Origin of the sequence: Pacificoceanicola niger (assembly GCF_048553275.1) — a bacterium.
Taxonomy (GTDB): domain Bacteria; phylum Pseudomonadota; class Alphaproteobacteria; order Rhodobacterales; family Rhodobacteraceae; genus Pacificoceanicola.
This window is the reverse complement of the sequence record NZ_JBLZMW010000018.1, coordinates 1-109986: the sequence shown is the minus strand read 5'-3', so window position 1 is coordinate 109986 and position 109986 is coordinate 1. Positions and strand designations below refer to the sequence as shown.

Here is a 109986-nt window from a genome sequence, read left to right as displayed (position 1 = left end):
TGATCAGACCGATTTCCAGCAGCTTGATCACGACGACGCCGAACCAGATCAGATCGAGGCCGTAGCCCTCGACCAGCGGCACCAGCAGCGGCAGGGTCAGCACCATGATGCCGATGGGATCGAGAAACATGCCGAGGACGAGGTAGATGACGGCGATGGCGAGCATCAGCAGGACCACATTGAGATCCGCCGCCTGCACCGCGCCGACGATATCGCCCGCAACGCCGGTGAGGGCGATGAAGGCGACGAAGATCTTGGCCCCGGCAGCGATGACAAAGATCGAGGTGGTCTGGATTACCGTCTCGCGCAGGGCGTCGATGACATCGCGAACGGTGAGCATCCGCTGGGCAAAGCCGATGAGCAGCGCCGCGGAGACGCAGACGGCAGCGGCTTCGGTCGCGGTAAAGATGCCGCCATAGATGCCGCCGACGATGATTACGAACAGCAGCACGGCGGGCCATGCGTCGATTGCCGCATCGAGGCGCTCGCGGGTGGTGATCGTGCCGGGGTATGCGGGGGCGGCAGAGGGCTCACGCATGACCCAGATCCAGATTACCAGGATGAACCCGAGCAGCGAGATCAGGCCGGGGATGATCCCGGCGAGGAAGAGCGAGGAGATCGAGGTTTCGGTAAAGATGCCATAGATGATGAAGAGGACGGAGGGCGGGATCAGGCTGCCCAACGTGCCACCCGCCGCGACCGATGCGGTGGCGAGGCGTTTGTCATAGCCCATGCGCAGCATTTCAGGCGAGCAGATGCGGCCCATGGTCGAGGCGCAGGCGATGCTTGATCCGGTGATGGCGGAAAACCCGCCGCAGCCGACGACCGAGGCCATGGCAACGCCGCCGGGCACAGAGGCCAGCCAGACCCGCGCGGCGTGGTAGATCTTCGTCGTGATCTCGGCCTTGTAGGCGATGTGCCCAAGGGCGACGAAGAGCGGGATCATCGACAGATCATAACTGTGGATCAGATCGAAGCTGTTGGAGAAGACGAGACTGGAGGTCGGACGCCAGGCGCGGTCCGGGTTGAAGGCCCCGGTGCGGAAGGCGAACATGAAAAAGGTGCCAACGGTTGCGACACCGGCCAGCGCAAAGGCGATGGGCACGCGCACGGCCAGCAGGCCGATCAGGGCGGCAAAGGCCACGAGGCCTACGAGGGTTCCGTCCATGGTCAGTGACCTCCGGTGGCTTGGTCGGAGAGGCGTTCGCCCCGTCTCAGGGTTCGGATATCGGCGACGATCATCACCAGAAGGCGCAGCCAGCAAATGACCATTCCAACAAGAAAGATCGCGCGTCCCGGCCATTTCGGCAGCATCAATTCACCAAAGAAGAACGAGGATTTTTCGATCGCGCCGAGCGTTTCGCGCCCCCCCGCCCAGATCAACGGCGCAAGCGCAAGCAACCCGAAAAGCGAGCCGAAGACGATGAGCCCATCGGCGATGCGAACGGGCAGGCGGTTGGTGACGAACTCCACCGCGATATGGGCGCGGTTCGCGGTGGTGGCGGCAAGCGGCAGGATCACCGCCGCGACCATCAGTTCGGCCACGATGACGGTGCTGTCGGGAATGCCTGAGTTGAACAGTGCCCGCATCAGGACGTTGGCCGTGATCAGCAGGCCAAGCGCCAGAACGGCACAGATGGAAAGATCGACGAGCAGACGCTCGATCCGACGCAGCATGGGGGCACCTGTCAGGTCAGAAGGTCATGGAAAGGCGGCCGACCCCGCGCGGAGGTCGGCCCGAACAGCTTAGCGCGTCCAGGGGTAACCCTGTTCGTCGCGTTCCTGCGCATATTTGGCCAGAAGGCTCTTGTACTGATCGAGCATTCCGGCGCCGTCGAGACCGACGGAGTTGGCACGTTCGATCCATGCGTCAACATACGGCGCACCACCTTCGACCAATTTGGCGCGGTCCGCGTCGGGCAGGGTGATGACCTCGACGCCCGCGTCCTTCATCGTCTGGATGGCTTTTTCATTGTCGGCGGTGATCAGGCGGCCAAGCTCATCGGCCATGCCCATCCCGGCGTCCATCAGCGCCTGCTGATTTTCGTCGGAAAGGCTGTCGAACATGTCTTTGTTCATCAAGATGCCAAGCGCGCCGACCTGACCCCAGTTCAGCAAGGTGTAACTGTCGATCACTTCGTGCTGCTTGAGCGCGGCAGTGGCGTAGCTGTAGCCCTGGCTGCAATCCAGCAGGCCGCTGTCGAGCCCCTGATAGGCGTCATAGACGGACATCGGCACCATGTTTGCGCCAAGGTCCTTGAAGGTGTCGCCATAGGCGCCGACGCCGCGGACCTTCAAGCCCTCGATATCCTCGACGGAGCGGATGGCCGCGCCCTTGCAGCCGATGTGCACGGCGGAGGTCGTGAAGGTGCCGATGTACACCAGATTCATGTCCGCAAGATTGGCCGCAATGCTTTCGTTGGTGCGCATCAGCTCGTCGGTGGCCTTCATGCCAACCCACGCGTCATCGTTTTGCAGCGGCAGGTCGGCGATGCCGTAAGCCACCATTTCCTGCGGGAAGTAGACCGAGATGATCGTGCCAAGGTCGGCCACGCCATCGGCAATACCGTTCAGAGCCGCACCGGCCTTGAACAGGGCGCCGCCCCACTGGATGTCGAATTGCAAATCGCCTCCGGAGAGTTCGGTGGCTTTCTCGGCAAACCAGCTCATGGACGCAGCGCGCGCGCCCCGGTTCGGACCGGCTTCGCCCAGGATCAGCGTGGTTTCGGCCTGCGCGGCGGACGCAGCGGTGAGCAGCCCGCAGAGTGCGGCTGTTTTGAAAAACGTCATGATTTCCTCCCTCAATTCCAATATGCGGAACTGTGTTCGCATAGTTGAACCAAATACAGCCCAAAACGCAAGCGATTTTCTGAGTGCCTGAAATTTTGGCGCGAGATGGGGGCTGGCAAGATATCGGAGGGGCTGGCCCCCGCGTCTGTGCTGGCGTAGCGTCCGGGATCATGGAAAATGCCGATGCCGTTCTGTCCCGCCTCCCTGTTCGCCTGAAAGAAGCGCGGACCGCGCAGGGCTTGTCGCTCGATGCGGTGGCCAAGCTGTCTGGGGTCTCCCGCAGCATGGTCAGCCAGATCGAGCGCGGCGAAAGCTCGCCCACGGTGGCGACCCTTTGGAACCTGACGCGGGCGTTGCAGGTGGATTTCGCCGGGCTTCTGGAGGATCAGCCAACCGCGCCACAGATCGAAGTGTTGCGCGCGGAGGCAGTGCCGACCATCGAGAATCGCGGCACCGGCTGCACGATTCGGATCTTGTCACCGCCTGAGGACGCCGGAGTGCATGAGGTCTATGAGCTGAGGTTTACGTCCGGTGGGCGGCTCGACAGCGCGCCGCATGGGCGCGGGACGCAGGAACATCTGACGGTGTTCGAGGGCGCGGTTCGGGTTGTCAGTGGTGAGGCGGTCGAGCACCTCGGCACCGGGGCGACCGCCCGCTATCCTGCGGATGTGGCGCATCGAATCGAGGCGGATGGCGCGGCGCGGGCCTTTCTCGTGGTAAAGACAGGCTAGGGACCGGCCTCGTTCTGGCCGCGTCGGGGATTACATCGACAGACATCGGATGCGACGCGCATCCGATTTGACGGATATAAATCCGTGATGCGGGAATCCTCCATTGCGGATTTCCCTCCGTGATGATAGATCGCCTGTATGCAACTCAAGGAGTCCCCCCATGTCTTCCGCTTTCCTGACCCAGATGACTAAAACCCTCGCAGAAATCGACGCCCAGGGACTGATGAAGCGCGAGCGCATGATTACCTCAGCGCAGGGCGCCGAGATCGCGGTGGGCGCGCGGGATGTTCTCAACCTGTGTGCCAATAACTACCTTGGGCTTGCGGATCATCCGGACCTGATCCGAGCGGCGCAGGACGTGATGGCGGACAAGGGCTTTGGCATGGCTTCCGTGCGCTTCATCTGCGGCACGCAAGACATTCATCGTGACCTGGAACAGGCACTGGCCCGCTTCCTGAAGAAAGACGATGCGATCCTCTTCGCCGCCTGCTTCGACGCAAACGGCGGGCTGTTCGAGCCGCTGCTGGGGCCGGAAGACGCCATCGTCTCGGACAGTCTCAACCATGCCTCGATCATCGACGGCATCCGCCTGTGCAAGGCGCGGCGCTACCGCTATGCCAACAACGACATGAACGATCTGGAGGCCAGACTGCGCGAGGCGCGGGATGCGGGCGCGCGGCATGTGATGATTGCCACGGACGGCGTGTTTTCCATGGACGGCTACCTGGCCAACCTGCCGGAGATCACACGATTGGCGCAGGCTTATGATGCGGTGGTGATGGTCGATGATTGCCACGCCACCGGCTTCATGGGGCCGCGCGGAGCGGGAACGCCGGATCATTTTGGCGTCGATGTGGACATCCTGACCGGCACGCTGGGCAAGGCGCTGGGGGGCGCGTTGGGCGGGTATATCGCGGGACCGCAACCGGTGATTGACCTGCTGCGCCAACGCGCGCGGCCCTATCTTTTCTCCAATGCGCTGCCGCCGTCAATCGTGGCCGCCGGGCTGGAAGCGATCCGGCTGGTCGAGAACGGGCAGGGCCTGCGGGAGCGGCTCTTTGACAATGCCCGATACTGGCGAAAGGGGTTGAGCGACCTCGGCTTTGACCTGCTGCAAGGGGAGCATCCGATCATCCCGGTGATGCTGGGCGAGGCGCCTTTGGCGCAGAAGATGGCGGCGGGGCTGTTCGAAGAGGGGGTCTATGTCTCCGGCTTCTTTTATCCGGTGGTGCCGCATGGCAAGGCGCGGATCAGGACGCAGATGAACGCAGCGTTAACGCAGGAACAGCTGGACCGTGCGCTTGCGGCCTTTGCCAAGGTGGGCCGGGATCTGGGAGTGATTTCATGAGCTTGCCAAACACGATGAAAGCGCTGGAAAAGTCCCACCCCCGGGAGGGGCTGTGGGCGGTGCAGGCGCCGGTGCCGGAAATCGGACCCGACGAGGTGCTGATCCGCATCAATGCCACGGGCATTTGCGGCACCGATATTCATATCTGGAACTGGGACGACTGGGCGCAGGCGACGATCCCCGTGCCGATGATCACCGGGCACGAGTTCGCCGGCGAGATCGTCGAAATCGGGCGGGATGTGAAGGGGCTGGAGATTGGCCAGCGGTGCTCTGGCGAGGGGCATGTGGTCGGAACGGAAAGCCGTCAGAGCCGCTCCGGCAAATTTCACCTCGATCCCGGCACGCGCGGGATTGGCGTGAACGTGCAGGGGGCCTTTGCCGAGTACCTCAAGCTGCCGGCGTTCAACGTGGTGCCGCTGCCGGATGACATCCCGGACGAGATCGGCGCAATTCTCGACCCGCTGGGCAACGCGGTGCATACGGCGCTGAGCTTTGATCTGCTGGGCGAGGATGTGCTGATCACCGGGGCCGGTCCGATTGGCATCATGGCCGCCGCCGTCGCGCGCCACGCCGGGGCACGGCACGTGGTGATCACGGATATCAATCCGGACCGGCTGAGTCTGGCCGAGCATGTGGTGCGCAACGTGCGTGCGGTGGACGTGCGCCACGAGGCGCTGCCCGATGTGGTCCATGAGCTGAAAATGAAACAAGGCTTTGACGTGGGCCTTGAGATGTCGGGATCGCAGCAGGCGCTGGATCAGATGGTCGAAAACATGATCATGGGTGGCAAGATCGCGCTCTTGGGCATTCCGCCGGGCAAGTCGCCGGTGGACTGGTCACGCATCGTGTTCAAGGCGATCACGATCAAGGGGGTCTATGGCCGCGAGATGTTCGAGACATGGTACAAGATGATCGCCATGCTGCAAAACGGTCTGGACGTGAGCCGGGTGATCACGCACCGGTTCGATGTGGCGGACTTCGAGCAAGGCTTTGCCGCGATGAAATCCGGGCAGTCCGGGAAGGTCGTTCTGAATTGGCGCAAGGGGATTGGCCGCAACGCAGTTTAGAACGTGACTGGTCTACAGGCCAGAGTCCTGTAATTCGCATTATGGTAAGTGAGTGGCTCAGCATTGCACATGGCGAAAACCGGCTATGCAATAGCGGGCCTCTGCTGCGCTGCAGAAATTCGTTAGGGTCGGCCCGAACGAACAGGAGACCCAGATGAAACCCGATACCAAACTTCCCGACGTCACCTTCCACACCCGTGTGCGAGACGAGAGCATCGGCGGTTCGAATCCGTTCCGCTGGGAAGACAAGACGACCGCTGATTATTTTGCCGGCAAGCGCGTGATCCTGTTCTCGCTGCCCGGGGCCTTCACGCCCACATGCTCGACCTATCAGCTGCCGGGCTTCGAGGACAATTTCGAGACGTTTCAGGCGCAGGGAATCGATGCGATCTACTGCCTTTCGGTCAACGACAGCTTTGTCATGAACCAATGGGCCAAGGCGCAGGGCATCCAGAACGTGCAGGTCATCCCCGATGGCTCCGGCGAGTTCACCCGCAAGATGGGCATGCTCGTGCACAAGGACAACCTCGGCTTTGGCGTGCGGTCGTGGCGCTATGCGGCCATCGTCAAGGATGGTGTGATCGAAGCGTGGTTCGAAGAGCCGGGCCTGATGGACAACTGCCCGGACGATCCTTATGGCGAATCCTCGCCGGAAAACCTGCTGGGCTATCTCAAGGGTGAGGCCGTCGCGGCGGAGTGATCGCAAGAGTCGGAAGATCCGCAAGGAAAACCGAGCCCCGCCCGGAGCGATCCGGCGGGGCTTTTTCATGACGCTGAACAGTGTCCACACGATCGGCTGTGCGCTGCGCGCAGGCAATCTAGCCTCGCGCGGCTCTGATCTCTTCCGGTCGGCTTGGCGGTCCCTCGCGCCATCATTGACCGTTTGCCTGTGGTGCGGTCCGCGATTATCCTGAGCCGGGACAATCACGTCCGGAGCCGCAATGAAATCCCTCGTCCTCGAAAAGCAGCACGACCTCAGCCTGCGGGACTTTCCCGAAATCGCGCGTGCGGAGGAACAGCTTGGCCCGCGCGATGTGCGGATCAAGTTGCATACGGTGGGAATCTGCGGCTCTGACGTACATTATTACACGCACGGGCGGATCGGTCCCTTCGTGGTGACCGAACCGATGATCCTTGGCCACGAGGCGGCGGGCACCGTGATCGAGACCGGCGCCGAGGTCACCGGCCTGCGCGTCGGCGACAGGGTTTGCATGGAGCCGGGCATTCCCGATCCGCATTCAAAGGCCACGCGGCTTGGCCTGTATAACATTGACCCGGCTGTAAAATTCTGGGCCACGCCGCCGGTGCACGGAATTCTGCGCCCGACCTGTGTGCATCCCGAAGCCTTCACCTATCGCCTGCCGGACACCGTGAGCTTTGCCGAAGGGGCAATGGTCGAGCCGCTGGCCGTCGGGGTTCATGCGGCGACAAAGGCGCGTGTGAAACCGGGCGATGTGGGCGTCGTTCTGGGCGCCGGGCCGATTGGCCTCGTGACCGCGCTTGCGGCGCTCGCGGCAGGCTGTGCACGTGTCTATGTTGCAGATCTGGCGGAGAAAAAGCTGGAAATCGCGGCGGGGCTCAGTCCGGCCATTGTGCCGGTCAACGTCACGGGCGGCTCGGTCGCGGAGCGGGTGTTGCGGGACACGGACGGATGGGGCGCCGATGTTGTGTTCGAGGCCACGGGATCGCCACACGCGGCCAGGGGCGTCTTCGAGCCGCTCGCGCCCGGTGGCTGTGTTGTGATGATCGGCGGGCAGCCGGACCCGATCCAATACGATGCGGGTGCGGCAATGATCCGCGAAGCGCGGGTCGAAAACATCTTTCGCTATGCGCATGTCTTCCCCCGCTGCCTCGGGATGCTGAGTTCGGGCGCGATTGACATAAAGCCCTTGATCACCCGCACCTTCGATTTCAACGACAGCGTGGCGGCCTTTGAGATGGCGGCGGCCGCACCGCCCGAAGATGTGAAGATGCAGATCGCATTGCCGCAGTAATACACCAGCCGGGGCGCCGGTCTTAGCCGACCTGCCTGCCCCGGCTCCAGACGCCGCGCAACAGCGGGGTGCCCTGATGGGTGCCGACCCGCAGCAGATCGCCGCGCAGCCCAAGGCGCAACGCGCCACGATCGTTCAGCCCCGCCGCCTCGGCCGGTGCCGCTGTGACCGTGCGCATGGCGCGCGGCAGATCCTGCCACAGGTCCCGCAACCGGAACGCCGAGAGCAGAAGCGCCGAGGGCACATAGTCAGAGGAGACGATGTCAAGAAGGCCCAGTTCCGCGAGCGTCAAAGCCGAGACATTGCCCGAATGGGAGCCGCCCCGAATGATGTTCGGCGCGCCCATCATGATGGCGATGCCCTCCTCTCTGCAGGCCTCCGCGGCCTCCACGGTGGTCGGGAATTCGGCAAAACCAACACCGTTGCGAGCCGAACCGGTGACCTGCGCGGCGCTGGTGTCGTCGTGGCTCGCCAGAACCGCGCCGAGACGGCGGGCCTCGACAACGGCCCCGGCTTCGTGGCGCTCGCCATTCCGGGCCTGCAGCCCGAGCAGGTGCGCAATATGGGCCTCGAACTCCGCATCGGTCATGTTGCGCTTCTTGGCGACGTACTGCTTGAGTTTGGACAGATCGCGAAACTGCCGCTGACCGGGGGTATGATCCATCAGGCTGACAATGCCGACGCGGTCGTCGGCTGTGAATTCCGCCATTTCCTCCAACAGGGTTTCCGAACAGATCTCGGCACGAAGGTGCAGGAAATGGCTGATACGCAGAGCGCCCGCAGTCCGCAGGCCGGTAATTTCGGAGGCCACGGCGCGGGCGTATTGGCCGTAACCCGCCTTCCCCGTGTGAATGGACCCGGCGCGCAGGGCGTCGAAGACCGTGGTGATCCCGGCGGAGGCCAGTTCGCCATCGTGCGATAGGATCGCGGACAGATGCGGCCAATCCACGCCCGGGCGCGGCTCCAGATGGCGCTCCAGATTGTCGGTGTGCAATTCGACAAGACCCGCCGTGACATGATCGCCCATGCAGTCGATTGCGCCATCAGGGCAGCGATCGCCTTCGGCAATCTCCGTTATGATTCCGTCCTCAATGGTGATCGACCCGGTCATTTCGCGCTCGGGCAGGACAAGCCGGGCGTTGGCGAGGCAGACGGAGCCCGTGGTGAGCGCATCCTGCGAGGACGCCAGATCGGCGGAGAAGAGTGGAGAGTTCATGTCACGTCAGTCCCGGTTCGCGGTTCATGGGATGCCCGGTTCGGGCGGTTTGGTCAGACCCGTCGCCGCCGCCATGCAACAAGGCAAGGGCGCGCGCGGCGGTCTGTTCCAGCGGTCCGTCGTTGGCGACGCAAAGGGCCGGTATCCCGGCGGGCAGCGCAAACTCCGCTCGGGCAAGCCGCGTTGCGATCATGGCCGCATCCTCGCGGCCCCGGCTGGCCAGCCGCGCGGCGAGCGTCTCAGGCGAGGCCGTCAGGTGCAGTACGGTGAGCGCGGGAAACACCCGTTGCGCTTCAGCAAGGACCCCGCGCGAAAGGTTCGCCATGCGGTCCGCGCCGCCCTGCACATCGTGCAATGTGGCCAACGGAATACCATAGCGCAGCCCGTGCGCCTCCCAGTGCAGGCAAAACGCCCCCGCATCCCGCAACGTGTCAAACGCGTCCCCGCTCACTGGCTGGTGACTCTCGCCGTCCGGATCGGGCGCGCGGGTGATGACCCGGCGCACCAACCCGATGGGCGCACGGGCGGCAATCGCCTGCATGACGCTGTCCTTGCCCACACCGGACGGGCCAACGACCGCGATCAGACGGCCGGTCATGCCGCCCGCCGTGGGCTGAAGTCCGAGACGTCGATTTCGCGGTCGCACACGCGCGCCCGCGCGGTCTCGTCATGGAAAATCCCGACAATCGCCGCCCCGCGCGACTTGGCTTCTTCGATCAGGCTCAGGACAACCTCACGGTTTGCGGCGTCGAGGCTGGCCGTCGGTTCATCGAGCAGAAGCGCGGGATACGGGTTGGCAAAGCCGCGCGCGATGTTCACGCGCTGTTGCTCACCGCCAGAAAAGGTCGTGGGCGACAGGCTCCAGAGCGTTTCGGGGATGTTGAGTTGAGCCAGAAGCGCGGCGGCGCGATCCCGGGCGGCCGCGGCCTCCATTCCGACCGCGCGCAGTGGCTCGGCGACAACATCCAGCGTCGGCACACGGGGCACGACGCGCAGGAACTGGCTGACATAGCCCAGAACCTCGCGGCGCAGTTGGATGATTTCGCGCGGTGCTGCGCGGGCCACGTCAAGATCACCGACCATGATCCGCCCCGACGCGGCAAGGTAATTACCATAGAGCATCCGCATCAGCGTCGATTTTCCCGCGCCGGAGGAGCCGGTCAGCGCCACGCATTCGCCCTTGGCCACGGACAGCGTTGCCCCCTCCATCACCCGGATAACCGCGCTGCCCTGATTGTGCAGGGTGAAGGTCTTGCTCACGTTCTGAATGTCGATCATTGGCTGTCTCCCTCAGACCTGCAGCACGCTGGACACCAGCAACTGCGTGTAGCCATGTTGTGGATCGTCCAGCACCTGATCGGTCAGGCCCTGTTCCACCACGTGTCCGGATTTCATCACCATCAGCCGATCCGCCAGCAGCCGCACCACCGCCAGATCGTGGGTGACGATGATCGCGCTCAGCCCCATGTCGCGGACCAGCCCGCGCAGCAGGTCGAGCAGCCGGGCCTGAACGCTGACGTCCAGACCGCCGGTCGGCTCATCCATGAAGACGAGGCGCGGCCCGGTGACGAGATTGCGGGCAATCTGCAGGCGTTGCTGCATGCCGCCCGAAAAGGTGGTGGGACGGTCGTCGATGCGGCCTTCGTCGATCTCGACCCGTTCCAGCCAGTCGGCGGCCTTGCCGCGAATGTCGCCATAGTTGCGGGCGCCGACAGCCATAAGGCGTTCGCCGACGTTGCCTCCGGCGGAAACCCCCATACGCAGCCCATCGCGGGCATGTTGGTGGACAAAGGCCCAATCCGTACGGCCCAGCATCCGGCGCTCCGGCTCGCTCATGGCGAGGGTGTCGCGCGGGCCGGTTCTGGTGTCGAACATCACCTTGCCGGTGTCGGGCGTCAGATGACCGGCCATGCAGTTCAGCAAGGTCGACTTGCCCGAGCCGCTTTCGCCGACGATACCCATGACTTCGCCGGGATAGAGATCGAACGACACGTCCTTGCAGCCGATATGACTGCCGTAGCGTTTCGACAGGCCCTGAACAGAGAGAAGCGGTGTCATGCGGCATCCTTTCCGCGAAAGCCTGCCGCTTGCCGGGCCTCGCAATAATCCGTGTCCGAGCAGACGAACATGCGCCCGCCTGCGTCGTCGGTGATCACTTCATCGAGGTAACTGTCCTCGGCGGCGCAAAGCCCGCAGGGGTGATTGGCCTTCGACGCTTCGAACGGGTGATCCTCGAAATCGAGGCTGATCACCTGCGTGTAGGGCGGCAGAGCATAGATGCGCTGCTCGCGGCCGGCGCCAAAGATCTGGATCGCGGCGTTATCCGACATCTTGGGGTTGTCGAACTTCGGGATCGGCGAGGGATCCATGACATAGCGCCCCTCCACCTTCACCGGATAGGCATAGGCGGTGGCGATATGGCCATGGCGGCTGATGTCCTCATAGAGTTTGACGTGCATCAGGCCGTATTCCTCCAGCGCGTGCATCTTGCGGGTCTCTGTCTCGCGCGGTTCGAGAAAACGCAGCGGCTCCGGGATCGGCACCTGATAGACAAGGATCTGCCCCTCGCGCAGCGGCTCTTCCGGGATGCGGTGACGGGTCTGGATGACGCTGGCGTCGCTGGTTTTCGTCGTGGTCTCGACCCCCGCGGTACGCTGGAAAAAGCTGCGGATGGAGACGGCGTTGGTGGTGTCATCCGCGCCCTGGTCGATGACCTTGAAGCGATCGTCGGGCGTCAGCACCGCAGCGCTGACCTGCACGCCGCCGGTACCCCAGCCATAGGGCATCGGCATTTCGCGGCTGGCAAAGGGCACCTGGTAGCCGGGAATGGCCAGCCCCTTGAGAATGGCGCGGCGGATCATGCGCTTGGTCTGTTCGTCGAGATAGGCGAAATTATAGGCTTGGTCGGTCACAGCAGCCCCCGTTCGGTCAAGGCAGTTTCGAGCGCGGCGGCGCCGGTGAAGTGGATCGCATCCATGCCGATGCTGCGCGCGCCATCGCAGTTCGCGTCCTTGTCGTCGATGAATACGCAGTCCTGCGGCGCGAGGCCGGCAAGGTCGCAGAACAGGCGATAGATTGCGGGATCGGGTTTGATCAGCTTTACATCGCCCGAGACCACCAGCGTTTCGAAAATCTCGCCGAGGCGGGGATGCGCTTTCAGCCCTTCGGGCCAGGTTTCCGAAGACCAGTTTGTGATCGCATGCAGCGCAACGCCCTTTGCGATCAGCCGGTCCACCAGCGCCCAGCTGCCCGGCACCGCGTCGGCCACGGTCAGCGCGTAGCGCGTCACGTATTGGTTCAGCCGTGCGCTGTCGTCTGGATCGTTCAGTTCGGCGGCAAGATCGGCAAACCGTGCGCCATGATCGGCGCGCAGGTTGCGGTCGGCAAAGTCGATGCGGGTCAGAAAGGCCTCCGCCTCGGCACGGTCCATTTCGGGCCACGCCAGATGCGGTTGCCAGTCGACCAGAACGTTGCCGATGTCAAAGACAACCTGTTTCATTCCGCCGCCTCCGGCACCGCGTCCGCCCCGGCCTCCCGGCGCAGCTTGCGCACCAGCTCCAACTCGGACTGGAAATCGACGTAATGTGGCAGTTTGATGTGTTCGAGAAAGCCGGTCGCCTGAATGTTGTCGGCGTGGTAGAGTACGAATTCCGCGTCCTGTGCCGGGGCGCCCTCGAAATCTTCGCCCAGTTCCTCCCACCGAAGCGCCCGGTCCACGAGCGCCATGGAAATCGCCTTGCGCTCGGTCTGGCCGAAAACAAGGCCATAGCCGCGCGTGAACTGCGGCGGTTCGGTCTTGGAGCCCTTGAACTGGTTCACGGTCTCGCATTCGGTGACCGTGATCTCACCAATCTCGACGGCAAAGCCAAGCTCGGGGATGTCCATCTCGACCGGCACGGTGCCGATGCGCAATTCCCCGACAAAGGCGTGGTTGCGGGCATAGCCGCGCTGAGTCGAATAGGCCATGCCGAGTGTAAAGCCCTCATCGGCACGGGCCAGGGCCTGCAGGCGCAACGCGCGGCTGGCGGGCAGCTCCAGCGGATCGCGGGTCAGGTCGGGCGGCGGCGTGTCGTCGTGGGGGGCCTCTTCGATCAACCCTTCACGGTTCAGGAAGTCGGTGACATGGGGGACCGGCGCGGGCGTGGCCTCGCGGCGCGGCGCCTCCGGCACGCCCCCATCTGCGGCCAGTTTGAAATCCAGCAGGCGGTGCGTGTAGTCGAAAGTCGGTCCGAGCACCTGCCCGCCGGGCAGATCCTTGAACGTCGCGGAGATGCGGCGGTCGCAGGTCATCCCGGCGGTGTCGATGGGCTTTGAGCCACCAAAGCGCGGCAGTGTCGTGCGATAGGCGCGGATCAGAAAGATCGCCTCGATCAGATCGCCACGGGACTGCTTGATCGCCAGAGCGGCCAGGTCAGGATCATAGAGCGAACCTTCGGCCATGACGCGATTGACCGCGAGCGAGAGCTGTTCGCGGATCTGCGCGAGGCTCAGCGCGGCGACCGAGGGATCGCCCCGGCGCTCCTCGGCGAGCCAGGCGTGGGCGTTTTCGATGGCGCGCTCGCCACCCTTGACGGCAACATACATCAGCGCACCTCGCTTGCGCCCATCGGCGCGTTGACTTGGGTGGATCGGGGAAGCGCGGCGAGGCGGTCGCCGCAGGTGAAGACGAAATCAAGCCCAAGCGGGAACAGCGTGTGGTTTTGCACAAATGCGTCAATGCCGGTTTCGGGCAGGGACAGGGTCTCTTGGGTTCGGATACCCGGCCCGGTCAGCCGCGCGCCCCCGGTGTACAGATGCGTGGTTTCGACGATCAGAGTCGCGGAGCGATCCGGATAATCCGGCGTGCCGATCGGATAGGCGTCGAGCGGCAAAAGGTCCGGCCAACGGCCGAGCGCAAAGGCGCAATCCCGCGGCCCGACCAAGGGCGCGCCGATGTGAAAGGCGATCCATTGCTTCACGGCGCTGTCGGCCATGTCCCCCGCGAGATAAAGCGGCGTGTCGGCATCGCAGAGCGTCAGCAGAACGGTTCCGGCGGCGGTGGACAAAGGCGCGGGCGGCGATGCGCCGTCAACGCTGTGGATCGTGCCGGGCATGGCCACGGCGGTCATCACGCCACGAAACACCTCGGCGGATTGGCGCGCGGGATCGGCAAAGCCGCCATCCAGTGCGGTGATGGTCATCAGTCTTCCCCTCGAACCATGGTAAAGAAGTCCACCTTCGTCGCGGCGGCCTTGGCCGCGCGACGGGTCTTTGTGGCGCTGGCCTCGGCCTCAAGAGCGTCCAAGAGTGCGGCGCGTAGTCGGTCCGCCGCGCCGGTCTGCATCAGCGCATCGACAAGCGCCGCTGCCTGTGCGTCATCCTTGTTGCGACCCTGGATGTAGGCGTGCCCCACGGTGCCATCGGCCAGCCGCAGCGCACAGCGCGTCACGGTGATTTCTCCAAGATTGAAGGCCGACCCGGTGCCGCCTGCCCGGCCGCGCACCATGGTGCTCCCAACCTCCGGCGCGCGCAGCCACTCAAACGCGGGTAGCGGTCCGAATGCCTTGAGCAGCTCTGAAACGCGGCCTTGCGGGGCGCGGGCCAGACGGCTCATCCAGGTCTTTCGGGCCATGTTTGGGTCGAATTCGTCTCGCATCTCGACAAATCTTCCATTTCCTATACAACTAGACTTATTATCGCAGACGCCGACCCATCCGGCGAGTCAGAAAGTGTGAAATTTGCGTGACAAAACTCCCCTATGGTCCGCGATCGCGGGCGCGCTGCGCGAAGATATCGCCGAGGGACGCTATGCCGCCGGTGACAAGCTGCCGACCGAGGCGCAGATGGCCGACCGCTTCGGCGTGAACCGGCACACGGTCCGCCATGCGCTGGCCTCGCTGGTCGAGGCCGGGCTGGTCCGGACCCGGCGCGGCTCTGGCGCTTTTGTCGCCGCGCGGCCCACGGATTATCCCATCGGGCGGCGCGTGCGGTTTACAGAGAACCTGCGCCGCGCCGGACGTCTACCGGGGCGCGAGGTGCTGCTTCAGGAGGTGCGCGCCGCCACAGAGGGGGAGGCGGCGGCGCTGGAAATCGCGGCGGGCGCGCGGGTGCTGGCGAACCACGGGCGATCTCTCGCAGATGGGCAACCGGTGGCGATTTCGGAATCGCTCTACCCGCTGGACAGGCTGCCAGGCCTGCCCGAGGCGCTGGCCGAGGCGCGCGGCGTCACCCATGCTCTGCGCGCCATCGGCGTGACAGACTACATCCGCGCCTCCACCCGGATCACCGCCGTGGTGGCCACGGCGACGCAGGCAGTCCAGTTGCAGGTCACCGAAGGAGCGCCGCTGCTGAAGACAACGAGCTTGAACGTCGACCCCAAGGGGGTGCCGGTCGAATTTGGCCGGACATGGTGGGCCGGGGACCGGATCACGCTGACTTTGGAGGAGTAGCGGGCGTTTGGGGTGGAGGCCCCGGATCAGGTCCGGGGCTGCGACGCCAAAGCCATCACTCGTATCGCTCCAGAAACGCTTCGGCGGTCAGCTCGCGGAAATCCGGCAGCGCCATGCGCAGCGCGTCATGGCTCCAGTCCCACCAGGCAAGCGCGATCAGACGGTCGGCAATCGCCGGGGGGCTGGCGGTGGCGCAAGACCCGCGCCGGAGTTCCGGCGACGATGGTGTAGGGCGCGACATCCTTCGTGACCACGGCCCCGGCGGCGACAACCGCACCATGGCCCAACGTGACCTCCGGCTTGACCATCGCGCCCGCACCGATCCAGGTGTCATGCCCGATGTAGACAAGACGCGCACGGCGATGGGCAAAGAAGGCGTCATCGCGGTCCGCATCGTCCCAGTAATCGTCCGAGCGATAGAGGAAATGGTGACAGGCGGCAGTATCAAGCGGATGGTCGGTGGCGCCGATCCGGCTGAAGGCAGCGATATTGGCGAACTTGCCGATGCGCGCATTGGCGATATCCGCGTAACGGTCGCAATAGCTGTAATCATCAAGGCTGGAATGTGCGATGCGGCTGCTGCGTCCGATTTCCGTGTAACAGCCAAAGGTACTGCCGGTGATCTCGCAGTCGGGATGAAGAAGGACATCTTCGTTCAGGCGCGGCATGGGTCAGAACGCCCTTTCTTCGCCGGTGAAGCAAAAGAATTTCCCGGTGTCGGCGAGAGACAGGCGGTCGGCGATGTCGAGAATGCCGCGCGCCACCACGTCGGGGCTTTCGTCTGCCCCGGCTCCGCCCATGTCGGTCCGGACCCAGCCGGGATCGACCAGCGCCACCGGTATGCCGTCCGGCTCCAGCATGGTGGCCAGCCCCTGCATAACCTTGTTCACCGCCGCCTTGGAGGCGCGATAGGCAATGCGATCGGCCTTGCGGTACCCCATGAATGCCATCTGGGAGGAGATGGTCAGGATTTTGGGGGCATTGCTCTGGCGCAGCCCCGGTAGAACGGCCTGCGCCACCGCCAGCGGGGCCAGTGTGTTGATGTGAAGGGTCTCGGCGAAGCCCTCGAAATCCATATCCAGCGGCGATTGTCGGTCCGGCCCGATGACGCCCGCGTTGTTGATGAGGATATCCACGGGGCCGATACCGTCCAGCGCGGTTTTGATGCCGGTTACGTCACTCAATTCCAGCGCAATCGTGCCATCCTGCCCGCTGCGTGTGGTGCCCGTGACATCGAAACCGCGCTCCGCCGCCTCGCCCGCCAACGCGCGCCCGATGCCGCGATTGACGCCGGTGATGAGGACCCGCACCATCAATGCCCCTCCCGGCTGCCGATCAAACGCGCGCGCAGCTTGCCCGAGAGCCAGTCCATCAGCATGACCATGAGGATCACAAGCACGATGTAATAGGCGACCTCTTCCCAATCCTTCTGGGTCTGGATCGCCTGCGTCAGCAAAAGGCCGATGCCGCCGCCGGTGATCGCGCCGATGATGGTGGCGGAGCGGGTGTTGGATTCGAGGAAATAGAGCACCTGGCTGAGCAGCACCGGAACGATCTGCGGGATCACGCCGAAGCGGATGCGCTGCACCGGGTTGGCGCCCGTGGAGGCGATGCCTTCAACCTGTTTGGCGTCGGTGTTTTCCAGCGCTTCGGAGAATATCTTGCCGAAGGTGCCGCTGTCCGTCACCAGGATCGCCAGCGCGCCGGTCATCGGGCCGGGGCCAAAGGCACGGGCAAGAACCACGGTCCAGATCAGCGCATCGACCCCGCGGACGAAATCGAACACCCGGCGCATGGCAAACCGTACGGCCATCAGCGGTGCAAAGCGTTTGGCGGCAAGGAAGGCCAGCGGCAGGGCGATAATCGCCGCCCCGAAGGTGCCGAGAAACGCCATAAGCAGCGTCTCGCCCATCGCCCAGGCCACATCGCCGTGCCGCCACATCGGATTGCCCCAGAAATCCGCCCAAGCGCCTTTGAGGTTCGAGCGGTCCGGATCGAGGCGGTCGCCAAAGAGGATCTCGGTCGGGGACCGGTCGTAATACGGGCTGTCGAAGGTATAGAAAAACAGCTCCCACCCCGGGAAATAGTTGAAGATCTCCGTCTTCGAGCGGGTGATGGTGATGCGGCCCTCCGGCGTTGTGAGGCTGACGCGCGTGCGCGACGCGTTAATCCAGTCGGGGACCTCCTCGGGCAGGTTGGTCATGATGGACCGCCCGTCGAAATGCGCTTCGATCAAGCCGAAGCCGGGCACGTCGATTTCCGTGGCATTGCCCGGCAGCAGGCGCACGACATAGCCTTTGCCAAGATCAACGGTGGTAATGGCATCGCCGGTGACCCACGCGGGGCGGGTGCCCTCGGGATAAGCGCCCTTGCGCTCGCCCTCGACGCTGTACTCGATGCCGCCGGAGCGGTGGTCGCGAGTCACATGAATCTTGTAGGACCAGCTGTCGGAGGCCAGAGTTACAGCATTGTCCCAGCGGGCCCGCTGCGCCAGTCCCATGATATCGAAGGCAAAGAAGATATAGGTCAGATAGGCCAAAACCACGGCGGGCATGGCAAGGGCTAACAGTCGCTTGCGCGCAAACAGACGGTCAGCCTCGTCCTGCATGAGGCTCAGGGTGGCGGTGGTCATGGGGTGGCCTCCTTCAGGCATGCCCGCCGGCCTGACCGTCGGTCAGACGGTTGCGCAGGCGGCTGGACAGTTGATCGAACAGGACGATGGAGCCGAAGAGCAGGATGAAAATGGCTGCTGCCTCGTCAAAGCGCCCCGGCCCCCAGGCCATGGCGTTGCGCAGCTCATAGCCAAGCCCCCCTGCCCCGACAAAGCCGAGGATGGCAGAGGCACGGATGTTGATCTCGAAGCGCAGCAAGCCATAACTCAGGAAGTTCGGAGCGACCTGCGGCAGCACGCCAAGCCACATGCGTTGCAGCCATGTGGCCCCAGTGGAGGCAAGACCCTCGACCGGTTTGAGATCGGCATTCTCGGCCACTTCGGAGAACATCTTGCCAAGCGCCCCGGCGGTATGGATGGCAATGGCGATCATCGCCGGAACCGGCCCGCCGCCCAGAACAAAGATCAGCACCAGCGCGATGACGATCTCCGGCACCGCCCGCATGATGTCCATGCCGCGCCGAAACAGCGGCGTAAGCCGTGGCCAGCGGGCCAGCCCGCGCGTCGAAAGCAGAGCCAGAACCGTCCCGGCCAAGGCGCCAAGGAGCGTGGAGACGGCGGCGATGTTCAGGGTCTCGACCAAAGCCGGAAAGAATTTCACGATCAGCGCGGGCAGGTCCGCGCGTTTCTCCCAGGCCTCGGACAGCACGTCGGCGGGATAATCCCCGAGATGCGCCAGCCCGTCCCAGAAGCCGCCGGCATTGCGGTCATCGGCCACGACGAAACCCGACACCATGAGCAACACGAAAATCAGCAGGGTCAACCCGCCGTAAAGGCGCTTGCGCTGCACCTGCTCCATGTAGTCGGACTGAATGCGCGACACGGGAGCCGGTCCGCTGGCGGTGATGTCTGTCATGTAAGGGAACCTTGGTAGAGGATGCCCGCGCCGGAGCCGCGCCGCTTACCCGGCAGGACCGGAGGCGTGCGGAAGTGACCGATACGGACGAAAAACGATGCCGGGAGCGTCGCCCCCGGCACCGGCATCAGGGCGGGATCAGCCGCCGATCTTCGCCTTGCGGGCTTCGATCACGCTCTCATAGGTCGAATGTTCGACCGGCATGAAGCCGAGGGTTTCACCGGCAGCCACGCCATAGGCGCAATCGGGGTCGGTTTCATACAGGTTGTCGACCAGCGTCGTCATTTTCGCCTTCACGTCCTGCGGCAGCGACTTGCGCAGCACCACCGGACCTTCAGGGATAACCTTGGACTGCCAGATCTGCACCAGCTCGTTCATGTCGACGAGACCCGCGTCCACCGCCTTGCGCAGCGCGCCGGAGTTGTAGCCATCTTCCCAGTTGCCCTGCGCATCGGCCCAGGTCACGCCACCGTCGATGTCCCCGTTGAAGACAGCGACGATGGTCTGTTCGTGACCGCCGGTGAACTTCACTTCACCGAAATAGTCGCCGGATTCCATCGTGTGGCCGGTGGCCTGCGGGATCTCGATCGAGGGGATCAGATAGCCGGAGGTCGAATTCGGATCACCAAAGCCGAACACCTTGCCCTGCAGGTCTTCAAGCGAGGTGACGCCGCTGTCCTTGCGGGCGAAACCGATGGAATGATAGCCGATGGAGCCGTCCATGTTCTGCTTGACCAGCACCGGTTCGACCGCTTCGGGGTCCTGCAGGTAGGTGGCGGCATAGGACGACGCGCCAAGCCATGCCATGTCCAGCGTACCGCCGAGCAGGCCCTGGATCACGCCGTTGTAGTCAGCGGGGGCAAAGATCTTGACCTCGACGCCCAGCTCGTCTGCGGCATAGTCTTGCAGGCAGGCATAGGAATTCATGCGGTCCTGGGCGTTTTCCCCGCCCAGCACACCGATGCGGAATTCGGTGATGTCCTGAGCCTGCGCGGCACCGGCCAGCGCGGTGGTGGTCAGGGCAAGTGCGATCAGCTTTTTCATCATGTTCTCCATTGATGAGTGTTGTAATTCAGTCAGATCAGACGAGCGCGTCGGCGCGGGCGATGGCCGCCAGTTCGCTGTCGAGCGTCTCGATTTCGGTGGAGGTTGCGGCTTCGGAAAAATCCGCGCCCGCGCCATAGATTTCCCGTGCCATGCCGGTGGTCAGCTGGTCGGGCGTGCCGTCAAAGACGATCCGCCCGTCGCGCATCCCGATGACCCGGTCACAATAGCGCCGAGCGGTATCAAGCGTGTGCAGGTTGCAGATCACCATGCGCCCGTCTTCTTCGTGAATGGTGCGCAAGGCTTTCATCACGATTTGCGCGTTCATCGGATCAAGGCTGGCGATCGGCTCATCGGCAAGGATCACCGCCGGGTCCTGCATCAGGGCGCGGGCAATGGCGACGCGCTGCTGCTGACCGCCCGACAGCGCCTCGGCGCGTTTCGGGGCCTGCTCGGCAATGCCAAGCCGGTCGAGGATCTCGATGGCGCGGTGAATGTCCGATTGCGGGTACAGATTGAACAGCGTCGACAGGGTCGAGCGCCGGTTGAGCGTGCCATGCAACACGTTAGACACCACATCCATGCGCGGCACGAGGTTGAATTGCTGAAAGATCATCGCACAGCGGCTTTGCCAGTCGCGCCGCGCCTTCCCGGTCAGGCCGGTGACGTCGAGCCCGTCGAACAGGATCGTGCCATCGGTCGAATCCGAAAGCCGGTTCAGCATCCGCAACAGCGTCGATTTGCCAGCACCAGAGCGGCCGATCACGCCGATCATGGTGGGTTCTTCGACGACAAAACTCGCCATATCAACGGCGTTCTTGTCGCCAAAACGCTTCGTCAGATTTTCGACCTTGAGCATTGCGCCCCCCGGATGATTTCCGGGCGGTGCTACAGAGCGCGGACGTCAGTTCCTTGACAGTTCGGCTTCAGTTTTGTGTCCATACGGTAAAAGATATATGACAATCGACTGGAGCGAACGGTCCGCGTCCGACCCTGTTTTCCCGCAGTGTCAACGTCTTGCGTCGCTCAGGTGCCACTTTCCTGCCAGTAGTCGCCCATGGCGACGATGCACGATTGTCCGGAGGAATAGCGGATCACCATAGTCCAGTCGCCCGCTGCGTCGGCCCAGACCTCGACAACCTCTTCGGGATTGCGCAATCCGGACGCAACCCTGGCGCTTTGCAGGCGCTGCGTGAGTCGCTCGGTCATGTCCGCTGTGGGCGAACAGATCACCTCGCCAATCGGGCTGCCCGACAGCGCGGGCGGTGCAACAAGCGCGAGAAGGAAGAGACACAGAATCCGCATGCATGAAATTGTAACGGGATCATGACAAAAATCTACTAATTTGCGCTCAAAGCGATTGGTCCATGCTTTCGGCCGGGGCCAGCCCGGCGTCGTGGATGCGCACGATCTGCGCCGGTATCCCGGCCACGGTGCAATTGGGCGGCACGTCCTTCAGAACGACACTGCCCGCCGCGACCTTGGCGTTCGCACCGATCTGGATATTGCCGATGATCTTGGACCCGGCGCCTAGCATCACGCCGCGCCGCACCTTTGGATGGCGGTCGCCCTCTTCCTTTCCGCTGCCGCCGAGGGTGACGTTCTGCAGGATCGAGACATTGTCCTCCACGACCGCCGTCTCTCCGATCACGACGCCGGTAGCATGATCGAACATGACACCAAGGCCGATGCGCGCGGCCGGGTGGATGTCGACGCCAATGGCGACGGACACCCGATTGGACAGCCAGAGCGCCAGCTCTCGCCGCCCGCCGTGCCAGAGCGCGTGAGCGATGCGGTAGGCCTGCACCGCCTGAAAGCCTTTGAGATTGAGAAAGGCCTGCAAATAGGACTCGCAGGAAGGATCGCGGCTTCGGATGGCAAAGAGATCCTCTTGCGCCGCGCGGACAAGGGCCGGAGCGCGGCGCAACTCTTCGACGAACAGAACGCGCAAGCGATCGGTGCCGAGGCAGGGCGTCTGCAGCGCGTCGGCCAGCCGCGCGCCAAGCGCGAGGGCAAGGTCGCCGCCCCCCGGAAAATAGGTGGACAGCATCGGCGCCAGCACCGCCTCGCGGGTGGCCAGGTCTCGGGCCTCTTCATGCAATGTCCCCCAATCGGGCGGCACGGCGAGGCCGGTATCGGCGGACGGGGAGAATGAAACGGTCATGGCAAGCGTGTCCTTCGGTGGGCTGGGTCATCTTGGTGGTGGCGATCGCCTGTCTTGGGGCAATCTGCACTGAAAGCCTACGCTGCCAGGGCTTGGCCACCACCCCCCTCAATTGGGGGGCTACATTTCGGCACCCTTTTCGGGGGAATATCCTCAGGACGCAGAATCCCCTAGCGTGAGGACAAGCCGGCGCTCCGGCCCCAAGCACAAGGACTCTGCGCCGGATGAATGAACAACGGACCGACCAGACCAAAGCGAAAGGGACAGACCCAATGGATATAGAACAACTGTTGCACTACCAGAAAAAGCTCGCCTACGAGATGGACAGCTGGGACACCTATGTCGCGCTGCAGGAAGAAGGCTCTGACGTTGTCGTCGTCGATGGCCGATCCGCCGAGGCCTACACCAAGGAGGCAATCCCCGGCGCCATCAACTTGCCGCACCGCGAGATCTGCGTGAAATCCACCGCCTATCTCGACAAGTCGAAGACCTACGTCTGCTACTGCGACGGCATCGGATGCAATGCGTCCACGAAAACCGCGCTGAAGCTGATGACGCTTGGTTTCAAGGTCAAGGAACTGATGGGTGGTCTCGATTGGTGGATCCGCGACGGCTATGCCACCACCGGCATCGAAGCGCGCGAAGGCACCGAAGTCACCTGCGGCTGCTGATGCTTTCCGGCTGACCAAGCCACTTTGATTGCCGGCCCGGTCGGACATGGGCCAGGGCCGGCCCACTCCCCGAAATTCAATCCGTTCATTCCTCTTTCGAAGCCCCGCTTCGAAGGCCCGGCGCCCTTATGCCTTGTGCCGCCCAACCAACGATAACCCACACGGGAGACTGTCATGTATGATTTCGAAAGTTCGGTCGCGACCTATTGCCGGGCCTTTCCCGCCGATTTCGCCACAGCACAAGGGAGCACGCTCACCGATGCCGATGGCCGCGCCTACCTCGATTTTCTCGCGGGCTGCGGTTCGCTGAATTATGGCCACAATGATCCGCGCCTGTCGGAGGCTTTGGTCGACTATATCCAATCCGGTGGCCCGGCGATGTCGCTCGATCTGCACACCGGGGCCAAGCAGCGCTTTTGCGAGACGTTCCGCGATGTGATCTTGACCCCGCGCGGCATGGATTACCGCATGATGTTCACCGGCCCAACCGGCACCAACGCCGTCGAGGCCGCGATCAAGATCGCCCGCAAGGCGACTGGCCGCCGCACTGTTCTCTCCTTCACCAACGGGTTTCACGGCTGCACCCTCGGCGCACTGGCGCTGACTGGCTCCGGCCATCATCGCGGCAGCGGCAACCCGATCACCGATGGCGTGACCCGCCTGCCCTATGAGGGCTATCGCGGACTTGGCATCGACAGTGCCGATTACATCGAAGCGCTGCTCGACGATCCCTCGGGCGGCCTCGACGCGCCCGCCGCCTTCGTGCTCGAAGTGATCCAGGGCGAAGGCGGTCTGAATGCCGCCACTGGCCGCTGGCTGCGCCGGATCGAAAGTATTGCCCGCAAGCACGGCGCGTTGCTGATCGTCGATGACATTCAGGCCGGCTGCGGCCGCTCCGGCAGCTTCTTCTCCTTCGAGGAGATGAGCGTGACGCCGGACATGATCCTGCTCGCCAAGTCCCTCTCGGGTTATGGCCTGCCGATGGCTATGGTGCTGCTCAAGCCGGAGATCGACGTGCTCTCTCCCGGCGAGCATAACGGCACCTTCCGAGGCAACTGCCACGGGTTTGTCACCGGCGCCAGAGCGCTTGAGCTGTTCTGGCGCGATGGCGCGTTTCAGCAGGACCTCTCAGGAAAGATCGCCCTGCTGACCGCCGATCTGACACGCATCGCACAGGATTATGGCCTCACCTGCAAGGGGCGCGGCTTCATGCAGGGTCTGGCCTTTGCCGATCCAGAGGACGCCCTCGCGACGCGTGCGCGCTGCTATGACGCCGGGCTGATCGTCGAGTGCTGCGGTCCGCATGATGAGGTGCTCAAGTTGCTGCCACCGCTGACCGCCAGCGCCGAAGAGATCACCTCGGCCTGCCGGATCATCGCAGGCGCAGTTCAGCAAACCCTGAACACCCAGATCGACGAGGTGGCATGATGGACGGCGCGCTTCCCCTGATCCAGGATCGGATCTACGACGTTATCGGTGTGGGCTTCGGCCCCTCCAACATCGCGCTGGCGATTGCCCTCGAAGAGCAGGGACGGCTTGAGAACGCGGTTTTTCTTGAGGCCGCGCCCGAGGCAAGCTGGCACCCGGACATGGCCCTTGCCGGGGCCGATATTCAGCACAACCCGCTGCGCGACTTCGTGACCCCACGCAATCCGCAGAGCATCTACGGTTTTCTGTCTTATCTCAAGGCCAAGGGCCGTCTGCTCGACTTTCTCAACCTCGAAGCGCCCTTCCCGCCGCGCAGCGAATACCTCGGCTATGTCAAATGGGTCGCGGCGCAGTTCAACCACGCGGTGCGCTATGACAGCGCCGTGACCGCCCTCACCCGCGAGGTGATCGACGGCATCGACCTGATCCGGGTGGTCGCGGGGGGCCGCGAGTACCTCGCCCGCAACGTCAGCATCGGCACCGGGCGCAGCGCCAACATCCCTGCGGTCTTCGCCCCGCATATGGGCCACCGCGTGGTGCATCTGACCGATTACCTCAGCCACGCCAAGGCCTGGATGGAAGAGGGCGTCAAACACGTCACCGTCGTCGGCGGCAGCCAGTCCGGCGTGGAGATCATCCTCGATCTGCTGGGCCGCAGCCCGTCGGTGCAGATCACCTCCATGACGCGCTCTTTCGGTTTCAAGCAAAAGGACCTCAGCCCCTTCACCGAGGCCATCTACCTGCCCGAATTTGTCGACTACTTCTATAACGCGTCCATCGAAAAGCAGCAGAAAATGACGGCAGAGCTCTGGCGCTCCAACTACGGCGCGGCAGACCATGACGTGATCGAGCAACTCGACATGATCATGTACGAGCAGAAAGTGACCGGCGTCGAGCGGCTGACCCTCTGCGCCAACACCCTGATCGAGGATATCTCGCGCACCGCCGAGGGGCGCCTGCGGATCACCGCCCGCGATGCCTACTCCGAGGAGCGGCGCAGCCAGCTCACCGACGCCATCGTCGTCGCCACCGGCTTTCGCAATTTCGGCAGCGGCGACGGGCGCGAGGCCTATCATCCGCTGATGCGCGGCCTGTCGCAGGCTTGCGCCTATCGCAGCGACGGCGGCGTTGACGTGGCCCGGGACTATTCACTGAAATTTGCCGACCACGCCCCCGCCGTGCCGGGACAGGAGCCGCCAAAGGTCTTCCTAAATGGCTTGTGCGAGGCCACGCACGGATTTGGCGATGCCGGCTCGTTCAGCCTGCTGTGGCTGCGCTCCACCGTGATCACCGAGGCGCTCGCCGGGGCGGTGCCCTGCGCCGCACCCGCCTTTGCGCCCTTCGAGAAAGAGGAAGCCTGAGCCATGAGCGATCAATCCTATGACGTTGTTGTCGTCGGGGCCGGTCCCGGCGGCGCGGCCAGCGCCATTTTGCTTGCGCGGCAGGGGCTTTCTGTCCTCGCCATCGACCGCAAACCTGACGAGACCGCCTACAAGAAGGTCTGCACCACCTTCATCCAGCGCTCGGCCCTTCCGGTGATCGAAAAACTTGGACTGAAGGACAAGCTCGACGCCGCCGGAGCGATCCGCAACAGTGCCGAGATCTGGACCGAATTCGGCTGGATCAAGGACGAAGGCGCGGGCGAGGCCGACACAGCCCACGGCTATTCCGTGCGGCGCAAGGTGCTCGACCCGCTGCTGCTGGAGCTGATGACGGCGGAGCCGACCCTGACGCTGCATCTCGGGGCCACCCTGACGGACCTCACCGCCGACGAAACCGGCACCTTCCGCAGACTTTCCTACACCACTGCCGATGGTCCCGTGCGCGTGAGCGCGAAACAGATCGTGCTTGCCGACGGGCGCGGCAGCCCGGGCGCGAAACTTGCGGAGGTCCCGACGAAAAAGCGCGAAAACAACCGCTTCGTCTACTACTCCTACTACCAGAATATGCCGCTCAAGACCGGCAAGACCGCGCAGTTCTGGCAGGTTGGCCGCGACATGGGCTTTGCCTATCCCTTCGATGGCGATCTGACCATGCTGTGCAGCTTTGTCTGCGAAGAGAACTACGCGGCCTGGGGAGCGGACAAGCGCGGGGCGCTGGAATCCTTCTTTCGGGACCTGCCGAACGCCCCAGACCAATCCGGCGCGGTCCCCGCTTCCGAGATCCGCGGCATGCGCAAACTCAACGATTACTGGCGTCCCGCGAGCTACAAGGGCCTTGCGCTGGTCGGAGATGCCTGCATGAGCTGCGATCCCATGTCCGGCGTAGGCTGCGGCTTTGCCATGCAGGCCGCCGACTGGATGGCCGAGCGCGTCGGACCGGCGCTGCTCTCCGGGCAAGGCCAACAGGCGGCGCTGAGCGCCTATGCCAAACAGCACAAATCCATGCTGGCGGGGCACGAATACTTCATCCGCGATGCCTCCTCCGGTCGCGAGGCGAACCTGCTGGAAAAGCTGATCTCCCGCGCCGCCGTGCGCGATCCTGTTGTCGCCCATCGCCTGCACCTGTTCATCGGGCGTGTGACACGCTGGAACCAGTTCCTGACCCCCGGCACAGTGGTTCGTATCCTGCGCGCCAACCTGCGTCCGGCTCCGGCAAGCACGGGGGGCCTGCGCCATGCCCGGTCGTAAATCCCTGATCGGGGCCACCGTGCTCGGCGCGGCGCTCGCGCTCTGGGCCGCCGGATATCGCGCCGATATCCCTTATGAACAGGTAAGAACCACCTATCAGACCCCGGCCTCGCACTTCGTGGACGTCCTGGGCGCGCGCCTGCACTACACGGACCGGGGCGCCGGCGCGGCGCTGGTCCTGATCCACGGATCAGGCGCCGAGCAAGGCGCGTACACCGCGCTTGGGCTGGCGCTCGCCGAACGGGGCTTTCGCGTCATCGCGCTCGACCTGCCGGGCAGCGGGCTTTCCCTCGCCGGTCCGCAGACCGGGTTTGCCAACGCCGACAACGTTGCGCTGGTTGGCGCGTTTCTCAGCGCGCTGGATCTGACGCCGGAGGCCATCATCGGCCATTCCACCGGCGGCCAGATCGCCTGGACGCTCGGCCTCGACAGCCCCGAGCTGACGGACCGACTTGTGCTGCTAGCCCCCACCGGCCTGCCGACGCCCAGCCCGCTGACCTGGGAAATCGCCCGCACGCCGGTGATCGGCCCGATGCTCAAGAACGTGACGCCCGACTTCGTGGTGCGCGGCAACCTCAAGGAGGCGATGTTCGACGACACAAGGATCACCGACGCGTTGGTGCACCGCTACCGCGACCTGCTCCTGCGCGAGGGCGCGCGCGATGCGCTCTTTGCACGGATGAACGCGATCAGCTTTGCGCGCGCCGGTGAGCTGCCCTGCCTGACCCTGCCGACGCTGCTGATCTGGGGCGAGGAGGATGCTTGGCTGCCGCTGCCGCTGGCCACGACATTTGCGGCGGAAATCCCGAACGCGACCCTGATCACCCTGCCCGCCACAGGCCACAACCTGCCCGAGGAGGCGGACCCCACCACGCTCGCCACGCGGATCTCCGATTGGCTGCGCGGCCCGCAACCCCCCCGAGCCACCCCTGACGCCGCGCAATGTCCGCGCGCGCTCGCATCGAACTGAAGGAGACTTCCCCATGTCCATCCTCATCACCGGCGCCACCGGATTCGTCGGATCGAGCTTTCTCGCACGGCTGTTGCGCTCCGAGGCCCTAGCCGGGCGCACAGTCTTCAGCCTGCAACGCCCCGGACCGCAGGCCCCGGCCGAGCGGCTCGAACGCGCCCTTGCAAGGGCCATGCACGCGGTGAACCGCTCTGACGCGACTCCCGCCGCGCTGGCGAAATCCGTGACAATCCTCGAAGGTGACGTGACCGCGCCCCTGTTTGGCTTGTCGCCGGACGTACAGTCCGCTTTGAAAACAGCGAAGATCAGCGAAATATGGCACATCGCCTCCGAACTCTCGCCCGAGAAGGCCACCGATAACCCGGTCTCGGCCCGCGCCCTCGCCACGCTCGCCGAAACGCTGAACGTCAAGACGGTGCGCTACCTCTCCACCGCCTATGTCACCGGCAAGGGCGAAAGCACCTGTGATGTGAGCGATCCGGCCATCGGCACCGCTTTCAACAACCGCTATGAGCAGAGCAAGGCCGAGGCCGAGGCGATCCTGACACAGGCCGCCGGGGCGCAGGGCTGGCGCCTGTCGATCCTGCGCCCGACCATCATCGTCGGCGCTCGCGCCAGCAAGCTGCCCGCCGGATCGACCAGTGCGCTCTACGGCGTCATCCGCCTGTTGGCACGAAAAGCGCGCAAACTGGCGCAATCCGAAACCCCGGCGAAGGTCAGCCTGCTGTGCGGCAAAGGCGATCTGAACCTTGTCTACATCGACCGCGTCATCGACGTGATGATGGCCGAGATCGCAGAGACGACACAAGCCCCCGGTGTGAAGACCCGTTTCATCGGCGGCTCCAACGTGGCCGTCAGCACGATCGTCGCCTCGCTGCGTGACCGCCTCTCCCTGCGCCTCTTCTGCACCGAGGACCCCGCGCGCATCGCCGCGCCGGATCGGGCGCTGAACGACGCGCTCGCCTTCTTCGCGCCCTACACGCTGGCCACCAATCGCAAGGTTTTTACCGGCGAGACGCTGGACGAGGCCGACAAGGTCTATGACATCGACGTGCTCAACCTGATCGAAGCCGCGTGCAACGAGGCCCGGCATGGCGCGCTCATGGATCATATGCAGATGATCCACCTGCAACGCGCCAGCGGCGGGCCTGTGGTGGCCTACGTCAATCGCGATTTTGCCGAGGCGCGCGAAACCGTGGTGCTTGTCAACGCCTACGGCATGCCCGCAAACGCGCTGCACCCGCTGATCACGTCATTGTCGAAAAAGGGTTTCAACACCGTCACATGGGATTGCCGGGGCCTGCCGGACCGGGGTTTTGACCTCGCCTCGGAAACTGGCCTTGCCATGGGTGATCACTATGACGATTGGGAGCTGATCTGCGCCGCGCTTGGCATTCGCACCATGCACCTGATGGGCTGGAGCACCGGCGCTGTCGTGGCCAGCCACATCGCCGCGAAGGCCCCGAAGCGGATCACCAAACTCGCCCTGATCAACGGCAGTTTCATGCACCGCAAGGCCGCGCTGACCCTGTTCCAGAAGAACCTCAAGTCGATCATGCCCAAGGTCGCCGTGAGCCAGGCCATCGCCAGGGTGCTCTATAATTCGGTCTTCAAGGAGGATCGCTCCGCCATGGTGCGCCTCTTCACCCGCGACATCGCGAGCAAGGCCGAAGAGGCCATGTCCGTCACTCTCCCGCATGAGAAACATATCGTGCAGGGGCTGACCGCAAACCCCGATCAGGTCTTCCGCTATGCCCGGCTCATCCGCGCCTTCATCAAGGAGGACCCGATGGACTGGCTGCCGGAGATCAAGTCGCCCACGGCGCTGTTCACCGGTGCCTCGGATATCACCGCCCATCCGCGTGGCAGCTATGACGCCTCCTGCGTGATCCCCGGTGCGCGCCTGCATGTGGAGAAGGAAGCAACCCACCTGTCGCTCTATTCCGACCCGAAGTTCATCGCCGGAATGATCGGCTTTCTGATGGGTGAAACCGCGCCGGATGGCGCCCTGAGAAAGGTGGCCTGAGATGAGCCGTTACATCGTTACCGTCACCCCGCCGACCCCGAACGGCGATCTGCATCTGGGGCACCTGTCGGGGCCGTTCATGGCCGCCGATGTGATGCGGCGCGGGCTGATCGCACAGGGCCACGAGGTTCTGATGGTCTGCTACTCCGACGACTACCAAAGCTACATGCCGCGCAAGGCAGAGGCCATCGGCCGCGATCCCGGGGCGTATGCCGCCCTGATGCAGCGGGCGATCACGCTCTCCGCCGATCTGGCGGGCGTTGATTTCGACGCCTTCCCGATCTCCGGCGGCAACCCGTGGTTCGCCGAGAGCGTCAATCATTACCTTGATTGCGTGTCGAGCGATCTCAGCCGGGAAACCGTGCAGGTCCACCGCTGCCCGTCCTGCGAGAAATGGGGCCATGAGGCCTGGGGCCGGGGCGGCTGCAACCACTGCGGTGAAAGTTCGGACGCCTCGCAATGCGAGGCCTGCGCGGGCAAGCCCGATCCGGCGCTCATGACGGACGTCACCTGCATCAACTGCGGCACGCCCATGAGCCTGACGGCGCAGCCGGCAGAAGTCTGGCATCTTGGCCGTCACTTCCCCGAACTGGCCAAACGCCACGCAAAGCGTCCGATGCGCTCCGATCTGCGAGACTACCTCGCCCGGACGCTGGCGGACACCGGTGACACTTGGCCGATCACCCGCCCCGGCGACGCGGGGCTGCCCGTCGCCCGTTTCGGCAATGCGCCGGTGCACACCTGGTTCATGGGGCTTGCCGGTTATCGCGCCGCGATCAAGGCGCACCTTGAGGACGCCCCGAAAAAGGGTCGCTTTGCCGATTGGTGGTCGCCCTCGACGGAGCTGATCCACTTCCTCGGCTTCGATTGCTCCTACAGCCATGCGGTCGCATACGGGGTGCAGCAGGTCTGCGATCCGGACGGGCCCCAGGTCGGCACTTTCCTCACCAATCGGTTCCTGAAACTCGACGGGAGCGATTTTTCCACCAGCCGGGGAAATGCCATCTGGATCAAGGACGTCACCGGGCAATATCCGCTCGATGCCATCCGCCTTTTCACCGCGCTGAACGCCCCCGAAGAGCAGGTCGAGAATTTCTCGCTGGCCGCCTTCAAGACATGGGTGACGGAGGTCTATCTGCCGATGAATGCCGCCATCCAGGCCGCCGCCGCGCCGACCGCGACATGGCAAGGCCACCCCGCCACCCGCGCCGCGAAGGCCGCGCAGGCCCCGGCAGATTTCTCCATGCAGAAACAGGCCCGCGCGATCATGGCGCTCTATGACGCCATTACCCAAGCCCCGAAACCCGACCAGCCCGCAGGTTTTGCCACCCTCGCGGAGATCGCCGCGCCGATCATGCCAGGCCTCGCTGCTCTGAAGACCGAAAGGAAGACCCATGAACCCGTTTGAATACGCCCCGCGCCGGGTCTCTTTTCTCGGCACACACGCCGTCGGCGATCACAAGCTGAAGGTCTATTCCCTGGTCGCGCCCGCCTTCGGGGCACCCCCGGCCCCGCCCGCCGAAAAGATCGTCGAACTGCTCGCAAAGGGTCTGCCCGATCCAGCGCTGGAAGAGGATCACAAGGTCGGTTTCGGCATTCTGCACTGGGCCGGCGACGGTCTCTATACGCTGACCAATACGTGGTACGACGCCAACATGCTGCGGCTGAAGGCTTTTCTGATCGACGAATTCGACAGCGCCGAACCAAAGATGGAAAGCCTCGACCACCTGAACGTCATCACCTGCGTCTGGGAGCTGGAGATCTACAAATACGAGCGCGATCTCTGGGTCCGCTCCGTGCTTGAGCGCAAGCCCGCCGAGCTCTCCGACGCCGTGCTTGCCGATTACCTGTCTCTTGGCTTCGAGGGGTACGTTTGATGATCCGCGCCGCAAAACCAACCGACATGCCGCAGCTGGTCTCGCTGATCGAGGCCCATGCCGCCTACGAAGGCTTCCCTTTTCCCGGTGGTTTCCAGAACCGCGACGGGCTGGAACGGCTCGCCTTCGGTCACGGCACCCGCCTGCTGATCTGGGTCGCCGAAGAGGAGGAGCGCCTGATCGGCTATATGAGTGCCACCGTGGACTACTCCACATGGAACGCCGCCGCCTTCCTCTATCTCGATTGTCTATACCTGTCGGAGGCCGCCCGTGGCCTCGGCCTCGGTAAGCAGATGATGGAAACGCTCGACGCCTTTGCCGCAGACCGCGGCATCCCGGCCATCGAGTGGCAAACCCCCCCGGACAATGCGCTTGGCCTCGGCTTCTATCGCCACATCGGCGCACGCGAATTGCCAAAGCAACGCTTCACCCGCCGCGTTCCCGGCCTCATGGACGAAAGGGCCGTCGCATGACCTTCCAATCCGTTCCCGAACCGGACACCGGCCTGTTCAACCTTGGCAACCTGCTCGCCTACGGCCTTGAGCACAGCCCGGACCGAACCGCCATCACCGACGGCAAGCAGACGCTGACCTTTGCCCAGCTCGACGCTCTGGCGTGGCGCATTGCCGCCCGCCTGCGCAGTCTCGGCACAGATCCCGGCGACCGCGTCGCGGTCATCGCCACGAAGTCCGCGCTCATGCCCGCGCTGGCCCTGGCCATCTGGAAATGCGGCGCGGTCTATGTCCCGCTTGATCAGGACGCGCCGATGGCACGGCTCGATGCCCTGATCGCCCGCATCCGGCCCGCCTGCGTGCTGGCTCTGGAAAAACCCTACGCCGCCGGCCTATGCCCGGTGATCCAGCCGGAGGACATCGACAGCCTCATCCATGCCGAAACCGCGCCCGCACCATGGCAAATCCCGCCGCGCGGGCCGCAGGATCTTGCCTATATCATCTTCACCTCGGGTAGCACCGGCACGCCGAAGGGTGTTGAAATCACGCATGAAAACCTCTCGCACTATTTTGTGGCGCACAACGCGGTGCTGCAATTTACGCCCCGCTCCCGTGTGCTCAGCTTTGCCCCCTTCCACTTCGATGTCTCCATCGAGGACACCCTGCTGCCGCTCGCCCTCGGCGCCTTCAGCTACCAATATCGCGGCCTCTATATGGGTGCGATCATCCGCAAGATCATCGCCAGTCAGGAGATCACCCATATGATCGCCGTCTCCACGATCCTGACGCTGATCTCGACACCCCTGCAAAGCATCGCGGCCTCGTCCTTTCCGGATCTTGAAATGGTCATGACCGGGGCGGAGGTCTGCGATCCCAAGATCATCAACCAATGGGTTTCTGCCCTGCCGGAGGCGCGCATCATCAACGCCTATGGACCGACAGAGGCGACCATCGTCTGTCTCTGCCACCACATCCGGCAAGCCGATGCAGGGCGCGAGAGCAGCTTTCCCATCGGCACGCCCCTGCGTGATGTCTCCCTGCTTCTGCTCGATGAGGCTGGCCGGGACGCGGACGAAGGCGAGCTGTGCATCGGCGGGCCGCTCGTCATGCGCGGCTATTTCGAGCGGCAGGACCTCACCGCCGCGGTGATCTTCGAACGTGGCGGCCTGCGCTATTATCGCTCCGGCGACATCTGCCGCCGTCTGCCCGATGGCACGATCCAGTTCACCGGCCGCCGCGACGACGAAGTCAAACTCAAGGGCAAGCGTATCCACCTCGGCGAAATCCGGCAGATGGCGCTGTCCCTACCCGGTATCGACCGTGTCGCCATCGGCCTTGTCGAGCGCCGCGACACCGAAATCGCGCTCATTGCCTTCTCCGACGATGCCGAAGCGCTGCCCCGGCTGCGCCGGTATCTCGCACTCAACCTGCCTTCCTACATGCGCCCGACCATTTTGGCGCAGGGCGCCGACGTCACCCTGAGCGCCAGCGGCAAGACTGACGAAAAGACGCTGATGCAGAGGCTGCGCACGGCGGTCACAGGCAGCACAGCCGCCACGTTCCACATCGCGAAAGATGGCACGATCCAAGCCCTGACAGGAGACAAAGCCCATGCCGAATGATCTCATCCACCATTCCCTGACCGGGGAAATCCTTGCCCGCCGTCCGGATATCGACGCCAACGCGCTGCGCGATCCCGGCACCGGGCTGGCCGATCTTGGCATCGACAGCCTGATGGTCGTCGACCTGATCATGGACTTCGCCGAGCGCTATGGCGCGGATCTCGAAACCGCGCTCGACGGGGTCGAACCGCCGCAGACTCTCGCCCAGTTCATCACCCTCCTCTCCACTTTCCAAAAGAAAGCCGCCTGACCCATGGATCTCATTCGCCGCTTCTCCCCCGACAAACTGCATTACGAATATGGTCTCGATGGCATCCGCACCTTCCCCTGGGACGGCATCGCGCCCCCGTTTGGCGGCGGCTACTGCATCGTGCGCCCCGGCGATGACACGCTGGCCCATGTCAATTCCCCCGCTGACGAGGACGAGATGTTCATCGCCATCCAAGGCGAGGCCGAGGTGGTTCTCGACGGCAAGTCCAGCCGCATCAAACAGGGAGACATCGTGATGATCCCGCGCGGAATGGACCATTTCATCCGCAACAGCACCGACACGCCCTTTCACTTCTACACCGTCTGGTGGAGCAGCGAGGACGTGGCACGATATCAGGCCGCCGAAGCCGCACGCACCGCGCCCGCCCTGGAAACCGCGTGATGGAAGACGTCGTCATCATCGGCGGCGGGCTGTCCGGAGCCTCCCTGCTCTATGCCTGCCAGCAAAACGGCCTCGCTGCCGTGATGCTGGAGGAAAAGGTGGTGGGCGGCGCCGGGGCCACCGCCCATTCGCGCGGCATGGTCCGGGTCTATGACCCGCAGCCGGAGCTGGCCGAATACGCCGCCGCCGGGCTGGCCTTCTGGGAGGCGTTCGGTGCTGACAATCCCGAAGTCTACGCACCCATTGGCCTCGCCTATTTCCTCAAGGAAGAGAACATCCCCGCCGCCGAGGCCTTCCTCGCCCGCATGGGCAATCAGGCCTTTGGCATGCGCCTGGCCTGTGCCGGGGAAATCGCGGAGCGCTGCCCCGCGCTCAATCCTCGCTTTGCGGCGCAGGCCCGCATGGCCATCTGGGAGCCCAAGGCGGGCCACATCAACCCGCGCGTCGCCGCCCGCGCCCTGAGCGACCGTGCCCAATCCATGGGGGCCGGGGTCATCGAAGGGGTGCGCGTGCTGCGCGTGGTGCCGCAGTCCGGCCATATGCGCGTCGAGACCGGCTTTGGCGCGCTCAATGCGCGCCGCGTCATCGTCGCCACCGGTGCCGCGCCGCACCTGCTCGATCGCCCGCAGGCCATCGAGACCCGCTCCATCGTGCTCAGCAGTTATACCTGCGAGGCCGACGCCCATCCAAACCTGTGCCTGATCGACGAAGAGGCCGGATGTTACCTGCGCCCCGGACAGCCCGGCCATTTCTATGTCGGAGGGGCCGCCCCGTCCCTTGCCGCCATGCCGGACGCGCTGGCGGTCGACACCGCAACGGCGATGGCGGAAAACACTGCGCACCGCCGCGGCCTTCTGAACAGCGACGCCTATGATCCGCTCGCCTGCCACGTTGGCCATGACGGGTACACCGCCGATTTCCTGCCCCTGCTTCAGGAACCGGGCGCCGCGCGCACCGGCGCGTTCTGCGGCTTTTCCGGGCGCGGCGCGAAATACATCCCCGCTCTGGCGCAAACCCTTGTCAGCACCTGGAAAGAAAGGGGCGCGCTATGATCCGCATCGCCTGTGTCGCCTGCCTCGATCCCGCGATCTCCATCCACACGCCCGGCTTTCTGCGCGCGGTCGAGCTGGCGCAGGCCCACGCCCTGCCCCCCGGCGTGCAGGTTACCCTCTTCGATGACAAGGCCAGTGCCGAGGGCGCCGCCACCGCCGTCAGACAGATCCTTGGTTTTCGCCCCGATGCCGTTGTCGGGCACTTCGCCTCCTCTGCCGCGCAGGTCGCCGCGCCGCTCTATGCCGCCGCCAATCTGCCGCTGTTCCTGCCCGCCGCCACGCGCCGCGATCTGACGCGCAACGCCACCACCTTTCGCGTCTGCGACCACGATACCGCCTATGTTGATTGGCTCTGCAAGGCCATTGCCGCCCCGATCCATACCGCCCTCTCCGACGGCTCTGCGCATGGTGACAGCGTGGTGCAGGCGGTTCGCGCCAACCCCGCCTTCATGCCGCAGGACCCGCCGCAGACGGTGCTCATTTCCGGGCTGTACAAAGCCGTGCTCAACCGCGCCGCCGCAATCGCCGCGCCGCGCATCATTCTCACCGACGACGCCGATGCGCCCTCTCTGGGAGCGGATCTCACCGCCGTGGGCCTTGATCTGACACGAACGCGAGTCGACGTCGGCGCTCTGCGGGCCCAACCGCGCGGCCGCGTCGCGCAAAGCATCCAGACGGCCCATGGCGGCACGCCCGGCACATATTTTTGGGAAACCATCGCCGCGCTGCAGATCGCCGCACAAGGCGGCCCGCTGCATGACACCGTTTTGGGCCCGATGCGCTTTGATACCCACCGCGAGGCCAATCCGCAGAGCTTCACGCTGAAACCCATCGCCGCGCCCGCCTGCGCCGCCGCCTGACAGGAGCCGCCCATGCATCCCGATTTCCGCAAACTCGCTGCGCTTCGCCGCTTTGTCACCAAGGGCGATCCGCGCAGCGCCGAAGATTTTGGCCGTGCCGCCGCCGCGAGATGGGTTGCCCGCCATGCGCCCGCCATCCCGGATGGCGTCACCATCGAGAAAACCGCCTTTGGCCGTCGCATTACTCCGGCGGGTGCCGGGCCGGATCGGCTGATCTATATCCACGGCGGCGGCCTGGTCTACTACGATACGGAGGTGTTCAGCGCCCTCCTCGGGCAAATCGCCGCGCAGACCGGGTTTGAGGTGCTCGCCCTCGATTACCCCAAAGCGCCCGAAACCCCGGCGCAGCAGATCCTTGCCCACCTCGGCCTCTCGCTGCAAACGCTGCTTGCTGCCGATCCCGCCGCGCGCATCATCCTGGCCGGGGATAGTGTTGGCGGCCTGCTCGCGGCGCATCTCGCGCGGATTTTCGGCAGCCGCATCGACGCGCTGCACCTGCTCTACCCGGTCACCGCGCTGGCCACTGATCCCGGCGATCCGCACGGCAGCGGCCATTTCCTCGACACCGACATGATGGATTGGTTCTACGGCTTTATTGCGCCGCTCGGGGCCGCGCCAATGTACCTGCCCGAAACGATCGTTCACATCGCACAGGCCGACATCCTCGCCCCGCAGGCCCGCCACTATGCGCAAATGGCAAAGGCCGAGGTGATCGTACACCCCGGCCTGCCGCATGATTTCGCATTGTTCAGCGGGTCAAGCGAAGTCGCAGCCACAGCCGTCGCCCAAATCGCCGCGCGCCTGAAGGCCCCGAGCTATGCGTAATTCAGATCAGCCCCATCGACGACGCCTTCGCCACTGCCTGCGCCAGAGATACGCTGTCGAGCTTGATCCGTGCCACTTTCAGATAGCTGCGCACCGTATGCTCGGACAGGCCGAGGATGATGGCGATCTCCGTATGCGCCTTGCCCTCCGCCGTCCATTTCAGGCATTCGCTCTCGCGCGGGGAAAGCTGGGGCAGATCTTCCTGTTCGCTGAAAATTTCGGCCAGCGCCTTCATGTGCAGATCTTCCGACAGCCCGCGCAGCGCCGCCTCATTGGCGGCAATGAACGGCTTCCAGGTCTCGCCGCCCGGTGCGGTTCTGGCATTGAACGACAGGATGCTGCGGCGGTTGACGTGATCCATGTGGGTGACGGAAAATCCGGTCTGCCCGACCCCGGCGGCCAGCGCCTTTCCCATCATCTGCATCTGTGGCAGGCCAAGCGTCATCTCGGACCAGCAGAACGGCGCGGTGTTGGTTTTCGCATACGCCAGAACCGGGTCGATCTTGACATAATCGTTCATCAGATACTGCGCCACCCAGCCATCGGGGTAATTGGTCCGCACATAGGGCGTGTTGTTCGCTTCCTTGCCGCTGCGAAACAAATGCAGGGTGAAATATTCGACGTCGAAGTAATCCGTCAGCAGTGCAATCGATTCCTGAACCGACCCGGAAAGTACAATGTCACTGCGTAATTCCATGAAGCTGTCCGTGTTGATCATGACCAACCCTCCACTGAGCGATTGTACGTTGATCAGCGATGCGCCTTTTCGAGTCAATAACCTTTAGGTTGCGTTAACGGAAAATTGCCGGGATACACGGAACGGGCAACTCTGGTGAATGGGTTTCGGCTATTTTCTGGGCGAAATGAAAACGCGAGTATCCAGGTCCTTCGATACCGCGAAGGGGATAGACAGTAGAACGATAAAAAATTTCTTTCTACCCCGCATTTGTGGGGGCGCGAAATGATGCGCTCATTTGAGGGAATTATTGCAATAAATTTAGAGGGATAGCGTCGAGGCATCAACACAGGGAGCCTCAGATGTATATCTCGATCCAACCGCACCAACACGCTGAATACGCCAACCTTCGCGACTCCTTTTTCCGTCTGCGCAAACGTGTTTTCTTTGATCAGCTCGAATGGGATGTTCCGGTTCACGGCGAAATGGAATACGATGAATACGACGATGTCGGCGCCACCTACCTGATTTGGTGCAGCGATGATCAGCGCACAATCTATGGGGGTCTTCGCCTGCTGCCCACGTCGGGGCCAACCCTCCTGCACGACGTGTTCCATGCCACGCACAATCAAAATCAGGGCCTTGTCCGGCCGGATATCTGGGAAGGCACCCGCATGTGCATCAACGAGGCTGCACTCGCCCGCGACTTTCCCGATATGCCTGCCGCCGATGCGTTCAACACGCTGTTCGTCGCGCTGTGCGAAATGGCGGTTGGTCTTGGGATTTCCAGGCTTGTCTCGAATTTCGAGGCCTGCATGTCGCGTGTCTATCGCCGGGCCGGTCTGAAATTCGATATGCACGGCTCGGCCCATGAATATGGTCGCCGCCCCGTCTATTGCGCCTCGTTCGAGGTCAGCGATGAAATACTTGACGATCTGCGCGCGCGCCACAACCTCAAGGGGGCCTTGCTAGCGGACAGCCCGATCCCTGCGGTGACGGTGCCGCCGAATGCCCTTGCTGCGATGCCCACACTGCGCGGCTGAGCCGAAACCCTTTATGAAAGCGTCTCATGCTCTCAGTGCTCCATGACATTCTCGAACAGCGCCCAGACGCCTACGCGCGCGCCCTCGCCATCGCCGAAGGCCACATCGACCGCAGCGGCGGCGCGTGGGTCGGCGTTGGCACCAAGGGCAGCATCCTGCTTCTGAAGGGCGGCAGCTATGCCGACCCGGCCCAAGGGCGCCATTTCGTCCGGGCCGGGGCCGAGCTGCTCGATGCGGCGCTGGCCATGTGCGCGCGCGAAGAGACCGACGATGCGCAGGCGCTCGTTTTTGTCAGTGGCTGTGCCTATGCGGCCACGGCGCAGGAGCCGGGGCATTTCGATCTCGCACGTCGGCATCTGGCCCGGTCCGACTATGGCAGGCGCGCCCTGCCGGACTGGTGCGCTGACTGGTGCGCGATCCTGATGTCGCAGGCTGCGTTGGAAATAGGTGACAAGGCGGCCTCGAAAGCCTACTTCCAGAAGGTATCAGAGCGCGATCCGCAAGAGGCCGCCCGACTCTATGAGCTTTGGACCAACCGCAAGAGCTGAGCCCGTGACCGCCGCATTCCTGACCGATCTGCCCCGGCTGTCCGATGGCTTCCTGCGGGATGCAAGGCAGAGCGCCGTCGGCGGCGGCGTCCTGATCCGCGCGACCTTTGATCTTGATCGCTTTGATCCGGTCCTCTTCGAGACCTTCGGCGTAAGCCGCCCCGAGCGCCTGCAGCGTGCGGTGCCCAAGCGACTCGGCGAATTTCTGGCCGGGCGCGTGCTGGCCATGGCGGCACAGCAGGCCTTGGGCCGCGTCCCTGCCCCGGTGGAAATTTCAGACAACCGCGCGCCGATCTGGCCGGATGGGCTGCACGGCTCGATTACCCATTCTGGCGGCCACTGCGCCTGCCTGATTCTGCCATCACCTCAAGGCTATCCCGGCATCGACATCGAGCATTTCCTCTCCGGTCGCAGCCTCGCGTCCGTGAACAAACTGGTACTACAGGAGCAGGATCGCACGATGATCGCCGCCTCCCCGCTGCCCCGAGATCAGGCCGCAACCCTGTGCTTTTCCGCCAAGGAAACGCTCTTCAAGGCGCTGCACCCCACCGTTGGCCGCTTCTTCGGCTTCGAGGCCGCGGTGCTCGGCGCGCCGCCCACCGCATCACATCTCCGGCTCACACTTACCGGCGATCTGCACGACCGCCTGCCGGGCGGGGCCACCTTCGATTTAACCTGCGCGATCGAGGACAGGCGCGTGCTGACCCACATGCGCTACGTCCCCTGACCCCGACCGCCCCACGCGTAACGATCACAGCTGAACAGGTCCAAGCGGACAACTTTGGCCCGTTGGCGCTATTGCGCGGGACGGTGTGAAGCCGTCCGCGCGGGCCGGTTGGTGCGCGCAGCAGATCGCTTATGTCTCTGCGCTGTCAGGACGTTACGCGTCCGGATCCGACGGTGGATCGAAGGCGATGAAAAATTGATAAGCGCAGTACAGGCCGATTGCGCCAAAGGCCAGGGCCCAGCCGCTGTTGCCCATGCTCAGCTCGAAAAGCGCCCAGAGGATACAGACCGCAACTGTCACCACCCGGCGCCAGAGTGGCCGAAAGAACGGAAGCTGTACGTCGATCAGTTTCATCAGGTTGCGCGCTCCTTGATGCGGGCCTCGCAGGCCGCGCGGGCTTCGATCACGTCGGCGCGTTCGGACACTTTCCCGAACCGCCACATCCCACCAATAACCGCGATCCGGGGGCGAAGGATAGAGGGCGGTGTCGATCAGGGAGGCCGTCGCGGGCGGGCTGTTTCCGCGCCACGGCCAGAAACGCCGCGCGTTCTTCCACATTCAAAAAAGAGCCGGTTCCCGGCAAGGTCGAGAAGGGGTATTTTCCCTTACAGTGAACAGTATGCTCGAATACTGTTAAGCTCCGAAGCGCAAATCTGTCCCCTGACCAATCAATCGACTGCTTCGGGGCGCAGAGCATTTAACGCGATTGCCGATCGTGTTAAGCCAGCCTTTCACAAGTGACCGGGATAAATGGTTGTTCATTTGATGCACTGTTAGAAGAGTTGCCGTGTTCACGGGATGCCGGACTGAACACCTCACACCCCCTTGGCTGGTGCTGATCTTTTGCACAACACCGCGTCGGGGCTTTTGCATTGCCGCCATTCGTGTTTCTTTCACCATCTCGAAGGCCGCGTGAAGACCAGATTATTATCTTGGCTTGGCGGCTGCGTTCAGTCTTTGCGAACAGGGTCCCGGCGCGGGGGTGGCGCCTCTTGACCATCCCAAGTGCATGGCGGTTGCCGGTGACAGCGACGCAGATTTCCACAAGAGTTGGAGGCAAGCAATGGTTCAGCAAGGCGAGGTTCCATCTCGCAACCAGACACGTCGCCACGGAGCGGATGTCGCCGCCACCGCCAAGCTGGAAGACGGCCGCCTGGTTCTGTCCGGGCGTCTGCTGATCGACACGGTCGCGACCCTGAAGCAAGACGTCCACGGGGCTCAGGCGATCGATATCGCGCAGGTCATCCAAATGGATACCGCCGGCGCGTGGTATATCGTCGATGCGCAGAGGCGCATGACCGATGGCAAGGACGATGTACGGATCCTTGGCGCCGACAACATGCAACAACAGTTGATCGAGGTCGTCCGCCGAAATATGCCGCCCCGGGATACGGGACCCGCGAGGCGCGTGTCGCTGGCAGACCGTGTCGAGGGGCTGGGTCGCAAAACAGCTGCCAGTGCGAGGATTGCCGTCGAATTGATCAGCTTTCTCGGGCAGGTCATCGCAGCTCTGGGCAGCATGGTGATCCATCCCCGCCGTCTGCGGCTGACCTCGCTGGTGCATCACATGCAGGAGGTCGGTTGGAACGCCATTCCAATCGTCGCGCTGATGTCTTTCCTGATCGGCGTTGTGCTGGCCTTTCAGGGCTCGGTGCAGCTTCGCCAGTTCGGGGCCGAGGTTTTCGTTGTCGATCTCATTGCCATTTCAATGCTGCGTGAATTAGGCATCCTGCTGACCGCCATCATCGTCGCGGGGCGTTCCGGCTCGGCCTATACGGCCGCCATCGGATCAATGAAGATGCGCGAGGAAGTCGATGCGATGCGCACGATCGGTCTCGATCCCATTGATATCCTGGTGCTGCCACGGGTGCTGGCGCTGATCCTGATGCTGCCGGTTCTGGGGTTGATCTCGGATTTGGCGGGCCTGATAGGGGGCGCCATCATGTCCTGGATCGAGCTGGGCGTGTCACCTGCCGTCTTTCAGGCGCGGCTGGTCAGCAACACGGATGTCTGGCACTTCTTGGTGGGCATGATCAAGGCGCCCTTCTTTGCAATGATTATCGGGATCATAGGCTGCTATGAAGGGCTGAAGGTAGGCGGCGACGCCGAGTCTCTGGGACGGCTGACGTCGACCTCTGTTGTGCTTTCGATCTTCATGGTGATCGTGGCGGATGCAATTTTCTCGGTTGTTTTTGCGCTGATAGGAATCTGATGAGCGATGCGGAGCCGATCATAAAAGTGCGCGGCCTGACCAAGGGTTTTGGCAGTCATCTGGTGCATGAGGGTCTGGACCTAGATGTGCGCCGGGGCGAAATCATCGGAATCGTCGGTGGCTCGGGTACGGGAAAATCGGTCCTGCTGCAGCAGATCGTCGGTCTGCTGAAGCCAGACAGCGGCAGCATCGAGGTATTCGGCCAGAGCGTTCAGGGCACGCCACCCGAGCAATACAAACAGTTGCGCCGCCGTTGGGGCGTCATGTTCCAGGATGGCGCGCTTTTCTCGTCGTTGACCGTGCGCCAGAATGTCGAGGCCCCGATGCGCGAGCAACTGGACCTGCCTGACGCGCTGCGCGAGACCTTGGCCGGGATCAAGGTGCGCATGGTCGGGCTGGAAGAGGTCGCGCACAGCAAGTTCCCTTCCGAGCTTTCGGGTGGCATGCGCAAACGGGCGGGGTTTGCGCGGGCCATCGCACTCGATCCCGAGATCGTGTTTCTGGACGAACCGACGGCGGGGCTCGACCCGATCGGCGCGGCTGCCTTCGACACGCTGATCCGCAAATTGCAGACGACGCTGGGGCTGACCGTGTTTCTGGTGACGCATGATTTGGACTCTCTGCATGCAATCTGCGATCGTATCGCCGTGCTGGCCGAGAAAAAGGTGCTTGCGGTCGGCACCATGGCCGAACTGATGGAGGTGGATCACCCCTGGGTTCACGAATATTTCCACGGCCCCCGCGCCCGGGCTGCCCTGAAACCCGATCAATATGACAAGGTGCCGTGATGGAAACCCGCGCAAACTATATCCTGATCGGCGCTTTCACGCTGCTCGGCATCATCGGGAGCCTTGTCTTCGCCGTGTGGCTGTCCAGTGTACAGCTGGATCGGCAATTTGCCTATTATGGCATCCTCTTCGACGATGTAACCGGGCTGGATTCGTCGGGTGACGTTGTGTTTAACGGGATCAATGTGGGCCGGGTGATCGAAGTGCGGATATACGATCCGGACTCGACCAAGGTCTATGTCGGGATCGAGGTCGATGCGACCACGCCGGTGCGCGAAGATACTGTCGCGCAGCTCAGCTCCTCGGGCGTGACGGGGGTCGCCTACATCTCGCTGACCAACAAAAGCGCCGATGCGCCGCCACTGACATCCCAGAACGATATGGCGCCCATCATTCCGTCGCGCCGCTCGACCGTGCAGCAGCTGGTCGAAGATGCGCCCGATCTGATCACCGAGGCAACCAACCTTCTGAGGCAGTTTCAGCAGATAGCGGGGCCGGAAAACCAGGCTTATGTGCAGAACATTCTATCAAACCTGAGCGATGCCTCCGGCGGGCTGGATCGCGCGCTGACCGATTTTTCCCAGATCGCCGAGACGGTGGCTGATGCAACCGAACAGATCGCAGGTTTCAGCGAACGTCTCGATACGCTGGGTGCGGCGGCCGAGACGACGCTCGGCAATGTGGACCAGACGCTGGCCTCCGCAACCGGTGCATTCGACTCGGCCAAGGTGGCGATCGACACCACAGATACCGCGCTCGACAGCGCGAGCGCCGCTTTTGCCGAGGCCGAGATCCTCATGCGCGATCAGGTGCCGCAGATTGCCGCGCAGATATCGCAGACGGTGACTGCGCTGAACCAGGCGGTTGCGGACATCTCCGAACGGTCTGGCACCACGCTTGATGAGTTCGATCAGACGGCGGCCCTTCTGAACGCGCGGTTGCGGGAATTGGAGCAGACGCTGTCGGATGCCAGCACCTCCTTTACCTCCGTAACAAATGCGTCCAACAGCTTCAGTTCGCTGGTTGCGGGCGATGGCACGCTGATGGTGGCGGATGCGCGCCAGGTTCTGGCCAGCGCGCAAAGCGCGATCTCCAAGATCGAGGCAGTGATTGATCAGGACGTGCCCGCCGTGGTCGACGATATCCGCAGCGCGGTCTCTTCTGCCTCGGTCGCCGTGGACAAGGCCGCGCGCGATCTCACGGATTTCACCGAAGGGCTGACACCCTTGACGGATGACACGCGCACGGCTGTCAACGCAGCCACGGATTGGTTTGAGCAGGCCAATATCACGCTTGGCAGCATCGACCGCTCCCTGGTTGCGGCAGACAGCGCGCTGAACTCTGCGGAAAAAGCGTTCAACAGTGCCGATGAGGTGATCTCGGCGGATCTGGGCCCGGTGCTGTCCGATATTCGCGCGGCAACAGATCAGATCGGCAGCGCGGCCAACCAGATATCGAACGATCTGCCTCAGATTTCCACCGATCTGCGCGCGTTGATCAACCGTGCGGATGACGTCGTCGCACAGGTTCAGACGACGGTCGCCGACGCCGCACCCGGCATAAGCAATTTCACCGCAAATGGCCTGAACGAGCTGGGTCGCCTCAGCGCCGAGGCGCGCACATTGGTCAAATCCCTCGAAACGCTGGTGCGCCGCATTGAAAGAGATCCTGCACGTTTCCTTCTGGATGACCGCGTGCCCGAATACCGGAGATGACAAAATGCAGTTCATGACCCTTACCCGCCGCGCTGCGCTCCTGGGCGCCGCTGCCAGCCTCGGCGGTTGCAGCGCGCTGTCCTCTATCAACGAGGCGGCAGCCCCCCTGGACACCTATGATCTGTCACCCGCCGAAGGGGCGATCGCGGGGCGCAGATCGGGCCAGTCGTTGCTGGTGGCATTGCCCAATGCGCCTGCTTCGGTCGCAACCGACCGCATCCTGGTGAAGCCAAGCGCCGCCGCGGTTACCTACCTCCCCGATGCGCGCTGGTCCGATGAATTGCCGGCTCTGGTGCAATCCCTGCTGGTCCGCTCGATCGCGGGAACCGGTCGAATGGGATACGTCGGGCCGAGCGAGGCGGGGCCAGTGCCCGATCTGGCGCTTTTGTCGCGCATCGACGCATTTCAGGTGGAGATCACCGGGGAGGCCGTGACCACCAAGGTCGACATCAGTCTGAGCTTGTTGCGCGACAGCGATCAACGGGTGATCAAGACGGGGGCGTTCCAAAACGAGTTGACGGCAAGCAACGACACCCCGGCCGCCATCGTCGCGGCGTTTCAGGCGATCCTTGACACGCTGTTGCCGCAGATGGCGACATGGGCCGTCACGGGCTGAAAGGCAGGCCCCTCGCGGCAGGTCAGTTTCTCGAAAGCTCTGCAATCCGCGCTGCTCTCCATGGCCTTTGCTTGGTGACAGTGCCTAGTCGGATCGCAGGTGCCGCGAACGGCAGGAAGGTCCCGGAAACCCCAAATCTTCGCATCGGCAGAGCTCGTCAGGGGAACGAATGTCCTGTACGTGGGCCGGAACTGCAGCATCACGGCCAGACGCCCAAATGTCGGGTGCGGGCTGTTCGCGAAGGGGACGCCCCGCATGTGCTCCGCCACCGGGATCAGTGAGAAACAAGCGCGCTCAATCATTACCTGAGGGCAATTGCTGAACTGGCTGTTGCGGCGGCGGTCGATGAGTTCTGCGTCGATCCGGTCAAGGTCAACGCAACCTGGTGCTGATCCGCGGCCTTGGCACAGGGAACGGGCGGAGCGTATTGGATTGTTGGGGTGCGTTTAGGGCAAAGTCTCTTCGTCGCATCGGGCTAATGCTCAAATTAGGCCGTAACAGCACCCGTACAGCAAATTAACCTTGCAAATCTTCCACGCTATAGATAATTTGCAAGGATGTATGCGCGCCACACTCATCAACTTGTGCAATCCGCGCTAGAGACCCAAGCTGCGGTTGTGCTCCTCGGTCCCCGGCAGGTCGGGAAAACCACCCTTGCTCTCGACATCGCTGCGGAGCAACCATCGGTATACCTTGATCTTGAGCGTGACGCGGATAGGCAGATCCTGAGCGAACCAGATCTCTATCTGGATGAACAAGCGGGAAAGCTCGTCATCCTTGACGAGGTGCAGCAGATGCCCGGCCTCTTCAAGAGCCTGCGTGGTCAGATCGACCAGCGCAGGCGGGCCGGGTTTCGGACGGGGCAGTTTCTGCTCTTAGGGTCAGCCTCCAATGTCCTCCTGCAACAATCGGCGGAGTCCCTTGCGGGACGGGTCCGGTATATCGAAATGCCCCCTCTGCAACTTACCGAGGTTGGGGCTGATAAGTTGAATGCGCTCTGGCTGCGTGGTGGCTTTCCTGACGGTTTCCTGGCTGCCAGCGATCAGGCGAGCATGGACTGGCGTCTGGATTTCCTGCGCACCTATCTGGAGCGTGACATCCCTGCCCTCGGGCCGCGTATTCCGGCCGCAACCTTGCGGCGCTTCTGGACCATGTTGGCGCATGTGCAAGGCGGCCTGCTGAATGCTGCAGCCCTTGCTGAAGGGCTCGGCGTGTCGGGACAAACGATCGGACGTTACCTCGATCTGCTCGTCGATCTCATGCTGGTGCGGCGGCTGCAGCCCTGGCATGAGAATGTCGGCAAACGCTTGGTGAAATCGCCAAAAATCTATGTGCGCGACAGCGGGATCGTGCATGCGCTGTTGAGTATTGGTACAACCGAAGGCTTGCTCGGGCATCCCGTCGTCGGCGGCAGTTGGGAGGGGTTCTGCATCGAGACCCTTCTTGCTGCAGCGCCCGCCGGCACCGAACCCTTCTTCTATCGCACCTCTGCCGGAGCCGAGCTTGATCTTGTTCTGCGTTTGCCGGGTGGCGACATCTGGGCCGTCGAGATCAAGCGCACGACTGCGCCAAAGGTTTCTCGTGGTTTTCACACCGGCGCAGAAGACGTCAAAGCCAACCGGAAGCTGCTGATCTATGCCGGGGCGCATGATGTCCCCGTGGCAGAAGATATCCGGGCAATACCTCTCGAACAGGGAATTGGGCTGTTGAGAGCGCTTTAGCGCCGCGCTGACTTTTCCCGCTGCGCGCCTGCGCGGGGATTTGATTGTTGGTTCCGGTCTCAAGATTTGGCAGTGCGCGGAGGCAATGCCGTGCTTTTTCTCGACGCAATTCGCTCCGAAGATTGCTTTTTGATGAAGAACGACCGGGGTGATGGACAAGGAAAGCAAGGCGATAGCAAACATTATCTTGGCGCGCGATGGCACCGGCAAGCCAACCGTAAAGCCGTCGAAAACTGTGCAATGCGGGCGCAAGTAAGCAAGGTGGAGGAGACTCAAAAGGCGTGTGGTTCGGATTCAAAGTTGGCACGGCCGGAGAAGGCTTGCCATGACTGGTTCCTATCCCGGCGCCCGACGCTGTTGACCCCTGAACGGCGCAAAGCGTGGTCGCGATGAAAGGTCACGGATGGCCATTTGCGGCGATCTGCACACCGGCCAATCCGCAGTGCACCGGCATCGCCCGGAGCGGCTCCGCCCCCGCACAGCCGCCTCATGCAAGCGGATAAATCTCTTGCGGTGCGCATAGAGATGGGCGCGGATTTCAGGGGCAGCCGGGTTCTTCGAGCGCGTTCTTCCGCGTCTACCTCTTTCGGGGAAAAAAGCCTCTGGATGTGGACATGATGAGGGCAAGTACCCTCGCGACAGTGATCCGTCCGGTGCATGGCAAATCCCATATGATGGAAGGAGGCCGGGCAGTACCATCGGATCGGAACGCCCGGTCTGCGTCAGTCACAAGGATGCGCTATGCCTTTGCGATCGGCGCGCCGCTCAAAGTCTGATGATCAACGAGACCCATCGGCAGCAGCCTGCCTCTACAATGCCACCCGGCACCAGACACAGTCATGATCCGACAGCGGCTTTCCTGCCGCGTCCAGCGAACTCACCAGGCCTTTGGCCTGGCCGGTCACACCGCGCGTCGCAAACCAGTCGAGCTTCATCTGCCGGTCGGGAAAGCGGGTGATCAGGCTTGGCCGGGTCGTCATGCCATCGGCGGTGTTGCCCCAGTCGTAACCCTGTGCCTCGGCCAATGCGAACAGAGTCTCGCGGCGCCAGTCATAGTCGGGTGGCAAGTGGTTGCCGGTGTTCAGATCTCCGCCGATGACCACGGGCAAACCGGGCGCAAATACGTCGATCGCGTCCAGCAGCCGTTCCATTTGCATATGCCGGTGATCGGCATCGGATGCGCTTTCGAGGTGGGTCGAGACCACGCAGAGCGGCCCGGCTCCGGTCGGAACGACGGCAAGGATCGCCATACGCCCGCCAAGGCGCGGCTGATCCGGGTCGGGCGAAGCCTCGCCGTCGGTGGCGAACCAATGGCCGTGATCGTCAAGCCGTACCATCGCCAGCCTGTCGAACGGCACGCGCGACAGCACCGCGTTGCCATGCCAGCCAAACGCATTGAAATCGTCGGTACAGAATTCCCGTTCGATCGGGCTGCCCAGATCCAGTTCGAAAAACTCGACCCCGTAGGCGTATCCCATGCCAAGCGCGCGGGCGACCTCTTCGGTGGTGTGGCGCTGGCCCGTCCGAGCCATGCCGTGATCGACCTCTGACAGCAGGAGCACGTCCGGAGCAACGTCCGACAAATGCGCAGCGGTTTCTTCGGGAAAGAGACACCGCTCGACATTCCAGGCGGCGATGGTCACTTCCCGGTTCAGAGCCCCCTGCCCCGCAGTACCGCCCTGTTGCAGTGCGTTCATCGCGGGCACGCCCGCCAACAGCGCGCGATGCGCATCCGACGTGCGACGCGCCGCCAGCAAGCGTCGCCTCTGGTCTTCGGTCACAGCGGGCAAAGTGTCGAGTATGGTGGTAATCACAGCGCCTGCCCCGTCATCGTGTCGAACAGCCGCACCGCGGTTCTGTCAAAGGAAATTTTTGTATCGCCCGCCGGGATTTCGGCAGCTTTACCGACATGCACGGTAAACGCCTGCTCGCCAAGCCTGCCATGCACCAACCGGTGCGCGCCCAGCTCTTCGACGATGCCGATCTTGAAATCGACCTCGCCGACCGCATCCAGCGTCACGTCTTCGGGGCGGATACCCACGGTGATCGCCCCCGTCCGCCCGGTCGGCGCATCCATGACCGCCATGCCGCAGCCAAGCCGGACCGCGCCACTGTCAAAGCTCGCGTCGATCAGGTTCATCGGAGGCGCACCCATGAAGGACGCCACAAACGTCGAGGCCGGATTGTGGTAGATCTCCGACGGGGTGCCGATTTGTTCAATCCGCCCGCCGTTCAGAACGATGATCCGGTCGGCCATTGTCATGGCTTCAACCTGATCATGGGTCACGTAAATCGACGTCACGCCAAGCCGTTGTTGCAACGCCTTGATCTCGATCCGCATCTGGTGGCGCAGCTTGGCATCGAGATTGGACAAGGGTTCGTCGAACAGGAACAGCGCAGGGTCGCGGACGATGGCGCGGCCCATGGCCACGCGTTGCCGCTGGCCGCCGGACAGCTGGCTGGGCTTGCGGTCAAGGTAGTCTTCGAGATTCAGCATTGCCGCCGCCGCCACCACCTTGCGGTCAATCTCCGCTTGCGGCGTCTTGCGGTTCTTCAGTCCGTAACCAATGTTCTTGCGAACCGTCATATGCGGATACAAAGCATAGTTCTGGAAGACCATCGCAATGTCGCGATCCGCCGGGTCCACGTCGTTCACGACACGATCACCGATCCGCAGATCCCCTTCGGTAATATCCTCCAGCCCCGCGATCATGCGCAGCAGCGTAGACTTGCCACAGCCCGATGGTCCGACCAGAACGACAAACTCGCCGTCCGCGATACCAAAACTGGACGGCGTGACCGCCTCGATTCCGTTCGGATAGACCTTGCGGATGTTGTTCAGCGAAACCTGAGCCATTGTTGTGTCCATTCCTTTTTAGCCCTGCCACTTGTTGGCTTCTTGGGGGCTCTTACTTGTCGGATTCCGTCAGACCCTTGACGAACCAGCTCTGGAAGAAAATCACCACGAAAACCGGCGGGATGATTGCAATGATCGCCAGCATGTTGGCGCGGCCATATTCGGGGATACGGTTGCCTTCCATCACCTGCGTGATCTGCTTGATCCCGCGCACGAGGGTGAACATGTCTTCTTCGGTCGTGATCATCGTGGGCCACAGATATTGGTTCCAGCCATAGACGAACATGATGATGAACATCGCAGCGATCATGGTCTGCGACAGCGGCACGAGGATATCGACGAAGAATTTCACCGGCCCTGCCCCGTCGATCCGCGCGGCTTCGACCAGTTCTTCCGGGACGGATCGAAAGAACTGCCGGAAAAAGAATGTCGCCGTTGCAGACGCGATCAGCGGCACGATCAGCCCCTGATAGGTGTTCAGCATCCCCAGCCGTTGCACGACCTCGTAGGATGGCAGGATGCGCACCTCCAACGGCAACAAGAGCGTGGTGAAGATCACCCAGAACGCCAACGTGGCAAATCGCAGCCGGAAGTAGACAATGGCATAGGCCGCCAGCATCCCGATCACGATCTTGCCAACGGCAAAGCCGATCCCGAGAATGAACGAGTTCTTCAGCATGTTCATCCCGGTGTTTTCCCCGGAAAACCCCGATGCCTCGAACATCGCCTTGTTCAGGTTGTCGTCAAACTGGTCACCGATCTGGAGCGTCGGCCCGTGCTTGATGACTTCGACATCGGGCATGGAGGTGATTTGCAAAACCATCAGCAGCGGAACCATCATGAACAGCGCACCAAGCGTCAGGATAACATGGTCGATCACCGTTGCCGGGCGAAGGCGCCGGCTGCGGCGATTTTTGGCGGGGGAAGCGGCAAGCACCGCGGCATTGGCGTCCGTCATGACAAGCCTCAAGTAGCGAAGTGATAGGGGTACAAGGCACTCTCACGTGTAATGGATGCGGCGTTCGACCAGCCGGAATTGAAACACGGTCAGCGCAAGAACGAGCACCATCAGCACCACAGACTGCGCCGATGATCCGCCAAGGTCACTGCCCCGGAACCCATCGACGTAGACCTTGTAGACCAGCGTCATCGGGTTGTTGCCCGGCTCGCCCTTCACAAGAGTGTCGATCACGCCGAACGTATCGAACAGTGCGTAGGTGATGTTAATGATCAACAGGAAAAACCCGGTCGGCGCCAGCAGCGGAAAGGTCACATCCCAGAACCGTCCGCTGGCGCTGCGGTTGTCGATCAGCGCCGCCTCGCGCACGGATTTCGGAATGGATTGCAGGCCCGACAGGAAGAAGATGAAATTGACCGGCACTTGTTTCCAGACGGAGACCAGCACCATGGCAAAGGCCGTGTCAGTGTAGTTCACGCCCAGCAGGAAATCATGACCAAACGTCTGCGCCAACCGCGTCAGCGGCCCCCAGCTTTGGTTGAACATCATCACGCCGATGAACCCGGCCACGGGCGGCGCGACGGCATAGACCCACATGATAAGCGTGCGATAGCTGCGTGCGCCCCGGATCACCTTGTCGGCCTTGACGGCCAGCAACAGCGCCAGCCCCAAGGAAAAGAACGTGACCAAAGCCGTAAAGACCAGCGTGAACCACGCGATCCGGCGGTATTCGGAATTGCCCGCAAGGTCGGTGTAATTCTCCAGTCCGACGTAGGTCGAGCCAAAGCCAAACGGATCTTCAAGGTAGAACGAAGACTGCACCGCATGGGCGGCAGGCCAGTAAAAGAAAACGATGATGATCGACAACTGCGGCACCAGCAGCAACACCGGCAACCATTTGATCGTGAACCCTGCGCGTTTCATGGCGGACCTTGTTTTGAATTGGGGTCTTGAAAGGGGTGGCGGCTACGGATGCCCGCAGCCGCCGCGCCTCGTTGAAGGAGACGCTTAGTTCTGAGTCTTGGCAAAGCGGGCCAGCAGGCCGTTGGCTTCCTCTTCGATGTTGGCGAACGCGGTGTCCACGTCGGTCTCGCCGGTCAGGATGCGGCCGTATTCACGGTTCATCACGTCGCGGATCTGGACGTAGAAGCCCATGCGATACCCTTTGGTGTTTTCACCTGCAGGCAGCGAGAGCTGTTGAATGCCAACCTCTGCGGCGGGGGCCTCTTGGTAATAGCCCTCAGCCTTCGCAAGATCGTAGGCAGCGGTGGTGATCGGAACGTAGCCGGTTTCCTTGTGCCAGAAGACCTGGGTTTCCGGTTTGGTCAGGAACTCGAAGAACGCGGCGGTGGCCGTGTTTTCCTCGTCCGACTTGCCCGCCATCGCAAACAGCGATGCGCCGCCGATGAAGGTCTGCTTGGGCTCGCGTGTCACCGCTTCCCAATAGGGCAGATAGGTGGCCGAGAATTCAAACGGCAGGCCCTTCTTGGCCAGACCACCGAACGATCCCGAAGACCCCAGCCAGATTGCGACCTTGCCTTCTTCGAAGGGCGTCTGGTTGTCGCTCCAGCCGGTGCCGAACCATTCGAAAAAACCGTCGTCCTGCCAGCTCCGAACCGCCTTGAAGTGGTTCTTGATCGCGTCGTTGTTCACCAGGATCTTGGTGCCGTCCGCACCGTCATAGCCGTTGTTGTTCGTCGCAAACGGCAGGTTGTGGCGCGACATGAAGTTTTCGGTGAAGATCCACGGCAGGTGCGATTGCGCCAGCGCGGTGTAACCGGCCTCTTTCAGAGCGGGGGCAGTGACGGTCTGGAATTCTTCCCAGGTCTTCGGCGGCGTCACGCCGGCGGCTTCCAGCGCGTCCGCGTTGTAATACATGATGGGCGAAGACGAATTGAACGGCATCCCGATCATCTTGCCATCGCTGTCGGCGTAGAAATACCGCACGCCCGAGATGTAATCGTTGATGTCGAAATCGACGCCATTGGTTTCCAGCAGGTCCTGCACCGGAACCGTCGCGCCCTTGGCCCCGATCACGGTGGCGGCGCCAGCGTCGAACACCTGCAGGATGTTGGGCTGCTCGCCTGCACGGAAGGCTGCAATGCCGGCGGTCAGGGCTTCTTCGTAGGTGCCCTTGAAGACCGGGGTGATCGTGTAATCGTCCTGGCTTGCGTTGAAGTCTTCGGCAATGGCGTTGACGGTCTCACCCAATGCACCGCCCATGGCATGCCAGAAGGTAATCTCGGTTTCAGCGAATGCAGCATTCGCGGTCAGCGCGAAAGCTGCGGTCAGTTTCAGGAAATTCATGTGACACTCCGGTCCGTGTTGGAACCCCGGGTATGGCGGCCTTTTCAGGACGCTCCCGGTGGCTAAGTGCGCACTCGATAGGAACGCTTTGTAACGGGCTGTTGACGCTATCATGACAGCCACGTTAAATCTGACCATACGGTCAGAAATCGCCCGCCAAACGCAAACGCGGGGGCCAAAGACCCCCGCGCCGCAGTCCGGTCATGGTGCCGGATTACATCTTGCCGATCGACCAGAAGAACGTCTCGCCCGAGCTGTCATCGACGCCGTCGTTGTCGGTCGATACCCAGCCGATGCCGTCCGCATCCACCGCAAAGCCCTCGACCTTGTCGACGATATAGCCGCCCCAGGCCGCCAGATCGGGGATAAAGTCCCGCACGACTTCCTTTTCAACCACCGGCAGCGCGCCGCCAATCGGGGCGGGCGTCAGCCCGTCCAGCGAAACGCGGGTCAGTTGCTTGACCTTGGCGTTGGCTCCGATCTGGTTGTCGCGCTCGATGATGTACAGCCAGCCGTCGTAGGCCTCGATCTCGGAAAGGCCGATCCAGCCGGTTTCCGGGTCTTCGGTCGGGTAGGTGACCGCGCCCCATTCCTTGGTCTCGGTGTTGTAGGCCACCAGCTTGACGTCATTGCCCGCGTCGTCGCCCCAGTTACGCTGGATGGCGATCCAAAGCGTGTCGCCCACGCGGGTCACGCCTTCCGCCCCGAACCGCTTTTCATACGCCAGCAGGTCCGCCGGGAACGGCACTTCTTCCTTTATCTCGCCTTTGGCGTTCACATGGTAGAGCCCGTGCGGGATCATCCGGTCGGTGCGGCCTTCGGAAGCCAACCAGAAGCCGCCCTTCCCGTCCGTGGTGATGCCTTCCATGTCCAGTTTCTGAGCCGGACGGCCGCCCCGTGTCACGTCGATGGCGCGGGTGATGCGCGCAGGGCTTTGCGAGGGGTCAATCTCGAAGATGCGCGGCTGATAGCCGTAAAAACTGTCGTTGACCGCGTAGATCATGCCGTTTTCCGCGACCATGCCGGAAATCGCACCCCAGCCGATCAGCGTGTCGGCCCCTTCGGACGTCAGGGTCGGATAGCTCGCGGCCGCGGCCTGATAGTCATAAAGCGTTACATGCGAGCGCACGCCGCCGTCTTCAATCAGGTCGGCTTCATTCGCCACCGCCAGCAACCCGCGTTCCGGAATGGCAATCGCGCCCTCCGGGGCGATCGCGGTCGGCAGCAGTTGCTTGTAGACCGGGTTCGCCGGGTCGCTCACGTCATAAACCTGCACAGTCGAGGACCGCTCGGTCAGAACGAACGCATAGGTCTTGTCCCCGAATGTCGCGACTTCCATGCCTTCGGGTTCCACGCCCTTGGCGTCCGACCGCTTGTCCGGGTAGTGGCCCGCCTGAATGACCGGCGTCTCGAACGCATTTCCGGACTCCCAAACCAGCGTGCCATCCTTGTGGAACACCGTCGCGCTGCGCGACCCGCCATCCATGTCGCCTTCGTTGGCGATCATGAAATGGTCATCGTCGATCCACTGCACGCCATCGGGCTCACGCAGACGATCCGGTTGATTTTCGGTAAAGATCAGCGCGGCGCGTTCGTCCGTGGCGTCGATGCCCTCCAGATTGACGGACCCTGCAGAGAAATGGTTCATGACCGCGCCATCAGCGCCGATCACCACCATCTCGTTGTTTTCCTGCATCGTCACGACGATTTCGCCAAGGGCATTCACGTCCACGAATTCCGGTTCGGGATCCTCGGGCGCGATCTCGGCCAGGCCGCTCATGTCGATGGTCTGGATGTCACAATCCATCACCCCATCGGTGATGGAGACCTTCGACACCCAACCCGCAGGCATCTGGCCCACGCGGCCATCGCCCAGATCTTCGTCGCGCTCGTTCTCGATGGCAACGACCACAAAGCGGCCTGCATCATCATGCGCGGTGGAATCCGGCTGACCGCCCAGATCGCATTCCCCGGTGATGGCCATGCTGACCATGTCCACGGCCAGAAGCTTGCCCGAGGGCTTCACATAGCTTTCCGATGTGTTCACAGCAACGAACGCCGTATTGCCGATAACGGTGACCGAGGTCGGCTCGCCACCCACGTCCAGGTTGCCTTTGGGTTTGGGATCGAGCGGGTCGGTAATGTCAATCAGGCCGATCACGCCCAGCGGGCTGTCGGTGTAGACCAGCGTCATGCCATCGCCCGACGCGCCGATGATCTCGGCCGAGCTTTCTTCGCCGGAACGTTCTGCGTTGTTCAGCGGCGTCGCAAAGCTGGATACGCGGTTGAAGTTCATCTCTTGCGCCTGCGCGCCGGCGGCGGCCAGCGCCAGAACAGAGACCATGGGCGTTAGGGTCCGGATCATCGTTGTCTGCTTTCTCGGATTATGGCAATCGGCGGCCTTTCTTCAGGCGGCATGTAACGGCGGCGTGACGGTTTCATGAACCTTTTGTGCGCGCCCGCGCCAATGCCTCGGTGCTTTGGACCAACTGTGCACACGAGCGGACAGCCGGAGGGCTACGCCGAGAGGAGCCTGACGGTGCCTTTAAAAGGAACCCGCCGGATTCGTGGCACACGAAACCGGCGGGGCCAGCCTCGCGCTGTTGGTGAATGTTTCAGAAAAAAGTGAACGTCACTCTGGCCCCATAGCCGTGCGCAACGTGTCCTTGCCCGCCAAGGCTAGCCCGTCCTGAATGTCGGCGACGAGCGCAACCGATAGCGCCTCTATGTCGCGCCTCCCAAGGGCGGCAAGGATCTCTTTGTGGCGATCGATACTGTAGTGCGATTTGTGGGTGACCATCACCTGACGCTGAAATGGGCCGAGCTGAAGCCAGACACTCTCGACCAATGGCATGACCGCCTGATCGGGATTGAGACAATAGAGCACACGGTGAAAATCATGGTTGAGCCGGGTCATTTCGACCGGATAATTGTCACCGACGGAGGCATCCAGCCGCCTGTCGATCTCATCCATCATTTCGATCATGATGTCAGAGACATAAGGCAGGCTTCGCGCGCTGGCATGAAGTTCCAGAACTGTGCGCAGCTGCACCAGTTCCTCGAAACGACCAGGGGTCATGACCGGCACGCGTAACCGGCGATTGCCCAGCACCTCGATGGCGCTTTCAGAGTTCAACCGGCGCACAGCCGCGCGGATGGGCGTTTGGGACAGGCCCAAGTCCTGCGCCAACCCGCGAATCGTCAATTTGTGCCCCGGCGGGAAAGCCCCCACCATGATCGCCTTTCGCAGTCGCAGATAGGCATATTCCTGTGTCGTCATCTCGGGAGATTGAGCGACGTCGGGGATCGCGATGTCAGTTTGATACATGAGTGGCCCGTTGAAGTTCTCCCCGATCGTAGCGCGACCTGCGGTTGACTCAAAGCCATATGCTGTCACTAAAACTCAAATATAGCATATAGTTATACAGCTTCAGATGGAGGGCGCCATGAACGCAATGACCAAGACTTATTCCGGAAACGGTGCCCATACTGGCAGCCTGTACGCGGCAACAGCGAACCCGAACCGGCAGCGTCCGGAGTTGATCGGGCAGAAAGAAATTGATGTCTGCGTGATCGGCGCAGAATTTTCCGGGCTGTCGACCGCGCTGCATCTGGCTGAAAAGGGCTATAGTGTCGTGATCGTCGAAGGTGCTCGGGTCGGCTGGGGCGCCTGGGGGCTCAACGGCCGCCAGATCGTCAATGGTCTGAACGCCAGCTTGCAAAAGATCGGCAAGTAGTTCGGGGAGGACACGGCAGGGTTCGTGGCCAGCCTTGTGACCGAAGACGGCGATATCATCCTCGAGCGGGTGGCCACCTGCGGGATCAACTGTGACCTGAAGAAGGGCAACATCCTGGCCGCGATCACACCGGCGGACATGAAAGAGCTGGAAGGGCGTCAGAAGCTTTGGCAGAGCTACAGGATCGACTGTCAGGAGACGGTCGGGCGTGACGGAATCCGCGAACACATCGGTTCGGACATGTATATCGGCGGTCAGGTCAACCACAAAGGCCGACATATCCATCCGCTGAACTTCGCCGAAGGAGAAGCGAAAGCCTTCGAGAGCCTCGGCGGCACCATCTACGAAATATCGCCGGTCACCTCTGTTGATGCAGAGGCGCAGCGCCCGGTTGTCCACACCGTCAAAGGCAAGATCATCTGCAAGACGCTGGTGATTTGCGGCATGCCTATCTGGGCGGCGTTGTGCCGACGCTGACATGGCGCGTCATGCCTGTGACGACGCAGATCATGGCCACCCGTCCTCTGGAGGATGATCTGACCAAACGCCTGCTGCCATCCGATCATTGCGTCGAGGATATCCGCTATATCCCCGATTACTATCGCCTGTCCGGTGACAAGCGCCTGCTGATCGGTGGCGGCTCTGTCTATGGCGGCACGGATGATCTCAACATTCAGCACAAGCTGCGCCGCAACCTCTACAAGATCTGCCTGGAACTCAAAGGCATCGAGGTCGAATACACCTGGAGCGGCAATTTCGCCCTGTCCTTTACCCGCGTACCGCAAATGGGGCGCATCGGCAAGAACACCTAATTCGCCCATGGCTACAGCGGCCACGGCGTGACGGGCACGCATTCCTTCGGGCGGATCCTGTCCGAAGCGATCGACGGCGACCTCAGGCGCTATGACGTCTTTGCGGGCCTGCCTTGGTATCCGTTCCCCGGCGGGCGCACCTTCCGTGTGCCGTATTCGGTGATCGGGTCGTGGTGGTACGGGCTGCGCGACAAACTTGGCGTTTGATCCTGCCGCGGGTCCGGAGCCTCGACACCCTGGGCGCCCAGCACCCTCTCAGGTTTCGGAAAACACCAAAAAACCAAAGACCTAGAGCCAACTCCACGCGACGGAATAGCGGCCCGGACAGGGATCATCTGGCCGAACCCTTCCGACAACAGGGAAGAATTCTACGAGGCTCTTATCGACAGCTGCCCTCGCGGTCCTTGGCTGCACACAGCTTGCAACCGCTCAAAGCAACGAGCTGAACATCTATGATAGGTCCGACTACATTGCCGAAGACATGATCGCCAATTTCGAGGCGGAAACCGGCAATTCGGTCAACTACGACGTGTTCGACGCCAACGATGTTCTGGAAGCCAAGCTGCTGACCGGGGCGACCGGATACGAAGTGGTCGTGCCGTCGATCGAATTCATGGCGCGCCAGATCATTGCCGGTGTGTTCCACGAGATTCCCAAATGACTCCCTGTCGAACTACGGCAACCTGGATCCGACAATCCTCAAGGTGTTGGACGTCAACGATCCCGACACGGCGGCGAACCTGGCCGATTGCGCCATTGCCCTGCTGGATTCCCCGACCGAGGTTCTGGCGCCCGCGCTGAACTACCTCGGGCTGGACCACAACACCGAGGACAAGGCCGACCTGGCCAAAGCCGAAGCGTTGATGATGTCGAGCCGCAGCGGCTGCGCTCGCTGGGCCATGATGTGACGCTGTTGCGTGTGCTGGCCTCTGGTACCGCAGGTTTCATAGCCGGGATCGGCGGCATCTTGAACCTTTGGCTCACTACATAGATCTCGCCCGGCATTGGCGTGATCAATCCGGTGATCGACGTGCTGATGGCGGGTGTCCCGGGCGGGATCAGCCACCCGATCGGATCTCGTGCCGGCGCATCCGCCTATACGGCGGTCGATAATTTCGCCGTCGATTTCATCGCCCGCGAGCGGTTCAAAATGCTGATTGGAATAATATTTCTGTGGATCGTGCTGTTTTCGCCCGACGGTATCGCGGGCCTGACGGACCGCCTGCGCAAACGGCTGTGGCGCAAGCGCGAACCCAAGACGTCACCAATGCCGCCGGATGCTCCGGCGCCACATAAACCCACCAATGGAGGACATTGATTCTGGGTTATCCGAACAAGACTTTGGGCGCATGCAGCCTGCTGTCCGCCATGCTGTGATCGACCGCGCTTCATGGGTAGGACGACACCATCCTGATCTGCGTACTTGCCGCGCTGGAAGGGCCGCCGTCCGGCTCCGAAGGCATCCGCATCGCGCAATATGCCAATGAACAGCCCGATGTGACCTTCTTCAACGGCTTATCGGCGGCGATCGAGAGGAGCTTTGTCGACCCTGCCCCGAACTTCTACCGTTTCAACACCGATGACGCGCAATGGACCGCGCCGGCGGGCAGCTATCTGGTGAACGAACGCGGCTGGGACAACATGGTTGTCGTGTCCGAGGACTACTCCTCCCCCTACGCGCAGGTCTTCGGCGACATGGGCCCCTTCTGCGCCGTCTGGGGCAAGGTCTCCGAGAACCACATCGTGCCGCTGGGATCCAAGGAATACTCCTCGGTCATTGCGCTCCTGCCGATGAGCGGCGGCGATGTGGACGGCATCTTTATGGTGCTGGGTGGCTCGGAGGCGGTGAACTTCCTGACGCAATGCGCGCAGCTGGGCGAGGATCTACCCATCGTTGGCGGCTCGATCACCGTGGACCAAACCGCCCTGACCGCCGAAGGTCCGGTGTCGGACAACGACGATCTGCCCGCCCGGCAGGAATTTTTCGCCAAATCTCAAGCATTCTTCGGGGATGAGGGCCTGCCGTCGCCCTCGCTCTTTGCCTTCAACGACTATGTCTCGACCAAGGCCGCCCTTCTGGGTCTGCAGGAAGTGAATGGTGATCTGTCCGATCCGGAGGCCGATCGCGCCGCGCTGGACACGCTGAGCTTCGAGACGCCGACCGGCACCGTGGCGATCAACGAAAACCTTCAGGCCACCACTTCCTTTAATATCAACGAAGTCGTTGAAGGCGAGGATAGCCACCTCAAGAACGAGCCGCTGGCGCGTGTCGAGGGCATCGACCAATACCCTGGTCTGGGCAAGGAGGCATTCACCGCTCTGGGCCTGCCGTCCTGTGGCAACCCGTCCTGCGAATGACACCGGTCGGGAACACTAAGGTAAGGCCCTCAGGATCGAAGGCCTCACCCGCCGGTTCGGCGCGCTGGTCGGCGTGCAGGATATGGAGATATCAATTCCTGTCGGCCAGCGGCGCGCCGTGCTGGGCGCGAACGGGGCAGGCAAAACGACGCTATTCAATATGATCGCGGGTGGTCTGCCGCCCAGCGAAGGCAGCATCACCGTCTTTGGTGAGGACATGACGCATTTCTCTGCCGAAAAACGGGCGCGCCGGGGCGTGCGCCGCACTTATCAGCGGTCGCTGGTTTTTGGCAGGCTCACGGTACGCGACAACCTCTATATCGCGATCCGCGGCGCCACCGGTCCGCGCCTGTCGTTCTGGCGCCGTGTCGAGGCCGAGCCGGATCACGCCTGCATCGGCGCGCTGGCTGCGCAGGTGGATCGCGCGCATATGCTGGACCGCCTGGCGTCCGATCTCAGCCATGGAGAACACCGTCAGCCGGAGCTTGGCATGGCTTTGGCGCATCCGCCGAAACCGCTCTTGCTGGATGAACCGGCGGCGGGTCTGTCGATGCGCGAACGCGAGAATTTGATGGCCATGCCCGCCGCTTTGCCGCGCGATCTGACGCTGATCATGATCGAACATGATCTCGATATCGCGCTCACGGTCTCGGACGTAGTGACGGTGATGCACAATGGTCATCTGCTGGCCGAATGCACCCCGGCCGAGATTTCGACCAATCAGGAAATTCAGGATATCTACATGGGCGTTGAACCACTTCTCTCCGTCAGCGACCTGCATGTCTATTACGGGTCGAGCCACGTGCTGCACGGCGTCTCGCTGGCCACGGACAGCGCGCCGGTGTCCATCGTCTGGCGCAACGGCATGGGCAAGATGACGCGGTGCCAGGCCATCATGGGGCTTATCCCTTCGGTGCGCGGCACGGTCCGGCTGGGCGGCCAGGACATCATCGGCAAGCGGGCCTTCCGCGTGACCCGCGCCTGCTGATCATGGATGTACCGACCGAGGGGCTGGCCCCTGTCATCGTTGATCACGTGGTCGAGGCGCTGCGCAAGATCGCGACATCCGGCACCGGCCTGCTCCTGATCGAACAGAACATGACCGTAGCGACCGAAGTGTCGGATTGCATCCTGGTCATGATGAACGGCGCCATCGCGCTTGAGACCAACGCAAAGACGCTGCTGTCGGGCCAGGCGCTGCAAAACGGCCATCTCGGCGTCAGCGCCTGGGGCTGAGGGAAGGAGGACCACCATGCACCATATTTATGCTGTCGGCACCATGGACACCAAATCGCAGGAGCGCGCCTATGTCCGCAAACTGATCGAGGCAGCGGGCCAGACGGCGGTGATCGCCGATCTGTCCACCACCGACCGCGCCGCGCATCCCGGCGCCGAAGAGATCGCCGCCCCTCACCCGGACGGGGCCGAGGTCGTCTTCACCGGGGTTCGCGGCAGTGCCGTCGCCGCGATAGTTGTGGCCTTTGAACACGACCTCGCGAGCCGCGACGATCTGACCGGAGTTACCGGACTGGGCGGATCGGGCGGCCCCGCACGGACCACGCCCGCCATGCGTACCCTGCCGGTTGGTGTGCCCAAGCTGATGGTGTCCACCGTCGCCTCGGGCAATGTTGCCGCCTATGTCGAGCCGACCGACATCACCATGATGTATTCTGTCACCGATGTGGCGGGTCTGAACCGGATCTCGCGGCAGGTTCTGGCCAATGCCGCGGGGCGATTGCGGGCATGGTGCGTACCTCCCCTCCCTCGGTGCAGGACCTGCCTACAATCGGACCGACCATGTTCGGCGAGACCACGCACTGTGTGAGCCGCACGGTCCAGGCGCTGGGGTCGGACTGTGATCCGCTGGTGTTCCACGCCACCGGCACCGGCGGCCAGTCGATGGAAAAACTTGTCGATCAGGGGCTGATTTCCGGCGCGATCGACTGCACCACGACCGAGATTTGCGATCTGCTGTTCGGCCGCATCTTTCCCGCGACCGAAGATCGGCTTGGCGCAATCGCCCGCACGGGTGTGCCCTGGGCCGGATCGGTCGGGGCGCTGGATATAGGGAACTTTGCCGAGCTCGACACTGTGCCGGAGCGCTATCGCAGGCGGCTGTTCCATGAACACAATCCTCAGGTCCCGCTGATGCGGACCACGGCGGAGGAAAACGCCGAAATGGGCCGTTGGCTGGGCGATAGGCTGAACGCCTGCGCGAGGCCGGTGCGCTTGCCGCTGCCCGAAGGCAGAGTCTCCGCGCTCGACGCACCCGGCGCGCCGTTTTGCAACCCCACCTCGCGCACGGTCACGCGGCTGCCTCTTGACATCAACAATCCCGCCTTTGCCAACGCGCTTGTCGCGGCGTTCCGGGAAGCCCAGACCCGAGGACAGATCTTATTCCCAGCATATCCAAAGAGGACATCCTCGCCAAATTCCGCAACATGATCTCCAACGACCAACCCATCGTCGACGGCGGCGCAGGCACCGTCCTATCCGCGTAATACGAAGAAGCGGGCGGCATCGACCTGATCGTGAACTACAATTCCGGCCGCTACCGCATGGCCGGGCGCGGATCGCTCGCCGGACTTCTGGCCTACGGCAATGCCAACGACATCGTTATGGACATGGCGAAAGAGGTGCTGCCGTTGGTGCGCAACACCCCGGTGATCGCGGGCGTGAACGGCACAGATCCATTCTGCAACTTTGACTGGTTCCTCGATCAGATCAAGGCCGTCGGCTTTATTGGCATCCAGAACTTTCCGACCGTTGGCCTGATCGACGGCACTTTCCGCGCCAACCTCGAAGAGACGGGCATGAGCTACGAGATGGACGTGGACGCCCAAGCCCGTCGCAAGGCCCTGCTGGCCACGCCCTATGTCTTCAACGCGAAAGTTGCGGTCGCCATGACCAGGGCGGGGGCGGATATCATCGTCTCCCATGTGGGTGGGTAGAGTTCGACGTCTCCGCCGAGGACGATGCGGGCATTCGCCAGGCCGTGGGGCAGGAAACCTTTGCCGCCGGGATACGGGCGCTGACTGAACGCGTCTGATCTCTATCGCAGTTCGGGAAAATGTCTTCTGTCACCATCGGCGTGGTCAGGAATGCCTCTGAGGAGCGGTCGGGGCCGGCCGTTCCATCACTGGCTCGCCATGGCTGAGACTGTTTCAATTGATGAAACGAGCGGCGTTTTGCCACGACCGTCCAGAAAGCGCCGGGCAGTCATTATTTGGCGGCACCAGGCTTTCTGGCAGGGCGGGATATCGCGTGATCGGGATCGGGGTGGGGGTTTCACCCGAATTGAAAGTTCGGCTTTTCGGTGTTGCCGTGTCCGGCGGCAGAACGGCTTGACGGATTCGCGGGTCTGCTCGGCGGAATTGTCCCATAGCATTGCCTGAGGGGCTTTCTTTGAGCGCCTCGATGCATGGGTGAAAATCAGCCGCCAGTCCGGCTGTGGATCGTTAAAGACCCCGTTGAAATTGCTCGCGTGTTCACTCGTTGAACGAACGCGGCACCGGGCTGATCCAGCGTGCCGCGCTGAATGTGACAGGCGCGGGCCGGTCCGGTTCCCCGTTATGAAGGCGCGGCCCATCCTTGGTGCCGCGTAGGACAAAGCGGGCTCAGAGCCAGATGCGTTCGGTCTGCAGGGATAGCGCGCATGGCCAAGCCCGCTATTCCCATCGAGGCGTAAGTCATGCACCTTGCCAGAGTCTTTCGACTGCTGCCATGCAAGGACCTCGCATGCTCCTATCCCGTCTTGTACGCTACATCGACGCCGTTTCGCGGCATGGGTCGATCCGAAAAGCGTCTGAAGCACTTAACATCGCGCCCTCGGCAGTCAATCGGCAGATTCTGGAATTCGAACGCGAGATCGGTATGCCGATTTTCGACCGTCTGCCACGCGGGATGCGGCTGACCAGTGCCGGCGAGGTCGTGGTAGACCATATTCGCCGCATGAACCGCGACGTGTCGATGATGAACGTACGCTTGAATGACCTGAAGGGCCTCCAATCGGGCAAGGTGCGGGTTGTTGCCGCCTCAGGCCTGATGTCGTCCTTCATTTCCACGATCGTTTCGGGGTTTGTCCGCGACCATCCGAAACTCGATCTGAAAATCGACACACTGCCACTCGAAGCGATCATTCACGAAATCACGGAGGGTTACGCGGACCTCGGTTTGAGCTTCGATCTGCCGCGTGATCCCAATATCGCCACCTTGGCCAGCATGCATCAGCCGCTCGGGGTCATCGTCCCTCCCGATCATCCGCTTGCAGGTCGCCCTGCCCTGCGGCTCAGCGATTGCGTATCCGAAATGATGATTTTGCCACCTCCGGGCAGTGGCATTCGCGTCCTTCTTGATGTCGCCTTTGCGGAAGCGCGGATCAATCCCAGGATCGGGGTCGAGTCGAATTCGGTGGCTTTGCGCAAGCACCTGGTGCGCGAGGGGGCGGGCATCACGATCCTGGCGGCCGTGGATGTTATTGGTGATGTCGCGGATGGCACCGTGTGCCATGTGCCGCTCGCCGATCCGCATGTGCCTGGTCAGACACTGAAACTCGTCAGCCGGGCGAAAGGAACCCTGGAACCCCTGCAAGCCAAGTTGGCCGAGGCGTTTCGTCGGCGCTTTTCCGAACTCGGAGCCGAAGTGTAAACATTTTTCGAACACATATAGCGATTCTTTGCGCTTTTATCGTTCGCATGCTCTGTCATCCTGAATCCATCGAACATCACGGCCCAAGCGTCGTACAGTCGGGAGACACTCATGCGCACCAGCATTCTAGCCCTTGTTGCAGCCCTTGCCGCAGCCCCAGTAACCGCTCAGGAATGGCCGGGCGAAACCATTCGCATCGTTGTCGGCTTCACACCCGGTGGCTCCAGCGATCTCGTAGCGCGCATTCTCGCGCCGCTGATCAGCGAAGACCTCGGCACCGATGTGATCGTCGAGAATATGCCGGGCGCCGCGTCGACCATCGCAGCGGCCAAGGTCGCCGAGGCGGAGCCGGACGGCTACACCTTTTTCCTGTCCAACGTCTCGGCAAACGGCATCGCGCCCTTCACCTACCCGGACCTGAGCTACAATCCGGTCGACGATTTCGACGATGTGACGATCCTCGGTTACATCCCGGCTGTTCTCCTGGCTTCGAAAACCGCAACCGTAGAGGATCTCGACAGCTTCGTAGCAATGGCCAAGGGCAGCGGCGAACCAGTGTTGTTCGGATCCGGAGGACATGGCACCATGAACCATGTCAGCGGCGAATTGCTGAAAATGTCGGCTGGTCTCAATATGGAGCATGTGGCCTACAAGGGATCAGCGGAGGCAATGAATGACTTGCTTGCCGGCGTCATCGATTTTCAGATTGATGCGCTGACCCAGAATGTCGGCCAGATCAACGCCGGTGCCATCAAGGCGCTGGCCATCACCACACCCGAGCGTTCCGAAGCGGCACCCGATATTCCGACCTTCGCCGAACTGGGGCTTCCGGATGTTGTCGCGTTCAACTGGGTCGGGCTGTCGGCGCCGGATGGCACACCTGACGAAATCATCGCCCGGTTCCACGAAGCCACGCACAAGGCCATGCAAAACGAAGAGATCATGGAGCAGTTCGGCAAGTGGGGAATGTTCCATGTCGACAGCACGCCGGAAGAGGCAGAAAAATTTGTCGCCGACGAGGTCGCCAAGTGGGGCAAGGTCGTCAAAGGCGCGGAGGCGTTCAACTGATGCCACGCATTGCGTTCATAATGAACGGGCGTCACAACGATCGTGGCTTCGTTCAGGAAGGATACGAAGGTGCGCTGGCGGCACGCGATGCAATGGGGTTCGACCTCGACATCGTGGAGTTCACCAGGGGCTCGGCCGAATTGCTCTGCAACCAGGTCGAGGCCGCTGTAAAACGTGGCGCCGATGCAGTCATCGTGCATGGCAGCCGCGCTGATGGAGCGCTGGACGAGATCGCAGGGAGATTTCCCGATTGCGCCTTTTTGTCACCCGGCGGCCGCGCGGACGGGCAGAACATCTGGAACTACGCGATCCGGCATTACGAGGCGGCCTACCTGGCCGGCGCGTTGGCGGGGCGTATGACACGCACCGGCGTCGTCGGGCACTTGTCCGGGGTGTTCATTTCACCCGGAAAGAAAGGGCGCGCGGCCTATGTCGACGGCGTGCGCGCCGTCGCGCCCGGGGTCCGGGTCCTGACCGGGTTCTGCGGGAACCAGGATGACCCGGACCTTGCCGCGCGGTGGATCGCGGCAGAGGCAAAAGACGGCGCGGATGTCATCTTCACGATGCTGAACTACGGGCGCTCCGGAGCGATTGCCGCCTGTCGCGAGGCCGGGATCAAACAGATCGGCAATATCCGCGATTGGTGTGCCGAGGACCCTGAGGTCTTCATCGGATCGGCCTTGTCACGCCATGGCTGGTCGATTCGCGCCTGGACCGCCGACTTTCTGGCCGGAAAGCTGGAGCCCGGCCGGAACCTGCACCCGGGTCTCGAAGAGCCAACTGCTGTTGGATTAAGCATGTGCAAGTCAGTGCCGCAGGCAATCCGCGAGGAAATCGAGGGACTTCGCGAAGACCTCGTGGCAGGACGGCGGTCCGTCGTGACAACCTACGAAGGTCCGGAATTCCAACCTGACCAAGAACTCAACCCGGTGTGAGAGACGCGATGGCAGAACATCTGCGCAGGAATGATCTCGTTTGCGGAGCGGCTGTCGCCCTGCTTGGCGTCTTTGCTCTCGTTTCCGCGCTCGGGTGGGACTTCGGCTCCATGCGCCGGATAGGGCCTGCGCTCTTTCCGGCGGGGATCGGCTTGATCCTGATCGTGCTCGGCCTTGCCATCGCGATCTTCGAAGGCCGCAGCGGACCTTTGGATCCGGATGACATGCCGGCGCGCTTGAATTTGCGCAGCTTGCTTCTGATCGTGGCCGGACTTGCCGCGTTTACTGCGCTAATCCGAACGGCCGGTCTCATCCCCGCGATCTGGGTGGCCGTCTTTCTGTCCGCCTGGGCAGACCCTGCGGCCAGGTTCCGTGACAGCGCCATCGTCGCCGCCGTTATGAGCAGTATCGCTATGGGCCTGTTTGTCCACCTTCTTGGCTTCCAGGCCAGAGCCTTTGGAGCGTACTGATGTTTGACAATCTGCTCCTCGGCTTTTCCGTCGCGCTCTCCGTATCCGGACTGCTCTACTGCTTCCTTGGGGTCTTTCTGGGGACGGTTGTCGGGGTGCTTCCGGGGCTTGGCGTCATGGCGACACTCGCCATTCTGATGCCGATCACGTTTCATCTGGAGACGGTCCACGCGCTCATCATGCTCTCCGGCATCTACTACGGGGCGGCCTTCGGCGGATCGACCGCGTCCATCCTGCTCAACCTTCCCGGTACGGCCAACACGGCGATCACTTGCCTCGATGGATATCCCATGGCCCAGAAGGGCCGCGCCGGTGTCGCCCTGTTCATGACTGCAGTCGCCTCTTTCACCGGCAGTATCATAGGCCTGCTGATCCTCGCACTTTGCGCGCCGCTGCTTTCGATGATCGCGCTGAACTTCGGGTCTCCGGAATACTTCACCCTGATGTTGCTCGGTCTTCTCGCTGCGGGCATGTTGTCGAAGGGGTCGCATCTGCGGTCCACGGCCTCGATTTTCATCGGCCTGTTCCTCGGCATCGTCGGCACGGACATCAGCACCGGTGTCCAGCGGTTCACCTTCGGCCAGCCGGAACTCTATGCCGGGTTGCCGCTCGTCGCGATTTCGCTTGGCTTGTTCGGATTGCCGGAAGTCATTGCGAATGCCGGCCGAAAGGACAACGTGCCGCTGGTTCAGGGGCAGATCACGATCCGGTCCATGCTGCCCAACCGCGAGTATATACAGCGCTCGATCAAGCCGATGCTGCGCGGCAGCGGTATCGGCGCCTTCTTCGGGGCGCTGCCCGGAACGGGGAGCCTGATAGCCGCTTTCGCGTCCTATGTCGTTGAAAAGAAATCCCACCGCGATCCTTCTCTGTTCGGACGCGGCGCCATCGAAGGCATTACCGGACCTGAAGCCGCGAACAATGCCGCGACGCAGACAGCGTTCATTCCCACTCTGACGCTTGGCGTGCCGGGCGATGCGATCATGGCGATGATGCTGGGCGTCATGCTGATCCACGGTGTCGCGCCGGGTCCACGCCTCATCACCGAACAACCAGATCTGTTCTGGGGCCTGGTGGCCAGTTTCCTGATCGGCAACATCCTTCTGGTGGTCCTGAACATCCCACTGATCGGCTTGTGGGTCCGGCTGCTCAAGATCCCCTATCACATGCTGTTTCCGGCGATCCTCGTCTTCATCTGTCTTGGCGTCTACAGCGTGAACTACGCGGTGCTCGACCTCGTGCTGGTGATGATGTTCGGGGCGCTTGGCTACGCCATGTCAATCCTCAGGCTCGAACCGGCACCCTTGATCCTCGGTCTGGTGCTCGGCCCGATGATGGAAGACAACCTCAGACGGACGCTGATGATTTTTCGTGGTGATATCTGGGCGATCGGGGACCGACCGCTTTCGATGGGTTTCCTGCTTTGCAGCCTGCTCATTGTCTTTCTGGGCTTCGTCAAAAGCAGGCGCAGCGCCGGTCTGAAAACCGTCCAGCGTGGGTAACCATGCTCCGGCCTCTACCATTCACAGACTGTAGGTGACTCGGGATGCCACGGCGATAGCCGGGAGGATAAGGACCGGGCTGCTGTCGCGACGCGTCGTATTTGAGCGCGGCTTCGCGGCTCTTTCGACCGCAAATGCAGGCGCGTATCTTCTTGGGTAGAACCAATCCGCCCAAACGCCGCGTGCCCGTCCAGATCCTGTATGCCGTGTCACCCCGTCTGGCGATGGCCCCGCGTGGTCCTGTGACGGCGGCGGCAACACCTCAAGGATCAGCGCGCGCCCCGCGATATTTCTCGATGAAGGCCTCGATGGACAGCGCCCGGATGTCGGGCAAGGCCGCCTTGTAGGCGTCGCGCGACCAGTCCCAGACCGCGATCTGGCGCAAGGCGTCGGCCTGCGCATCGGTGAAACGGCGCCTGATCTCGCGAGCGGGCACGCCACCGACCACGGTATATGGGGCCACGTCGCGCGTCACCACGGCTCCCGCGCCGATCACCGCGCCGTCACCGATGGTGACCCCGGCAGTGATGGTCACACCATGTCCGATCCAGACGTCATGACCGATGGTTACCCAATCGGCGCGGCGCCAGTCGAAAAAGTCGTGATCGTCTTCCCCCAGCCCATAGGCTTCGGCGCGATACACGCTGTGATGCTGCACCGCGCGCCATGTGGGATGGTTGCCGGGATTGATCCGGGTGGCATTGGCGATCGAGCACATCTTGCCGATGGTGGTCCAGATCACATGGCAATTCTGCGTAATATACGACCAGTCGCCCATGCTGCTTTCGCGCATCATGGTGCCCTTGCCGACCTCGGTCCAGGCGCCAAGGGTGCAATCCGTCACGTGGGCCTCCGCATGGATCGTCGGCGCTTCGGTCAGGTGGTTCTTGCTCATTTCGATAGCTCCGTTTTGCCGATCAGTCGGGCGCGGATCAGGCCGGATAGCCAGTCGATCACGTAAACCATCGCGATGATCAGAAAGATGATTGACCAGGCCTCGCCCCATTTGTAGGCCGAAATCCGGTCGGAGAGGAGGAACCCGATGCCGCCTGCGCCGACGATGCCGAGGATCGTGCCGGAGCGGACATTGGATTCGAAGTTATACAACAGGATTGACAGGAACACCGGATTGACCTGCGGGCCGATGCCGTACCGGATCTGCTGAAGCCGCGACCCACCCGAAGCCTTGACGCCTTCGATGGGTTTGTCAGAAGTGTTCTCGATCGCTTCAGAAAACAGTTTCGCAAAAGTGCCAATCTCGGAGACGGCGATGGCGAGGATGCCGGGAAGCGGACCGAGGCCGAAGGCGCGAATGAAGATCAGCGCAAGGATCAGTGTCTCGAACGCACGGATCAGGTCGTACCCGCGCCGGACAGTCAGGCGCAGCACGGTCTGCCGCACGATGTTGCGTGCCCCGAGGAACGACAGCGGAAAGGCAAAGAGCGCACCCAGAAGCGTGCCAAGGAACGCAATCGCCAGCGTCTCTCCCAGCCCTTCGAGGATCTCCGAGAACTCGGCCCATGTGGTCCAGACATAGGGCGGAAACATGAACCCCATCACGGTGCCAAGCCGGTCCAGCCCGGTCCACAAGCGCAAGGGCGAGACATCGAAATCGTACAGGCACCAAGCGAACAGCATGACGAACCCGCTCCACAGCGTATAACGGCGCAATCGCACCATCAGGGGCACGCGGAAAGCCAGCGGCACGCGGGCTTGAGCGTCGGCGATCTGGGCGGCGGTGGGCGGGGTCATGTGCGGACCTCTTTCAGATTGATGACGCGGTGGCGCAGTTTTTCCGACCCGAAGTCTATGATGACCACGGTCATAAAGATGATGACGAACAGCGCCGACAGGTCGGTGTATTCCTGAAACGACATCGCTGTGCGGAATTCCTGACCCAACCCGCCCGCGCCGACATAGCCGATGATCGACGATGAGCGGACATTGATCTCAAACCGCAGCAGCGTGTAGCTGATGATATTGGGCAGCACCTGTGGCACCGCGCCATAGCGGATCTGGTCGAACCAGGTGCCACCGGCTGCCTTCACGCCTTCCAGAGGGCGCATGTCGATGTTTTCATTCACTTCGGAATAGAGCTTGCCCAAGGCGCCGGTGGCATGAAGCCCGATGGCCATGACCCCGGCCAGCGGACCAACGCCGAAGCAAAAGACAAAGATCAAAGCCCAGACCAGATCCGGGACGGTTCTGGCAATTTCAAGATAGCGCCGCGTGACCCACAGCACCCACTTGTTTGGCGACAGGTTCCGTGCTGCCGGAAAGGACAAAAGAAACCCGCCAAAGACCCCCACCGTTGTTGCCATGAAGGCGATCAGGACGGTTTCGAACAACAGTTCCAGCCAGATTTTCCACCGCCAGAACCAGTTCGCGACATCGGCGCCAAGGCTTTCCCAGCGCAGTACCGGCAGCGTTTTTTCGATGTATTCGCCAAGGCGCGGAATGCCCGCCGGGATGATCCATCGCCAGTCGCGCGACCCGTCCGGCAGGGTTATCTGCGTGACCTTGAAGAAATCTCCGATCCAGCTCGTAAAGGCAAAGAGCGTCAGAAAGACCGCGGCACCAATGGCCCAACCGATCCGGGCACGGCGGCGCCGCGCGGCAAAATCGCGTTCGAAATCGGCCACCGGGCCAGTCGCAGGCAGGTCAACGGCCACCATGGGCATCCTCCGTCAGGAAAAGACGGGCGCGCACGCCCGCCTTCGTTCTGTAAAACCGGAATCAGGAGTTCGAGCGGCGCTGCTTTTTGATCCAGGCGCGCATGTCGACAATCCACTGATAGCGTTCGCTATCGACGCGGGTGAAGCCCACCGGCGGGTTGGCATCCCCGTCCACGATGGAGTTGTACAGCTTCCAGCCTTTCGGATCGCCCTCGGCAAATTCTTCAAGCGCGACGGTCACGTCCTCAATGAGTTCGGCCGGCAGGTTCTTGCGGAAGGTCCAGGGACCCGAGGTGATTTCAGGCGATTCCCAGATCTTGCAGATCACGCCCGGCTCGATCATGCTCTTTTCAACCATGCGCTGCGGGATGCCGTCGTCTTCGTTGTTCTGCCAGGTCGACGCCGTGTCGAAGGTGCCATTGACCACCCCTGTCACGTCAGCCTCGTGGCTGCCGCCGAACACGACCGAGCCAAAGAAGTCCTCGGGCTTGAAGCCTTCCTTGGTGACCATGTTGAAATACGGCACAGCGTAGCCGGACGTGCTGTCGGGATCGGCAAAGGCGTGCACCTTGCCCTCGGCGTCAGCCAGCGATTTGATGCCGCTGTCGCAGCGGGTCACGACGATCGAATGATAGCCGGTGTTGCCGTCCTTCTTGATGGAGGTCAACGTCGGGACCACGCCGCCGTCCGTCGCGGTATAAGCCGCGGCATAAGACGAAGAGCCAAGCCGCCCGATTTCGATCTGATCGGCGGCCAGCGCCTGAATCACGCCGTCATAGTTCCCGGCGGTGAAGATCTCGACCTCGACGCCCAGCTGGCTTTCGAGCCAGACACGGAGCGGTTCGTTGCGTTGCAGGCGATCCTTTTCGTTCTCGCCGGACAAGATGCCGAACTTCAGCACCTGATAGTCGTTTTTCCACCCGTCGGCCCAGGCCGGTGCGGCGATCAGCGCGACAAGCGCGGTGGTGGTCAGAAAACGCATGGTGGTATCCCCCTTGATTGCGTTCTGGTCAAATCTGTTCGGTCACACGCCTGGTCGCGCGTGCCGTGGTCGATGTGACGGCCTCGTTGAACTCCATCAGCCCTTCGATGCCGTAGATGTCGCGGACAACGTCATCGGTCAGTTGCCCGGCGGTTCCGTCGAACATCACCCGGCCGGCGCGCATGGCGACGATCCTGTCGCAATAGGCGCGCGCGGTATCCAGGGTGTGCAGGTTGACGAGCACGGTCAGCCCGTCTTCGCGGTTGATCCGGCGCAGGCCGTCCATCACCCGCGTCGCATTGGCCGGATCAAGCGATGCGATGGGTTCGTCCGCCAGCATGATCTTTGGGTTTTGGACGAGCGCCTTGGCGATGGCCACGCGCTGCTGCTGTCCGCCCGACAGCGTACCCGCCCGCTGCAGTGCCTGCGGCACCAGATCCAGCCGGTCCAGCGCCTCGATCGCCATGGTCCGTTCGGCATCGGTGAACGACATGGTCATCGACGACAGGAACCCGTGTTCGGCCAATCGCCCGATGAGCACGTTGGTCAGCACGTCCAGCCTGTCCACCAGATTGAACTGCTGAAAGATCATCGCACAGTCGCGGCGCCAGTTGCGCAAGGCACGCCCCTTCAGCGCGGTAATCTCGACCCCGTCAAACGAAATCGACCCCTTAGTGGGGTCGATCAACCGGTTTACCAATCGCAGCAGCGTCGACTTGCCCGCGCCCGAACGCCCGATGACGCCGACGAACTGCCCCGGTTTTACCGACAGACTGACGGTGTCCACCGCGGTCGTGTCGCCAAAACGGCGGCTCAGGGACGAGAGTGTCAGATTTCCTGTCATCGAAAGGCTCCGCCGATTCATCCGAATGAATGTTCGACTCGCGTTCTAACGCCGGTCTGTGACAACCACCCGACCGGGGCATGACAGCTTTCTAATCGATATGTGACAGTTCTCTGACGGCGGTCGTCGCGGAGGCCTCGGGCAGGGACATACTGCCGTCGGAATAGATCACTTCCCCCTCCCTCAGCGTCATCACCACACGGTCGGACGCATTAACAACAACCAGATCGGCCTTGCGCCCGATGGTGATTTCGCCCCGGTCCGACAGGCCAAGCGCCCGCGCCGGATGGGCCGATGCCAGCCGCGTCGCCCCGGCCAACCCGTCCGGGTCCTGGCCGGCCAGAGCCCGGATCGCGGGCAGGATCGCGGCAGGATGATAATCGGCGGCCAGGATCGACAAATGGCCCGCCGCGTGGGCTTCGCGCGCCGACAGATTGCCGGAATAGCTTTGACCGCGCATCGCATTCGGCGCGCCCATCGCGACCATCATGCCCCGGTCTATCGCGGCTTCTGCAGCTTCCGGAGTGACCGGAAATTCGGCGATCACCGCGCCAAGATCGGCCATCAGCTGCGCCTTGGCCTCCGTGTCGTCATCATGGCTGGCCAAAGCGACACCGTGATCACGACACAGCCGCGCCACGGTCTGCATGTTATTGAGCAACACCTCTTGCGGACGCGACCGCAGAGCAACGTTGGTCGCCACGATCTGCCGTGCTTCGGTTTCGGAGATGCCGTGCTGCGCCGCCTTGTTGCGGATGTGGGTTTCGATGTTGCGATACTGCCCCTGCCCCGGCGTGTGATCCATCAGGGACACCAGATCAACCTGGCCGTCGTCCAGCAACTGCGCCAGCACCGTCACCGCGTTGTCAAAGGTGATATCAAACCGGGCATGTATGCGGTGATCGACCCGCGCCGCCCCGCGCATCGATTGCAGCGATCGGATGACGGCCGAGGTATGGTCGAACGAACGCCGTTCACCTTCGCGGGCACCGCGCGAAAACGACACGGCCGCATAGGCCGTGGTCACGCCGCTGGCTGCCAGCCGCGCATCCAGAGCATGCAGCGCCACCTGCATCGGGAAATCGACGTTCACGCGGGGTTCGATTTCCTGTTCAATCATGTCGCCATGCATGTCTATGAAACCGGGGAAGACCGTATGCCGCTGCCCGCGCAGGCCGCCGTCCACCGGATGGTCGGTGATTTCGGCGATGTTTGCGCCTTCCATCCGGATCGACCCGTTTGGCACCACGCGGTCAGGCAGGACGAGGGTGAAATCAGACAGCCACATCGGTGCGCTCCTCCATGGTTGGGACTTGCGGGGTCAGGTCAATCTCGCGGTCGATCAGCGTTGCCACATCACCGGGATGGTGGAAAACGCCGATCATCGCGGTTCCCTTGGCTTTCAACTCGGCGAGCCGATCGATCAGCGCCTTGCGCGCGGACACGTCGAGTGACGCGGTGGGTTCGTCCAGCAGCAACAACCGCTGCGGCAGAATCAGCGCGCGGGCAAGGTTTACCTTCTGCTGCTCGCCGCCCGAGAAAGTCGTGGGATAGGCACGCCAAAGTTCCGGCTTCACCCCGAAGGTCGCCAGCCAGTGGCGCGCCTCAGTCAGGACAGCATCCGGATCGTGCCCGGCAAGCCGAAGTGGTTCGGCGACCAGCGCCTCGGCGCTGACGCGTGGACGCGCGGTCAGGAATTGCGTGACAAACCCGATCTCGGTCCTGCGCAGAAACGTGATATCCACGTCCGCCGCGCGGGCAAGATCGATCACCCCGTGGCTGGAGTGGAACAGGATTTCGCCGCGGGCCGCCAGATAGCTGCGGTAAAGCGTGCGCAGCAGGGTCGATTTGCCGGCCCCGTTGCGCCCCTTGAGCAGCAGGAATTCACCGGCGTCCAGCGTAAATGAAATGTTGGAAAAGGCCGCCATGGAGGCCCCCAGGTGGTGCATTTCAAAGCCCTTGGACAGGCTGCGTATATCCAGAATCCGGCTCATAGCTTTGCGTGCACCAACTGTTGCGTGTAGGGATGCTGCGGGTCCTGGAACACCTGGTCGGCCAGGCCCTGTTCGACCACCCTGCCCTGCCGCATGACCATGACCCGGTCCGACAGGGTGCGGATCACGCCAAGGTCATGGCTGACGATCACCATGGTGATCTTGCGGTCCTGTTGCAGCCGCTTGAGCGTATCCAGCACCAGCGCCTGAACCGAGACATCAAGCCCCGTGGTCGGCTCGTCCAGCAGCAGCAAAGCGGGTTCCAGAGCGATGGCCTTGGCCAGCTGCACGCGCTGCTGCATCCCGCCCGACAGCTCAATCGGCGGTGCATCCATGCGCTCAAGCGGAAATTCGGAGGCATCCAGCGCACCGCGTGCCTTCTCCCGCAGCACATGAAAGCGCCGCTCACCCGCAACCAGCATCCGTTCGGCCACATTGCCCGACGACGAATGCGTCATCAGCAACCCAAGGTGCGGATTCTGATAAACGATGCCGATCCGCGTGGCGCACAGCATCCGGCGGGCAAACCGGTCAAGCTCGAACAGGTTGCCCTGCACGTCCGGCAGGTCCAGCGTATAGGTTCCCTCGTCTGGAACCTCTTCAAGGTTCAGGCACCGCAGAAACGTCGACTTGCCCGACCCACTTTCGCCAACGATGCCAAGCACCTCGCCCGGATAGACCATGGCCGAGACATCGCGCAGGGCCTGCACGGTTCCGTAGGACTTGCACACATGCCGCGCGATCAGCAGCGGGCGGGTCTTGACCAGTTTCGGCGCGTCCATGACCGTCATGACATGTCTCCGTCGCGATACCACGTTTCGCCAATCCGGATGGTCTCACCCTCGGCCCGGCGGAGCGTCTTGACCCCAAGGTCGCTGTCCGACACTTCGTGCAGGGACGTTCCGTCGGCCTGCGGGATCTCATTCATGAAAAACCCGCGCACTCCCGACCGGTGGCAGGTCAATGCGGCGTGATCCTCGACGCGATAGGGAACGTCATCGAAGACCAGAGGCTCGACCCGGGTAAAGGGCGGCACCGCGTGAAGGCGCTTTTCGCGCCCCGCCGACAGGATGGTCAGGTGCTGCGCCATGTGCAGTTTCGGCACGTCCCAGCGCGGGATCGGCGACGGCGTCATCACATGGCGGCCGTTGACAAGGCTGGGATAGGCCGCGCCCTGCATCACGCGGCCCGACCGGACGATCTGCTCATACAATTGCAGCCACATCCGCCCATAATCCGCATCCGCATGCATCTGCCGAGCGATGGACATGTTCGGCTGAACCGGGCGCAGCGGCTCCGGGTTCGGCACCTGCAACACAAGAACCTGATCGGCGCGTAGGCGTTCTTCGGGAACGCGGTGGCGTGACTGGATCAGGTCGGCGTCCAGCGTATCCGTCGTCGTCGGCGCTCCGGACACGCGCGCCAGAAATGTGCGGATCGAGGCGGCGTTCACACTGTCGTCAGCCCCCTGGTCGATCACCTTGATCCGGGTCTGCGGACTCACAAGCGTGCAGGACACCTGCAAACCGCCCGTCCCCCAACCGCGCGCCATTGGCACCTCGCGGCTGGCGTAGGGCATCTGGCAGCCCGGAACAGCGATCGCCTTGAGCATCCTGCGCCGGATCTCGCGCTTGGCCGAGGCATCGAGAAACCCATAGGACATCGGTTCCCAGGACTTGGTCAGAGTTGCGAGAGTCATTCTGCAGGTCCCTGTTGCGATCGACCGGCCGTTTCCGGGTTTGAGGGCTGCGACGGGCCATCCCCTTCGGCAGTTGCCTTTGCGTCACGCATGGCGTCCAGCGCCGACTGGAAGGTGACGTAGTGCGGCAGCTTGAAGTGGATGCAGAAGCCCGAGCTCTCGACGCCTTCGGTGTGGTAGAGAAAGAATTCCTCTTCCGTGGCCGACCCCTTGGCCGCGCCTTTGGCGTTCAGGTCCAGCGTGGCGGCGGCAATCGTCTTGACCTCGTTCCAGCCCAGAGTCGCGGAAAAGCCCAGCTCCAACTGCGTGCCCTTCTTCGACACGACCTCGGCCTGGCTGACCTTGACCCGCCCGGCGCTGAACCGCGTGCCGCGCGGGTGCTGCACGATCACCTCGGCCTCGGCCAGCCGCAGTTCGTTGACCGTCGGGTGGGCCTGACCATAGCCGCGCTGCGCAGCATATCCCAGCGCAAGCACGCCGCCGGTTTCGGCGCGCGCCAACGATTGCAGCGTATGCGCCCGCTTGGCCGGAAACAGCAGCGGCTCGCGCGTGATATCGGGGATGGCGTTGCCACAGGTCGTGTCCGGCTCGGGCGCGCTCAACAATCCGTTCGCAGCCTGCCACGCCGCAACCGACGGCTGCCGCGCAGGCGCCGGACACCGCGCGGGCTCGACCGGGTCGGGGCGATAGGTACGCCCGCCAAGCACCTCGGTCGCCAGAATACGGTGCGCATAATCCAGCGTCGGTCCAAGCACCTGCCCGCCCGGTATGTCCTTGAACGCCGCCGAGATGCGACGATGCGTGAACAGGCCGTCCTGCGTTACAGGATCAGCCACCTGCAAGCGCGGCTGCGTGGTTCGCCAGGCGCGCAGCAAAAGGACCGCCTCGTATAGCTCGCCCCCTGTCTGTGCCAGCGCCAGCGCGGCAAGGTCTTCTTCGTAAAGCGACGCCTCGCCCATCACGCGGTCAATCAGATAGGGCAGCGCGGCGCGGACTTCAGCCACCCGTTCGGGGCCGATCGCGCCCAATTCCGCGCGGAACAGCCGCTGTGATTGTTCGATTGCGCGTTCACCGCCTCGGGTTGCCACATACGCCATTCCGGTTGTCCTATCGCTTTGCTACGGGAGGACATTGCAGGTGTCCTGTTTCCTGGGGCAGGATTGCATCACACCACCTCTACCGCCGTGGATCGGGGAACGCCCAGCACACGGGCGCCGGAGGTCAGGAACAGGTCAAACCCCATCGGGTAACGCATCACGCGGGTGCGCTCCTGCCAGAAACCATCGGGCAGACCACCCACCGCGATCTCGACTGCGCCATCGACACCCGGACCTGTCATCCGAAGCCGCTGCCCACGGCCCAGGGTTGCCTCAAGCACCAGCGTCGCGCCGTCTTCGGGGTGCAGGTCCGACCCTTGCCGCAACGTGCGCAGGACAGCCGCGCTGTCCAACCGGTCGGCAAAGACATGATCAGCCGCCTCCCGCGCAACCAGCGCCGCGCCAAGACCTGCGGCGCTCCTGGCAAGGTCGGGATCGTCGCAGTTTACCGCGCACTCGCGATCAATCAGCGCCTCGACAAGCGCGCGATGGCGCGGCTGGGGTAGATCCCGCGAGAGGCCGGGCCGGGACAGCGCCCACATCAGCGCCTCGAAGGTTGCATTGCAGCGGGTCTCACTGGCCGATGGAACAGGGATCGCGGGCATCAGAAGGTCTCCATATCGACGCGGGTTGCCTCGACCCGGCGCAGGGTCTCGTAGTCGGCCTCGGTCTGCATGGCCGCCTCGTGTCGCACGAACGCGCCACAGACCGCATGGCCTTGGCCCAGAGCGACCGCCAGATCGACCACCGCCATGGCCATCGCCGCTTCGAGATCACGACCCCGGCGCATCCCGTAGCCCTCGACCCTGTCACCGCGGATTCGAGCCTCGCTCACCAGCACCTCGCCCAGATGGAAATGGGTGCCTTGCGCGGTATCCTGCATCGGCAGCATCACGAGACCGGTGCGGTTTTCCAGCACCGTGATGGCGCCCAGACCGGGCAGCAAGGTTTCCGCCAACGCCTTGAGGGGCGTCGCCTCGGCGCGGGCCAGCACACTCAGCATGTCTTCATGCGGAAGACCCGCCAGTTCCTTGACAGTCATCACAGGTCGTCCTCATCCGGGCTTATCTTGAAAGTCACGCGCGCCGCCGACCAGATCACCTTGGAATGGGCGATGGGTGCACCATCGGGCAATGTGTCCACGGCGCGCACCACCAGCACCGGCATATCGGGATGCTGGTGCAGCTGTCGCGGTTCGTCGCCCCGAGCCGGGCGGGCATGGATCGACGTCTCGCCGCGCAGGTAATCAGTGATCCCGTACGATCGGTAAACCGCCGTGGTTGATCCCATGATCTGCCGCCGTTCGGGAAAATCGGGAAACCGCGCCGCGTCGTGAAAGATGGTGCCGATATTCACCGGGACGCCATCCGCCATCGACCGACGATGCGTTGCGATAACAGGCGCCCCCTCGGCGAGCCGAAGCGCGCGTGCAACGTGTCCCGCCGCCATGATCCGGTCGTGGCCCAGCGTTTCGCCGGACACCGCGATCCCCTTCGGATCGAGGTTGCGCCGCAGCCGGGTGCGGCGTCCGATGGCATAGTCGATCATGGGACGGGCCAGCACGAAGGTGCCCCTGCCCTGCTCGACGCTCAGCAAGCCGTCCTTGGCAAGTTCCGCGACTGCCCGTCGAACCGTATGGCGACCCGCGCCATACAGCGCGGCCATTTCCGGTTCGGTGGGCAGTTTTGCCCCGGGTTCCAGTACACCGTCCATGATGTCCTGCTCTATAAGTGCGCGGATTCCGCGCCATTGATGTCTGGTCATGTCAATTCATCCGAATGAATACTGGTTTAGCCCGCCCATATGACAGGCAGGCGACGGTTTGACAGCACTTGCGTAACAATTGCCATCGCCCGCATTCACCGGCGGCATTTCACAAATTGTTCACCCTTTCGTCGCAACCGGTTTACAGGCTCGTGGATTCATCCGGATGACTTTCACGGAGGCTGTCATGAAACTCAATTCCGTCATCCTGGGCCTTGGCCTGGCAACGATCACCGCGCTTGGCGCAAGCGCCGAAACCTGGAAACTCGCCATCACCGATGTTGAAGGCATGGAACGCCTGCAAACGGAATGGGGCCCGTTCAAGACCGCACTGGAGGGTGCCACAGGCGAGACCTTCGAATTCTTCCCTGTGAATTCGCGCACTGCCGCCGCCGAGGCCCTGCGCGGCGAGACTGTCGATTTCGTGGTCTCCGGACCGGCCGAATACGTGGTCATCAACAAGCTCACTGACGCCACACCGCTGATCGGTCTTGGCCGTCCGGATTATCACTGCGCGATCATCGTGCGGGCGGACAGCGGTCTGAACCAACCAAAGGACATCAAGGGCAAGAAGGTCGCCTTCGGTGACATCGGGTCAACCTCGAACATGCTCTGCCCGATGCAAGCGCTTGCGGATCATGGTATTGATCCGGTCAACGACATCGAACGGACGCATACCTCGAAAAACATCGCGTTCGAGGCGCTGAAGCATGGTGACGTGGACGCCATCGGCATGAACGCCGGATCGTTCATGAGCATTCGTGCCAAGGAAGAGACCCTGCCCTACGGGTTCTTCAAGATGATCGCGCGGTCGGGTGACCTGCCCAACGACATGATCATGGTCGGCGCGCACGTCCCGCAGGACGCGGCAATGATGGTGCGCGAGGCGATCCTCGAAAACAAGGCGCAGATCATTGCGGGCATCACCGCCCATGAAGAGAACGACAAGTACATCGGCATGGATCTCGTCGCCATCAACGACGGCGCGTATGACTATGTGCGTGCGATGTACGCCAACGCCGGCTACCCGCAATTCGATGCGTTCATCGGTGATTGATCCTGTCCTCGATCGTCCGGTCGCGCAGCCCGCGCGGCCGGAATCCTACCACGCCGGGGCAGTCGGGGCCGCAGATCACAGCCCTTTGCCAGTGATTGATATCGAAGCCCGGGCACTCGCCAAGAGCTTTGGCGACACTGCTGTCTTTTCCGATGTCGGCTTTCGGCTCGTTCGGGGCGAGGCAGTGGCCCTGGTGGGGGCCAACGGCGCGGGCAAGTCGACCCTGCTGCGTTGTCTGATGGGGCTGACCCCCGTGACGTCGGGTTCGGTGCGCCTGCTTGGACGCGATGCAAGCGGTGCGCGGGGAAGTGCCTTGCGGGCGCTGCGCGCGCGCGCCGGGCTGGTGTCGCAGAAACACAATCTGGTGCCGCGCTTGTCGGTATTGTCGAACGTGGTGCACGGGCTTCTGGGCCGTCATCCGGGCGTGCGCCACTGGGCACACGGCCTTGCCCCCGATGCCTCACGCCGCGCCGCGATGGAGGCGCTGGAGAAGGTTGGCCTTGCGGGTTTCGCTCAGCGCCGCGCCGACCGCCTGTCGGGTGGACAATCCCAGCGCGTCGCGATCGCACGGGCCATCGTCGCCGGCCCTGAGGTCCTGTTCGCGGATGAACCCTGTGCCTCGCTCGACCCGGCGGCAGGCGAAGACGTGATGGACCTGTTCATGACGCTGGCCCGCGAACAAGGCGTCACCGTTGTCTTTACCTCGCACAACATCAACCACGCGCTGCACTTCGGCGACCGGGTGATCGGCCTGTCAGGCGGGCGCCTGCGGATGGATGCCACCGCCGCCAGCCTGCATCCCGAAGATCTCAGAGGGCTCTATGACTGACCTGTCCCATTCCCGCCCCGCCCCCGACCGGATCGCACGGCCCTCTGCGCTGGCGTTTCTAAGCTATGCCATGGCGCTGACGCTCGTCCTGTGGTGCCTGTCCGGCGCGGGCTTTTCGCTGGACAAGGTCATGACCTCGCCGCCGCGCTTTGCCGATTTCATGACGCGCGCGTTTCCACCCAATCTGTCGCCGGATGTGCTGGCCCGGCTGGGCTGGAAGATGATCGAAACCCTTCAGATCGCGGTCGCGGGGGCCGTTCTGGGCGTGATCCTGTCGCTGCCCGTCGCGCTCCTGGCCGCGCGCGGGCTGATCGCGGGCGCTTGGGTGAACCAGATCGTCCGCGTCAGCCTTGGCTTCATCCGGGCGGTGCCGGATATCGCATGGGCGCTTGTTTTTGTGGTGGCCGTGGGGCTCGGTCCCTTTGCCGGGATGCTGGCAATCGTTGTCGATACCATCGGCTTCTGCGGGCGCTTCTTTGCCGACGACATGGAGGCCACCGACAAAGGCCCCACCGAAAGCCTGACCGCAACCGGGGCCCGGCGCATCGACGTTGTGGCCTGCGCCACCATTCCCGCGGCCCTGCCCGCCTTCGTGTCGACCGCGCTTTACGCTCTGGAAAAGGCTGTGCGGTCGTCCACCGTGCTCGGGCTTGTCGGCGCGGGCGGAATCGGAATCGAACTGAAGGTCGGGTTCGACCTTTTCGACTATCCCACGGCGATGACCGTGATCTTCATGATCGCCGTCGTCGTGATCGGGATCGAACAACTCTCGGGCCACGCCCGTGCGAAGATAATCGGAGATCAGGCATGAAGACCGACACGGCAGACGTGCATTGGAACGATCACTGGGCCGGCATCAAGGCGGGCAGCAAGTGGCTGACCCCCGAACCGGATGTCATGGATTGGGCCAGGGGATTGCCCCCCGGCGCGCGGATCCTCGATCTGGGTGCCGGTGTCGGACGGCACGCGCTGTGGCTGGCGGCACAGGGGTTCGAGGTGGTGGCGCTGGATGCCGCGCCCGAGGGGCTCGCGGAAATCGACCGTATGGGCGGCGTCGAGACGGTCTTGGGCAGGATGGATGCCCTGCCTTTTCCCGATCACAGCTTTGACCACGTTTTGTCGTGGAACGTGATCTATCATGGCGACGAAGACGTGCTCCTGCGCAGCATCGGCGAAATCCGCCGCGTTCTGAAACCCGGCGGCACTTATCTCGGCACGATGCTGTCGAAACGTCGTCTTCCCTTTGAGCAAGCCAGGTATTCCGGGCAAGAGATCGGACGCAACGCCTGGATTTTCGATGCGCCCGGCACCGACAAGATCCACCCGCACTACTTCTGTTCCGCCGCAGACCTGCTGGCGTTGTTTTCCGGTTTCGAGTGCCTGCGGCTAGAAGACCGCGAACATGAGACGCCGGGGTCGTGGCACTGGCATTTGACATTGGAAAAACTGGGGTCACGACCGTGATACAAACCTTCGAAGGCGCACAGGTCTACCTGCCCGACCAGATTGTCGAAACCACCGTGACCGTCGCCGATGGCCGCATCGTTGAAATTGGCGGCCCGGTGCAGGGCTACCGGATCGACGCGCGCGAAATGATCCTCGCGCCCGCACTGATCGACGTGCATGGGGATGCTTTCGAGCGGCAGGTGATGCCGCGCCCGGGCGTGTATTTTCCGTTGGAAGCCGCCGTGATCGACACCGACCGGCAACTGGCCTCCAACGGAATCGCAACCGCCTATCACGCAATCACCCTGGGATGGGAGCCGGGCCTGCGCGACGTGTCCCGGGGGCGCGACCTGATGCGCACCATGCGTGCCATGGCCCCACGCCTGACGGTCGAAAACCGGGTGCAATTGCGTTGGGAAACCTTTGCATTCGAGGCGCTGGACATCATCGAGGAGGCCCTGCATGGGCCACTGTTGCCGTCGATTGCCTTCAACGACCACACCTCCATGACCATGCGCGCCTATGACGTGCCGATTCAGGATCGCGGGTTCGAACTGTCCCCGGATTTCTCCATCGCCGCGCTGGACGACGAACGGATGAAGACGCGCACAGCATCAAAGGCGCATCGGTCGGGCCTGTCCGAAGACGATTATATCGCGCTGTTGAGCCGCGTCTGGGACCGCCGCGCCGACGTGCCGGATATGATCGACCGCGTGGGCCGGATCGGGACAGAGGCAGGCGCGCCGATGCTCAGCCACGACGACACCACCCCGGAAACCCGCGCGTGGTTCCGCGACCGTGGCGCGCGAGTCAGCGAATTTCCCATGGTTCTCGCCGCTGCTCAGGCGGCCCGGGATGCAGGCGATGCGATCATCTTTGGCGCGCCCAACGCCGCACGCGGCGGCAGCCATATCGGATCGCTCGGGGCCGGGGACATGGTCGAGGCAGGCCTGTGTGACGCGCTGGCATCGGATTATTTCTACCCTGCGATGCTGGCCGCGGTGGCCCGACTGGATGCTGAAAAGCGCGCCGACCGGCTGACACTCTGGCGGTTGGTCAGCGATGGTCCCGCGCGGGCGATGAATCTGAGCGACCGGGGCAGTATCCGCGTGGGTCAGCGCGCCGATCTGGTGCTGATCGACTGGCCGCAAGGCCACACACCCGCCATCACCGGCACATGGGTCGCGGGTCGCGCCGCCTATCGCGGCCTGCCCACCGGATGAACCAGTACCACTGCGCACCCGCCATCGGTCCGGCCCCCCCCCGGATCATGGGCGCGCGCCCTGATGCGGGGGTTTTGCCTTCATACCCGGCCTCGGCACCATTGAACCGCTAAGGGGCGCGCAGTCGTAGAAACTCGCGCAAGGTTGCACCCTGCTTCAGCCGCAAAGCGGGTATCGATGCAGCAGTTCGAACCGGCCATCCCCGCGTTCGCCGCACAGGCAAATGTCGGCCAACTCAAACGGCGCGGGCAGATCCGGCAGATGGGTCTGTATTTCGGCCTGAACCGCGTCCAATTGCGGCTTGGGCACCTTGCCGGTCAATGTCAGGTGGAACCGGAATTGGTCCAGAACATAAGGATAGCCCCACGCGGTCAACAGCGCGTCCTGCCGGTCAGACAGATGCGCCTTGCGGCGGCGGGCCAGCTCCTCTGCCGATGCGGGGGCGCGGAAGGCGTCCAGCTCGGTCACACACGCGGCTGCGACGCGCGAAATGCCGGACACATCGCCCACGGGGGTCAGCGCAAAGAACCGCCCCAGCCGGGTCAGCGCAAGCCCCTCGGCCTGCGCGGGTTCCGTGCGCCCGGCGAGCGCCGCCATGGCCGCGTCAAGTCCCGCCACATCGCACCCTTCGGCCAGCCGGAACGGCGGTTTCAACGTGCCGTGAAATCCGTATTTGTGCGGCGCTTCGGTCAATGACCCGATGTCCGCGACACCAAGCTTGGCGATATCGCAACCTGCCTGCGCGTCCCACCCCAACCAATGCGCCCCGAACGACGCCAACCCGCCGGGGCGGGGCATGAAGTACACAGCATAACGGGAATGATGTGACATGAATTCTCCGGTCTTCCCCACCGATTTGGCACAAGCTCATGACACCTCTGTGTCAGGGTCCGTCGGCCTTGCCAATGCCAATGTTTTTCCGACTGAATTGCTCTGCGCGGCGACCGGAGCCACGGTGTTTGATCAGTTGTTGCTATGCGCGGATCTGTTTCGCGATTGCAGGGCCGAGGTTTTATACCCATGTCCGGATCAATGCATGGCTGCCCCCGTCATCGGTCAAGGGACAATTGCTTACCATCCGTCGTGCTGTGCGCAAAGCGACGGCCCCTCGGGCAGATTGGCAATTCTTTCATCATCCCCGACCTGAGCTTCGCATGCGCCCGCCGCAGCGGATCACCTGACAAGGCCCCGCAGTTCCCTTGCTCGTTGCGCTAACGCCCCTGAATCCGGATCGAAAACCTGCGCCGCGCGCCTTCTGGCGGCCGCGGGAACGGCCCTGCGCCCCGGACCAGGCGCAGCGCGGCCTGATCCAATGCCGCCGATCCGGAACTGCGCGCCAGCGACACCGAAGACAATCCGCCATTGGTGGCGATACTGAAGGTGACCACCGCAGTTCCGCGCGCGTTCACGCGCGGTTTGCCCGCTCGCGACAGTTTACGCATGACAAGGCCAGGGTAATTGCTCGCAGCGGCATTGCCCGCCGCGTTCTGTCGACCGGCGGTGCCACTCTGCTTTGCGACGGCGTCCCGCTGTCCCGTGGCTTCGCCCGCCCGCGCGCTGCGGTCGGCATTGCCCGGCGTTGGTTTCGCCTGGGGCGCTGGCTTTGGTTTGGGTTTGGCCACCTGCGCCGGTTTGTGCGTGGCCACAAATTCGGCACTGCGCGGCTTGGGTCGCAATGACCGGGCGACAGCGGCGCTTTGCGCTGCGTCCGCCTCTATCCGTTCCGAAGCCGATGGCCTTTGAAGAGCCTTTGCCGCATTCGGCGCGGGAGCCGCAGTCTGTAGCAGAGCGGACGTGTCTGCACGGGCGATGGGGACCGCTTGTTCGGCAGCCAACCGTTGGGGCGGAACATCTTTGACAGCTTCTGCAGTCGGCTCGGATGGCACAGGGTCCGCGTCCACCGCCCGGGCGCTTTCAGCCGATGCCTCTACGCGCGCCGTCTCGGGCGGCGCTACGTCCGCCATCCCCTGATGCGTTTCCGCGGACAGTGTTTCGGCCCTCTCCGGACGCTCCGCGCTCAGTGTGCCGGCGGCCATGTCGGCAAAGGCATTGCCCAGCCGCACCTCGGTGCCGCCATCCGCCCCTTCGATTTTTGTCGTCTCGTGCGATACGAGTGCGAGGGCCAGTGCGCCGTGCAGGACAAGCGCGACGGACAGGGCAACAAGCTTGGCGGGACCGGCCCGGTGCATCATTCCAACCCTCGTTCGGTAACGATCACCACCCGCTGCGCACCGACCTCACGCAGGGACCGGCCCTTCGCGATCAGCATCGCCGCGGGCAAGGCGCGGTCGGGGACGATCCGCACACGGGCGCGCGCGTCCTGCGGAAGACCGGCGACAAAATCCGCGACCGAGGTGATATCCGCACCGCGGTGCGTCATGCGCCCGTTAGCATGCAGCACCAGCGCGTCGGCAGGCGCGCTGCCTTCCAGATCGGCGGTGTTGACCAACCGTAGCGCTGCGTCGAGCGGTGCCGCCAGAGTACCCGCCACGAGAAAGAAGATCAGCATCAGGAAAACGATGTTGATCAGGGCGATGGTCGGCTCGCCTGCGGTCCGGGTGCGGTGCCGTCTCATCATGTTTCCAGAACCGTGACAGAGACGCCTGGAATGGCACGCAATGCGACGAGCAGGTCGGTCAGGCGTTGCGCGGTAACATCGGTCCCGGCCGCAATCAACACAGCGAGCGGCCCATCGCCGCTGCGGTACGCTGCCAGCGCTTCGGACAGCGCATCAAGCGCCGCCTCGGACCCGTTCACGCGCAATGCATCGGCGGCAAGCGAAAGGAACACGGGACGCTCGGAGGACGCCACGCCGCCAGAATGCGCCGAGGCGAACTCGACCTCGGCAAAGCGAGTGAATGTGGAGGACAGCATGAAGAACAGCAGCAAAAGGAAGATGACGTCGATCAGGGAGGTCATCGACAGCCTGCGCCTTCGACGCACGCTACGCATGGGCTGGCAGTCCTTGCGGATCCGTGACGCCACTGGGGTGGCCCGGCGACAACACCGTATGCAGGGCTTTCTGGGCCAGCACCCGGTCTGCATCCATGCGGGCCTCGAACCAGCTCAGGAGCACAGAAGTCGGCATGGCCACGGCAAGGCCAACAGCCGTGGTCAGCAAGGCAACCCAGATGCCACCGGCGAGGATCGAGGGATCGACTTGAGCCCCGGCGTCCTGAAGCGCCTGAAACGCCGAGATCATGCCAAGAACTGTTCCGAACAGGCCCAGAAGCGGCGCGAGTTGCGCCACGGAGTCGAGGAACCGGAACCCCCGTTCCAACCGGGCAAACCGCACCTCTGCCTCGGTTTCAAGGCGGGCCGCGTCCGTCTGGCCGTCCAGAGCCATGGCAAGTACGGGGACAAGGTAGCTGCGTGACCGGCCAAGGTGATCGCGCGCGGCCGACCGATCCCCGGCATCCCAGGCGGCAATGGCGTCGCGCAGAGCCGTGTGGCGTCCGACACCCGCCACCGCGAATTGCCAGACCTTGTAGAAGACAACGGCAAGAACCAGTACGGAAAGCGCGCACAGCAGCAGGACGACCGGGCCACCAAGATCGGCAATACGCTCGATGCTATCGTGAAGTTGGGCGATCATCCCAGCACCTCGACATCCGTGCGGCTGCGCAGGTCGAGATCCTTGCCGCACGCATCGACCGGCACGTTGGTCCCGGTACAGGTTTGCGCGCCATTGATGAGCAGACGGCCCAGGGATCCGCATGAAAGGCCCGGAATGACGAATTGTCTCACACGGGGCCGGGCGGCGGGCAAAGCGCCGAAATCAAAGAGGGTCAGCCGGTCGACGCGTCCTTCGACGTCGAAAAGAACCGCCTCGTAAACCGCCTGATCAATATCGAAATCATGTCCGTTCTGAACCAGAAAACTGACCCGGCAGGATGCTTCGACTTGCTGCACAGCATTCAATTCAATGGACACATATGCGCCCTGAACGTCTTGTGCGCAGGCGGGGCTGTGCAGCAGACAGAGCGCCAGGCACATGCCCGCGTGTTTCAGGATGAAATTCGACATATCTCCAGCCTTTGATCGCCCATGACGTCATCTGGCTGGGGTTGGACCCTTGCTGGATGGCGATCTGTTACCATCCAGCAAGTCCGGCTTCAATACCTGATTAAATCCGTATGTCTTTCCGGCATCACGCAGGAAAGGAATCGACTGCCGCGAGTCAGGCCAGATGGGCCCGCAGCATCCAGGCAAACTTTTCGTGCGTCTGGCCGCGCGCGATACACAGATCTTCGGTAAGGGTGTCCCCTTGTCCCGCAGCAAGTTCACCGGCGCCCGCTATGGTTTCGGCGAGTGTTTCCTGCGCATCCTTCATCAGGCGGACCATGTCTTCGGCGCTTGGGACACCATCCACTTCGGAAATCTTGGAGCGTTTTACCATTCCGGCGAGGGTGCCTTCGGCGTGCGCGCCGAGCGCCTTGATCCGTTCGGCCAGGTCGTCCTGAGCAACGAAATGGTCTTCGTAGATCTTCTGAAACAAATCATGCAGCGGACCAAAGGCCATACCTGTCACGTTCCAATGAAAGTTCTGCGCGAGCATTGTGGCCACGGCGGTTTCTGCAACGCACTGGTTCAGCGCTTCGGCAATCTGGGCCGTTGCGTCGGTCGAAAGTGTCTGGGCGGTCTGGGACACGGGTGCCTCCTGCATCGATACAAATGGTGCTGGCTGGCATCAGGCTGGCTTGCGGGACCAGATTAAGCCGCGACAGCAGAAGGGGCAAGCCAATTTAGAACATTTCTAATTCTGAGAGAAACTGTCGGTTACTCTGCGCAAAAGGAACACGAGGGTCCGGCGGGCGTGTTTCGGCACACGGGATTGCAAGAGAAAGGCGCTGCTGCATTTATCTCCAGTCTTCAAACTCCGGGCCAGCGCAATCAGCCACTTTTCGTCGAATGAAGTTTCCGTTTCGCCAACACGGTAGAGAACCGGGCGGCGACCAAGGGCCTGGGAAAGGCACCGCACCAGCACTTCGGACGCAGCATGCCTGGCCACGTCGCGGTTTCCTGACAAGGCAGCACAGGCACCGAACAAGTCGATGTACCCTTTGCATCGATTGATGCGGGCGACATCGCGCAAATGATCGAGCAGGGGACGTTCTGAAACGGCGTCGAAAGAGACCGGGGCGCGTTCAAACGAAACTCGGCAAATGGCTGAAGTCATTTGAGCATTGTCCTTTTTCGCGGCTGATCAATTGCATTCCGGTCAGGCGGCCTTGCCGCCGTCGAGCACCGTGAGGGCAACTTTCTTCTTTCGGCATCTCTTTTCATAGGCCGGCCCCCAGTGCGTGTATCGGCCCATGGCGGCCTGCTGGCCCACGACGAGTTCGACGAAGGCTTCGCGGTGTTTGTCCTTTTTCAATGCCTTGAAGGCGGATTTTTGCGCTTTGGTCATGGAGCATCCGATGCAGTGACCGTCGCGCTTGAACTTGCACACGCTGATGCAGGGGCTGGGAACTTTGGGCATGGTGTCCTCGCTGGAGTTTCGGGCGGCAATCCCGGTCTGGCTTGGGGAGCGTTTTCAGTGAAGGGTCCGGTCCGGGCGTGCTCCCTGGGGGCGGGGCCCGGTCGGAACGCGGGTTGCCATACGCTGCATCGCACGTCCGACCTGCGCCGCCATCTGGGCGAGCGGTTCGGCATGGCGTGCCGGAACGAGCAGGCAGGCAATCATCGCCGCCTCTGCCAGATCACGGCACGTGGCCTCGCGGACAAGCGTCTTCAGGATCGCCTCGTCAGAACCGATGCAGCGACAGGCAAGCCCATGTCGGACAAGCGGCCTGCGGGCAAAGGTGCAAAGGCTGGTCAGTAGCGACTCGAAGGTGCGCATCTCCGCGCGCCCTTCGATGGCTCCAAAACACCGCGCAAAGCCATTCCAAACCTCGGCCTGGCCTTCCGGCCCTTCCATCCAGAGACGCATGGACAGGATCAATTCGGCCTCCCACGGCGCGATGTCGGACAGCTGCCCAACCACGCTGGCGCCTGCGGTCTGTGCTGCACCTGTCATTTGGTCAGGATCAGCTTGCCGGCGCGGGTGATGCGCAGGGTGTAGGTCTGACCATCCAGCACGATCTCGGCCTTGATGCCATTTCGGATCAGCTCGCGCGCGTCGTAGGTCACGGTGCCATCGGTCCGGTCGGCGGAGCGAGGGGTCGGCAGGTTCTGCATCAGGCTCATCGACACTCTCCTGCAAACCGCGCGCGATCGCGCTGAAGGTCGATCAGATATTCAAGCGCGAAGCCGTCGACTTGGGCGCAATCGGCACCGGCTTGCACGATCTCACGCCAGGTGTTTCTGGCCATTGCGGGCGTCTGGGCGTCTGCCCGTGGCTCGGTTGTCTTCACGATCTACTCCCTTTCCTTTGACATCCGGGCTGCCGTTGGTGGTGGCTGGGACGAGCATCGAACGATGCGCTAAAAATCCGACTAATGGAGTCGGGTATATTGCCTTCTTAGGCTATTCTGATTTTTTTTGTCAAGAATAGAAGATGGGCGTCAAATGCGCCGAGCACACGTCCTCGGCGTGGGCAAGGCACCACAGATCGGGCTTGCGTCGAGCATTTTCAGCCGGACACCCCGCGCTATGGTTGCGTCGACACCGCGAAAGCCCGGCCCTGCGACAAATTTTCCTGCGTCATGCGGTTTGCCGCGCATCTATCTGCTGGATCGCGGTAAATCCTTCGAAACGCGGCGCGCCCTCATGCAGCTTGCGGCTCTGGCCCGCGCGGGCGTGCGAGGCGCGGAATTCCTCACTGGTGGTCCAGGAACGAAACTGCGCCTCGGACTGCCAGACGGTGTGCGAGGCATAGAGAATCGCGCCCTCGTTCTCGGGTCCTTTCAGCATGTGAAAGGACAAAAAGCCGTCCATGTCCTGAAGGCGGCTTTCGCGCGACAGCCAAAGCTCTTCGAACTCGGCAGCGTTTTCAAGCGGTACGGTGAAACGGTTCATTGCAAGATACATCGGTCTCTCCTCATTTGGATGTCAGCGATTGGCAAGGATCGTCCCGCCGGGCGCGCGGCACGATGCGGATCTCGTCCAACGGCATGTTGGTATCCTCTTCCACAAAGCCGATTGCACGGGTCGTGATCTCGGGCGCGGCCCTGGCAATCATCGCGGGCACACCCCAATCGGTGCGCGCGTGACCGTTTCCGGCGATCACCGCAACCGGCGGTCCATAGGTCTCAAGCGCATTCAGCGCGGCACGGGCAAAAACCGCATCGCGGTAGCGCTGGACCGCCACCATACCGGCCATCATGTCAATCGGCATGGCCTCGCAATGCGCCTCGAATTGCATCTGCATGCGCAGTTGATGTTGATCCTCGGGCAGAGCCTCGTCGAGGCCAAAGCGGGCTGCATCCGCGCCAAGCAGGGCGGCAGCCCCGTTGCTATATACGCTGCGAACAACCTCGCGCGAGGCCGCCGCACCCACGATGCGTGCCTCTCCAAGGGCGTCGAAAATGGGTGCATAGATCGGAAAATCCTGCCAACCGCTGGCCTCCCACGCGTCGGCGCTCTGGCTGCGGTCGGCGTCGGCACGCGCCGCATCTTCTGCGCTCAGCATTTCAAATACGACAGCGGTCGGGCGTAAATCGCGCAATGCGGCGGCTTGCCCCAAATGTGCATCCGGGTTGTCGTGGACCTCACCGAGGACGACGATATCTGGCGCCGGATTGGCCATTACGGGCAAGGCAAGAAGCAAGAAGAGGGCTGTCAGGCGCATATGGGTTCCTATTCGGTCGATGCAGCATGGGGAAGGATGTAGGGGATCGCCGCGGGCGGCGGCGCGGAAACCCGCAAGGCGCAGCCATAGGCGCGCGACAGGATATCATCGGTCAGCACCTCGCCCGGCGTCCCGAAGGCCAGGCGCAGCCCCTCGGCCAGCACCGCGACGCGGTCGGCAAACAGGGCGGTCAGGTTCAGATCGTGCATCACGGCGATCACGCCGCCCCCTGCGCGGGCAAACTCGCGCGCAATTTCCATCACCTGCAACTGATGCGCGATATCGAGGCTTGAGACAGGCTCGTCCAACAAGAGCCAGCGTGGCGCTCCGTGCTCGACCGGAGCCCAGACCTGCGCCAGAACGCGGGCCAGCATCACGCGCTGCGCCTCGCCGCCGGACAGCTCCTGAAATGTCCGGTTTGCGTAATGCGCCAACCCTACGCGGGCCAGTGCTTGCATCGGCACCTCGGGGCGGTCACCGGCAGTGCCCGATTGCAGGCCAAGCCGGACCACTTCGATCACGGTAAAGGGAAAAGCCAGACGCGACGCCTGGGGCAACACGGCGCGCACAGCGGCCAGTTCCCATGGCTGGAGCGTATCAATATCGCGCCCGTTCAGACGAACTCGGCCTTGAAAGGGCCGGGAGGCGGTGATCGCTCCGAGCAGGGTGGACTTGCCAGACCCATTGGGGCCAACGATGGCGGTGACCTCGCCGGGCATAGCGGTCAGGCTTACGCCACGCAACGCTTCGCGCTTGCCATACCTTACTCGGATGTCGTCGGCAGTCAGACTCATAGCTCCACCAGCCCCCTGCGTTTGAGCAGGATCCACAAAAAGACTGGCGCGCCCAGAACCGCCGTCACGATCCCGATGGGCAGTTCCGCGGGCGCGATGATCACCCGCGCAATCACATCGGCAAGGACCAGCAGAATTGCCCCGAGCAGCGCGGAATTGAGCAGCAGCGTCCGGTGATCCGGGCCGGAGGTCAGGCGCAGGAGATGCGGCACGACGATGCCGATGAAACCGATCCCGCCCGATACGGCCACCGCCGCACCGGTCGCACCGGCCACGGCGAGGATGGCTATAGATTTCATGCGCTGCACAGGGATGCCGATATGGGCGGCTGTCGCCTCGCCAAGGGCAAGGCCGTTCAGCCCACGGCCCATCATCAATGCCGCCCCGATCGAAAGCACGATCAAAGGACCGGCGGACAGGACCTTGGCCCAGCTGGCCCCCGCGAGCGATCCAAGCCCCCAGAAAGTCAGATCGCGCAACTGCCTGTCGTCCGCGATGTAGACAAGGATGCCCGACAACGCCCCGGCCAGTGCGCCAAGCGCGATGCCTGCGAGAAGCATCGTGGCCACCGACGTGCGTCCCTGCCTCGTGGAGACGCGATACAGAACGAGGGTCGAACCCCAACCGCCGAGAAAGGCAGCGACGGGGACCAGCTGATTGCCAATGAGGTCGATCATCCGGACGGGCAGAAGCGCGCCCAGCACGATGGCCAGGATCGCGCCCAGACCGGCCCCGGCACCGACGCCGACGATCCCCGGATCGGCCAGCGGATTGCGGAACAAACCCTGCATCGCGCCTCCCGACACCGCCAGGGCCGCGCCGACCAATACGCCCATGGCAAGCCTCGGCAGGCGAATGTCGAAAAGCACCACGCGCTCCATCTGGCTCAGCGCCTCGCCCTGCGCCAGTTTGGCGAGCATCGCAAACAGGGTCACATCCGTCGCACCGACCTGAAGACTGGCCATGCAGGCCAGCCCCAAACCGGCCGCGAGGACCCAATGCAAAGCACGAGCGCGGGACATCCGGTCGCGCGGGGCGATGTCGATTTCGGAAAGGGCGGCCAAGGTTCAGCCTCCCTGCGAATAGAGCGCGTCGTTCAACATGCGCACCGCATCTGCCGTTCGTGGTCCGAAACCCAGCATCAGCAAGCCGTCCATGCGTACGACCGAACGAGTCTGCGCGGCCGGTGTCAGGCGGATCGCGGGCATGTCGAAAAGTTCGTCGTCCGCCACGCCATGATCGCCGCCGCGATCCATCATCAGGATCACGTCCGGCGCGGCAAGGCCGACGGCTTCGTCGGTGATCTGCTTGTAGCCATCGTAGTCGGTGATGGCGTTCACGCCACCGGCCATGCGGATCAGCGCATCGGCAGCCGTCCCGGTGCCAGAGGCGTTGATCTTGCCTCCCTGCGTGGACAGAACAAACAGAACGCGCTTCTTGTCGGTCTCAGGCCGGTCCGCATCGGTCACGGCGGCGGACAGCGCGGTTTCGACCTCGGCGGCCAGCCCGTCCGCCCGATCAGGCACGCCAAGCGCGTCGCCGATGATTTCGATCTTGCGTAGGATGCCCTCCGGCGTGAGCGCATCGGGAACCTCGACAAAATCCACATCCGCCTCGCGGATAACCTCGAGCGCTTCGGGTGGACCTGCGCCTTCCTCGGACAGGATCAGCGACGGGCCGACCGATAGCACGCCTTCTGGCGAAAGTGACCGCATGTAACCAACGTCGGGCAGGTTGGTCACGTCCGGCGGATAGCTGGAGGTGGTGTCGCGCGCCTTCAGCCGGTGCTGCTGACCAAGGGCGGCGACGATTTCGGTCACCGAGCCGCCGATGGACAGTACATCGGCATGGGGGTTGGGGATCTCCGCGCTTTGCTGCGCGCTGACGGTCAGGGCGATGAAGGCGCCGAACATGGCCACCCAGAGTCCGGTGAAGCGACCGTTTCCGCTGTCGCAAGATTTCATGCCGGAACCTCCGCAAAGGTCGGCAGCGCCTCGACAATCCGACCCCATTCGGGGCGCGAGTCGCGACCCTCCTTGCCAACTCCGAACACCTGGAAGATCAGCCCGCCTTCCGCATCAAAGGCTTCGACAGACACGGCAGGGCCGCGTTGCGTGGGTTTTTGCACGGCCCAGATCTCGGCCACCTTGTCGAGCCGCAGATGCAGGTTGAACCCGGGGTCCATGACGTTCTGCCACGGGCCCATGGGTTTGAGCGTGTGGATAGGGCCTGTGTGAATCTGGATACAGCCGCGGTTGCCGACAAAAATCATCACCTCGATCCCGGCATCGCGGATGGCCTGAAGCATCGCATCGGCGGCAGTCGGGGCAAGCGGACGCACCCAAGGTTCCCCAGCGATGCGATAGGCCCCGAGCCGGTTCATCTTGAGTTTGGAGCATAGCCGCAGGAACTGGTGCGTGTCGGTCAGACTTGCCCATGCCTCGCGCAGCAGATCCACCTTGTCGCTGCGCGATTTGGGCGGCTCGACCGGCGTTCGGGCTTCAACGGCCAGACTGTCCGCCTGATCTGCAATTGCAAGATCCGCAACAATTCCGGCCCAAGCATCATGGTTCGAGCCGTCGCGCAGGTGGATCTTGTGAACCGCGTCACCCGCTGCGTCGAAAATCTGCAAGGACCGACGCGGGCCCTGCTCGGACGCGGTCTCGACAGCAAAGGCATGGACCCAATGCGACGGGAAGATGCGCAGGTCAATGTTTTCGGTCAGAGTCATCGCGGCATGCTCGCCCGGATGATATTCACCGTATTCACCCACCTTTTCATGCACACAGGCACCGACACGCGTCAGGGCCATGACCTCGCCCAGCCGTTCTGCGGCAGGAATGATCCGGTCGGGATGGGCCGCGATTCGGATTGCGCCATGGCCCGCGTGGGCGGCGACCAACTGCGCCTCGGCAATGCCAAGCGAGTCCCCGGCATCACGGGCGCGCAATTTCGGGTTTTCCGCAACAAAGGCACGGATTTCGTCAGGTCTGACAGCGGTTGGCTGCATCATGGGCGTCCTCGGAGGTTTGTCTGTTGTCCGATGGCTGCGCCCGGAGGGATACGGTGCGTGGCTCTTTCAAATTACTTGACTGTTTTAGTATGGTACGAGTAATGCTGCAACCCATCGCGATGACGTTCATCGCAAATCATCAACACCAGCCGCGCCAGCCTTTGCAAGCTACGGCCAGAACCCAACGAAGGATGGCGCAATGCTTATTTCAATGATGCGCGGCTCGACCGCGCTTGTCTGTCTGTCGCTCGCGATGCCCGCCATGGCGCAAGAGAGCGATCCAGGCTTTCTCGGCACCTTGATTCTCACCGGTGGCAAACGCGACCTCAGCTTTGGCACCGCGCTGTCCCGCACGGTGGTTGGCGACGAAGAGATTCAGGACCGCCAGGCCAGCACCGTCGCACAGCTGATCGATTCCGTACCGGGCGTGACCTTGGTGAATGGCACCACACCGCAAGGCTCCGGCATCAACATCCGTGGCTTTGGCGCGAACACGACCTTTGGCTCGGACCAGAAGATCGCCGTGCAGATCGACGGCGCATCCGTCGGGTCGGAAGAACTGTATCGGATCGGAACACAGCTTTTCACCGATCCGCTGCTCTATCGCGAGGTCGAGGTGCTGCGGGGCACCATCGGCAGCTTTGCCTACGGGTCCGGCATCGTTGGCGGTGTGGTGAAACTGGAGACGAAAGACGCGTCTGATTACACAGGCGGCGTGCCGGGGGTCGGCGGATCCCAGACCTTCGAGTTCAGCTCGAATGGAAATGGCTGGGTCAGTTCAACAAGCCTGGCCTGGATGCCGACCGAACGCGCTGAATTCCTGCTCAACTACTCCCTGCGCGATCAGGACGACCTGACGGCCGGCGATGGGTCCACCATCGGCAACAGCGCATTCCGAACGCCTTCCTACCTGGCGAAAGCCAAGTTCACCTTTGGACAGGACGACGCGCATTCGCTGACATTCAGCCATTCGAACACAGTGGCCGATGACAAGGACGTTCCCTATGACCAATTCGCGACCGACGGAGGATCGTTCGGCAATGTCGACCGGCTGACCGAGACCGCGCAGACCGTTCTGGAGTATCGCTTCAACCCGTCGAGCGATCTCGTCGACCTGCGCGCCAATCTCTCCTATGCCGACCAGACGATCGAATACGACTACATCCCCGGCTCATCTCCGCTGGAGGGCACGCCGACCTTCCCATTTCTCGTAGGCACGGTGAACGCCGATCAACGCTATGAAACAACCAAGCTGACCGTGACCAACCGCGCGCTGTTCGACACTGGCGCGGTGTCACACGACATGCTCGCGGGCGTCGAGGCGCAGCGCCGGATCCGCGCGGACAACACCGCAGCCGGTGCGCCGGGTGGCACGAACGACCGCTTTGCGCTGTTCGTCGTTGACGAAATGACGATCGGGCAGGTCACGGTCACCCCGGCCTTGCGCTATGAAAAATCGCGGATTGAAAGCGCCCTGCCCTTGGCGGGCGCGCCGGACAGCTACGAAAAAGACGCCTTGATGGGCGGTCTGGCGCTCGCTTACGATTTCGGCAACGGCCTGTCGGTCTTTGGCTCGGCCGCCTATACCGAAGGCCTTCCGATCATCGACGATCTGGGCACCAGCGCCACGGCGCAACGACGGATCGGCATGTCGGAAAAATCCCGCACCTTCGAGCTTGGCGCGGAATACACCGGCACGGATGTCTTTACTGCGGGCGACACGTTCACCATTCGCGGCAACCTGTATCAGACAAAACTCTGGGACATCACCAGCTACACGGTCGCTGGTTCGACGTCGACCGAACTGGATCGCGTGGACTCGCGCGGCTTCGAGCTGGAGGCCTCCTATGGCATGGTGAATGGACTGTATGTCGATTTCGCCGGACACCTTGGCGAGGGAACAGAGGTCAATCCCGACGGCAGCGATGCAACCTGGCGCAACAGCCCGGCGGATCGGGCGCAGCTGACACTCGGCAAGAAATGGGGTGACCGCCTCGATCTCAGTTGGGAAGTGGTCCATGCCGCCGAACGCCGTGACGCGCTTGGCGCTGATTTGCCCGACAGCACCGTGCACAATTTGCGTGCAACCTGGAAGCCGCAGGCGCAAGGGTGGCTGGATGGAAGCGAGGTGCGGTTCGGGGTCGAAAACGTCCTGGACGCTGATTATGTCGGGCACCTGTCATCGACCAGCCGCAAAGCTCCCGGCCGGACCGTCAAAGTGACCTTGTCGAAAACGTTCTGAGTGAAACGGTCGGCGTTTGGCGCTGACCGCCTGCCCGGCATCTGCGGTGCTCGACGGGTTGATATTGGCCGTAGCAACCCGTGGGAGCCGGGAGATACCGACACAGGCGGTGATTGCGGCCTCCGCGACCAGGTGTGCCTCGGTCAATATCCAAAACCTCACGCAAAGGGTTGGGCACAGGAAGGCGTCCGACACTCGGGTTCCCATCATGAGCGATGTTCAGAGCGGATTGTCGCTCGATCGAAAGAGCGAGAAAATCGTAACGGGTCAGAAGGGGTCCAAACGCAAGCGTGCCGCTCTGCCACTTTAGCCACGCTTGGCCAGCAGGGTCTCGGGGACGGACAGGAGGGGCTTTGAGCCCCTCCGCCTTCCGCTGCGATCATCGTCGGGGCGCGTCGCTCCGAGGCGACGCCCGGCGCACGGAGTGCATCCGTCTAACATGCGGGCTGCCACCGTCCGGACCGTTGTGGTCCTCGTCGCTGAGCGCACAGCGCATGTCATCAAGGTCCGTGCTGTGCATCCGGCTTAGGCCGCTGTTGCGGTAGAAAAAGTTGAAATACATCATCGCCTTCACACCGCCTGCACCGGTGCGCGCGACCGGTCCGGGCTGCGCAGCACCGCGTTGTAGCGCGTGATCTGATCCTTCAAGAGGAGGCGCTGCCGTTTGAGTTCCCGGAGCGCCATGCTGCACGGGATGGGCCGTTGCTGCTCGTCGTCGATCCGGATTGCCAGATCGTGACGCCGGCGGTGCAAATTCGCGACCCTCGCCTTGATCGAATGCAGTTTTCCAGTGGACGTCTTTTTCATAGCGGGTCTCCTGTTCAAGGTGATCATCGGGACGATCCTGTGCGATCGCATCAGAAATATGGGAGGTAAATTGATTGGAAGAAGGCGGCCAAGCCTTAAAGTCTGATCGGCTTTGCCTATCTTACGAGTCACCCGAGACCCGAAAGGACCTGCGCGATGCCTGCCGACGTAACCCTCAAACAGTTGACGTACTTCGTGGCCCTTGCCGACACGCGGCATTATCGACGGGCGGCAGAACGGGTTGGGATCAGTCAACCCTCCCTCAGTCAGCAGATTGTGGCGCTCGAAGAGGCCCTGGGTCTGGAGTTGGTGGAGCGCGGACAGCGCGGCGCGATCCTCACGCCAAACGGGCGCGCGGTTCTGGAACAGGCCCGGCGCGTACTGGACGAGACAACCGCCCTGCGCGCGCTCGCACAGGACGCGCGCAAAGGATTCAGCGGAACGATCCGCCTCGGCTCCACCCCGACGCTTGGCCCATATTTACTGCCCTATGTGATGCGCCAGCTTCACGAAGCCTATCCAACACTGAAAGTGATCGTGCGGGATGCCACGCCCGTCGTTTTGCAAGAAGAACTGCTGACCGGTCAGCACGACCTTATCCTGACACAGCTTCCTGTGCCCTCGGGCGATGCAGAGGTGATGCGACTGTTTCGCGAGCCGCTGAAACTGGTGATGGCGCAGGATCATCCGTTGTCGAAAACGCCGGCCATTATGGACAGCGATCTTGCTGGACATGACGTCCTGAGCCTGTCGGACGCGTACCGGCTTCATGCGCAGGTGGCCGCGCTTTGCGAAGAGATTGGCGCAAACCTGCGGCGTGATTACGAAGGCACCAGCCTCGATGCGTTGCGCCAGATGACGGCGCTCAACATGGGGGTCAGCTTCCTGCCCGCGCTGTATGTGCAATCCGAAGTATCGACGGAAACCGGGGATGTTGCCGTGCGGTCTTTCCGCAAGGATCGCGTTACCCGTTCGATCGGACTTGCCTGGCGACGCAGATCCGCCCATCGCGCGTTGATCCACCATATGGCGGACCTGATCGGCGCGGTCGTACGGCAACGTTTTTCCGGGATCGTGGTTGTTGAATGACGGACAGCGCCGCGGCTGGGACGGGGCGTGTCTGGCCCCGTCCGCCGTCTCATTCGTAGCGCAGCTCGGTCGCCTTGCCACGGAAGATCACATAGGCCAGCACGGAATAGGCGATGATGACCGGGACAACGAAACAGGCCCCCACAAGAATGATCATCAGACTCTCCGGCGCGGCGGCGGCCTCATAAATGGTCAGCCGGTCGGGCACGACGTAGGGATAAAAACTGTAGGCAAGGCCCAGATAAGCCGCCGCGAAAATCATGCTGGACGTGGCAAAGGGCAGCCAGTTCCAGCGATCTCCGGCAAAGGGCATCCGGCGCAGCATGATCCAGAGCGTCACGATCAGGGCCCCCGACACCAACGGCAAAGGCGCCAGCCAGAGGATTTCGGGAAAGGTGAACCATTTGCCGAAGATCCGGTCGCTGACCAGAGGCGTCGCCAGGGACACCGCCCCGATCCCGGCAATGACGGCCCAAAGGCTGCGCCGCGCCCAACGCAGAACCTTTGCCTGCAGCGCGTCGACCGTCTTGTGAACCAGCCAGGTTGATCCGATGAAGCTGTAACCGACCGCGAGGAACACGGAGGTCAGCGTCGCGAACAGATAGGTCTCCGGCGTTTTCTTCAGCCCCATGATGTAGAGCCCCAGCATGAACCCCTGAGCCAATGCCGTGGTCAGCGACCCGGCAAAGAACAGCCGGTTCCAAAGCTCCTTGTGCCGATCCCGTGCCTTGGCGCGGAACTCGAAAGCCACCCCGCGCAGGATCAGACCTATGAGCATGACAAAAACCGGCAGGTAGAGCGTGGAGAGGATCACCCCGTGTGCCGTGGGGAAGGCAACCAGCAACAATCCGACCGCCAGCACAAGCCATGTCTCATTGGCATCCCAGAACGGCCCAATGGAGCCGATCATCCGGTCCTGCTCACCCGGCTCCGCCAGAGGGAACAGGATGCCGACGCCAAGGTCAAAGCCATCCAGCACGACATAGACCAGAATAGACAGCCCCATCAGTGAAGCAAACGCCCATGGCAACCAGTCTGCCGGGTTCGAGAAGTCAGGCAACATTGGATTACTCCGCAGGGTTCAGGGCAGAGACAGGTGCCTTGCCCGAGTGTGACATGCTGTCGGCGCGGGCGTCTTCCCCGCGCGCAGCCTTGCGCGCAAGGTAGACGATTACGCCAACATAGGCGATCAGCAGGGCGGCATAGACCGCGAGGTAGGCGACCAGCGTTCCAAGCACCATCGGTGCCGGCACATCGGCCACGGCCATATCGGTGGTCATGATCCCCTGCACGAGCCACGGCTGCCGACCGATCTCGGTCGTGTACCAGCCAGCCAACGTCGCGACCCAGCCGGAAAGCGCCATGGGCACCATCGCCCAGAGCAGTGGCTTTGGCAGGCCTTCGACCGCCATCCAGTGCCCCGCGATCCGGCCCTCATGCCGGGCACGGCGGCGCCACATGTAGAAGGCGGCGCTCCAGCTCAGGACAAGCATGGCCAAGCCCGTGCCCACCATCACCCGGAAGGACCAGAAGACAGGCATCACCGGCGGGTGCATTGGCGTGCCGTCCTCGGCGACAAAGTCATTCAGCCCCGGCACGACCCCATCCAGGTGATGCGTCAGGATGAGCGACGCGCCGTTCGGAATGCCGATCTCGAACCGGTTCTCGCGCGCCTGTTCGTCCGGCAGGGCAAAGAGCAGCAGCGGAACGTTCGGCCCGGTCTCCCAATTGGCCTCCATCGCGGCAACTTTCTGCGGCTGATGCTCAAGGGTGTTCAGACCGTGCATGTCGCCCATGAAGATCTGCACCGGGATCAGCACCGCAGCAATGGCCACGCCGGTTTTCAGCACGGCCCGGACTTCGCGCGAGCGGTCCCCGACGATCCAGCGGAAGGCTGAGACACCCGCCACCAGAAACGACACAGTCAGAAAGGACGCCAGCACCATATGGGCAAAGCGGTAAGGCATAGAAGGATTGAAAACGATGTCCCACCAACTGGTGGCAAAGGCCACGCCGTCGATCACCTCATAGCCCTGCGGCGTGTGCATCCAGCTGTTCAGAACAATGATCCAGAAGGCCGACAAGGTCGTGCCAAAAGCCACCAGAGCCGTCGCTGTAATATGCAGCCAGGGCGGCACACGGGAAAAGCCGAAGAGCATGATCCCGATGAACGCCGCCTCCAGGAAGAAGGCGGTCAGCACCTCATAGGCCAATAGCGGCCCGGCAATGTTGCCAACCGTTTCCATGAAACCCGGCCAATTTGTACCGAACTGGAACGACATGGTGATCCCCGAGACAACGCCCATAGCGAAGCTGAGGGCAAAGACTTTCACCCAAAAGCGGTAAGCCGCCATCCACTTTTCGTCACTCGTGAGCGCGAAGCGCAGGCGGAAGAACAGCAGCACCCAGCCCAAGGCGATGGTGATCGTCGGGAACAGGATGTGAAAAGAGATATTCGCCGCAAATTGGATGCGGCTGAGCAGAAGTGTGTCCAAGGCTTCCATTCTGTCGTGTCCTTTAGCGTTGCGTGGAGGGAAAGACGCCGCTCACCTTGTCGATGAGACCGGCAATCTTGCTGCCGTAGGTCATCAGGCGGACCAGTTTTTCGGTCTCCAGCCGCGCCATGTCTTCGTAAAATTCGGTCATCATTTCGATCATCTCGCGCAGCTCCGAGATCCGGGCCTCCGAGTAGTCGTCTCCCACCGGACCTTGCATTTCCAGTGCGCGCAGCTTGGTCAACGTCGGGTCGATTTCCCGTTTCTTGCGTTCGTCAATCAGGATCCGGACGATCTCCCACAGATCGTCGGGCGTTGTGAAATGATCCTTCCGATCGCCCTGCACGTGTTTCAGACGAACCAGCCTCCAGGCTTGCAACTCCTTTAGCCCCATAGAGGCATTGGACCGGCTGATCCCCAGCGCTTCGGTGATCTGATCAGCGTTCAGGGCATGAGCCGACAGGAAAAGCAGCGCATAGATTTGCCCGACCGTCCGATTGATCCCCCACTGGCTGCCCATTTCTCCGAAATGGAGGACGAACTCCTGATGGAGCGGCGACATTTTCATAGGCACAACCCTCGGCATTCAGACTTTTCAGTTATTTCTGAAAATTCAGATAGCCCAGGATGTTCAGAAAGCAAACCCTCTTGATCCTCTAGCCACGAAAACGTAATCGCGCGGCGCTTTGGCCCGCGGCGCAGGTCGATTGACCCATCGGCGGCCAATCAAATCACCAGCCAGGACTGCTCATCCCCAAACGCACGAGGCCCTTGAGTACCCCGCCTTCGAAACGGCAGAAGAGTACCCGCGTTGGGCTCGGAGCGAAATGATCGCTTCGAGCCCCTTCAAGACATCAGGTTCCCAATCATGAGTTACATGTGGGGCAGCCTCGCAAAGGACATCTCGCGGTCAAACCCGGATCGAGGACGGGGGGACTTCAATCCGCAGTCTTGATGGCGTTTTGAAAAGAGGCGATCGTCATGTCGATGAGTTGAGTATGGATGGCACTCCGGGAGGCGCCGATGCCATCGGTACAGATAGGGTCTTCGATGCCTTCCTCGATGGCTATTTCGGCCGCATTCGTCTTGCATTCCGGGAACATCGAAGCGTGGCTTGCCTCTTCTATCACCTGATACGTCGCGTGAGGTACGGCGTCCGCGATCCCCGATGCCTGAATGGTCTTCGGGATCTCCGCCGCGTCACCCAGGTTCACGATGGAAACAGGAACCGAGACGCCGGCGAGTGATGCCGATGTGAAGATATCGGCTGGTGCCGGGTCGATTGCCATGGCGAACCGGACACGAGGATCGGTATTGTCCCGTCCGGCGACCGCCTTGTCCATCGCGTGCAGATCAACGCCACACAAGCGTACCCAATCGCACAGGGACGCATTGAGTTCATCTGTGTCGCAGTAGCGCGCAAAAAGTTCGGGATCCAGTCTCGCACCGACAATGGAAAGCGCCGTATTGCCACCCATCGACAGGCCAAGAACACCGATCTGTTCGCTCGCGACATGCGGGCTGAACGTTGGGTCTGTCTCGATTGCGTCAAGTGCGTCGGAAAGATCAGACGGACGCAGCCAGAGTTTCATCGTCTCTTCTGCCGAGCGGTTTCTGCCCGTATTTCCGGGGTGCGTGGGCGCCACAACGACGAACCCGGCTTCAGCCAACGGTGCCGCGATCCAGCTCATCGCATCGGCAGTGCCCGCCAAGCCAGCCCCGTGGGACAACACGACAAGCGGGAACACCCCGTCACGCAGCGGGGCACCCATTGCCGCCGGGGTCCCCTCGAAGAAAATGTTCTCACCAAGGGTCACGGCCTCTCCGCTCCCTGAAGCGGGGTACCAGATTGTCACCTCCAGATCGGCTTGTCGCTCGTCGGAAAAAATGGAGGTTTTCCGGACGCCTGCTATGTCCTGAGCAGCAAGAGTTTGCATACAGGACGCGATGGCAATCGCTCCGGCGATGCCGAGCGCTTTGGTCATTGTTTTCATTCTCAGGCTCCAGCTCTGATGTGTTTCTGTCAATCTCGCACGCCCGCTTCTTCCGCGCTACGGCTCTCATCGCTCCCCGCTCCCCGCTCCCCGCTCCCGAAGTAATATTCTGGAGCGGGTTTCTTTGGATAGGGGTGTAGTGAACACAATCATGCCCCACGCTGCGCCATCTATTGCAAAGGCCCGCGCCAGGCGGGCCTTTTGTTTTATGTACTGGCCAGTTTTTCGGCCCTCCGGGCCTTCGCATCCTCTTTGCGCGCCGTCGGGAAGAAACTGAAGTAGAAGACCGGAGCCGCCACCAGGGTCAGGATCGAGGCAAAGCCAAGCCCGCCCATGATCGTCACCGCCATCGAGGCAAAGAACGCGTCTGACAGAAGCGGGATCATGCCAAGGATTGTTGTCGCCGCCGCCAGAACAACCGGTCGCAAACGGGAGGTCGAGGCATCGAGGATCGCTTGCCGGAACGGCACACCCTCGGCCCGGACAAGATCAATTTCTTCGACAAGGACGATGCCGTTCTTGATCAACATGCCCGACAGGCTGAGCAATCCAAGAAGTGCGGTGAACGAGAATGGCAATCCCGTCCCCAGCAAGCCAAGCGCGACGCCGTTTACGCTCATCGGAACCAACAGCCAGATTATGACCGGCTGACGGATCGTTCCGAACAGCAAGACCGAGATCAACACCATGATAATCAGCGACAGCGGCAACTGCTTGCCAAGGCTGGCCTGTGCTTCGGTCGAGCTTTCGTATTCGCCGCCCCACTCAAGCACGTACCCCTCCGGCAACGTGATCGCTTCGACTGCGCCGCGCACATCATTGAAAACCGCAGAGGCATTCTCATCGGCGACAACGTCGGCCATCACAGTGATCGTGGGCACCCGGTCCCGGCGCACCACAAAGGTATTCTGCGCCTCCCAGTCAAACCCGTCGATAATCTGCACCACGGGAATATAAGCCCCGGCTGCTTCGGAATAGACCGGGAGGTCCGCCAGATGCGCGGCCCCCTCCCCTTGCGCGCTGTCCGAGCGCATGATGATGGGGATCAGGCGCTCGCCCTCCCTGTAGTTCCCGACGCGGCTGCCTTCCGTACCAAACAACAGCGCCAGCGCCAGATCCTCGCGCGAAACGCCTGCGGCCTTGGCGCGTTCGTCGGCAAAGCGCGGCACAATGGCAAGCTCCCTCTCGCGCCAGTCGGTGCGCAGGTCCTGAAGCAGGTCAGACGCCTCCAGAAGCGCCGTTTCCGCCTGTTCGGCGAGTTCGCGCAAAACAACCGGATCCGGCCCGGAGAACCGCGCCGCGATCGGGGCACCGCCGCCCGGACCAAAGGCCAGACGTTCGGTCCTGAATTCACCGGCCGTCAGCGTGCTTCGACCAAAGTCCTCCAAGTCTGAACGCAGCGTCGGGATCTGATCAAGCCGGTCGGTGCGGATGATCATATGGCCATAAGTCGGCAGCGCCTCCTCGGGGGCATATGTCAGCATGAAACGCGTCGCACCCCCGCCGATGAAGGTCGACACCGACGTCACATCGTCCCGCTCTGCCAGCCAGTTTTCAAGCAGCGCCATGTCGTCAGACACCTGATGAATGCTGGAGCCCTGCGGCAGCTTGTAGTGGACGTAGAAGATCGGCGTGTTGCTGTCCGGAAAGAACTGCTGCTTGACCTGTCCGAAACCGATATAGCACACGACCGTAATCCCGATCAGAGCCACGATCACGAGGTGGCGAAGCGTCAAAGCGGCATTCAGAACCGCCCGATACGCGCGAAACAGCGGCCCGCCATAATGATCCGCACCGTCGCCCTTGCCCACCTTGAAAAAGTAATGCGCCAGCAGCGGCGTGGCCGTGATGGCCAAAATCCACGACAAGAGCAGCGAAATCCCGATAACCGCAAACAGCGAGAACAGGAATTCCCCGGTGGCATCCGGGCTGAGGCCAATGCCTGCAAAGGCCATGATGCCGATGACGGTTGCCCCCAGCAACGGAACCTGCGTCTTGGAGGCCACGTCTTCTGCGGCCTCGCGCGACGATTTACCCTGCGCCATGTCTCCTTGCATGCCTTCGGCGACCACGATCGCGTTATCGACCAGCATCCCCATGGCGATGATCAATGCACCAAGGCTGATGCGTTCCATCTCGATGCCAAAAAGCGCCATCATGAACAGCGTGCCGACCACGGTCAGCAACAGGGTCGCCCCGACGACGACCGCCGCGCGCCAGCCCATGAACAGCGCCAGCACGATCACGACAATCGCCACCGACATGGCAAGGTTCAACAGAAATGCACTGGACGCTTCGTCCACCACGACATGCTGCTGGTAGATCGGGTGCAGTTCGACACCCGCCGGAACGTCACGCATGATTTCTTCAAGCCGCACATCCACGCGTTTGCCCACATCGACAATGTTCAGGTCGGCCTTCCCTGCAACCCCGAGGGTAAAGGCCTCCTGCCCCTGAAAACGGATGATTTCGGTCGGGTCGGTCACGCGACCCCGTTCCACCGTGGCAAGATCGAGCAGGTCGATGACTTCCCCGCCGACGCCGATTGTCAGATTTGCAATCTCGTCGACCGTATCGGTGCCTTCCGGCGCCTGGATGCGGACGTCCTGGCCATTTTGCGAAACACTGCCCGCCTGCGTGCGCGAATCCGTGTTGGACAGCGCGGCTCCGATGGCGGTCGCCCCGATGCCGAGGTTGGTGATGATCGACGTGCGCGCATCGACATAGATCGCCTCCGCCGGCAATCCCGCGACGGCCACATCCGCCACACCATCCACAGCCAGCAGCTCGCGCCGGAGGTATCCTGAGATGTCATGCACTTCGGAATCGGAAAACCCAGGGGCGGTCACCGCATAAAAGACACCAAACACGTCCCCGAACGTATCGTTGACAATGGGTGTCCCCGCTTCGGGCGGCAGGCTGCGCTGTGCGTCGGCCACGCGATTGCGCAGCTTGGTCCAGATCGCCGGCAACTCCGTGCCGTCATAGATCGATTCGATATTGACCGAGATCCGGCTGATCCCGGGTTTGTTTGAAGACGTGATAAAGTCGATTTCGCCCATCTTCTGGATCTCGGATTCGATCGGCTCCGAGACCTCCCGCGCCACCTGCTCGGCGGTCGCACCGGGGTATTGCGTGATGATGATGGCGTTCTTGATGGTGAAGGACGGGTCTTCGAGGCGGCCGATCGTCGCGAACCCCCAGATGCCACCCAACAGGCAGACCAGCATCAGGATCCAGGTGATCAGCGCCTTGTCGATGGAGGCGCGGGCGATGGACATGGCGTTATTCCCCGATGCGTGTGAAGGGACGCACGGCCTGGCCGTCGCGCAGTTGTGACGCACCGGTCACAACGATCTGGGTGCCATCTTCAGGACCCTCTGTCATGTAGAGCTGCCCATCACTGCGCAGCTCGACCTCAACCGGCGTCCGCCGGACGCTTCCGTTCTCGAAGACCATGACCGAGGCCAACCCCGCCGGATCAAACACCAACGCAGTCTCCGGGATGATGATCCCCTCCGGCGTCTTGCCCGGCGTCGTGGCATTGACCGTCACAGAAGCGCCGGGAAAGACGAACGCACCGGGATTGTCGGTAAAGGCCAAGGTAATGGTATAGGTCTGCCCGATGCTTGAGGTTTCGGTTTCGAACTCGCGCAGGCTCAATGGAAAACGCGTCGTATCGCCGGGAAGGACGGCGGTAAAGCGAACCTGATCCCCGGCTCCGGCTTGCCGAAACAGCACCTCGGGCACCTCGATATCCACGCGCATTTCGGAAATGTCGTGCAACCGCACAACCGGCGTGCCAGCAGCCACTGTGGTATAATTGGCGATCAGCCGCCGCGCGACCAGAGCGTCGAAAGGGGCGCGCAACGATGCGTGGCCGAGATCATCCTTAGCGTTCTCAAGCGCAATTTCTGCCAGCTGCAGCTTGGTTTCCGCATCCCGGACCGACACGGCAGAGGCCACCTGCTCTCCAAGTGAACTCAGCCGTTCCGCATCACGCTGCGCCTTGTCGAAGTTGGCTTGCGCCTGTGCCACGGCGCGTTCGTAGCCGGCGAGGTCAAGGCGCGCGATCAACGTATCTTCGGCTTTTGTCGTGCCCTCGGCAGCGTTGAGCATTTCGACCTGGCCTGCGACCTGGAATGCAAGGTCGACGGTCTGCAAGGCTGTGACCTGGCCAAAGAACTGTCGTTGCAACACAACGGGACGAGAATCGATCGTCATCAGCTTGACGGGCTTCGGGGCGTCCTGGGCGAAGGCCGGGACATTCAACGTCAGGGCTATAATAAGAAAAAGTAGCGCGCGCATTCTCGGATTCCTGTCGGAGAGCAATGGATTTGTTGGAGCGATATAGGCTGCACGCACCCAAGAGCAAACCGTTTAGTTCAGTTTGCGATCAAAGGCACCATACGCTGCGTCACTATCGCGCCGTGCGATTAGATTTTTGGCCGTGGCCAATCAAGAGCAATCCGGGAGCTCCCCGGGGAGGCTGGCGAGGCGCTTCCAGCCTATTGCCGCCTCCTCGCGAGTAGATTTTGTGTATCTGTTTCAATTGCCTGCGTGTCCCAGTCACGTTGCACGGAACAGACAATTACCCAACCAAATTCATACAATCGGCATGCCGAGCGTCACCAACGTTCGATGACGCCTTTGCTGCTCCAGCTCGACGGAGCGTTTGGACAGCAGCGCGACTTGGACGGCGATAAAAGCGCTGAAGTGATCGCTGAAAGAGACAAATTGCCGGTTTCCCGCTGGCTTCAAACAGATCGGCTGCCCTGTCATGCTTCGGTACGGAATCGCGTCACGGCCCCCCGCGTCGCGGCAATACTGTCATCCATCCGCACGGATGCCAGCGCCAGCACTCCTGTCAAGAATGTTAATACAGGCCAGATCAGAGGGCGTAGCGCATACCTCGCCCAAGACCTTCCGAAGCACGTATCAGCGGGGCCCGGCAGCCGCCGGTCCACCCCGCAAACCAGTCCGGCCATTGTTACCGCAAGACTACGCGGCCCCTCCCCACCGCCCTTATACGAACGCCTGCAGATCCGTGATCGCGCGGCCGAGGATCAAGGCATGGACGTCGTGCGTGCCCTCGTAGGTGTTGACCGTTTCCAGGTTCTGGGCGTGGCGCATGACGTG

General features: G+C 62.6%; 118 protein-coding genes and 3 pseudogenes (1 of these 121 only partly in view). 54 read left to right on the top strand and 67 right to left on the bottom strand.

Translation table 11 applies throughout. From position 1 onward, the window contains the following. The 3 genes from ACN2XU_RS19960 to ACN2XU_RS19950 form a co-directional block, all read right to left on the bottom strand. Window positions 1-1168, bottom strand: the 5' portion of a protein-coding gene (locus tag ACN2XU_RS19960; RefSeq protein ID WP_419412105.1) for a TRAP transporter large permease. 170 nt of this gene lie to the left of the window's left edge; 1168 of the gene's 1338 nt are visible here — the first part of the coding sequence; the start codon lies at window positions 1166-1168; its stop codon lies beyond the left edge, outside the window. Window positions 1169-1170: 2 nt separating this feature from the next. Next, window positions 1171-1677, bottom strand: coding sequence for a TRAP transporter small permease (locus ACN2XU_RS19955; protein WP_419412104.1), 507 nt, complete (start codon window positions 1675-1677; stop codon window positions 1171-1173). Window positions 1678-1746: 69 nt separating this feature from the next. Next, window positions 1747-2790 (bottom strand): C4-dicarboxylate TRAP transporter substrate-binding protein, encoded by a 1044-nt coding sequence (locus ACN2XU_RS19950; protein WP_419412103.1) that lies wholly within the window; start codon window positions 2788-2790, stop codon window positions 1747-1749. Window positions 2791-2957: 167 nt separating this feature from the next. On the opposite strand from ACN2XU_RS19950, the gene ACN2XU_RS19945 reads away from it, so the two are divergent. The 5 genes from ACN2XU_RS19945 (at window position 2958) to ACN2XU_RS19925 (ending at window position 7930) form a co-directional block, all read left to right on the top strand. Continuing rightward, window positions 2958-3521, top strand: a complete 564-nt coding sequence (locus tag ACN2XU_RS19945) for a helix-turn-helix domain-containing protein (protein ID WP_419412119.1) — start codon at window positions 2958-2960, stop codon at window positions 3519-3521. A 160-nt stretch (window positions 3522-3681) separates the two neighbouring features. Further along, a complete protein-coding gene (locus ACN2XU_RS19940; protein ID WP_419412102.1) occupies window positions 3682-4869 on the top strand; it encodes a glycine C-acetyltransferase in 1188 nt (395 codons plus the stop codon). 14 nt (window positions 4870-4883) lie between these two features. Next, on the top strand, window positions 4884-5936 hold the full coding sequence (gene tdh, locus ACN2XU_RS19935) for an L-threonine 3-dehydrogenase (protein WP_419412118.1): 1053 nt from the start codon (window positions 4884-4886) through the stop codon (window positions 5934-5936). Window positions 5937-6090: 154 nt separating this feature from the next. Continuing rightward, on the top strand, window positions 6091-6636 hold the full coding sequence (locus ACN2XU_RS19930; protein WP_419412101.1) for a peroxiredoxin: 546 nt from the start codon (window positions 6091-6093) through the stop codon (window positions 6634-6636). Window positions 6637-6877: 241 nt separating this feature from the next. Further along, a complete protein-coding gene (locus tag ACN2XU_RS19925) occupies window positions 6878-7930 on the top strand; it encodes an NAD(P)-dependent alcohol dehydrogenase (RefSeq protein WP_419412100.1) in 1053 nt (350 codons plus the stop codon). Window positions 7931-7952: 22 nt separating this feature from the next. On the opposite strand, the gene ACN2XU_RS19920 is transcribed toward ACN2XU_RS19925, so the two are convergent. Genes ACN2XU_RS19920 through phnG form a run of 9 tightly spaced genes read right to left on the bottom strand, consistent with a single transcriptional unit; the run spans window position 7953 to window position 14781 of the window. After that, window positions 7953-9146: an alpha-D-ribose 1-methylphosphonate 5-triphosphate diphosphatase gene (locus tag ACN2XU_RS19920; RefSeq protein ID WP_419412099.1), complete on the bottom strand. Its 1194-nt coding sequence runs from the start codon at window positions 9144-9146 to the stop codon at window positions 7953-7955. A 1-nt stretch (window position 9147) separates the two neighbouring features. Then, window positions 9148-9744 (bottom strand): phosphonate metabolism protein/1,5-bisphosphokinase (PRPP-forming) PhnN, encoded by a 597-nt coding sequence (gene phnN / locus ACN2XU_RS19915; protein WP_419412098.1) that lies wholly within the window; start codon window positions 9742-9744, stop codon window positions 9148-9150. Further along, entirely contained in the window at window positions 9741-10424 is a 684-nt protein-coding gene (gene phnL / locus ACN2XU_RS19910; protein ID WP_419412097.1) for a phosphonate C-P lyase system protein PhnL, read from the bottom strand. The genes phnN and phnL overlap by 4 nt, the downstream gene beginning before the upstream one ends. Before the next feature lie 12 nt (window positions 10425-10436). Continuing rightward, window positions 10437-11204: a phosphonate C-P lyase system protein PhnK gene (gene phnK / locus ACN2XU_RS19905; protein ID WP_419412096.1), complete on the bottom strand. Its 768-nt coding sequence runs from the start codon at window positions 11202-11204 to the stop codon at window positions 10437-10439. After that, window positions 11201-12058 carry an alpha-D-ribose 1-methylphosphonate 5-phosphate C-P-lyase PhnJ gene (locus ACN2XU_RS19900; RefSeq protein ID WP_419412095.1) on the bottom strand — a complete coding sequence of 286 codons (858 nt, stop codon included), beginning with the start codon at window positions 12056-12058 and terminating at the stop codon, window positions 11201-11203. Before ACN2XU_RS19900 ends, phnK begins: the two co-directional genes overlap by 4 nt. Further along, window positions 12055-12645 carry an HAD family hydrolase gene (locus ACN2XU_RS19895; RefSeq protein WP_419412094.1) on the bottom strand — a complete coding sequence of 197 codons (591 nt, stop codon included), beginning with the start codon at window positions 12643-12645 and terminating at the stop codon, window positions 12055-12057. Before ACN2XU_RS19895 ends, ACN2XU_RS19900 begins: the two co-directional genes overlap by 4 nt. After that, window positions 12642-13730, bottom strand: a complete 1089-nt coding sequence (locus ACN2XU_RS19890) for a carbon-phosphorus lyase complex subunit (protein ID WP_419412093.1) — start codon at window positions 13728-13730, stop codon at window positions 12642-12644. Before ACN2XU_RS19890 ends, ACN2XU_RS19895 begins: the two co-directional genes overlap by 4 nt. Next, on the bottom strand, window positions 13730-14326 hold the full coding sequence (gene phnH / locus ACN2XU_RS19885) for a phosphonate C-P lyase system protein PhnH (protein ID WP_419412092.1): 597 nt from the start codon (window positions 14324-14326) through the stop codon (window positions 13730-13732). Before phnH (ACN2XU_RS19885) ends, ACN2XU_RS19890 begins: the two co-directional genes overlap by 1 nt. Beyond that, on the bottom strand, window positions 14326-14781 hold the full coding sequence (phnG, locus tag ACN2XU_RS19880; RefSeq protein WP_419412091.1) for a phosphonate C-P lyase system protein PhnG: 456 nt from the start codon (window positions 14779-14781) through the stop codon (window positions 14326-14328). Before phnG ends, phnH (ACN2XU_RS19885) begins: the two co-directional genes overlap by 1 nt. 82 nt (window positions 14782-14863) lie before the next feature. On the opposite strand from phnG, the gene phnF (ACN2XU_RS19875) reads away from it, so the two are divergent. Continuing rightward, window positions 14864-15574, top strand: a complete 711-nt coding sequence (gene phnF / locus ACN2XU_RS19875) for a phosphonate metabolism transcriptional regulator PhnF (protein WP_419412090.1) — start codon at window positions 14864-14866, stop codon at window positions 15572-15574. Window positions 15575-15629: 55 nt separating this feature from the next. Here phnF (ACN2XU_RS19875) and ACN2XU_RS19870 read toward each other — a convergent pair. The 8 genes and pseudogenes from ACN2XU_RS19870 to cysE all read right to left on the bottom strand — a co-directional run bounded on the left by ACN2XU_RS19870 (window position 15630) and on the right by cysE (window position 22309). Then, window positions 15630-16242 (bottom strand): annotated as a pseudogene (locus ACN2XU_RS19870) (LbetaH domain-containing protein). 3 nt (window positions 16243-16245) lie between these two features. Continuing rightward, window positions 16246-16887 (bottom strand): SDR family NAD(P)-dependent oxidoreductase, encoded by a 642-nt coding sequence (locus tag ACN2XU_RS19865; protein ID WP_419412089.1) that lies wholly within the window; start codon window positions 16885-16887, stop codon window positions 16246-16248. After that, window positions 16887-18206 carry a phosphonate ABC transporter, permease protein PhnE gene (gene phnE, locus ACN2XU_RS19860; RefSeq protein ID WP_419412088.1) on the bottom strand — a complete coding sequence of 440 codons (1320 nt, stop codon included), beginning with the start codon at window positions 18204-18206 and terminating at the stop codon, window positions 16887-16889. The genes ACN2XU_RS19865 and phnE (ACN2XU_RS19860) overlap by 1 nt, the downstream gene beginning before the upstream one ends. Window positions 18207-18219: 13 nt before the next feature. Further along, window positions 18220-19101, bottom strand: a complete 882-nt coding sequence (phnE, locus tag ACN2XU_RS19855; RefSeq protein WP_419412087.1) for a phosphonate ABC transporter, permease protein PhnE — start codon at window positions 19099-19101, stop codon at window positions 18220-18222. 138 nt (window positions 19102-19239) lie between these two features. Continuing rightward, window positions 19240-20145 carry a phosphonate ABC transporter substrate-binding protein gene (gene phnD, locus ACN2XU_RS19850; RefSeq protein ID WP_419412086.1) on the bottom strand — a complete coding sequence of 302 codons (906 nt, stop codon included), beginning with the start codon at window positions 20143-20145 and terminating at the stop codon, window positions 19240-19242. 37 nt (window positions 20146-20182) lie between these two features. Further along, a complete protein-coding gene (phnC, locus tag ACN2XU_RS19845; protein WP_419412085.1) occupies window positions 20183-21004 on the bottom strand; it encodes a phosphonate ABC transporter ATP-binding protein in 822 nt (273 codons plus the stop codon). Between the two features lie 167 nt (window positions 21005-21171). Next, entirely contained in the window at window positions 21172-21450 is a 279-nt protein-coding gene (locus tag ACN2XU_RS19840) for a hypothetical protein (protein ID WP_419412084.1), read from the bottom strand. Between the two features lie 46 nt (window positions 21451-21496). Continuing rightward, window positions 21497-22309, bottom strand: a complete 813-nt coding sequence (gene cysE / locus ACN2XU_RS19835; RefSeq protein ID WP_419412083.1) for a serine O-acetyltransferase — start codon at window positions 22307-22309, stop codon at window positions 21497-21499. A gap of 272 nt (window positions 22310-22581) precedes the next feature. Between cysE and ACN2XU_RS19830 the strand changes: the two genes are divergently transcribed. The 15 genes from ACN2XU_RS19830 to ACN2XU_RS19760 all read left to right on the top strand — a co-directional run bounded on the left by ACN2XU_RS19830 (window position 22582) and on the right by ACN2XU_RS19760 (window position 37374). Beyond that, window positions 22582-22980 carry a rhodanese-like domain-containing protein gene (locus ACN2XU_RS19830; RefSeq protein WP_419412082.1) on the top strand — a complete coding sequence of 133 codons (399 nt, stop codon included), beginning with the start codon at window positions 22582-22584 and terminating at the stop codon, window positions 22978-22980. Between the two features lie 174 nt (window positions 22981-23154). Next, window positions 23155-24408, top strand: a complete 1254-nt coding sequence (locus ACN2XU_RS19825) for an aspartate aminotransferase family protein (RefSeq protein ID WP_419412081.1) — start codon at window positions 23155-23157, stop codon at window positions 24406-24408. Continuing rightward, complete coding sequence (locus tag ACN2XU_RS19820) at window positions 24405-25769, top strand: lysine N(6)-hydroxylase/L-ornithine N(5)-oxygenase family protein (protein WP_419412080.1); 1365 nt, start codon at window positions 24405-24407, stop codon at window positions 25767-25769. Before ACN2XU_RS19825 ends, ACN2XU_RS19820 begins: the two co-directional genes overlap by 4 nt. A 3-nt stretch (window positions 25770-25772) precedes the next feature. Further along, window positions 25773-27038: an NAD(P)/FAD-dependent oxidoreductase gene (locus ACN2XU_RS19815; RefSeq protein ID WP_419412079.1), complete on the top strand. Its 1266-nt coding sequence runs from the start codon at window positions 25773-25775 to the stop codon at window positions 27036-27038. Next, window positions 27025-28008, top strand: coding sequence for an alpha/beta fold hydrolase (locus tag ACN2XU_RS19810; RefSeq protein WP_419412078.1), 984 nt, complete (start codon window positions 27025-27027; stop codon window positions 28006-28008). The genes ACN2XU_RS19815 and ACN2XU_RS19810 overlap by 14 nt, the downstream gene beginning before the upstream one ends. A gap of 13 nt (window positions 28009-28021) precedes the next feature. After that, complete coding sequence (locus ACN2XU_RS19805) at window positions 28022-30034, top strand: alpha/beta fold hydrolase (RefSeq protein WP_419412077.1); 2013 nt, start codon at window positions 28022-28024, stop codon at window positions 30032-30034. Window position 30035: 1 nt separating this feature from the next. Next, window positions 30036-31442 (top strand): class I tRNA ligase family protein, encoded by a 1407-nt coding sequence (locus ACN2XU_RS19800; protein WP_419412076.1) that lies wholly within the window; start codon window positions 30036-30038, stop codon window positions 31440-31442. Then, the gene (locus ACN2XU_RS19795) at window positions 31429-31911 is read left to right on the top strand and encodes a hypothetical protein (RefSeq protein WP_419412075.1); all 483 of its coding nucleotides are present in this window, start codon (window positions 31429-31431) and stop codon (window positions 31909-31911) included. The genes ACN2XU_RS19800 and ACN2XU_RS19795 overlap by 14 nt, the downstream gene beginning before the upstream one ends. Beyond that, window positions 31911-32384 carry a GNAT family N-acetyltransferase gene (locus ACN2XU_RS19790; RefSeq protein WP_419412074.1) on the top strand — a complete coding sequence of 158 codons (474 nt, stop codon included), beginning with the start codon at window positions 31911-31913 and terminating at the stop codon, window positions 32382-32384. Before ACN2XU_RS19795 ends, ACN2XU_RS19790 begins: the two co-directional genes overlap by 1 nt. Continuing rightward, the gene (locus ACN2XU_RS19785) at window positions 32381-33985 is read left to right on the top strand and encodes an amino acid adenylation domain-containing protein (protein WP_419412073.1); all 1605 of its coding nucleotides are present in this window, start codon (window positions 32381-32383) and stop codon (window positions 33983-33985) included. The genes ACN2XU_RS19790 and ACN2XU_RS19785 overlap by 4 nt, the downstream gene beginning before the upstream one ends. Then, window positions 33975-34235, top strand: a complete 261-nt coding sequence (locus ACN2XU_RS19780; protein ID WP_419412072.1) for an acyl carrier protein — start codon at window positions 33975-33977, stop codon at window positions 34233-34235. The genes ACN2XU_RS19785 and ACN2XU_RS19780 overlap by 11 nt, the downstream gene beginning before the upstream one ends. Window positions 34236-34238: 3 nt before the next feature. Further along, on the top strand, window positions 34239-34637 hold the full coding sequence (locus tag ACN2XU_RS19775) for a cupin domain-containing protein (protein WP_419412071.1): 399 nt from the start codon (window positions 34239-34241) through the stop codon (window positions 34635-34637). Beyond that, on the top strand, window positions 34637-35689 hold the full coding sequence (locus ACN2XU_RS19770) for an NAD(P)/FAD-dependent oxidoreductase (RefSeq protein ID WP_419412070.1): 1053 nt from the start codon (window positions 34637-34639) through the stop codon (window positions 35687-35689). The genes ACN2XU_RS19775 and ACN2XU_RS19770 overlap by 1 nt, the downstream gene beginning before the upstream one ends. Continuing rightward, a complete protein-coding gene (locus ACN2XU_RS19765) occupies window positions 35686-36549 on the top strand; it encodes a type 1 periplasmic-binding domain-containing protein (RefSeq protein ID WP_419412069.1) in 864 nt (287 codons plus the stop codon). Before ACN2XU_RS19770 ends, ACN2XU_RS19765 begins: the two co-directional genes overlap by 4 nt. Before the next feature lie 12 nt (window positions 36550-36561). After that, the gene (locus ACN2XU_RS19760; RefSeq protein ID WP_419412068.1) at window positions 36562-37374 is read left to right on the top strand and encodes an alpha/beta hydrolase fold domain-containing protein; all 813 of its coding nucleotides are present in this window, start codon (window positions 36562-36564) and stop codon (window positions 37372-37374) included. Between the two features lies 1 nt (window position 37375). Here ACN2XU_RS19760 and ACN2XU_RS19755 read toward each other — a convergent pair whose 3' ends face one another. Continuing rightward, window positions 37376-38092, bottom strand: a complete 717-nt coding sequence (locus tag ACN2XU_RS19755; protein ID WP_419412067.1) for a helix-turn-helix transcriptional regulator — start codon at window positions 38090-38092, stop codon at window positions 37376-37378. Window positions 38093-38412: 320 nt separating this feature from the next. On the opposite strand from ACN2XU_RS19755, the gene ACN2XU_RS19750 reads away from it, so the two are divergent. Genes ACN2XU_RS19750 through ACN2XU_RS19740 form a run of 3 tightly spaced genes read left to right on the top strand, consistent with a single transcriptional unit; the run spans window position 38413 to window position 40368 of the window. Beyond that, entirely contained in the window at window positions 38413-39093 is a 681-nt protein-coding gene (locus tag ACN2XU_RS19750) for an acyl-homoserine-lactone synthase (RefSeq protein ID WP_419412066.1), read from the top strand. 26 nt (window positions 39094-39119) lie between these two features. After that, a complete protein-coding gene (locus ACN2XU_RS19745; protein WP_419412065.1) occupies window positions 39120-39641 on the top strand; it encodes a hypothetical protein in 522 nt (173 codons plus the stop codon). Between the two features lie 4 nt (window positions 39642-39645). Beyond that, the gene (locus tag ACN2XU_RS19740; RefSeq protein WP_419412064.1) at window positions 39646-40368 is read left to right on the top strand and encodes a 4'-phosphopantetheinyl transferase family protein; all 723 of its coding nucleotides are present in this window, start codon (window positions 39646-39648) and stop codon (window positions 40366-40368) included. Between the two features lie 153 nt (window positions 40369-40521). Here the strand turns inward: ACN2XU_RS19740 and ACN2XU_RS19735 are convergent, their stop codons facing one another. Then, on the bottom strand, window positions 40522-40722 hold the full coding sequence (locus ACN2XU_RS19735) for a hypothetical protein (protein WP_419412063.1): 201 nt from the start codon (window positions 40720-40722) through the stop codon (window positions 40522-40524). A gap of 709 nt (window positions 40723-41431) precedes the next feature. Between ACN2XU_RS19735 and ACN2XU_RS19730 the strand changes: the two genes are divergently transcribed. The 6 genes from ACN2XU_RS19730 (at window position 41432) to ACN2XU_RS19705 (ending at window position 47813) form a co-directional block, all read left to right on the top strand. After that, window positions 41432-42580 (top strand): ABC transporter permease, encoded by a 1149-nt coding sequence (locus ACN2XU_RS19730; RefSeq protein WP_419412062.1) that lies wholly within the window; start codon window positions 41432-41434, stop codon window positions 42578-42580. After that, the gene (locus ACN2XU_RS19725) at window positions 42580-43368 is read left to right on the top strand and encodes an ABC transporter ATP-binding protein (RefSeq protein WP_419412061.1); all 789 of its coding nucleotides are present in this window, start codon (window positions 42580-42582) and stop codon (window positions 43366-43368) included. The genes ACN2XU_RS19730 and ACN2XU_RS19725 overlap by 1 nt, the downstream gene beginning before the upstream one ends. Further along, the gene (locus ACN2XU_RS19720) at window positions 43368-45083 is read left to right on the top strand and encodes an MlaD family protein (RefSeq protein ID WP_419412060.1); all 1716 of its coding nucleotides are present in this window, start codon (window positions 43368-43370) and stop codon (window positions 45081-45083) included. Before ACN2XU_RS19725 ends, ACN2XU_RS19720 begins: the two co-directional genes overlap by 1 nt. Further along, complete coding sequence (locus ACN2XU_RS19715; RefSeq protein ID WP_419412059.1) at window positions 45025-45699, top strand: ABC-type transport auxiliary lipoprotein family protein; 675 nt, start codon at window positions 45025-45027, stop codon at window positions 45697-45699. Before ACN2XU_RS19720 ends, ACN2XU_RS19715 begins: the two co-directional genes overlap by 59 nt. Before the next feature lie 557 nt (window positions 45700-46256). Next, the gene (locus tag ACN2XU_RS19710; protein WP_419412058.1) at window positions 46257-47420 is read left to right on the top strand and encodes an ATP-binding protein; all 1164 of its coding nucleotides are present in this window, start codon (window positions 46257-46259) and stop codon (window positions 47418-47420) included. A gap of 90 nt (window positions 47421-47510) precedes the next feature. After that, entirely contained in the window at window positions 47511-47813 is a 303-nt protein-coding gene (locus tag ACN2XU_RS19705) for a hypothetical protein (RefSeq protein WP_419412057.1), read from the top strand. 416 nt (window positions 47814-48229) lie between these two features. Here the strand turns inward: ACN2XU_RS19705 and ACN2XU_RS19700 are convergent, their stop codons facing one another. The 7 genes from ACN2XU_RS19700 to ACN2XU_RS19670 form a co-directional block, all read right to left on the bottom strand. Then, window positions 48230-49231, bottom strand: coding sequence for an endonuclease/exonuclease/phosphatase family protein (locus tag ACN2XU_RS19700; RefSeq protein ID WP_419412117.1), 1002 nt, complete (start codon window positions 49229-49231; stop codon window positions 48230-48232). Beyond that, a complete protein-coding gene (locus tag ACN2XU_RS19695; RefSeq protein ID WP_419412056.1) occupies window positions 49231-50277 on the bottom strand; it encodes an ABC transporter ATP-binding protein in 1047 nt (348 codons plus the stop codon). The genes ACN2XU_RS19700 and ACN2XU_RS19695 overlap by 1 nt, the downstream gene beginning before the upstream one ends. A 52-nt stretch (window positions 50278-50329) precedes the next feature. Next, complete coding sequence (locus ACN2XU_RS19690; RefSeq protein ID WP_419412055.1) at window positions 50330-51235, bottom strand: ABC transporter permease subunit; 906 nt, start codon at window positions 51233-51235, stop codon at window positions 50330-50332. A 42-nt stretch (window positions 51236-51277) separates the two neighbouring features. After that, complete coding sequence (locus tag ACN2XU_RS19685) at window positions 51278-52159, bottom strand: ABC transporter permease subunit (protein ID WP_419412054.1); 882 nt, start codon at window positions 52157-52159, stop codon at window positions 51278-51280. A gap of 84 nt (window positions 52160-52243) precedes the next feature. Beyond that, window positions 52244-53542: an extracellular solute-binding protein gene (locus ACN2XU_RS19680; protein WP_419412053.1), complete on the bottom strand. Its 1299-nt coding sequence runs from the start codon at window positions 53540-53542 to the stop codon at window positions 52244-52246. Window positions 53543-53756: 214 nt separating this feature from the next. Beyond that, window positions 53757-55907 carry an esterase-like activity of phytase family protein gene (locus tag ACN2XU_RS19675; protein WP_419412052.1) on the bottom strand — a complete coding sequence of 717 codons (2151 nt, stop codon included), beginning with the start codon at window positions 55905-55907 and terminating at the stop codon, window positions 53757-53759. A 267-nt stretch (window positions 55908-56174) separates the two neighbouring features. Continuing rightward, a complete protein-coding gene (locus ACN2XU_RS19670; RefSeq protein ID WP_419412051.1) occupies window positions 56175-56870 on the bottom strand; it encodes a GntR family transcriptional regulator in 696 nt (231 codons plus the stop codon). 106 nt (window positions 56871-56976) lie between these two features. On the opposite strand from ACN2XU_RS19670, the pseudogene ACN2XU_RS19665 reads away from it, so the two are divergent. From ACN2XU_RS19665 to ACN2XU_RS19585, 17 genes and pseudogenes are all read left to right on the top strand, one after another. Further along, window positions 56977-57756, top strand: a pseudogene (locus ACN2XU_RS19665) (NAD(P)/FAD-dependent oxidoreductase). Further along, on the top strand, window positions 57717-58091 hold the full coding sequence (locus ACN2XU_RS19660; RefSeq protein ID WP_419412050.1) for an NAD(P)/FAD-dependent oxidoreductase: 375 nt from the start codon (window positions 57717-57719) through the stop codon (window positions 58089-58091). The pseudogene ACN2XU_RS19665 and the gene ACN2XU_RS19660 overlap by 40 nt, the downstream one beginning before the upstream one ends. A gap of 27 nt (window positions 58092-58118) precedes the next feature. After that, window positions 58119-58298, top strand: coding sequence for a hypothetical protein (locus ACN2XU_RS19655; protein WP_419412049.1), 180 nt, complete (start codon window positions 58119-58121; stop codon window positions 58296-58298). Window positions 58299-58572: 274 nt separating this feature from the next. Next, window positions 58573-58752, top strand: coding sequence for a hypothetical protein (locus ACN2XU_RS19650; RefSeq protein ID WP_419412048.1), 180 nt, complete (start codon window positions 58573-58575; stop codon window positions 58750-58752). Next, the gene (locus tag ACN2XU_RS19645) at window positions 58727-58999 is read left to right on the top strand and encodes a type 2 periplasmic-binding domain-containing protein (protein WP_419412047.1); all 273 of its coding nucleotides are present in this window, start codon (window positions 58727-58729) and stop codon (window positions 58997-58999) included. The genes ACN2XU_RS19650 and ACN2XU_RS19645 overlap by 26 nt, the downstream gene beginning before the upstream one ends. Before the next feature lie 101 nt (window positions 59000-59100). After that, entirely contained in the window at window positions 59101-59409 is a 309-nt protein-coding gene (locus ACN2XU_RS19640; RefSeq protein ID WP_419412046.1) for a hypothetical protein, read from the top strand. Between the two features lie 89 nt (window positions 59410-59498). After that, window positions 59499-60449 (top strand): ABC transporter substrate-binding protein, encoded by a 951-nt coding sequence (locus tag ACN2XU_RS19635; protein WP_419412116.1) that lies wholly within the window; start codon window positions 59499-59501, stop codon window positions 60447-60449. A gap of 82 nt (window positions 60450-60531) precedes the next feature. Beyond that, window positions 60532-61437, top strand: coding sequence for an ATP-binding cassette domain-containing protein (locus ACN2XU_RS19630; RefSeq protein ID WP_419412045.1), 906 nt, complete (start codon window positions 60532-60534; stop codon window positions 61435-61437). Window positions 61438-61439: 2 nt separating this feature from the next. Continuing rightward, complete coding sequence (locus tag ACN2XU_RS19625; RefSeq protein ID WP_419412044.1) at window positions 61440-61685, top strand: ATP-binding cassette domain-containing protein; 246 nt, start codon at window positions 61440-61442, stop codon at window positions 61683-61685. Window positions 61686-61701: 16 nt separating this feature from the next. Further along, entirely contained in the window at window positions 61702-62274 is a 573-nt protein-coding gene (locus tag ACN2XU_RS19620) for a Tm-1-like ATP-binding domain-containing protein (protein ID WP_419412043.1), read from the top strand. After that, a complete protein-coding gene (locus ACN2XU_RS19615; RefSeq protein ID WP_419412042.1) occupies window positions 62247-62894 on the top strand; it encodes a hypothetical protein in 648 nt (215 codons plus the stop codon). Before ACN2XU_RS19620 ends, ACN2XU_RS19615 begins: the two co-directional genes overlap by 28 nt. Window positions 62895-62965: 71 nt before the next feature. Beyond that, window positions 62966-63400 (top strand): annotated as a pseudogene (locus tag ACN2XU_RS19610) (phosphoenolpyruvate hydrolase family protein); the annotation flags it as partial. A 787-nt stretch (window positions 63401-64187) separates the two neighbouring features. Further along, window positions 64188-65096 carry a LysR family transcriptional regulator gene (locus ACN2XU_RS19605; RefSeq protein WP_419412041.1) on the top strand — a complete coding sequence of 303 codons (909 nt, stop codon included), beginning with the start codon at window positions 64188-64190 and terminating at the stop codon, window positions 65094-65096. 111 nt (window positions 65097-65207) lie between these two features. Next, window positions 65208-66164 (top strand): Bug family tripartite tricarboxylate transporter substrate binding protein, encoded by a 957-nt coding sequence (locus ACN2XU_RS19600; protein ID WP_419412040.1) that lies wholly within the window; start codon window positions 65208-65210, stop codon window positions 66162-66164. Continuing rightward, on the top strand, window positions 66164-67099 hold the full coding sequence (locus tag ACN2XU_RS19595; protein ID WP_419412039.1) for a BMP family ABC transporter substrate-binding protein: 936 nt from the start codon (window positions 66164-66166) through the stop codon (window positions 67097-67099). The genes ACN2XU_RS19600 and ACN2XU_RS19595 overlap by 1 nt, the downstream gene beginning before the upstream one ends. 8 nt (window positions 67100-67107) lie before the next feature. Then, complete coding sequence (locus ACN2XU_RS19590) at window positions 67108-67569, top strand: tripartite tricarboxylate transporter TctB family protein (RefSeq protein WP_419412038.1); 462 nt, start codon at window positions 67108-67110, stop codon at window positions 67567-67569. Next, the gene (locus ACN2XU_RS19585; protein ID WP_419412037.1) at window positions 67569-69071 is read left to right on the top strand and encodes a tripartite tricarboxylate transporter permease; all 1503 of its coding nucleotides are present in this window, start codon (window positions 67569-67571) and stop codon (window positions 69069-69071) included. Before ACN2XU_RS19590 ends, ACN2XU_RS19585 begins: the two co-directional genes overlap by 1 nt. A 262-nt stretch (window positions 69072-69333) precedes the next feature. Here the strand turns inward: ACN2XU_RS19585 and ACN2XU_RS19580 are convergent, their stop codons facing one another. The 13 genes from ACN2XU_RS19580 to phnF (ACN2XU_RS19520) form a co-directional block, all read right to left on the bottom strand. After that, complete coding sequence (locus ACN2XU_RS19580; protein WP_419412036.1) at window positions 69334-69966, bottom strand: DapH/DapD/GlmU-related protein; 633 nt, start codon at window positions 69964-69966, stop codon at window positions 69334-69336. Beyond that, on the bottom strand, window positions 69963-70823 hold the full coding sequence (gene phnE, locus ACN2XU_RS19575; protein ID WP_419412035.1) for a phosphonate ABC transporter, permease protein PhnE: 861 nt from the start codon (window positions 70821-70823) through the stop codon (window positions 69963-69965). The genes ACN2XU_RS19580 and phnE (ACN2XU_RS19575) overlap by 4 nt, the downstream gene beginning before the upstream one ends. Then, window positions 70820-71746, bottom strand: coding sequence for a phosphonate ABC transporter, permease protein PhnE (gene phnE / locus ACN2XU_RS19570; protein ID WP_419412034.1), 927 nt, complete (start codon window positions 71744-71746; stop codon window positions 70820-70822). The genes phnE (ACN2XU_RS19575) and phnE (ACN2XU_RS19570) overlap by 4 nt, the downstream gene beginning before the upstream one ends. 61 nt (window positions 71747-71807) lie before the next feature. After that, on the bottom strand, window positions 71808-72728 hold the full coding sequence (phnD, locus tag ACN2XU_RS19565) for a phosphate/phosphite/phosphonate ABC transporter substrate-binding protein (protein ID WP_419412033.1): 921 nt from the start codon (window positions 72726-72728) through the stop codon (window positions 71808-71810). 28 nt (window positions 72729-72756) lie between these two features. Next, on the bottom strand, window positions 72757-73572 hold the full coding sequence (gene phnC, locus ACN2XU_RS19560; protein WP_419412032.1) for a phosphonate ABC transporter ATP-binding protein: 816 nt from the start codon (window positions 73570-73572) through the stop codon (window positions 72757-72759). A gap of 91 nt (window positions 73573-73663) precedes the next feature. Continuing rightward, complete coding sequence (locus ACN2XU_RS19555; RefSeq protein ID WP_419412031.1) at window positions 73664-74860, bottom strand: alpha-D-ribose 1-methylphosphonate 5-triphosphate diphosphatase; 1197 nt, start codon at window positions 74858-74860, stop codon at window positions 73664-73666. After that, complete coding sequence (locus ACN2XU_RS19550) at window positions 74847-75566, bottom strand: phosphonate C-P lyase system protein PhnL (protein WP_419412030.1); 720 nt, start codon at window positions 75564-75566, stop codon at window positions 74847-74849. The genes ACN2XU_RS19555 and ACN2XU_RS19550 overlap by 14 nt, the downstream gene beginning before the upstream one ends. Next, entirely contained in the window at window positions 75563-76357 is a 795-nt protein-coding gene (locus tag ACN2XU_RS19545; protein ID WP_419412029.1) for an ATP-binding cassette domain-containing protein, read from the bottom strand. The genes ACN2XU_RS19550 and ACN2XU_RS19545 overlap by 4 nt, the downstream gene beginning before the upstream one ends. Further along, complete coding sequence (locus tag ACN2XU_RS19540; protein ID WP_419412028.1) at window positions 76354-77265, bottom strand: alpha-D-ribose 1-methylphosphonate 5-phosphate C-P-lyase PhnJ; 912 nt, start codon at window positions 77263-77265, stop codon at window positions 76354-76356. Before ACN2XU_RS19540 ends, ACN2XU_RS19545 begins: the two co-directional genes overlap by 4 nt. Then, a complete protein-coding gene (locus ACN2XU_RS19535; RefSeq protein WP_419412027.1) occupies window positions 77262-78362 on the bottom strand; it encodes a carbon-phosphorus lyase complex subunit PhnI in 1101 nt (366 codons plus the stop codon). The genes ACN2XU_RS19540 and ACN2XU_RS19535 overlap by 4 nt, the downstream gene beginning before the upstream one ends. A gap of 68 nt (window positions 78363-78430) precedes the next feature. Beyond that, window positions 78431-78967, bottom strand: a complete 537-nt coding sequence (phnH, locus tag ACN2XU_RS19530) for a phosphonate C-P lyase system protein PhnH (protein ID WP_419412026.1) — start codon at window positions 78965-78967, stop codon at window positions 78431-78433. Continuing rightward, entirely contained in the window at window positions 78967-79404 is a 438-nt protein-coding gene (locus tag ACN2XU_RS19525) for a phosphonate C-P lyase system protein PhnG (protein ID WP_419412025.1), read from the bottom strand. The genes phnH (ACN2XU_RS19530) and ACN2XU_RS19525 overlap by 1 nt, the downstream gene beginning before the upstream one ends. Further along, complete coding sequence (gene phnF, locus ACN2XU_RS19520; protein ID WP_419412024.1) at window positions 79404-80126, bottom strand: phosphonate metabolism transcriptional regulator PhnF; 723 nt, start codon at window positions 80124-80126, stop codon at window positions 79404-79406. The genes ACN2XU_RS19525 and phnF (ACN2XU_RS19520) overlap by 1 nt, the downstream gene beginning before the upstream one ends. A gap of 187 nt (window positions 80127-80313) precedes the next feature. On the opposite strand from phnF (ACN2XU_RS19520), the gene ACN2XU_RS19515 reads away from it, so the two are divergent. From ACN2XU_RS19515 to ACN2XU_RS19495, 5 genes are read left to right on the top strand one after another with little or no spacing between them, the layout of a single operon-like run. After that, window positions 80314-81183 carry a PhnD/SsuA/transferrin family substrate-binding protein gene (locus ACN2XU_RS19515; protein ID WP_419412023.1) on the top strand — a complete coding sequence of 290 codons (870 nt, stop codon included), beginning with the start codon at window positions 80314-80316 and terminating at the stop codon, window positions 81181-81183. After that, window positions 81176-82012, top strand: coding sequence for a phosphonate ABC transporter ATP-binding protein (locus ACN2XU_RS19510; RefSeq protein ID WP_419412022.1), 837 nt, complete (start codon window positions 81176-81178; stop codon window positions 82010-82012). The genes ACN2XU_RS19515 and ACN2XU_RS19510 overlap by 8 nt, the downstream gene beginning before the upstream one ends. Beyond that, window positions 82005-82823: a phosphonate ABC transporter, permease protein PhnE gene (gene phnE / locus ACN2XU_RS19505; protein WP_419412021.1), complete on the top strand. Its 819-nt coding sequence runs from the start codon at window positions 82005-82007 to the stop codon at window positions 82821-82823. The genes ACN2XU_RS19510 and phnE (ACN2XU_RS19505) overlap by 8 nt, the downstream gene beginning before the upstream one ends. Further along, window positions 82820-83476 carry a class I SAM-dependent methyltransferase gene (locus ACN2XU_RS19500; protein WP_419412020.1) on the top strand — a complete coding sequence of 219 codons (657 nt, stop codon included), beginning with the start codon at window positions 82820-82822 and terminating at the stop codon, window positions 83474-83476. The genes phnE (ACN2XU_RS19505) and ACN2XU_RS19500 overlap by 4 nt, the downstream gene beginning before the upstream one ends. Then, a complete protein-coding gene (locus tag ACN2XU_RS19495; RefSeq protein WP_419412019.1) occupies window positions 83431-84681 on the top strand; it encodes an alpha-D-ribose 1-methylphosphonate 5-triphosphate diphosphatase in 1251 nt (416 codons plus the stop codon). Before ACN2XU_RS19500 ends, ACN2XU_RS19495 begins: the two co-directional genes overlap by 46 nt. A gap of 156 nt (window positions 84682-84837) precedes the next feature. Here ACN2XU_RS19495 and ACN2XU_RS19490 read toward each other — a convergent pair whose 3' ends face one another. From ACN2XU_RS19490 to ACN2XU_RS19405, 18 genes are all read right to left on the bottom strand, one after another. Then, on the bottom strand, window positions 84838-85512 hold the full coding sequence (locus tag ACN2XU_RS19490) for a DUF1045 domain-containing protein (protein ID WP_419412018.1): 675 nt from the start codon (window positions 85510-85512) through the stop codon (window positions 84838-84840). Between the two features lie 380 nt (window positions 85513-85892). After that, window positions 85893-86873, bottom strand: coding sequence for an energy transducer TonB family protein (locus tag ACN2XU_RS19485; protein WP_419412017.1), 981 nt, complete (start codon window positions 86871-86873; stop codon window positions 85893-85895). Further along, window positions 86870-87256: an ExbD/TolR family protein gene (locus ACN2XU_RS19480; RefSeq protein ID WP_419412016.1), complete on the bottom strand. Its 387-nt coding sequence runs from the start codon at window positions 87254-87256 to the stop codon at window positions 86870-86872. The genes ACN2XU_RS19485 and ACN2XU_RS19480 overlap by 4 nt, the downstream gene beginning before the upstream one ends. Then, a complete protein-coding gene (locus tag ACN2XU_RS19475; RefSeq protein WP_419412015.1) occupies window positions 87256-87633 on the bottom strand; it encodes an ExbD/TolR family protein in 378 nt (125 codons plus the stop codon). Before ACN2XU_RS19475 ends, ACN2XU_RS19480 begins: the two co-directional genes overlap by 1 nt. After that, window positions 87626-88276, bottom strand: a complete 651-nt coding sequence (locus tag ACN2XU_RS19470) for a MotA/TolQ/ExbB proton channel family protein (RefSeq protein ID WP_419412014.1) — start codon at window positions 88274-88276, stop codon at window positions 87626-87628. The genes ACN2XU_RS19475 and ACN2XU_RS19470 overlap by 8 nt, the downstream gene beginning before the upstream one ends. Continuing rightward, window positions 88273-88707, bottom strand: coding sequence for a hypothetical protein (locus ACN2XU_RS19465; protein ID WP_419412013.1), 435 nt, complete (start codon window positions 88705-88707; stop codon window positions 88273-88275). The genes ACN2XU_RS19470 and ACN2XU_RS19465 overlap by 4 nt, the downstream gene beginning before the upstream one ends. Window positions 88708-88861: 154 nt before the next feature. Then, window positions 88862-89332, bottom strand: a complete 471-nt coding sequence (locus ACN2XU_RS19460) for a Dps family protein (RefSeq protein ID WP_419412012.1) — start codon at window positions 89330-89332, stop codon at window positions 88862-88864. 105 nt (window positions 89333-89437) lie between these two features. Beyond that, window positions 89438-89860 carry a hypothetical protein gene (locus ACN2XU_RS19455; protein ID WP_419412011.1) on the bottom strand — a complete coding sequence of 141 codons (423 nt, stop codon included), beginning with the start codon at window positions 89858-89860 and terminating at the stop codon, window positions 89438-89440. Window positions 89861-89902: 42 nt separating this feature from the next. Next, window positions 89903-90163 carry a DUF1289 domain-containing protein gene (locus tag ACN2XU_RS19450; protein ID WP_419412010.1) on the bottom strand — a complete coding sequence of 87 codons (261 nt, stop codon included), beginning with the start codon at window positions 90161-90163 and terminating at the stop codon, window positions 89903-89905. A 54-nt stretch (window positions 90164-90217) separates the two neighbouring features. Beyond that, entirely contained in the window at window positions 90218-90700 is a 483-nt protein-coding gene (locus ACN2XU_RS19445; protein WP_419412009.1) for a hypothetical protein, read from the bottom strand. After that, window positions 90697-90861, bottom strand: a complete 165-nt coding sequence (gene hemP / locus ACN2XU_RS19440; protein ID WP_419412115.1) for a hemin uptake protein HemP — start codon at window positions 90859-90861, stop codon at window positions 90697-90699. The genes ACN2XU_RS19445 and hemP overlap by 4 nt, the downstream gene beginning before the upstream one ends. Window positions 90862-90866: 5 nt before the next feature. Then, window positions 90867-91037, bottom strand: a complete 171-nt coding sequence (locus ACN2XU_RS19435; protein WP_419412008.1) for a hypothetical protein — start codon at window positions 91035-91037, stop codon at window positions 90867-90869. Between the two features lie 289 nt (window positions 91038-91326). After that, complete coding sequence (gene hmuQ / locus ACN2XU_RS19430) at window positions 91327-91653, bottom strand: heme-degrading protein HmuQ (protein WP_419412007.1); 327 nt, start codon at window positions 91651-91653, stop codon at window positions 91327-91329. 10 nt (window positions 91654-91663) lie between these two features. After that, a complete protein-coding gene (locus ACN2XU_RS19425) occupies window positions 91664-92413 on the bottom strand; it encodes a ChaN family lipoprotein (protein WP_419412006.1) in 750 nt (249 codons plus the stop codon). Between the two features lie 8 nt (window positions 92414-92421). Further along, window positions 92422-93207 (bottom strand): heme ABC transporter ATP-binding protein, encoded by a 786-nt coding sequence (locus tag ACN2XU_RS19420; RefSeq protein ID WP_419412005.1) that lies wholly within the window; start codon window positions 93205-93207, stop codon window positions 92422-92424. Next, window positions 93204-94229 carry a FecCD family ABC transporter permease gene (locus ACN2XU_RS19415; RefSeq protein ID WP_419412114.1) on the bottom strand — a complete coding sequence of 342 codons (1026 nt, stop codon included), beginning with the start codon at window positions 94227-94229 and terminating at the stop codon, window positions 93204-93206. Before ACN2XU_RS19415 ends, ACN2XU_RS19420 begins: the two co-directional genes overlap by 4 nt. Before the next feature lie 45 nt (window positions 94230-94274). Next, on the bottom strand, window positions 94275-95171 hold the full coding sequence (locus ACN2XU_RS19410) for a heme/hemin ABC transporter substrate-binding protein (RefSeq protein ID WP_419412004.1): 897 nt from the start codon (window positions 95169-95171) through the stop codon (window positions 94275-94277). Then, on the bottom strand, window positions 95168-96220 hold the full coding sequence (locus ACN2XU_RS19405; RefSeq protein WP_419412003.1) for a hemin-degrading factor: 1053 nt from the start codon (window positions 96218-96220) through the stop codon (window positions 95168-95170). The genes ACN2XU_RS19410 and ACN2XU_RS19405 overlap by 4 nt, the downstream gene beginning before the upstream one ends. A gap of 199 nt (window positions 96221-96419) precedes the next feature. Here ACN2XU_RS19405 and ACN2XU_RS19400 point away from each other — a divergent pair, with 199 nt between their 5' ends. Further along, entirely contained in the window at window positions 96420-98462 is a 2043-nt protein-coding gene (locus ACN2XU_RS19400) for a TonB-dependent receptor domain-containing protein (protein WP_419412002.1), read from the top strand. Between the two features lie 570 nt (window positions 98463-99032). On the opposite strand, the gene ACN2XU_RS19395 is transcribed toward ACN2XU_RS19400, so the two are convergent. Then, the gene (locus ACN2XU_RS19395) at window positions 99033-99269 is read right to left on the bottom strand and encodes a YdcH family protein (protein WP_419412001.1); all 237 of its coding nucleotides are present in this window, start codon (window positions 99267-99269) and stop codon (window positions 99033-99035) included. Window positions 99270-99425: 156 nt separating this feature from the next. On the opposite strand from ACN2XU_RS19395, the gene ACN2XU_RS19390 reads away from it, so the two are divergent. Further along, window positions 99426-100358, top strand: a complete 933-nt coding sequence (locus tag ACN2XU_RS19390; protein ID WP_419412000.1) for a hydrogen peroxide-inducible genes activator — start codon at window positions 99426-99428, stop codon at window positions 100356-100358. A 49-nt stretch (window positions 100359-100407) separates the two neighbouring features. Here the strand turns inward: ACN2XU_RS19390 and ACN2XU_RS19385 are convergent, their stop codons facing one another. The 6 genes from ACN2XU_RS19385 to ACN2XU_RS19360 all read right to left on the bottom strand — a co-directional run bounded on the left by ACN2XU_RS19385 (window position 100408) and on the right by ACN2XU_RS19360 (window position 109155). Then, window positions 100408-101421, bottom strand: coding sequence for a cytochrome d ubiquinol oxidase subunit II (locus tag ACN2XU_RS19385; RefSeq protein ID WP_419411999.1), 1014 nt, complete (start codon window positions 101419-101421; stop codon window positions 100408-100410). 4 nt (window positions 101422-101425) lie between these two features. After that, window positions 101426-102862, bottom strand: coding sequence for a cytochrome ubiquinol oxidase subunit I (locus tag ACN2XU_RS19380; protein ID WP_419411998.1), 1437 nt, complete (start codon window positions 102860-102862; stop codon window positions 101426-101428). Between the two features lie 13 nt (window positions 102863-102875). Next, window positions 102876-103421 carry a GbsR/MarR family transcriptional regulator gene (locus tag ACN2XU_RS19375; RefSeq protein WP_419411997.1) on the bottom strand — a complete coding sequence of 182 codons (546 nt, stop codon included), beginning with the start codon at window positions 103419-103421 and terminating at the stop codon, window positions 102876-102878. Window positions 103422-103791: 370 nt separating this feature from the next. Next, window positions 103792-104847, bottom strand: coding sequence for an alpha/beta hydrolase family protein (locus ACN2XU_RS19370; RefSeq protein WP_419411996.1), 1056 nt, complete (start codon window positions 104845-104847; stop codon window positions 103792-103794). A 206-nt stretch (window positions 104848-105053) separates the two neighbouring features. After that, a complete protein-coding gene (locus ACN2XU_RS19365; RefSeq protein WP_419411995.1) occupies window positions 105054-108128 on the bottom strand; it encodes an efflux RND transporter permease subunit in 3075 nt (1024 codons plus the stop codon). A 4-nt stretch (window positions 108129-108132) separates the two neighbouring features. Then, window positions 108133-109155, bottom strand: a complete 1023-nt coding sequence (locus ACN2XU_RS19360; protein ID WP_419411994.1) for an efflux RND transporter periplasmic adaptor subunit — start codon at window positions 109153-109155, stop codon at window positions 108133-108135. Between the last annotated feature and the right edge of the window lie 831 nt (window positions 109156-109986).

What these genes read in the sequence shown, in the direction of transcription:
- ACN2XU_RS19955 (WP_419412104.1), bottom strand. Translation starts at nt 1,677, where the DNA reads ATGCTGCGTCGGATCGAGCGTCTGCTCGTCGATCTTTCCATCTGTGCC.
- ACN2XU_RS19950 (WP_419412103.1), bottom strand. Translation starts at nt 2,790, where the DNA reads ATGACGTTTTTCAAAACAGCCGCACTCTGCGGGCTGCTCACCGCTGCG.
- ACN2XU_RS19940 (WP_419412102.1), top strand. Translation starts at nt 3,682, where the DNA reads ATGTCTTCCGCTTTCCTGACCCAGATGACTAAAACCCTCGCAGAAATC.
- tdh (WP_419412118.1), top strand. Translation starts at nt 4,884, where the DNA reads ATGAAAGCGCTGGAAAAGTCCCACCCCCGGGAGGGGCTGTGGGCGGTG.
- ACN2XU_RS19930 (WP_419412101.1), top strand. Translation starts at nt 6,091, where the DNA reads ATGAAACCCGATACCAAACTTCCCGACGTCACCTTCCACACCCGTGTG.
- ACN2XU_RS19925 (WP_419412100.1), top strand. Translation starts at nt 6,878, where the DNA reads ATGAAATCCCTCGTCCTCGAAAAGCAGCACGACCTCAGCCTGCGGGAC.
- ACN2XU_RS19920 (WP_419412099.1), bottom strand. Translation starts at nt 9,146, where the DNA reads ATGAACTCTCCACTCTTCTCCGCCGATCTGGCGTCCTCGCAGGATGCG.
- phnN (WP_419412098.1), bottom strand. Translation starts at nt 9,744, where the DNA reads ATGACCGGCCGTCTGATCGCGGTCGTTGGCCCGTCCGGTGTGGGCAAG.
- phnL (WP_419412097.1), bottom strand. Translation starts at nt 10,424, where the DNA reads ATGATCGACATTCAGAACGTGAGCAAGACCTTCACCCTGCACAATCAG.
- phnK (WP_419412096.1), bottom strand. Translation starts at nt 11,204, where the DNA reads ATGACACCGCTTCTCTCTGTTCAGGGCCTGTCGAAACGCTACGGCAGT.
- ACN2XU_RS19895 (WP_419412094.1), bottom strand. Translation starts at nt 12,645, where the DNA reads ATGAAACAGGTTGTCTTTGACATCGGCAACGTTCTGGTCGACTGGCAA.
- ACN2XU_RS19890 (WP_419412093.1), bottom strand. Translation starts at nt 13,730, where the DNA reads ATGTATGTTGCCGTCAAGGGTGGCGAGCGCGCCATCGAAAACGCCCAC.
- phnH (WP_419412092.1), bottom strand. Translation starts at nt 14,326, where the DNA reads ATGACCATCACCGCACTGGATGGCGGCTTTGCCGATCCCGCGCGCCAA.
- phnG (WP_419412091.1), bottom strand. Translation starts at nt 14,781, where the DNA reads ATGCGAGACGAATTCGACCCAAACATGGCCCGAAAGACCTGGATGAGC.
- ACN2XU_RS19865 (WP_419412089.1), bottom strand. Translation starts at nt 16,887, where the DNA reads ATGGTGCGGGTCCTCATCACCGGCGTCAATCGCGGCATCGGGCGCGCG.
- phnE (WP_419412088.1), bottom strand. Translation starts at nt 18,206, where the DNA reads ATGACCACCGCCACCCTGAGCCTCATGCAGGACGAGGCTGACCGTCTG.
- phnE (WP_419412087.1), bottom strand. Translation starts at nt 19,101, where the DNA reads ATGACAGACATCACCGCCAGCGGACCGGCTCCCGTGTCGCGCATTCAG.
- phnD (WP_419412086.1), bottom strand. Translation starts at nt 20,145, where the DNA reads ATGAAAAAGCTGATCGCACTTGCCCTGACCACCACCGCGCTGGCCGGT.
- phnC (WP_419412085.1), bottom strand. Translation starts at nt 21,004, where the DNA reads ATGCTCAAGGTCGAAAATCTGACGAAGCGTTTTGGCGACAAGAACGCC.
- ACN2XU_RS19840 (WP_419412084.1), bottom strand. Translation starts at nt 21,450, where the DNA reads ATGCGGATTCTGTGTCTCTTCCTTCTCGCGCTTGTTGCACCGCCCGCG.
- cysE (WP_419412083.1), bottom strand. Translation starts at nt 22,309, where the DNA reads ATGACCGTTTCATTCTCCCCGTCCGCCGATACCGGCCTCGCCGTGCCG.
- ACN2XU_RS19830 (WP_419412082.1), top strand. Translation starts at nt 22,582, where the DNA reads ATGGATATAGAACAACTGTTGCACTACCAGAAAAAGCTCGCCTACGAG.
- ACN2XU_RS19825 (WP_419412081.1), top strand. Translation starts at nt 23,155, where the DNA reads ATGTATGATTTCGAAAGTTCGGTCGCGACCTATTGCCGGGCCTTTCCC.
- ACN2XU_RS19820 (WP_419412080.1), top strand. Translation starts at nt 24,405, where the DNA reads ATGATGGACGGCGCGCTTCCCCTGATCCAGGATCGGATCTACGACGTT.
- ACN2XU_RS19815 (WP_419412079.1), top strand. Translation starts at nt 25,773, where the DNA reads ATGAGCGATCAATCCTATGACGTTGTTGTCGTCGGGGCCGGTCCCGGC.
- ACN2XU_RS19810 (WP_419412078.1), top strand. Translation starts at nt 27,025, where the DNA reads ATGCCCGGTCGTAAATCCCTGATCGGGGCCACCGTGCTCGGCGCGGCG.
- ACN2XU_RS19805 (WP_419412077.1), top strand. Translation starts at nt 28,022, where the DNA reads ATGTCCATCCTCATCACCGGCGCCACCGGATTCGTCGGATCGAGCTTT.
- ACN2XU_RS19800 (WP_419412076.1), top strand. Translation starts at nt 30,036, where the DNA reads ATGAGCCGTTACATCGTTACCGTCACCCCGCCGACCCCGAACGGCGAT.
- ACN2XU_RS19795 (WP_419412075.1), top strand. Translation starts at nt 31,429, where the DNA reads ATGAACCCGTTTGAATACGCCCCGCGCCGGGTCTCTTTTCTCGGCACA.
- ACN2XU_RS19790 (WP_419412074.1), top strand. Translation starts at nt 31,911, where the DNA reads ATGATCCGCGCCGCAAAACCAACCGACATGCCGCAGCTGGTCTCGCTG.
- ACN2XU_RS19785 (WP_419412073.1), top strand. Translation starts at nt 32,381, where the DNA reads ATGACCTTCCAATCCGTTCCCGAACCGGACACCGGCCTGTTCAACCTT.
- ACN2XU_RS19780 (WP_419412072.1), top strand. Translation starts at nt 33,975, where the DNA reads ATGCCGAATGATCTCATCCACCATTCCCTGACCGGGGAAATCCTTGCC.
- ACN2XU_RS19775 (WP_419412071.1), top strand. Translation starts at nt 34,239, where the DNA reads ATGGATCTCATTCGCCGCTTCTCCCCCGACAAACTGCATTACGAATAT.
- ACN2XU_RS19770 (WP_419412070.1), top strand. Translation starts at nt 34,637, where the DNA reads ATGGAAGACGTCGTCATCATCGGCGGCGGGCTGTCCGGAGCCTCCCTG.
- ACN2XU_RS19765 (WP_419412069.1), top strand. Translation starts at nt 35,686, where the DNA reads ATGATCCGCATCGCCTGTGTCGCCTGCCTCGATCCCGCGATCTCCATC.
- ACN2XU_RS19760 (WP_419412068.1), top strand. Translation starts at nt 36,562, where the DNA reads ATGCATCCCGATTTCCGCAAACTCGCTGCGCTTCGCCGCTTTGTCACC.
- ACN2XU_RS19755 (WP_419412067.1), bottom strand. Translation starts at nt 38,092, where the DNA reads ATGATCAACACGGACAGCTTCATGGAATTACGCAGTGACATTGTACTT.
- ACN2XU_RS19750 (WP_419412066.1), top strand. Translation starts at nt 38,413, where the DNA reads ATGTATATCTCGATCCAACCGCACCAACACGCTGAATACGCCAACCTT.
- ACN2XU_RS19745 (WP_419412065.1), top strand. Translation starts at nt 39,120, where the DNA reads ATGCTCTCAGTGCTCCATGACATTCTCGAACAGCGCCCAGACGCCTAC.
- ACN2XU_RS19735 (WP_419412063.1), bottom strand. Translation starts at nt 40,722, where the DNA reads ATGAAACTGATCGACGTACAGCTTCCGTTCTTTCGGCCACTCTGGCGC.
- ACN2XU_RS19730 (WP_419412062.1), top strand. Translation starts at nt 41,432, where the DNA reads ATGGTTCAGCAAGGCGAGGTTCCATCTCGCAACCAGACACGTCGCCAC.
- ACN2XU_RS19725 (WP_419412061.1), top strand. Translation starts at nt 42,580, where the DNA reads ATGAGCGATGCGGAGCCGATCATAAAAGTGCGCGGCCTGACCAAGGGT.
- ACN2XU_RS19720 (WP_419412060.1), top strand. Translation starts at nt 43,368, where the DNA reads ATGGAAACCCGCGCAAACTATATCCTGATCGGCGCTTTCACGCTGCTC.
- ACN2XU_RS19710 (WP_419412058.1), top strand. Translation starts at nt 46,257, where the DNA reads ATGTATGCGCGCCACACTCATCAACTTGTGCAATCCGCGCTAGAGACC.
- ACN2XU_RS19695 (WP_419412056.1), bottom strand. Translation starts at nt 50,277, where the DNA reads ATGGCTCAGGTTTCGCTGAACAACATCCGCAAGGTCTATCCGAACGGA.
- ACN2XU_RS19690 (WP_419412055.1), bottom strand. Translation starts at nt 51,235, where the DNA reads ATGACGGACGCCAATGCCGCGGTGCTTGCCGCTTCCCCCGCCAAAAAT.
- ACN2XU_RS19685 (WP_419412054.1), bottom strand. Translation starts at nt 52,159, where the DNA reads ATGAAACGCGCAGGGTTCACGATCAAATGGTTGCCGGTGTTGCTGCTG.
- ACN2XU_RS19680 (WP_419412053.1), bottom strand. Translation starts at nt 53,542, where the DNA reads ATGAATTTCCTGAAACTGACCGCAGCTTTCGCGCTGACCGCGAATGCT.
- ACN2XU_RS19675 (WP_419412052.1), bottom strand. Translation starts at nt 55,907, where the DNA reads ATGATCCGGACCCTAACGCCCATGGTCTCTGTTCTGGCGCTGGCCGCC.
- ACN2XU_RS19670 (WP_419412051.1), bottom strand. Translation starts at nt 56,870, where the DNA reads ATGTATCAAACTGACATCGCGATCCCCGACGTCGCTCAATCTCCCGAG.
- ACN2XU_RS19650 (WP_419412048.1), top strand. Translation starts at nt 58,573, where the DNA reads ATGATCGCCAATTTCGAGGCGGAAACCGGCAATTCGGTCAACTACGAC.
- ACN2XU_RS19630 (WP_419412045.1), top strand. Translation starts at nt 60,532, where the DNA reads ATGGAGATATCAATTCCTGTCGGCCAGCGGCGCGCCGTGCTGGGCGCG.
- ACN2XU_RS19625 (WP_419412044.1), top strand. Translation starts at nt 61,440, where the DNA reads ATGGATGTACCGACCGAGGGGCTGGCCCCTGTCATCGTTGATCACGTG.
- ACN2XU_RS19620 (WP_419412043.1), top strand. Translation starts at nt 61,702, where the DNA reads ATGCACCATATTTATGCTGTCGGCACCATGGACACCAAATCGCAGGAG.
- ACN2XU_RS19615 (WP_419412042.1), top strand. Translation starts at nt 62,247, where the DNA reads ATGTTCGGCGAGACCACGCACTGTGTGAGCCGCACGGTCCAGGCGCTG.
- ACN2XU_RS19605 (WP_419412041.1), top strand. Translation starts at nt 64,188, where the DNA reads ATGCTCCTATCCCGTCTTGTACGCTACATCGACGCCGTTTCGCGGCAT.
- ACN2XU_RS19600 (WP_419412040.1), top strand. Translation starts at nt 65,208, where the DNA reads ATGCGCACCAGCATTCTAGCCCTTGTTGCAGCCCTTGCCGCAGCCCCA.
- ACN2XU_RS19595 (WP_419412039.1), top strand. Translation starts at nt 66,164, where the DNA reads ATGCCACGCATTGCGTTCATAATGAACGGGCGTCACAACGATCGTGGC.
- ACN2XU_RS19590 (WP_419412038.1), top strand. Translation starts at nt 67,108, where the DNA reads ATGGCAGAACATCTGCGCAGGAATGATCTCGTTTGCGGAGCGGCTGTC.
- ACN2XU_RS19585 (WP_419412037.1), top strand. Translation starts at nt 67,569, where the DNA reads ATGTTTGACAATCTGCTCCTCGGCTTTTCCGTCGCGCTCTCCGTATCC.
- ACN2XU_RS19580 (WP_419412036.1), bottom strand. Translation starts at nt 69,966, where the DNA reads ATGAGCAAGAACCACCTGACCGAAGCGCCGACGATCCATGCGGAGGCC.
- phnE (WP_419412035.1), bottom strand. Translation starts at nt 70,823, where the DNA reads ATGACCCCGCCCACCGCCGCCCAGATCGCCGACGCTCAAGCCCGCGTG.
- phnE (WP_419412034.1), bottom strand. Translation starts at nt 71,746, where the DNA reads ATGGTGGCCGTTGACCTGCCTGCGACTGGCCCGGTGGCCGATTTCGAA.
- phnD (WP_419412033.1), bottom strand. Translation starts at nt 72,728, where the DNA reads ATGCGTTTTCTGACCACCACCGCGCTTGTCGCGCTGATCGCCGCACCG.
- phnC (WP_419412032.1), bottom strand. Translation starts at nt 73,572, where the DNA reads ATGACAGGAAATCTGACACTCTCGTCCCTGAGCCGCCGTTTTGGCGAC.
- ACN2XU_RS19555 (WP_419412031.1), bottom strand. Translation starts at nt 74,860, where the DNA reads ATGTGGCTGTCTGATTTCACCCTCGTCCTGCCTGACCGCGTGGTGCCA.
- ACN2XU_RS19550 (WP_419412030.1), bottom strand. Translation starts at nt 75,566, where the DNA reads ATGAGCCGGATTCTGGATATACGCAGCCTGTCCAAGGGCTTTGAAATG.
- ACN2XU_RS19545 (WP_419412029.1), bottom strand. Translation starts at nt 76,357, where the DNA reads ATGACGGTCATGGACGCGCCGAAACTGGTCAAGACCCGCCCGCTGCTG.
- ACN2XU_RS19540 (WP_419412028.1), bottom strand. Translation starts at nt 77,265, where the DNA reads ATGACTCTCGCAACTCTGACCAAGTCCTGGGAACCGATGTCCTATGGG.
- ACN2XU_RS19535 (WP_419412027.1), bottom strand. Translation starts at nt 78,362, where the DNA reads ATGGCGTATGTGGCAACCCGAGGCGGTGAACGCGCAATCGAACAATCA.
- phnH (WP_419412026.1), bottom strand. Translation starts at nt 78,967, where the DNA reads ATGCCCGCGATCCCTGTTCCATCGGCCAGTGAGACCCGCTGCAATGCA.
- ACN2XU_RS19525 (WP_419412025.1), bottom strand. Translation starts at nt 79,404, where the DNA reads ATGACTGTCAAGGAACTGGCGGGTCTTCCGCATGAAGACATGCTGAGT.
- phnF (WP_419412024.1), bottom strand. Translation starts at nt 80,126, where the DNA reads ATGACCAGACATCAATGGCGCGGAATCCGCGCACTTATAGAGCAGGAC.
- ACN2XU_RS19515 (WP_419412023.1), top strand. Translation starts at nt 80,314, where the DNA reads ATGAAACTCAATTCCGTCATCCTGGGCCTTGGCCTGGCAACGATCACC.
- phnE (WP_419412021.1), top strand. Translation starts at nt 82,005, where the DNA reads ATGACTGACCTGTCCCATTCCCGCCCCGCCCCCGACCGGATCGCACGG.
- ACN2XU_RS19500 (WP_419412020.1), top strand. Translation starts at nt 82,820, where the DNA reads ATGAAGACCGACACGGCAGACGTGCATTGGAACGATCACTGGGCCGGC.
- ACN2XU_RS19490 (WP_419412018.1), bottom strand. Translation starts at nt 85,512, where the DNA reads ATGTCACATCATTCCCGTTATGCTGTGTACTTCATGCCCCGCCCCGGC.
- ACN2XU_RS19485 (WP_419412017.1), bottom strand. Translation starts at nt 86,873, where the DNA reads ATGATGCACCGGGCCGGTCCCGCCAAGCTTGTTGCCCTGTCCGTCGCG.
- ACN2XU_RS19480 (WP_419412016.1), bottom strand. Translation starts at nt 87,256, where the DNA reads ATGAGACGGCACCGCACCCGGACCGCAGGCGAGCCGACCATCGCCCTG.
- ACN2XU_RS19475 (WP_419412015.1), bottom strand. Translation starts at nt 87,633, where the DNA reads ATGCGTAGCGTGCGTCGAAGGCGCAGGCTGTCGATGACCTCCCTGATC.
- ACN2XU_RS19470 (WP_419412014.1), bottom strand. Translation starts at nt 88,276, where the DNA reads ATGATCGCCCAACTTCACGATAGCATCGAGCGTATTGCCGATCTTGGT.
- ACN2XU_RS19465 (WP_419412013.1), bottom strand. Translation starts at nt 88,707, where the DNA reads ATGTCGAATTTCATCCTGAAACACGCGGGCATGTGCCTGGCGCTCTGT.
- ACN2XU_RS19455 (WP_419412011.1), bottom strand. Translation starts at nt 89,860, where the DNA reads ATGACTTCAGCCATTTGCCGAGTTTCGTTTGAACGCGCCCCGGTCTCT.
- ACN2XU_RS19450 (WP_419412010.1), bottom strand. Translation starts at nt 90,163, where the DNA reads ATGCCCAAAGTTCCCAGCCCCTGCATCAGCGTGTGCAAGTTCAAGCGC.
- ACN2XU_RS19445 (WP_419412009.1), bottom strand. Translation starts at nt 90,700, where the DNA reads ATGACAGGTGCAGCACAGACCGCAGGCGCCAGCGTGGTTGGGCAGCTG.
- hemP (WP_419412115.1), bottom strand. Translation starts at nt 90,861, where the DNA reads ATGCAGAACCTGCCGACCCCTCGCTCCGCCGACCGGACCGATGGCACC.
- hmuQ (WP_419412007.1), bottom strand. Translation starts at nt 91,653, where the DNA reads ATGTATCTTGCAATGAACCGTTTCACCGTACCGCTTGAAAACGCTGCC.
- ACN2XU_RS19425 (WP_419412006.1), bottom strand. Translation starts at nt 92,413, where the DNA reads ATGCGCCTGACAGCCCTCTTCTTGCTTCTTGCCTTGCCCGTAATGGCC.
- ACN2XU_RS19420 (WP_419412005.1), bottom strand. Translation starts at nt 93,207, where the DNA reads ATGAGTCTGACTGCCGACGACATCCGAGTAAGGTATGGCAAGCGCGAA.
- ACN2XU_RS19415 (WP_419412114.1), bottom strand. Translation starts at nt 94,229, where the DNA reads ATGTCCCGCGCTCGTGCTTTGCATTGGGTCCTCGCGGCCGGTTTGGGG.
- ACN2XU_RS19410 (WP_419412004.1), bottom strand. Translation starts at nt 95,171, where the DNA reads ATGAAATCTTGCGACAGCGGAAACGGTCGCTTCACCGGACTCTGGGTG.
- ACN2XU_RS19405 (WP_419412003.1), bottom strand. Translation starts at nt 96,220, where the DNA reads ATGATGCAGCCAACCGCTGTCAGACCTGACGAAATCCGTGCCTTTGTT.
- ACN2XU_RS19400 (WP_419412002.1), top strand. Translation starts at nt 96,420, where the DNA reads ATGCTTATTTCAATGATGCGCGGCTCGACCGCGCTTGTCTGTCTGTCG.
- ACN2XU_RS19395 (WP_419412001.1), bottom strand. Translation starts at nt 99,269, where the DNA reads ATGAAAAAGACGTCCACTGGAAAACTGCATTCGATCAAGGCGAGGGTC.
- ACN2XU_RS19390 (WP_419412000.1), top strand. Translation starts at nt 99,426, where the DNA reads ATGCCTGCCGACGTAACCCTCAAACAGTTGACGTACTTCGTGGCCCTT.
- ACN2XU_RS19385 (WP_419411999.1), bottom strand. Translation starts at nt 101,421, where the DNA reads ATGTTGCCTGACTTCTCGAACCCGGCAGACTGGTTGCCATGGGCGTTT.
- ACN2XU_RS19380 (WP_419411998.1), bottom strand. Translation starts at nt 102,862, where the DNA reads ATGGAAGCCTTGGACACACTTCTGCTCAGCCGCATCCAATTTGCGGCG.
- ACN2XU_RS19375 (WP_419411997.1), bottom strand. Translation starts at nt 103,421, where the DNA reads ATGAAAATGTCGCCGCTCCATCAGGAGTTCGTCCTCCATTTCGGAGAA.
- ACN2XU_RS19370 (WP_419411996.1), bottom strand. Translation starts at nt 104,847, where the DNA reads ATGAAAACAATGACCAAAGCGCTCGGCATCGCCGGAGCGATTGCCATC.
- ACN2XU_RS19365 (WP_419411995.1), bottom strand. Translation starts at nt 108,128, where the DNA reads ATGTCCATCGCCCGCGCCTCCATCGACAAGGCGCTGATCACCTGGATC.
- ACN2XU_RS19360 (WP_419411994.1), bottom strand. Translation starts at nt 109,155, where the DNA reads ATGCGCGCGCTACTTTTTCTTATTATAGCCCTGACGTTGAATGTCCCG.